The following is a 114,186-nucleotide window of genomic DNA, read 5'->3' as shown; positions in this document are numbered from 1 at the left end:
AGGCACCCCGGCCGACGCCGAGGTACGCCGCGCCCGCGAGCGGGGCGAAGTGGATCGCGGCCACGAGCAGCGGGCCGGCCAGCACGCCGTACGGCCGCGTCCCGAGCACCTTCTCCGCGGGCAGGAACACCCCGTCGAGCACCAGGTCGTGGCTGGCGGTTCCGCGCATGCCGAGCGTGTCCCAGGTCTCGACCATCGACACGCCCTCGGCCGAGAGGGGCACGCCGGCGTGGATGACCTCCGCGCCGGGGCCCGGCTCACCGACCACCGCGCTGGTCGAGATGACGCCGGCGACCGGCGCCTGGCTGCAGAACGTCTTGCGGCCGTCGAGGCGGTAGCCGCCGTCCACGGGGGTGGCCACCGTCGTGGGGCTCACCCAGTCCGAGCCGCCGCTGGTCGCCATGACCAGGCCGTCGGCGACCGCGCGGAGCACCGCCTCGGCGCCGGGTGCTCCGCGGAACCGCCGCCAGCGCTGCACGAAGGTGAGGTAGTGGTGCATCGTCGAGGCCAGCGCCGCGGCGCCCGACCAGCGGCCGAGCTCCTCCTGGGCCAGCACGACCTGGCGGATGGTCGCGCCGCCGCCGCCGAGGTCGGCCGGCACGGCCAGGCGCAGGTAGCCGTTGGCGTGCGCGGCGTCGTACGCCTCGGTCACGAACGTCGCGTCGCGGTCGTGGCGCGCGTCGTGCTCGGCGGCGACGGCTCCGACGGCCGCGGCGAGCGCGACGACCTCGTCGTCGGTCAGGGGTGAGGGGCCGGTCGTGCCCGCGGGCGGGGTCGGTGGCTGTGTCTGGGTCAAGGTCTGGGTCATGGCTCGACCGTCCTCCGGTCCGGCCGGCCCGACCAGTTCACAAACTGAACCGCGAGGCGCACGATGGGGGAATGACCCGGTACGGGCAGTACTGCCCGATCACCCGATCGCTGGAGATCCTCGGCGACCGGTGGACGCTGCTCATCGTCCGGGACCTGCTGCTGGGCGCGACCCACTTCAACGAGCTCTCCCGCGGCCTGCCCGGGATGTCGCGAGCCATCCTCTCCAAGCGGCTCGACCTGCTGGAGCGGCACGGGCTGGTCTCCCACGCCGCGGAGGGGTACGTGCCCACCGCCGCCTGCCGCGACCTGCACCCGATCATCTTCGGGCTGGCGGAGTGGGGTGCCCGGTGGGCCTTCGGCGAGCCGCGCACCGACGAGCTGGACCCGACCGTGCTCATGTGGTGGATCCGCAGCGGCATCGACCCCGCTCCGTTCGGCGGGCGACGGGTGGTGCTGCACGTGCGCCTGAGCGAGGGACGACGTCGGCGCTTCTGGTTCGTCATCTCCCCCGACGACGTCTCGCTCTGCTTCACCGACCCCGGGCACGAGGTGGACATCTGGCTGGACTCGTCGTTGGCGACGCTCTACCAGGTCTGGGAAGGTCGCTTCGAGCTGCGCTCGGCCGTCCGCCAGGGCCTGGTCGCGCTGACCGGGCAGCGCGACGTGCTCCTCGTCCTGCCCGAGGCGCTGCTCTTCTCGCCGGTGGCGCCGATCGTGCGTCGTACGACGCTCAGCCCTGCCGCGACCTGAATGCCATCGGCACGCGCACGCCCCGCTCGCGCGCCACCTCGTCGGCCCGGTCGTAGCCGGCGTCGACGTGCCGGGTCACGCCCGTGCCGGGGTCGTTGGTGAGCACCCGCTCGATCTTCTCGGCGGCCAGCGCGGTGCCGTCGGCGACGCACACCTGGCCGGCGTGGATCGAGCGGCCGATGCCGACGCCGCCGCCGTGGTGGATCGAGACCCAGGTGGCCCCGGAGGCGGTGTTGACCAGCGCGTTGAGCAGTGCCCAGTCGGCGATGGCGTCGGAGCCGTCGAGCATCCCCTCGGTCTCGCGGTAGGGCGAGGCGACCGACCCGCAGTCGAGGTGGTCGCGTCCGATCACGACCGGCGCCTTCAGCTCCCCGGAGGCGACCATCTCGTTGAAGCGCAGCCCGGCACGGTGCCGCTCGCCGTACCCCAGCCAGCAGATCCGCGCCGGCAGCCCCTGGAAGTGCACCCGCTCCTGGGCCAGCGTGATCCAGCGCCGCAGCTTCTCGTCCTCGGGGAAGAGCTCGAGCACCGCGCGGTCGGTCGCGGCGATGTCGGCGGGGTCGCCGGACAGCGCGGCCCAGCGGAACGGTCCCTTGCCCTCGCAGAACAGCGGCCGGATGTAGGCCGGCACGAACCCGGGGAAGTCGAAGGCCCGGTCGTAGCCGCCCTTGCGCGCCTCGTCGCGGATGGAGTTGCCGTAGTCGAAGACCTCGGCGCCGCGGTCCTGGAGCTCGACCATCGCCCGCACGTGCGTGGCCATCGAGGCTCGGGCCCGCTCGGTGAAGCCGGCGGGGTCGGCGGTCCGCTCGTGCTCCCAGTCCTCGAAGGCCGTGCCGACGGGGAGGTACATCAGCGGGTCGTGGGCGGAGGTCTGGTCGGTCACGACGTCGACCCGCACGTCGGCGTCCACGAGCCGCGGCAGCAGCTCGGCGGCGTTGCCGAGCACGCCGATCGACAACGGCCGGCGCTCGTCGCGGGCGGCGACGGCCAGCTCGAGGGCGTGCTCGAGGGAGTCGGCGCGGACGTCGAGGTAGCGGTGGTCGATCCGTCGCCGGATCCTCGCGTCGTCGCACTCGAAGCAGATCGCGACGCCCTCGTTCATCGTCACGGCGAGCGGCTGCGCGCCCCCCATGCCGCCGAGCCCGGCGGTCACCGTGATCGTCCCGGCCAACGAGCCGCCCCGACCGGTCACCGCCCCGGTCGCGAGCTTCTCCGCGACGGCCGCGAAGGTCTCGAAGGTGCCCTGGAGGATCCCCTGGGTGCCGATGTAGATCCACGACCCCGCGGTCATCTGGCCGTACATCGTCAGCCCGAGGTCCTCCAGCCGCCGGAACTCCTCCCACGTCGCCCAGTCGCCGACGAGGTTGGAGTTCGCGATGAGCACCCGCGGCGCCCAGGTGTGCGTGCGCATGACGCCGACCGGCTTGCCGGACTGCACGAGCAGCGTCTCGTCGTCGGCCAGGTCGGCCAGCGAGGAGCAGAGGGCGTCGTACGCCGCCCACGACCGCGCCGCCTTGCCGGTGCCGCCGTAGACGACGAGGTCCTCGGGGCGCTCGGCGACCTCGGGGTCGAGGTTGTTCATCAGCATCCGCAGCGGCGCCTCGGTCTGCCAGGACCGTGCGGTCAGGTCGGTGCCCCGCGGGGCGCGCACGTCTCTCACGACATCTCTCCGATCACGGCCTGGACGGCGTCGACCACGGCGCCGGAGCGCACCAGCCCGACGGCCGTCTCGATCTCCGGCGCCAGGTGGCGGTCCGGCCCGGGTCCCTCGATGCCGACCTCGCGCAGCAGGCGCACGACGGCACCGGTGGCGGGCGAGGGGGTGAGCGGTGCCCGCAGGTCCAGCGCCCGCGCGCCGGTCAGCACCTCGATCGCGACCACCCGGGTCAGCCCGTCGACGGCCCGGCGCAGCTTGCGCGCGGCCGACCACCCCATCGAGACGTGGTCCTCCTGCATGGCCGAGCTCGGGATCGAGTCGACCGACGCCGGGACGGCGAGCCGCTTGAGGTCGGAGACGATCGCCGCCTGGGTGTACTGCGCGATCATGTGGCCGCTGTCGACGCCCGGGTCGTGCGCCAGGAACGGCGGCAGGCCGTGGCTGCGCGCGGCGTCCAGGAACCGGTCGGTCCGTCGCTCGCTGATCGACGCCACGTCGGCCGCCGCGATCGCCAGGAAGTCCAGGACGTACGCCACTGGCGCCCCGTGGAAGTTGCCGTTGCTCTCGACCCGGTCCCCGATCACCACCGGGTTGTCGACGGCCGAGGCCAGCTCGCGGGAGGCGACGAGTGCGGCGTGGTCGACGGTGTCCCGGGCGGCGCCGTGCACCTGCGGCGCGCAGCGCAGGGAGTAGGCGTCCTGCACCCGGTTGCAGTCGTCACCGCGGTGCGAGGCGACGACCCCGGAGCCCGCGAGCAGCGCGACCAGGTTCCGTGCCGAGGCGGCCTGCCCGGGGTGCGGCCGCAGCGCCTGCAGCTCGGCGGCGAAGACGCGGTCGGTGCCGAGCTGCGCCTCCACCGACATCGCGGCAGCCACGTCGGCCGTCCGCAGCAGCACGCGCAGGTCCTCGAGGGCCAGCACGAGCATGCCGAGCATCCCGTCGGTGCCGTTGATGAGGGCCAGGCCCTCCTTGGCGGCCAGCTCGACCGGGGCGAGGCCGGCCGCGGCGAGCGCCTCGGCGGCCGGCACGAGCCGGCCCTCGGCGTCGCGCACCTGCCCCTCGCCCATCAGGGCCAGCGCGCAGTGCGAGAGCGGCGCGAGGTCGCCGGAGCAGCCGAGCGAGCCGTGCTCGTGGACCACCGGCGTGATGCCGTGCGTGATCAGGTCGGCGAGGAGCTGTGCGGTGGCGGGACGGACACCGGTCCGGCCGGTCGCGAGCGTCGAGAGCCTCAGCAGCATGAGCGCGCGCGTGACCTCCCGCTCGACCTCCGGCCCGGAGCCGGCGGCGTGCGAGCGGACCAGCGAGCGCTGGAGCTGGGCGCGCTGCTCGGCCGGGATGTGGCGCGTCGCCAGCGCGCCGAATCCCGTCGAGACGCCGTACGTCGGCACCGGCCCGGCCGCGAGCGCGTCGACCACCGCGCGCGAGCGCTCGATCGCCTCGGCGGCCTCGGGCGTGAGCCGGACCGGGGCGCCGTCGCGGGCGACCCGGACGACGTCGGCCGGAGCCAGTGGCGAGACCCCGACAGACACCGGAGCAGGCACTGGGACGGCAAGCGGTCTGGACATGTCGCCATCGTGGGTCCGGCCGGTGACCGCCACCACAGTTGCGCCGCAGGAGCCGTCTGGGATCCGAGACTTCAGGCGTCACACCCGCATCGGACACGAGGCGTCCGGTAAAACCCCGCGCGCGATCGGGCGCCGGAACGCCCGCCGGTCATGGCACGCCGCTGTCCCCGCTCGCGCTCGGGTGTTTGACCAGACATCATGGCGGGGAGGGAGCACACGCCAGCAGCACGCTGTGGACCGCGCCGGGGGGTGGGGTCCACCAAGTCAGGAGTTCCACCATGCGCCCGATACTTCCCGTCGGAGCCGCGACCGCTCTCGCGGTCGCCTCTGCGATCCTCTCCGTCCCCACGTCCGCCCAGGCAGCGGTGGCCGAACGAGCCCCGGCCGCGAAGGTGAAGACCGAGTTCGCCATGAAGGCGACCGGCTACGGCACCCGCGTCCAGGGTGGTGCCGTGCCCGTCCAGTCGGGCACCACGGCGTACCAGACCATCGGCTGCACCAACAAGGCCGGCCTCTCGCGCAGGAACGACGTCGCCGCCGTGACCCTCCCCGGGCTCGGCCAGGTCGACGGCGTCCGCACCCGCGTCAACACCTTCACCAACAAGAAGAAGGGCCGCACGAGCGTCGTCTCCCAGCACGACGTGGCCCGGGTGAAGCTCGGCCCGCTCGTCCTGCGCGGCGTGAGCTCCAAGGCGACCGTGTGGCACGACAAGGACGGCTTCCACAAGAAGGTGGAGACCTCCCTGCTCGGCGTCCGCGCCGATGGCCAGACCTTCCCGGTCCCCACGCCGAACGTCCCGATCACGATTCCGGGCCTGGCGACGATCTACCTCGGCGACCAGAACGGCTACGCCAACAAGCAGGGCGCGTACGCCGCCGGCAACGCGATCAAGGTCGTGCTGCAACCCAGCGACACCGTCGTGCGGATCGCCCACTCCGCGGCGAAGATGAACCGCGGCGTGAAGTCCGGCCGGTTCCGCGGCCAGGCCCACGGCACCCAGGTCGACGCGCTCGACGAGAACGTCAAGTCCGGCCCGCTCCCGCTGTCGTACATGCCCTGCCAGGGCACCGGCGGCAAGGTCCGGGAGAAGTCGGTCGCCGGTGTCGACCTCGCCGGCCAGATCGTCGTCGGCGCGGTCCGCAACCGCCAGATGGGCCAGCAGAACCAGAACAAGGCGACCGGCTTCACCGAGTCGACCATCGCCGGCATCAAGCTCGGCCCGCTCGAGATCAACGCGATCAAGGCCCGTGCCAATGTCACCCGCTTCCGCGACGGCCGGGTCAAGCGCAACGCCAACGGCACCACGATCGGCGAGATCGTCGTCGACGGCGAGGCGCAGGCCATCCCGCCGATCGGGCAGGCGCTCGAGATCCCCGGCCTGCTCCGCCTCGAGGCCGGCATCGTCGAGAAGTCCAAGCGGGGCATCAAGGTGACCGCCCTGCGGCTCACCCTGCTCGACGGCACCGGCGCCACGATCAACCTGGGCAACGCCCGGATGGAGATCAAGCCTGCAGGCGGCAAGAAGTAGTCCCACGGCACCACGCACGACCGGCGGGGTCGTGTGCCCGAGGACGCGGAGCGACGCGTCCGAAGGCACACGACCCCGTCGTCGTTCCCGCTGGCTGATTTCTCACAGGCCACGATCCGGGACCACGGCCGCCCACCGGCCCGGCCGGGCGTTGACTGGGCGGCGTGGTGGCAGGACGGACGGCAGGTGGCGCAGCGGGCGCAGCGGACAAGCTGACGGTCGGCGCATCCCGCCGCTGGGCGATGCTCGCGGCCAGCACGCTGGCCCAGGGCGCGGCCGCGGTGATGATCCACGGGCCGGCGTTCCTCATCCCCACGCTGCACGACCGCGAGGGGCTCAGCCTGGCCCAGGCCGGCGTGGTCGCGGCGGCGCCGACGGTGGGCGTGATGCTGACGCTGGTGCTCTGGGGCCTGGTCGTCGACCGTCGCGGCGAGCGCTTCGTGCTGCTGGTCGGCCTGGCGGCCACGGCCGTCGTGGGCGCGTTGGCGACGTTCGTCGGCGGCACGGTCCTGCTCGCGCTCACCCTCCTCCTCGCCGGCGCGGCCGCGGCCAGCACCGGATCCGCGAGCGGACGCGTCGTCGTCGGGTGGTTCCCGCCCGAGCGCCGCGGCCTGGCGATGGGCGTGCGGCAGATGGCGCAGCCAGCCGGCGTCGGGATCGCCGCGGTGTCGATCGCGGTCGTCGCCGAGCGGCACGGCATCGCCGCCGCGCTCTGGGTGCCCACGGTCGCCGCCGCGCTCGCGGCGCTGCTCGTCGCTGCGGTCGTCGTCGACCCGCCGCGGCCGGCGCCGGGCGCCGACCGCACCCCGAACCCCTACCGAGCGGACTCCTACCTCGCCCGCATCCACGGCGTCTCGGTGCTGCTCGTGGTGCCGCAGTTCCTGGTGTGGACCTTCGCGTTCGCCTGGCTGGTCCAGGACCGCGACTGGTCCGCGGCGGCGGCCGGCGGGCTCGTCGCCGGCGCGCAGGTCGCCGGCGCGCTCGGCCGGATCGCGGCCGGCTGGCTCTCCGACGTCGTCGGCGCCCGCCTGCGGCCGCTGCGCTGGGTGGCGGTCGGGGCCGGCGTCTCGATGGGCGTGCTGGGCGTCGCGGCCGGGCTGGACTCCGCCGTGGCCGTGCCGCTCGTCGTGCTCGCCACCGTCGTCACCGTGGCGGACAACGGCCTGGCGTTCACCGCCGTCGCCGAGCGGTCCGGCCCCTCGTGGAGCGGGCGGGCCCTCGGCACGCAGAACACCGCGCAGTACCTCGCCGCCTCCGCCGTCCCGCCCGTCGCCGGCGCGATGGTGGCCGCCTGGGGGTACGCCGCCGCGTTCGGCCTGGCCGCGCTGTTCCCGCTCCTCGCGGCACCACTGGTGCCGGTCCGCGAGGAGCACGAGCTCTCCTGAAGGCGGGCGCGGCCGAGCCACGACCGCGTGACCGCAGCCACAGCGGGGTACCTCGCCAGCATGGACACGTGGATCTGGATCGTCATCGCCGTCGTCGTCGTGGCGCTCCTGGTGGCCGCCATCGTCGCGGCGACCCGCCGGAACAAGAAGCGCCAGGAGCAGCAGCGGCTCGAGGCCCAGCAGCTGCGCCAGCAGGCCGTCGCGCAGCACTCCCCGGGCCTCTCGCAGGCCGAGGTCGAGGCCCGCGAGGCCGCGGCCCGGGCCGACCTCTCCCGCGCCCAGGCTGAGAAGGCCCAGCTCGAGGCCCAGCAGGCGCAGACCGGGCTCGCCCAGGAGCAGGCCCGCCAGGAGGACGTGCTCCGCGAGGCCGACCGCCTCGACCCCGACGTCGACCACCGCTCCTCCGGCTACACCCCGCAGGCGCCGACGCACGCCGGCCCGACCGAGCCCACCCACGCCGGGCCGGCCGACCCGGGTCACACCGACCCGGGTCACACCGGCCCGGGCCACACCGACCCGGGCCACACCGACCCGGGCCACACCGACCCCTCGACGGGCGCCCACCGCCGCGACGTCTGACCTCGACGTCTGACCTGCGGGAGCCCCCGCGCCGGCCGGCGGCGCCGGCCCTAGGCTCCGGCCATGGGTCAGGTGCCGGCGGCGACGCGCACGCTGCGCGTGCTCCGGTTCCTGGCCAGCCAGCCCGACCCGGTGCCGCTGGACCGCATCGTCCGCGCCTGCGCGCTACCGCGCTCCACGGCGTACCACCTGCTCAACGCGATGATCGCCGAGGGATTCGTGGTGCACCTCGCCGAGGAGCACCGCTACGGGCTGGGGGTGGCGGCGTTCGAGGTCGGCAGCGGCTACTCCCGGCAGGAGCCGCTCCAACGCATCGCGCGCCGGCCGCTCGCGGCGCTCGTCGACCGGGTCGGCCACAGCGCCCACCTCGCGGTCCTGCACGGCCGTGACGTCCTCTACGTCCTCGAGGAGCGCGCGCCGGGACGCCCGCCGCTCGTCACCGACGTCGGGGTGCGGCTGCCCGCCGCGCTGACCGCGAGCGGGCGGGCCCTGCTGGCGCGGCTGCCGGCGGCGCAGGTGCGCGCGCTGCACCCGTCCGCGGACGCCTTCGTCGACCGCCACGGTCGCGGTCCGCGCACGCTCAGCGCGCTGCGGGTGCTGCTCGCCGAGACCCGCCAGCGCGGCTGGGCGACCGAGGACGGCGAGGTGACGCCCGGCCTGGCCAGCGTCGCCGCCGCGGTCGTCGACCACAACGGCCACCCGATGGCCGGGGTGGCCGTCACCTTCGAGAGCCCCGAGCCCGGCGGCAGCAGCGAGGCCGCGATCGCCGAGGAGGTACGCCGCACGGCGGACCTGCTCACCCGCCGGCTCGGCGGCACCGCGTGAGGCCCGATCCCCGGGTCGGCCTGCTCCAGGTCGCGCTGGCCGGCGTCCTGTGGGGCACCGGCGGCCTCGGCGTCCAGGTGGTCCGCGAGCACGTGCCGATGTCGGTCGGCACCATCAGCGCCTGGCGGATGGGCATCGCGGCGGTCGTCCTCGTGGTGGCCCTGGTGGCGCTCCGCTCCGGCGGCGCGCTGGTGCGGCTGCTCCGCGCCCGGCCCGGCCGGGTGGTGGCCGTCGGCTGCGGGACGGCGGCCTACCAGGCGCTCTACTTCGGCGCGGTCGTCTCCGTCGGGGTCACGGTCGCGACCGTGGTCAGCCTCGGCCTGGCGCCGGTGCTGCTCACCGCGGCCGAGTCGGTACGTGACCGCCGACCGCCCGGGGCCGACCGGCTGCTCGTCCTCGTCGCCGCGCTCACCGGCCTGGTGCTCGTCAGCGTCTTCGCCGGCCACGGCGGCTCGACCGGGCCGCAGCCGGTGCTCGGGGTCGTGCTCGCCGTGGCCTCGGGGTCGGCGTACGCGCTGGCCACCGCGCTCGGCGAGCCGCTCGCCCGATCGACCGGGCCGCTCACGCTGACGACCGCCACCACGACCGTCGGGACGCTCGCGCTCGCGCCGTTCCTCGTCACGGACGCGCTCCGGGGCGACGTCGTGCTGACCGCCGACCCGGTCGTGGTCGCGACGCTGCTCTACCTCGGCGTGCTCACGATGGCGCTCGCCTACGGCCTGCTCTACGCCGGACTGCGCACCGCCGACGGCAGCGCCGCGGTCGTGGCGACGCTGCTCGAGCCCGTCACCGCGGCGATCGTGGCGGCGGTCTTCCTCGGCGAGCGGATCGGCCCCGGCGGGGTCGTCGGCACCCTCCTGGTCCTGGCCGCCGTCGCGGGGCTCGGCCGCCGTAGCCAAGACGCGGGCGGACCGTTGACCCCAACAACGGAACCTGACTAGGTTCCACGACTCATCGCCCCTCGCGGGCCGAACACTGGGGAGCCTGCATGCCCGTGACCGGGACGCCGTCCGACCGACGCGACCGACCCGCGGGCCAGCGTCCCCGGTCCGGCGGCCGCCTGGCCGTCGCCGGCCTGGCCGCGGCCGCCCTGGTCGCCGGTGCGGTCGTGCTGCCCGGCGCAGCCGGCCTGCGCGGCGGCTCCCTGGAGCAGCAGCTCTCCACCGCCACGGCCGCCAAGGTCGCGATGGACGAGACCAAGAACGCCATCTCCCGCGCGGTCGGGTCCGGCGAGGACGCCGCCGACCCGACCAGCGCCGCGGACGCGCGGAGGGCCGCGGCGTACGTCGACTCCGAGCGCGCCCTGCCCGACCCGCGGCTGCGCCGCACCGCCGTCATGCAGCCGCGGCGCCGCACCCCGCAGGACCGCTACGCGATGGCGAACGGCTGCTACGCGCTGGCCGGCAGCCCGATCTACTTCAAGCCGACGACGCTCGGGAAGTACCTGCTCTACGCGAAGGACCGCACCTTCGTCACCGCCGGCGGCGAGCGAGCGGCACGCCCCTCGGCGGCGACGGTGTGGACGGCGCGCAAGCAGGGCAACCGGTTCACCTTCCGCAACGGCTCGGGGGCGCTGCGCATCGGCTCGGCCTCGAGCTTCACGCTGACCCGGACGGCCGGCTGCAGCGCCTACCCGGAGTCGCAGATCGACGTCGTCGGCGGCCCGCACGCCGGCGTCACGCCGTTCCAGGAGGTGCGCGGGTACGTCGACGCGCACACCCACGGCATGGCCTTCGAGTTCCTCGGCGGGCAAGCGCACTGCGGCCGTCCCTGGCACGAGTACGGCGCGCCGTACGCGCTCGTCGACTGCCCCGACCACACCCTCACCGGTGGGTACGGCGGCGTGCTGGAGTCGGTGCTCAGCGGCACGCCCAACCACGACCCGGTCGGCTGGCCGACGTTCAAGGACTGGCCGGCGCCGAACTCGCTGACCCACGAGGGCACCTACTACCGCTGGATGGAGCGGGCCTGGCGCGGCGGGCAGCGGCTCTTCGTCAACCTGCTGGTGGAGAACAACCAGCTGTGCCAGCTCTACCCGCTCAAGCGGAACTCCTGCGACGACATGGACTCCGTGCGGCTCCAGGCCAAGCAGATGTACCGCTTCCAGGACTACATCGACGCCCAGTTCGGTGGCCCCGGCAAGGGCTTCTACCGGATCGTGAAGAACCCGTGGCAGGCCCGGAAGGTGATCAACGCCGGCAAGATGGCGGTGGTCATGGGCATCGAGACCTCGGTGCCGTTCGGTTGCACGATGAAGCTCGGCATCCCCGCGTGCAACGCCGCCGACATCGACCGTCAGATCGCCGAGGTGCACCGGATGGGCGTGCGCCAGATGGAGCTGGTCAACAAGTTCGACAACGCGCTGTCCGGCGTGGCCGGTGACGCCGGCGCGATCGGCCCGCTCGTCAACGCCGCGAACTTCCTCGAGACCGGCACCTTCTGGGACATGCGGCACTGCGACCCGGCCGACGGGGAGTCGCACGACAACAACCAGGTCGCGGTCCCCGACATCACCGCCGGCGTCCAGGACGCGCTCTTCGGCGCGATCGCCTCGCTCGGGCTGCCGACCGTGCCGCTGCCGCTCTACCCGCCGCCGGACCACTGCAACAACCGCGGTCTGAGCACGCTCGGCGAGCACACGATCGAGACGCTGGCGAAGAAGAAGGTCCTCTTCGACCCCGACCACATGAGCGTCAAGGCCCGTCGCCAGTCGATGGACCAGATCGAGGAGATGGGCTACTCCGGCGTGCTGTCCAGCCACTCCTGGTCGACCCCCGACACCTACCCGCGGATCTACGAGGCGGGCGGCTTCATCGCGCCGTACGCCGGCGACTCGACCGGGTTCGTCGAGAAGTGGCGCCGCCACGTCGGCTGGGCCGACCGGCGCTACTACTGGGGCATCGGCTTCGGCGCGGACATCAACGGGCTCGGCGCGCAGGGCGCGGCTCGCGGGGCGAACGTCAAGAACAAGGTGACCTACCCCTTCCGCGGCCTCGGCGGCGTGACCATCAAGAAGCAGCGGGCCGGCAAGCGGGTCTACGACATCAACGTCGACGGCGTCGCGCAGTACGGCCTCTACCCCGACTGGGTCGAGGACCTCCGCAAGGTCGCCGGCAGGGACGGCGCCGACATCGTCGACGACATGGCCCGCGGCGCCGAGGCCTACCTGCAGACCTGGGAGCGGGCGTACGGCGTGCGCCCCGACTCCTGCCGCAACCCCGGCCTGCGCAAGCAGCTCTCGGCGGTCGAGCGGCTGGTCCGCCCGGGCATGACCACGACGGCCGTCATGCGCAAGGTCGGGCAGCCCTACCAGCGGCTCGGCACGACGTACCGCTTCTGCGCCAAGGCGCCCGGCAAGGGGAAGGTCATGGTCCGGGTGGACTTCTCGCGGGCCGGCAAGGTCACCGGCGTCCGTCGGCCCTGACCGGCTGTCCCGGGCGGGCAAGTTACCCGCAGGTAGGATGCAGGTCACGGCTCCGGGGCGGTGACGTCCTCGGGTCGGGCACCTAGGCTCGCGGACGCGTCCGCGCCAGCGGGCGGGCACCACTACGAGGAGCAGCATGCAGATCTTCGCCATCGTCGTGTCACTCGCCGCCACCGTCGTGGCGGTGACGATGACCGCGATCGCCGTCCGGAACATGGTCCGCACGCTGCGGGTCGGTGGCCCGGCGATGAACCGGTCCGAGCAGCCCTGGCGCCGCACCTGGACCATGGTCAAGGAGAGCCTGGGCCACACCCGGATGCTCCAGTGGACGTTCGTCGGCGCGATGCACTGGTTCGTGTACGCCGGGTTCATCGTGCTCAGCGGCGCGGTCGCGACCGGCTACTTCCAGCTGTTCAACCCCGACTTCGCGCTGCCGATCATCGGCCACTTCTTCCTCTACGAGTGGGTCAGCGAGGGCCTCGGCCTGCTGAGCACCGTCGGCATCGTGGCGCTGATCATCTACCGCCAGGTGAACCACCCGCGCCGCAAGGGCCGCCAGAGCCGCTTCTACGGCTCGAACTTCTGGCAGGCCTACTTCGTCGAGGCGATGGCGCTCCTCGAGGGCTCGGCGATCCTCTTCATCCGCGGCGCGGAGTACAACCTCGGCCAGATCGACAGCGACCACCCCGAGGACTTCGACAGCTTCCACTTCCCGCTGAGCTCGATCGTCGGCGACGCGATCTTCCCCTCCGGCGCCGGCTCGGAGAGCACGCTGGAGACGATCATCGTCGTCATCGCGATGATCAAGATCCTGCTCGCGATGGCGTGGCTGATGGTCATCGCCAACAACCTCACGATGGGAGTCGCCTGGCACCGCTTCACCGCCTGGCCGAACATCTGGTTCAAGCGCGAGCCCACCGGCCGCACCGCGCTCGGCGCCGTCAAGCCGCTCACCAACAACGGCGAGCGGGTCAGCCTCGAGGACATCGACGACCTCGACGAGGACGCGGCGCTCGGCGTCGGCACCATCGAGGACTTCAGCTGGAAGAACATCCTCGACTTCACCACGTGCACCGAGTGCGGCCGCTGCCAGTCGCAGTGCCCGGCGTGGAACACCGAGAAGCCGCTGTCGCCCAAGCTGCTGATCACTGCACTGCGCGACCACACCTACCAGAAGGCGCCGTACGTCCACGCCGGCGGCGAGGGCAGCGAGGCCGCGACCGCGCTGCTCGAGAAGGACGAGGTCATCGCCCGCGAGGCCGAGCGCCCGCTGGTCGGCGACACCGGTGACGACTGGTTCTACATGCCCGACAGCGGCGCCGCGGTCATCGACTCCGAGGTGCTGTGGAACTGCACCAGCTGCGGCGCGTGCGTCCAGCAGTGCCCAGTCGACATCGAGCACGTCGACCACATCATCGACATGCGCCGCTACCAGGTGCTCGTCGAGTCGAACTTCCCCGCCGAGCTCAACGGCCTCTTCAAGGGCCTGGAGAACAAGGGCAACCCCTGGAACATGTCGCCGAACGCGCGCATGGACTGGGCCAAGGGCCTCGACTTCGACGTCAAGGTCGTCGGCGAGGACATCGAGTCCCTCGAGGAGGTCGACTGGCTGTTCTGGGTCGGCTGCGCCGGCGCCTACGAGGACCGCCAGAAGAAGACCACCCGCGCCGTCGCCGAGCTGCTCGACATGGCCGGCGTCTCCTTCGGCGTCCTGGGGAACGGCGAGACCTGCTCGGGCGACCCCGCCCGCCGCGCCGGCAACGAGTTCGTCTTCCAGGGCCTGGCCCAGCAGAACGTGGAGACGTTCCAGGAGTACAAGGTCAAGAAGGCCGTCACGACCTGCGCCCACTGCTTCAACACGCTCAAGAACGAGTACAAGGAGTTCGGCATCGAGCTGGAGGTGGTCCACCACACCCAGCTGCTGAACCGCCTGGTCCGCGAGGGCAAGCTGACGCCGGTCAACACCGGCGAGGGCGCCCACAAGCGCTCGATCACCTACCACGACCCCTGCTACATCGGTCGCCACAACGGCGTCTACTCGCCGCCGCGCGAGCTGCTCCAGGTCCTGCCGGGCGCGGAGTACGTCGAGATGGAGCGCAACTCCGAGAAGTCCTTCTGCTGCGGCGCCGGTGGCGCGCGCATGTGGATGGAGGAGAACACCGGCGAGCGGATCAATGTCAACCGCACCAAGGAGGCCGTCGGCACCGGCGCCGACCAGATCGCAGTCGGCTGCCCGTTCTGCCGCGTGATGCTCTCCGACGGCCTCACCGCCCAGCAGTCCAAGGGCGAGGCCCGCGAGGAGGTCGAGGTCCTCGACGTCGCGCAGATGCTGCTCGCCTCGGTCAAGGGCGAGGTCGCCACGAAGATCAAGCCCGGCGGCGGTACGCCGTCCGCGAAGGCCGCGCCGTCCGAGGACGTCAAGGCCGAGCCGGAGCAGGGTGACGACACCCAGGCCTCCGACGACGTCGTGACCGACACCGCCGACGCCGGCCCGCTGGCCAAGGCATCGGGCGGGTCGTCGCTCTTCGACACCGACGCCCCCGACGCGGCAGCCGGCGACCAGGCCACGTCCGCCTCCACCGAGTCCTCCCCCGCCCAGGAGGCGGAGGCGGCCTCGAAGGCGGGCTCGGGGTCCGGCGGCTCCGGCGGCGGCTCCTCGCTGTTCGACCTCGGCGGCGACGACGAGGCGGAGACGACGCCTGAGACGAAGGCCGAGCCCGAGGCGAAGGCCGGCGGGTCGCTGTTCGACCTGGGGAGCGACGAGCCCGAGCAGAAGGCGGAGCCCGCGCAGCAGGCCGAGGCGAAGCCGGCCGCGCAGGAGGCCGACCTCGGTTCCGGCGGCTCGCTCTTCGACCTCGGCGGCGAGGAGCCGGCGCAGGCCGAGCCGAAGGCCGCGACCGAGTCCAAGGCTGAGCCGAAGGCCGAGGCGAAGGCGGAGACGAAGGCGCCGAGCAGTGCCGCTCCTGCGCCGGAGATGAACGAGACCGACCTCGGCACCGGCGGTTCGCTGTTCGACATCGCCGCGGACGAGCCGACACCGGCGAAGGCCGAGGCCAAGCCGAAGGCCGAGGCCGAGCCGAAGGCCGAGGAGCCGAAGGCCGCCGACCCGAAGGCCGCCGAGCCCGAGGCCAAGGCTGCACCGGCGCAGGAGATGAACGAGACCGACCTGTCGTCCGGTGGCTCGCTGTTCGACATCGAGGCTCCTGCGGCCCCGGAGCCGAAGGCCGCCCAGCCCGAGACCCAGTCGGAGGCCCAGGAGGACGAGGTCGTCGAGTCCGCGCACGCCCCGGAGTCGGCCGACACCGAGGCCGAGGAGGTCGTCGAGACCGAGACCGCCGCCTCGGCAGCGGAGTCACCGGCGGCGGTGGCGCCGTCGACCTCGATCCCCGAAGGCGGGTCGCTCTTCGACATCGCCGCCCCCGCGGCCGTGGCCCAGCCGGAGAAGCGCCCGGAGCCGGCGAAGACCGAGACGAAGGCCGAGCCGCAGGCAGCCACCGAGGCACCGGCCGAGCCAGCGGCCGCCCCGGCGGACGCCCCGAGCGGCGAGGCGGTCAGCGCGGCCGCCACGGCGATCGCGAGCGACGAGTCGACGCCGGAGCCCGAGGCCGCCGAGGAGGCACCCGCCGACGTGGAGGCCGAGGTCGAGGTCGAGGAGGAGTCCCGCACCGAGGACGAGGCCCCTGCGACCGAGCAGGCCGACGCCGAGGCCGAGGCTGCTGACGAGCCGGCCGAGGAGGAGAAGCCGAAGCCGACCTCGAGCGGCGCGGCGAACCAGCCGCGGACCGACGTCGAGATCTCCGAGGGCGGGTCGCTCTTCGACCTCTGACCCGGCACCGCACGACCGACGGGGTCGTGTGCCCGAGGACGCGGCGTACCGCGTCCGGAGGCACACGACCCCGTCGTCGTTCCGGGGGCGGTCCGGGCGGTAGGTTCAGCGCGCCGACGAGTCCGGCCGAGGAACCTGGGGGAGGGACAGCGATCAGCACGCGTGAGCACGCGCCCGTAGGGCCGACCGTCGACGTCAGCCCCGCACGCCGCTGGGCCTCGCTCGCCGTCCTGTCGGCCAGCCTGCTCGTGGTCACGATGGACCTCACGATCCTCAACGTGGCCCTGCCCGACCTCGCCGCCGACCTCCGCCCGTCGGCGACGGAGCAGCTGTGGATCGTCGACAGCTACTCGCTCGTGCTGGCCGGCCTGCTGATCCCGATGAGCGCGCTCGCGGACCGCTGGGGCCGCAAGCGGCTGCTGCTGCTCGGGTTCGTCGTGTTCGGCGCGGCCTCGGCGCTGGTCGTGCTCACCGACTCGCCCTGGCAGGTGGTCGCGACCCGCTCGCTCCTCGGTGCCGGCGGCGCGATGATCATGCCGACGACGCTGTCCCTGCTGCGCTCGGTCTTCACCGACCCCGCCGAGCGGGCGACCGCGCTCGGGGTCTGGGCGGCCGTCTCGGCGCTGGGCGCGGCGATCGGACCGATCGCGGGCGGGTTGTTGCTCGAGCACTTCAGCTGGCACGCGGCGTTCCTCGTCAACGTGCCCCTGATGCTGGCCGCGGTGGTGGCCGGCGCGTTGATCCTGCCCGAGGCCCGCGCCGCGAGCCCCGCCCCGTGGGACCTGCCGTCCGTCGGCCTGTCGATCGCCGGGATGGTCGGCCTGGTCTGGGCGGTGAAGCGGTTCGCCGAGGAGGAGACGTTCGCGGACGCGCTCGGCTGGGTGGTGCTGGCCGCGGCACTGACGATGCTGGCCACCTTCGTCCGCCGGTGCCTGGTGCGCGACGAGCCGCTGCTCGACGTGCGGCTGTTCCGGCGGCGCCCATTCACCGCCGGGGTCGTCGCGGCGTTGATGGCGATGTTCGCGATGGCGGCGATCCTGCTGCTGCTCGCCCAGTGGCTGCAGCTGGTCGAGGGACACTCGCCGCTGGCGGCCGGGGTGCGGCTGCTGCCGCTGGCCGGCGGCGGGCTCGTCGCCTCCTTGCTGGCCTCACCGCTCGCGTCGCTGGTAGGCGCCCGGACCGTGCTGGCGTCCGGCCTCGGCGTGGCCGGGATCGGTGCGCTGCTGCTGCCGGTCGTGCCGGGCGATCTCGGCTACCCGACGGTCGCGGTCGCGATGGCGCTCGTGGGTGCCGGCGCCGGCTCGCTGGCGATCGGCTCGGCGATGATCATGGCCGGGACGCCGGCCGAGCGGGCGGGCAGCGCGGCGGCGATCGAGGAGACGGCGTACGACCTCGGCAGCGTGCTCGGCGTCGCGGTCCTCGGCAGCGTCGCCTCCGTCGTCTACCGCGACCACCTCGCGACCGGTCCGCTCGTCGCCGACGGCCTGCCCGCCGCAGCCGCTCGCGCGGCGGAGGACTCCCTCGGCGCGGCCGTCGACGTCGCGACGGCGGCCGAGGCACCGGCACTCGCCGCGCAGGCGGCCGCGGCGTTCACCGACGCGCTGGTCGACACCTCGCTGGTCGCCGGGCTGGTGATGGTCGCCGTCGCGGTCGTCGTGTGGCTCATCGCGCCGCGCGGGCTCGACATCACCCAGCAGCAGCACTAGCCGTCGGCCGGGTCCTCCGCCCCGCCGTCGGGGACGTACGTCGGCCGCAGCGCCGCCCACGCGACGAAGACCAGCCCGACGACGAGCATGGCGAGCCCGGCCCACAGGTTGGCGTTCACCCCGCCGGTCTTGTCGGTCTCGGGGTCGCCGAGGAGCCCCATCAGCGTGAGGATCACGCCGTAGGTGGCGAGCAGGCCGCCGATGATGTTGCGGATGTCGAGCGCACCGGCGCGGTGACGTCGCTGCGGGGCTCGGACGGGAGCAGTGGGCACGGGATCTCCTCGGGTGAGGGCGGGGGTCAGAACAGCACGTTGAGGACGACGACCATCGCGAGCGCGACGCCGGCCAGCGGCAGGGTGCGGCGGTACCACGGGTACGACGCCTCGTCGGCGTCGACGAGGTCCTCGCGGGGGGTCTCGGAGTAGACGAGGCCCTTGAGCTCCTCGACCGGCTTGGGCTTGGTCACGAGCGACACGACGACGCTGAGCACGATGTCGACGACGAACGCCGCACCGGCCGCGAGGAACGCCGCGCCCTGGCCTCCCACCGGGATGACGCCGAGGCTCAACGAGCCGAAGGCGTCCTCGCTGAGGAACGCGACGGCGACGGCGGACAGCGTGCCGGACACCAGGCCGACCCAGCCGGCGGTGGCGGTCATCCGCTTCCAGAACATGCCGAGGATGAACGTCGCGAACAGCGGGGCGTTGAAGAACCCGAACAGCGTCTGGAGGTAGTCCATGATGTTCGAGAAGTTCGTCGCGAGGTACGCCGTGCCGACCGCGATGACGGTCGCGCCGACCGTCGCGAGCCGCCCGATCCGCAGGTAGTAGGCGTCGTCGCGGTCCTTGACGGCGTACCGCTGCCAGAGGTCGTAGCTGAAGACGGTGTTGAACGCGGAGATGTTGGCCGCCATGCCGGCCATGAAGGCCGCGAGCAGACCGGCGATCGCGACGCCGAGCAGGCCGTTGGGCAGCAGGTCGCGCATGAGGTAGAGCAACGAGTCGTTGTAGGTGACCGTGCCGCCGGCGCCGCCCGTGACCTCCTCCCCGGCCTTGGTGTCCGCGATCTCCGAGACGAGGACCGCGGCGATCATGCCGGGCAGGATCGTGATGAAGGGGACGAACATCTTCGGGAAGGCGCCGATGATCGGCGTCTTGCGCGCCGACGAGATCGAGTCGGTCGCCATCGCGCGCTGGACCTCGACGAAGTTCGTCGTCCAGTAGCCGAAGGACAGCACGAAGCCGAGACCGAAGACGATCCCGACGACCGAGAGCAGGTCGGAGTCGAAGCCCGAGAGCGCGTTGCCGGGCCAGGAGTTGAGCTGCTGGGCGGCGGGCGCGGTCTCGGGGTTGTCCGCGGCGGCCTCGGTGATCCTGTCGGTCAGCCCGCCCCAGCCGCCGACCCGGTCGAGGCCGATGAGCGTCAGCGGCAGCAGCGCCGCGACGATGACGAAGAACTGCAGCACCTCGTTGTAGATCGCGGCACTCAGGCCGCCGAGGGTGATGTAGGACAGCACGACCACCGCGGCGACGAGCAGCGCGACGAGCAGCGGCCAGCCGAGCAGCGCCTGGATGATCGTGCCGAGCAGGTAGAGGTTGATGCCGGCGATGAGCAGCTGGGCGACCGCGAACGAGATCGAGTTGACCAGGTGCGCGCCGGTGCCGAACCGGCGGTACATGAACTCGGGGACCGACCGGACCTTCGAGCCGTAGTAGAACGGCATCATCACGACGCCGAGGAACAGCATCGCCGGGATCGCGCCCACCCAGAAGTAGTGGACCGTCGGCAGGCCGAACTCCGCGCCGGAGGCGGACATGCCCATGATCTCGACGGCACCGAGGTTGGCCGCGATGAACGCCAGCCCGGTGACCCAGGCGGGCAGCGAGCGGCCGGACAGGAAGAAGTCGACGGAGTCGGAGACCTGGCGGCGGGCCATCAGGCCGATGCCGAGGACGACGGCGAAGTACAGCCCGACGATGAGGTAGTCGACGGCCTTGGCGTCGATCAACGTGTCGCTGGCGAGGACGGTCGGTGCCCAGCTGGCCATGGACGGCCTTTCGTGACGGCGGTGCGAGGGACGGCCGTGGCTCGTGGTGCGTGAGCGCGGCCGTCTGAGCAGTTGCCCGGAAGCGTCCGACGGCAAACGGCGCCACCTGACACCACTCACCCCTTGACGTGACGTCATCGTGGTGTCATGGTGATGCACATGGACATCACGCCGTACGTCGAGTCGTTGCGCCGCGACCTCCTCGCGGCCGCCGAGGCCGCCGGGCCGGAGGCGCGCCAGGTCGCGGAGCGGCTGACGTTCGCCCTCGACCCGGCGGCGCGGCTGGCGATGATGGAGGCCGTCTCGCAGGCGGCCGCCGAGATCACGGCCGAGATGCCCGCCGGCGGCGTCGACGTGCGGCTGAGCGGGCGCGAGCTCGACTTCGTGGTCGACGCGGCGCCGGCTCCGCCGGTCGCGCCCGCACCTGCGGCGCCCCCGGCGCCGCCCGCTCCCGAGGCCGAGCCGGAGGACGACGCGGTCGCCCGGATCACCCTGCGGCTGCCGGAGTCGGTCAAGGCCCGCGCCGAGGAGCTGGCCGGCCGGTCGGGCCAGTCGCTCAACACCTGGCTGGTGAACGTCGTCCGCGGCGCCACCCGCGAGGGCGCGATCAGCGTCGACATCGACCTCTCGAGCATCCCCTTCCTCGGCGGGGGCGACCCGCTCGGCCGACGCGGCAACCGACGGCTCAACGGCTGGCTGTAGCCGCCCCACCCCTTCCACTCCGCGACCTCGGGACCGGCGACCGGCCGGTCCCGCGGCCGACCACACCCTCGAGGAGCACCCGTGAACGCACCACGCACCACCGAGCACCGCCACCCCGCGCCCGGCCCGATCGACCTCTACGTGGAGGTCACCGACGGCGCGGTGCGCGTCACCACGACCACGACCGACGAGACGTCGGTGCGGGTCACCGGCCACGACGCCGACGCCGTCCACCTCGAGCTCGGGGCCGAGCAGGTCTCGCTCATCGGCCCCCGCCGGCGGGCCGGCTTCCTCACCGGCGACCGCTCGCTGGTCGTCGAGGTCGAGGCCCCCACCGACAGCCGCGTCGTCGTGCGCACCGGCAGCGCGGACGTCACGCTCACCGGGCGGGTCGGCCGCACCCAGCTGCGCACCGGCTCCGGCGACGTACGCGTCGAGGAGCTGGGCGGCCCGGCGACCGTCGAGACGGGCTCGGGCACCGTCGTGGTCGGCGAGGCCGGCGGCGAGCTGCGGGTGAAGAGCGGGTCCGGCGAGGTCCGCGTCGGGCACGCAGCCGCGGCCCTGGCCGTCTCGACCGGCTCGGGGACCGTCGTGGTCGACAGCAACGACGGGCCGGTCGCGGTGAAGACCGGCTCGGGCGACCTCGTCGTCACCGAGGCCCGCACCGACGTCTCGCTGGCCACCGGCAGCGGCGACCTGCGGATCGGCTCGGCGCTGCGCGGCCGGGTGACCGCGAAGGGCGCGTCGGGCGACGTCCGGATCGGCGTCCGCGACGGTACGCCGGTGTGGACCGACATCACCTCCGTCGCCGGGTCGGTGCGCTCGGAGGTGCCGAGCACCGGCGCGCCCGAACCGGGCCAGGACCACGTCGAGGTCCGCGCCCGCACGGTCAGCGGCGACGTGCTGCTCGCCCCGGCCTGACCCCACCACGAGCACGAGCACCCCAGGACAGAGCAGGAGCCATCCCGTGAACGGCGACCACCACTACCTCCTCGAGGCCGAGGTCCGGCACCGGACCACCGAGCGCCTCGCCCGCGTCACCGAGCCGCGGTCGCGGTCGCGGTCCTCGCGCCGCCACCAGCTGGCGACGAGCCTGCGCCGGTTCGCCGACCGGCTCGACGACTGAGGCCGGCAGCAGCAGCAAGCAGCGTCAGGACCTCATCGCGACGCCGCGGCGCCAGTAGCCCATGAACGACACCTGGCGGCGGTCCATGCCGAGCTCGTTGACCAGCGCGCGCCGCAGCGAGGTGACCACCTTGGACTCCCCGGCGATCCAGGCGTAGACACCGTCGGTGCCCGTCTCGGGCGCGGGCTCCAGCGGCGCCTCGATCTCGCCGGAGGAGGAGTACATCGGGGTCTCCCAGAGGTCCGGGTCGACCTCGTCGTCGGCGACCTCCGCGACGACCGCCGGGGCGCCGAGGTGCTCGAGCACCGCTGGGGCCAGCAGGGAGCCGAGCTCGGCGCCGTCGCGCGGGAGCCAGGTGACCGTGACGCCCACGGGGTGCTGGACGGTCTGCACGTCGGCCGAGAGCGGCACCTCGAGGAACGCCGCACCCTGCACGTCGTTCGGCAGCAGCGCGAGCGTCGCGCACGCCGCGGGCACCGCGGTCTCGTCGGCGACGAGCACCACGCGGGTGGCCGCGCCGGGGACGAACTCGATGCCACCGAAGGGCATCCCGCGCCGCGGGCACATCAGCGCGATCCGGTCGCCGACGCTCGCCCGCGCGGCCCAGGACCCGCCCGGACCAGCGTGGCCGTCGGCGTCGTGGAGCACCATGTCGACGACGATCCGGGTGTCGGCGCCCTCGCCGCGCACGTCGCGGATCGTGTAGGTACGCATGTGGCCGCGCTCCTCGGCCGGACGGGCGTACCACGCCTGCATCCAGCCCTCGTCGGCTCCGGCGAAGGACTCCAGCGCACCGCCGGCCGGCGGGAAGATCAGCTTGATCCGCTGGTCGTAGAGCGGCTGGTCGACGCCGAACTCCGCCAGCGCGGGCGACCCGAGCTCGACCCGCACGAAGCTCGGCGAGAGCCGCTGCACGGAGACGACCTCGACCTCCTCCAGCAGGAGCGGGAGGGCGGGCGAGCTGAGCGCGGTCATCGAGGTCCGATCGTGAGGGTGGCCTTACTTAGGCTCACCTTACACGCGACCGGGCCCGCCCGGCGGGTCAGATCGGCGTGCGGTGGAACGACTGGAAGGACCGCGAGGGGGTCGGCCCGCGCTGGCCCTGGTAGCGCGAGCCGTACTTCTCCGAGCCGTACGGGTGCTCCGAGGGCGACGTCAGCCGGAAGAAGCAGAACTGCCCGATCTTCATGCCCGGGTAGAGCTTGATCGGCAGCGTCGCGACGTTCGCGAGCTCCAGCGTCACGTGGCCGGAGAACCCGGGGTCGACGAACCCGGCGGTCGCGTGGGTGAGCAGCCCGAGCCGGCCGAGGCTGGACTTGCCCTCGACGCGGGCAGCGATGTCGTCCGGGAGGCTGACGACCTCGTAGGTCGACCCGAGCACGAACTCGCCCGGGTGCAGGATGAACGGCTCGTCGCCGTCGGGCTCCACCATCCGGGTCAGGTCCGACTGGTCGGCCGCGGGGTCGATGTGCGGGTAGCGATGGTTCTCGAAGACCCGGAAGTAGCGGTCGAGCCGCACGTCGACGGACGACGGCTGCAGCATCGCGGGGTCCCAGGGGTCGAGCGCGACCCGTCCTGCGTCGAGCTCGGCGACGATGTCGCGGTCAGAGAGCAGCACGGCGTCAACCTACCGGCCGGCGCGGGCCCCCGCCCGCTCCTCGGGACGGTCCGGGCGGACAATGGTGCCCATGGCGTTCACGCGGTACGTCGCCCTCGGCGACTCCTTCACCGAGGGGGTGGGCGACCCCGACCCCACCCGTCCCAACGGCCTGCGCGGCTGGGCCGACCGGGTCGCCGAGGTGCTCGCGGCCCGGGAGCCCGACTTCGGCTACGCCAACCTCGCCATCCGGGGCCGCAAGCTCGCCGCGATCGTGCGCGAGCAGGTCGAGCCCGCGCTCGCCCTCGAGCCCGACCTCATCACGCTGTACGCCGGCGCCAACGACATCGTGCGCCCGAAGGTCGACCTCGACGCGCTCGCGGAGGAGTACGACGTCGCGGTCGGCAAGCTCGCCGCGTCCGGCGCCCGGATCGTGCTCTTCACCGCCTTCGACCCCGGCAGCGGCGGCATCTACGCCCCGATCCGCGGCCGGTTCGCGCTCTACAACGAGCACGTCCGCTCCATCGCCGACCGCCACGGCGCCACCATCGCCGACTCGTGGCGGGTCGCGCAGCGGCTGCCGTACGACGTGCCCGCCAGCGACCCACGGCTGTGGGACGTCGACCGGATGCACCTCGGCCCGGTCGGCCACCAGGTCACCGCCATGATGGTGCTGGACGCGCTCGGCGTGGAGCACGACCTCGAGCCGCTCCCCCTGCCGGACCTGCCGACGCTCAGCCGCCGCGAGCGGGTGCGCGCCGACGCGGCCTGGGCCCGCGGCTACCTCGCCCCCTGGGTGCAGCGGCGGCTCACCGGCCGCTCCTCCGGCGACACCGTCGAGCCGAAGTTCCCCACGATCGGCCGGGTCGTCTCACCTGGCGGCGAGTGATCCCCTAGACTCCACGCCGTCGGGTCGCACCCGGCATGCGGATGTAGCTCAGTTGGTAGAGCGCGACCTTCCCAAGGTCGATGTCGCGAGTTCGAGTCTCGTCATCCGCTCCATGTCCCCGTCCTCCACGTCACCGGCACAGGGCCCGTTCACGGGCATCCCGGTCGCCGCGCTGGACTTCTACGACGACCTCGAGGTCGACAACACCCGGTCGTTCTGGGAGAAGCACAAGGACACCTACCTCACGCAGGTCCGCGCGCCGGTGGAGGCGCTGTGCGCGGCACTGGAGCCGGAGTTCGGGGCGGCGAAGGTGTTCCGGCCGCACCGCGACGTCCGGTTCGCGAAGGACAAGACGCCCTTCAAGACCCACCAGGGCGCGTTCGTGCGGGCCGCGGAGTCGACCGGCTGGTACGTCGAGGTGTCGCCGCGCGGGGTGCGGACCGGGGGCGGGTTCTACGAGGCGAGCGCGGGCCGGCTGGCGGCGTACCGCGGTGCCGTCGACCACGACCAGCTCGGCGGCGAGCTCGAGGCGATCGTCGCCGACCTGGAGGCGGCCGGGTGGGAGCGCGGCGGCGACCGCCTGAAGACCTCGCCGCGTGGGTACGACGCGGACCACCCGCGCATCGACCTGCTGCGGCACCGGTCATTGAGCCTCGGGCACGCCATCGGCTTCGAGCCGGTGATCCACACCCCCGAGCTGCTCGACGTGGTCCGCGAGGACTGGCGCGCGCTGCGGCCGCTCGTGGAGTGGGTCGCCCGCCACACCACCGTCTGACCACCGTCCGACCCGCGGGAAGTCAGGAGGCGGGGGTGAAGCTCGCCATCGTGCGCTCGGGCTCCCAGTAGGCCTTCATCGAGGCGACGCGCCCGTCCTCGTGCACGACGTAGACCATCACCAGCTCGGTGGTGGTGTGGCTGCCGTCGGCGAACGACGTCCGGATCCGGCCGACGTTGGCGCAGGTGTTGCCGTTGGCCATCGACTGCTCGATGGTGAACTCGAAGCGGTCGATCGGCGCGATCGCCTTCTCCCAGAAGGCCGAGATGCCGGCGTGGCCGTGGTGCCCGCGGCCCTCGGGGTCGAACATCGACGGCCCGACCGGGTCCTCGAGCACCGCGTCCTCGGCGTACACCGTCAGCCACTCGGCCAGGTCGCCCTTGGCCACAGCGGAGTAGGACCGCTGCGAGGCCGCGCGGGCCGGGTGCGGGTCGTTCGGCGCGTTCCAGACGATGGCGTCGGAGGTGATCACCCGCGCAACGTAGCGCGGAACGAGAACACGTTCTAGTCCTCCGCGTGACCGAGCCGTCGCCGTCCGTTCACCACGACGACGGCGGCGCGTCGAGGCGGTGGGCGACCGTGACGGCATGGCCCGCCGCGACGTGTTCCTCCACCTCGGCCCCTCCCGCCTGGGCACGGACCTGGTCGAGGACGTGCTCACCGAGCACGCCGACACCCTCGCCGTGCGGGGAGTACGCCGCGCGGGGACGCCCGAGGGCGTCTTCCGCGCCGCCGTGGAGCTCGCGTGGGACCACCACGCCTGGGGCTTCCGGCGCCGCGACGTGGAGGGCGCCTGGGCGGAGGTGTGCCGCGAGGCACGCCGCCAGCGCCGGTCCACCCGGGCGGTGGTCGTGTCCGAGCGGATGCTCGCGGCGCTCGATCGGCCTGCGGTCGACCTGCTGCTCGACCAGCTCGCAGGGATGCGGCCGCGCCTGGTGCTCACCGTGACCGCCCCGGACGGGCAGTGCCGCATCGGTGACCCGGCGACCGACCTGGTCGACGTGCTGGACCGGTGGGTCCCGGCGCTCCGCGACCCGCAGCGGGTCCACGTCGTGGTGCTGCCGGGCTGCCGGTGCGCGGGCGAGACGGTCCGAGGGGCGCTCGCCGACCTGGTCGGCGTCGCCCTGCCTCCGACACCGCCCCGCGCGATGGGCCGGCCGCCCGCGTCGGTCGACCCGACGGTCGGCCCGACGGTCGACGACGGGGAGCGCGCCCGCCGCACCGCGCTGGCCCTCTCCTGGGTCGGCGCGCTGGCCGCGTCCGGCGTGCGGGTGCACGGCGAGCCGGCCGACCTCCTGCCCGGCACCCCGCCCGAGGCCCCCGGCGACGAAGGTCAGTGCGGCTGCCAGGCGTCCTCGTCGGCGGTGCGGGAGGTGACCGCCTTCGGGAGCTTGCCGTCGGCGAGCGCCTGGATGGAGGTCTGCTCGAAGACGTCGCGCAGGGAGCGGCGGGCGGCGATCCAGACGTGCTGGAGCACCTCGGCCGAGTCGTTGTAGGTCACGGCCTCGGGGCGCAGGCCGTAGACCGAGACGAGCGGGCCGTCGACCGCCCGGATGACGTCGGCGACCGAGACGTCGGCGGCCGGGCGTCCCATCCGCCAGCCGCCGGACTGGCCGCGCTGGGAGATCACGACGCCGGCGCGGCGGAGGTCGGCGAGGATCGCCTGGAGGAAGCCGTGCGGGATCTCCTGCAGCCGACCGAGCTCCTCGGCGCTCACCGCCTTGCCGTCCGCCCGCCCGGCCATCTCGATCAGCGCACGCAGGGCGTAGTCGGACTTGGCGGAGACGCGCATGGCGCCCAGTCTGGCAGAGAAGTCGATCGGGACACTCGACTCCGGCCCGACCACCCTGCCGACCACCGACCCGGGCAAGGCCGTCACCCGACGGGCGCGAGCTCGGGCTCGCGACCCTGGGCCGCCTCGAGGGCGCGGGCGAGGCGCTCCTGCTTGACCGCCCACACGATGCCGGTCACCCAGGCGACGAAGAGGACGGCGGCGAGCACCGCGACGGTGGTGCCCGAGGCGCCGAAGGACTCGGCGATCGTCTTGGTGTTGGTCAGCACGATCAGGCCGCCGGCGGCGACGCCCAGGACACGGGCCGCGAGCTTGCGGACCAGCCAGGCGGCGATCGGGGCGGCGACCACGCCGCCGGCGAGCAGCGCGCCGGCGTACGCCCACTCGATGCCCTGTGATCCCAGCGCGAGGATGAAGCCGAGCGAGCCGCCGACGGCGACCACGAACTCCGAGGTGTCGATCGACCCGACGACCTTGCGCGGCTCGAGCCGGCCGGAGGAGAGCAGCGTGGTGGTGCCGACCGGGCCCCACCCGCCGCCGCCGACGGCGTCGAGCGCGCCGCCGACCAGGCCCATCGGCGCGAGCATCCCGGCCGAGGGGCGCGCCTTGAAGGTGGGGCGGCGGCCGCCGAGCACCAGGAAGCGCCAGATGACGTAGATGCCGAGGCCGAGGAGGATCCCGGCCACCCACGGCTTGGCGGAGTCGCCGTCGAGGTTGGAGAGGAACGTCGCGCCGGCGAAGGCGCCGACGAAGCCCGGCACGGCCAGGATCGAGACGGTGCGCCAGTCGACGTTGCCGAGCTTGTGGTGGGAGAAGCCGGAGACCAGCGAGGTCCCGATCTCGGAGAAGTGGACGGCGGCCGAGGCCGCGGCCGGGGCCACCCCCGCGGCGAGGAGCAGCGTGGACGACGTGACGCCGTACGCCATGCCCAACGAGCCGTCGATGAGCTGGGCGAGGAGGCCGACGAATCCGAGGACGATGAGCTTGCGCATGGGTGACCCCTGACGGTTCCTCGGTGGTGGCACCACCACCGAGCGGACGTGGACTGAACGGACCATAACACGTTAGTTAGGTATTTCAGTCGACTTAACTGGTCCGCTGGGCGCAGCGCTGGACCACCGGGATCCCTCGGGCCATCCGCTTGCACGCCCTCGGGCGCCCGCATACCATTGAAGTTACTGACCAGTAGTAGCCGTGTGCTGGCAGGCGCCCGGACACACATTCACGACATGAAGGTGGAGCAGTGAGCCACTACAAGAGCAACCTCCGCGACATCGAGTTCAACCTCTTCGAGGTACTGGGCCGCGACGAGGTCCTCGGCACCGGCCCGTTCGCCGAGGTGGACTCCGAGACGGCCCGCGCGATCCTCGCCGAGGTCGACCGGCTCTCCCGCGAGGACCTGGCGGCATCCTTCGAGGACAGCGACCGCAACCCGCCGGTCTTCGACCCGGCCACGCACACCGCTCCCGTGCCGGAGTCGTTCCAGAAGAGCTACCAGGCCTGGATGGACTCCGAGTACTGGCGCCTGCAGATCGGCGAGGAGCTCGGCGGCACGCCGGCGCCCTCCAGCCTGGTCTGGGCGATCGGCGAGATGGTGCTCGGCGCGAACGCCCCGGTGTGGATGTACGCGGCCGGCCCGTCGTTCGCCGACATCGTCCACCGCAACGGCAACGACCGCGACAAGAAGATCGCTACACACATGATCGAGCGCCAGTGGGGCGCCACGATGGTGCTGACCGAGCCCGACGCGGGCTCCGACGTCGGCGCCGGCCGCACCAAGGCCACCCCGAACGACGACGGCACGTGGAACATCGAGGGCGTCAAGCGCTTCATCACGTCCGGTGAGCACGACATGAGCGAGAACATCATGCACCTCACGCTCGCGCGCCCCGTGGGCGTCGAGGGTGCGGGTGGCCCCGGCACCAAGGGCCTGTCGCTCTTCCTCGTGCCCAAGCACCACTTCGACGTGGAGACCGGCGAGCTGACCGGCGAGCGCAACGGCGTCTACGTCACCAACGTCGAGCACAAGATGGGCATCAAGGTCTCCAACACCTGCGAGGTCACCTTCGGCGACACCTCCGTCGGTGGCGGCGAGCCGGCCCGCGGCTGGCTGCTCGGCGAGGTCCACGACGGCATCGCGCAGATGTTCCAGGTCATCGAGAACGCCCGCATGCTCGTCGGCACCAAGGCGATCGCGACCCTGTCGACCGGCTACCTCAACGCGCTCGACTACGCGAAGTCCCGCGTCCAGGGCGCCGACCTCACCCAGGCCTCGGACAAGACCGCGCCGCGCGTCACGATCACCCACCACCCCGACGTGCGCCGCTCGCTGATGGTGCAGAAGTCCTTCGCCGAGGCGATGCGCTCGCTGGTGCTCTACACCGCCAGCTGGCAGGACAAGGTCCAGCTCGCTCAGCACAACGGCGCGATGGACACCGACGAGACCAAGCTCGCGGAGGCCGTCAACGACCTGCTGCTCCCGATCGTCAAGGGCTACGGCTCGGAGCGCTCGTGGGTGCTGCTCGGCACCGAGTCGCTGCAGACCTTCGGCGGCTCCGGCTTCTTGCAGGAGTACCCGATCGAGCAGTACGTCCGCGACGCCAAGATCGACACCCTCTACGAGGGCACCACGGCGATCCAGGGCCAAGACTTCTTCTTCCGCAAGATCGTCAAGGACCAGGGCCGCGCCCTGGGCCACATCGCGGGCGAGATCCAGAAGTTCATCGACAGCGAGGCCGGCAACGGGCGCCTCAAGAACGAGCGCCAGCTGCTCGCCACCGCGCTCGACGACGCCAACGCGATGGTCGGCCACCTCATCAACGACCTGATGTCGGCCCAGGACGAGCTGCGCAACATCTACAAGGTCGGCCTCAACACCACGCGCCTGCTCATGGCGCTCGGTGACGTCGTCTGCGGCTGGCTGCTGCTGCGCCAGGCCGAGGTCGCGCTGGAGAAGCTCGGCGGCACTGATGCTGGACTTCCGGGCGGCAAGGACCAGGCGTTCTACGAGGGCAAGGTCGCGGCGGCGCAGTTCTTCGCCGCCACCAACCTGCCGCGCATCAGCGCCGAGCGGGCGATCGCCGAGGCGACCGACCTGTCGCTGATGGACCTCGACGAGTCGGCGTTCTGATCCTCGCCTGACGGCACGCACACCGCCCCCGGTCCCCTCGTGGGACCGGGGGCGGTGTCGTTCTCGCGCATGCTCGGGCTCGCTACCGCAGGACGCGGCCGGCCGCGCGGCGGACGTCGTCGGAGAGCGTGTCGAGGAGCGCCGAGCGCAGCCGCCAGCGCTGCCAGTGGAGGGGTACGTCGAGGTGCCGGCGTGCGTCGAGGCGGACCAGCCGGCCCGCGTCCAGGTCCGGCAGCAGCTGCGGCTCGGGCAGCGCGCCCCAGCCGAGGCCGAGGCGGACCGCCTCGAGGAAGTCGGCCGACGTCGGCACCCGGTGCACCACCGGCGGCAGCCCGAGGCCACGGCCGCCGAGCAGCTCGTGCTGCAGCGCGTCCTTGTCGTCGAAGACCACGACCGGCAGCGCCGACCAGTCGACGCCACGACCCCGGCGGAACCGCTCGGCCAGCGACGGCGCCGCCGCCGCGGCGTACCGCAGGGTGCCGAGCGGCTCGACCGAGCAGCCCTGGACGGCGACCGGGTCACTGGTGACCGCAGCGAGCACGGTGCCGGCGCGCAGCAGGTCGGCCGACCACGCCTGGTCGAGCACGTGCAGCTGGAGCGCGGCGTCCCCGCGGTCGGCGACCGCGCCGAGGACGTCGTGGAACCAGGTCGCCAGCGAGTCGGCGTTGACCGCGACCGGCAGCCGGGCGACGCCGCCCTCGTGGCCGCCGAGCTCGCGGAGCGCCTCCTCGTGCAGCAGCGTGGTCTGGCGGGCGAGCCGCAGCAGTGCCTCGCCGGCGGCGGTGGGCTCGGCCGGCGCCGTGCGCCGGACGACGACCTGGCCCACCTCCGACTCCAGCGCGCGGATCCGCTGGCTGACGGCGCTCGGGGTGAGGTGGAGGTGGCGCGCCGCGGCGTCGAACGTGCCGTGGTCGGCGATCGCCGTCAGGGCGGCGAGCCAGGCGGGGTCCAGGTGCACGTGTCCACCTTAAGCAGCACTTCAGTATCTGCAGGAACCTTCGCTGGCGCACAGGTCGGCGCGACCGTAGCGTTCTCCGGCGTGGACCACTTCCTGACCGGCACGGCGACCGGCCTCGCGCTCATCGTCGCGATCGGCGCACAGAACGCCTACGTGCTGCGCCAGGGGCTCGCCCGCGACCACGTCGGCCTGGTGGTGGCGATCTGCGCGGTCTCCGACCTGGTCCTGATCCTCGCCGGCGTCGCGGGCATCGGCACGATCGTCGAGCGCGCGCCGGCCGCGATCGACGTGGTGCGGTGGCTCGGCGTCGCGTTCCTGACCTGGTACGGCGTCTCGTCGCTGCTCCGCGCGCGGCGGCCCGACGCCCTGGCGGCCGCCGGCGGAGCCCGGCTCTCGCGTCGATCGGCGGCGCTGCGGGCGCTCGCGTTGACCTGGCTCAACCCGCACGTCTACCTCGACACCGTGCTGCTCCTCGGGTCGGTGGCGGCGACGCACGGGTCGGGCGGGCGCTGGTGGTTCGCGGCCGGGGCGTGCCTGGCGAGCCTGGTGTGGTTCAGCGGTCTCGGCTACGGCGCGCGCCTGCTCGCGCGGTTCCTCGCCAGCCCGCGGGCCTGGCAGGTGCTCGACGTGCTGATCGGCGTCGTGATGCTGGCGATCGCGGTGCGGCTGGCGACCGGCTCCTGACCTCCGGCCGGGTCAGCCCTCGACGCCGCCGAGGGGCAGCACGAGCCGCCCGTCCGCGTCCGCGACGACGCGGACGGGGACACCCCAGTCCTGCTGGTGCAGGTGACAGGCGGCGCCCTCGCCGCCGTCGGCGTCGCACGACGCGGCCCGGGCGGCCACGTGGAGCACGCCGTCGCCGACGTGCGGGTCGAGCACGATCGTGCGGGTCAGGTCGGTGCCTCGGCCGCCGCCCTCGCGGACGAGCTGGGGCGGGGTCGCCTCGACCATCAGCTGCGCCGGCGGGCCGAACCGGTCGTCGACCTTCTGCCCCGGCGGCGGCGTGAACGACACGACCAGCTCGAGCGTCGCCGGCACCTCGGTGACCGGCCGCTGGGTGGAGTGGGCGAAGCCCTCGGTGCGCGTGCCGGCGCTGCCGAGCGGCACCCGGGTCAGCCGGTGCGCGCCGGACTCGACGACCACCAGGTCCGACCCGTCGACGTACGCCGCGGACGGCTCGGCGAGGCCGGTGGCGAGCGTGGTGACCTCGCCCGGCTCCCCGGCGGTGACCGCGAGCCGGCGGACCGCCCCGTTGTAGGTGTCGCAGACCGCGACCGAGCCGTCGGGCAGGGCCGTCACGCCGAGGGGATGCTGGAGCAGCGCCTGGTCGGCCGGGCCGTCGCGGAAGCCGAAGTCGAACAGGCCGGTGCCGACCGCCGTGCGGATCTCGAGGCCACCAGCCGCCGACTCCTGCACCCAGCGGACCGACGAGGTCTCGCTGTCGGCCAGCCACAGCCGGTCGCCGTCGGGCGCGAGCCGCGAGGTCTGGGCCAGCCACGCCTCCGGCGCCGCGCCGTCGAGCAGCCCCTCGTTGGCGGTGCCGGCCGCGACCTCGACGACCCCGGTGCGCGGGTCGAACGTCCACAGCTGGTGGATGCCGGCCATCGCGACCCAGACCCGGTCGCGCCACCAGGCGACGTCCCACGGGCTGGAGAGCCGGTCGCTGCCATCGCCGGGCATCAGCTGCTGGCCGTCGCCGGCGAGCACGCGGGTCGAGCCGTCGGCGAGCGCCAGCCCGTGGAGCCGGTGGCCGACGGTGTCGGCGACCACGACGTCGTACCCCACCTCGGCGGCGACGTCCTCGGGCAGCAGGCAGAGGCCGTTGGGCTCCCGGAAGCCGCCGAACCGGCGCAGCACCTCGCCGTCGGCACCGAGCTCGACGACCTCGTCGTGGCCGGCGTCGGCGACCAGCACCCGGCCCCCCTGCGCAGAGGGCAGCGGCACGGCCGAGGCGGGGAAGCGGAGGTCGGTGGGCTCGACGACGGGCGGGACGTACGGCGAGTCGCCGGGCTGGAGCGTGCCCTTCGCGCGGTGCTCCGCGACCAGCTCGGTCAGCAGCGCGTCGATGGCGTGGGCGTGGCCCTCGCCGGCGTACTGCCCGACGACGTACCCCTCCGGGTCGACCAGCACCAGCGTCGGCCAGGCGCGGGCGGTGTAGGCCTGCCAGGTGACCAGCTCGGGGTCGTCGAGGACGGGGTGGGTGACCGAGTAGCGCTCGACGGCGGCGCGCAGCGCGTCCGGGTCGGCCTCGTGGACGAACTTCGGTGAGTGCACCCCGATGACGACCAGCTCCCCGGCGTGCTTCTCCTCCACCGGCTTGAGCTCGTCGAGGACGTGCAGGCAGTTGATGCAGCAGAAGGCCCAGAAGTCGAGCAGGACGAAGCGGCCGCGGAGGTCGGCCAGGTGCAGGGGGCCGTCGGTGTTGAGCCAGCCACGACCGACCAGCTCGGGAGCACGCACGCGCATGCGCCCATCCTCGCCCACCGCCCCGCGGCACGAGCGACCAGCGGCCGCCGGTGGTCAGTAGGCTCCGGGGCGTGAGCGATCAGGAACGGCTGGCGGGGTACGTCGAGGTCTGGTGGCAGGCGGTCGACGCCCTCACCTCACTGCTGGAAAAGCTGCCCGAGGAGGCGTGGTCCACGCCGACCGACCTCGCGGGCTGGGACGTCCGCGCGGTCGTGGCGCACGTCGCCCACCTGGAGAAGGTGCTGGCGACCGGCGTCGAGGAGCACGCCGAGATCGGCGAGCCGCCGCACGTGACGTCGATGATGGGGCTCTACACCGAGATCGGCCCGGCCAACCGGCGTACCGCCACGCCCGACGAGCTGATCATCGAGATCCGCGAGGCCGCCACCGCCCGGCACACCGCCCTGCTGGCCGACCCGCCGACCGACGGGTCCGCGAAGCCCGAGCGGGTCTTCGGCGGCGTGCCGTGGAGCTGGGAGACGCTGCTGCGCAACCGGCCGCTGGACGTGTGGATGCACGAGCAGGACGTACGCCGCGCGGTCGGCCGCCCCGGCGGGATGGACAGCCCGGCGGCCCAGCACACGGCGGACTACCTGCTCGAGAGCATGGGCTTCGTGCTGGCCAAGCGGGTCGGCGCCCCGGCCGGCACCACGCTGCTGGTCGAGGTCGAGGGCAGCACCGCCGCCGCCTTCACCGTCAACGACCAGGGCCGCGGCGAGCGGCTCCCGACCCCACCGGAGCAGGCCGACGCGACGCTGCGGATGGACCGCGAGACGTTCGTGGTGCTCGCGGGCGGCCGGCGCCCCGACGCCGCGGCCACGGTGGCGGTCGAGGGCGACGAGGCCCTCGCGCAGCAGGTCCTCGAGCAGATGGCGACCACCCCGTGACGGCGACCGACGCCTGGACGCTCGCCGACATCCCGGACCAGGCCGGCCGCACCGCGCTGGTCACCGGCACCAGCGTCGGCGGCCTCGGCCACCACACCGCGCTCGAGCTGGCCCGGCGCGGCGCCCGCGTCGTCCTTGCCGGCCGCACCCAGGACAAGCTCGACGCCACCGAGCGGACCATCCGCGAGGAGGTCCCGCACGCCTCGCTGGAGAAGCTGGTCGTCGACCTCGCCGACCTCTCCTCGGTGCGCCGCGGCGCGGCCGAGGCGGCCGGGCTCGGGCCGATCGGCCTGCTGGTCAACAACGCGGGCGTGATGGGCACGCCGTACTCCCGCACCGCCGACGGCCTCGAGCTGCAGATGGCGACCAACCACTTCGGCCCGTTCCTGCTGACCGGCCTGCTGCTGCCGCAGCTCGTCGCGAGCGAGGACGGCCGCGTCGTGGCGGTGAGCTCGCAGTTCCACCGCGTCGCCCGCAGCGCGCCGCTCGGCGACCCTCGGGCGCAGCAGGGCCGCTACTCGCGGTGGCCGACCTACGGGCAGACCAAGCTCGCGAACCTGCTCTTCACCTACGAGCTCGACCGGCGGCTGCGCCGCGCCGAGCTGCCGGTCAAGGCGCTGGCCGCGCACCCCGGCTTCGCGGGCACGCACCTCGCGGCGAACGGGCAGTACGGCCGCTCCTCGGGCGGCATCGCCAGCATCCTCGACGCGGCGATCCGCGCGGTCTCCCAGTCCGCCGCTGCGGGCGCCCAGCCGACGCTCATGGCCGCCACGGCCGACCTCCCCGGCGCGACCTACTGCGGCCCCGGCGGGCTCCAGGAGGCCTCCGGCCCGCCGCGCGTCGTCTCGAGCAACCGCCTCTCCCACGACGAGGTCGCCCAGCGACGGCTGTGGGAGATCAGCGAGGACGTCACCGGGGTCGCCTACCCCTAGACCAAGGTCGCCCCGTCACCGACCCCCGGCCGATGTGCGCGGCCGACCGGCACCTCTAGCGTCGGTCGCATGCAGGTCTGGGAGCGCTCCGTCGCCGGCCGCCACCACCGGGTCGAGGCCGAGGGATCGGTGCGCCGGCACCTGCGGTGGTACGTCGACGGCGAGCTGGTCACCGAGAAGCGCTCGGCCGAGGACGCCGTCGAGATCGACTCCGGCGACGACCACCCCGACCTCGGCGCGGTCAAGGTGAAGTTCAGCGCGCTCGGGGCGCCGCGGCGCGCCACCGTGCACGACGACCTCGCCGGCGCGCTCGTCGGCGTCGGCGGCACCGACCTGGTGCCCGAGGCGGGCTCGGCCGCCGCGCAGCACGAGGAGCGGCTGCTCGCCCACCCGAACCGGTACGCCGCGCAGAAGGCCGGCATCGCGATCGCGATCATCGCCGTGCCGGTGCTGCTCGGGCTGCTCTCGCGCTTCCTGCCCGACATCGACGTCCCCTGGCCGGACCTGCCCTCGATCCCGTGGCCCGACATCGACCTGCCGTCGATCCCCTGGCCGGACATCGACCTGCCGATCCCGCACTTCGACGTCGAGGTGCCGGGCTGGGTGCGACAGGTGCTGGACGTCCTCGGCTACGTCTGGCCGGTAGCCCTCGCCTTCCTCCTCGCCCGCGGCGAGGTGAACCGCCGCCGCAAGCGCGACGAGCAGGCCCGGGAGGAGCAGGAGCGGGACTGATCAGTCCTCGCGGTCGCGGACGCGGACCATGCCGGCCAGCGTGGCGACGTACGCCGATCCGTCGGGGGCGAGCGTGACGGCGGCGTAGTGGTTGTTGAAGAGCGCGCCGATCCCGGTGCGGACGCGGTACGCCGTGCGGCCGGTGCGGACGTCGAGCGCGACGAGGTACCACGCGCTCGCGCCCCAGACGCTCGACCGCTTCTCGTAGGCGTAGAGCAGGCCGGTGGCGAGCGAGAGCTTCGGTACCGACGTGGGCGCGGAGACCTCCGAGGTCCACACGGTCTCGCAGGTGCGCTCGCCGTCCTCGCCGGTCACGAGGTCGACGCGCGCGAAGCCACCGGGCGTCGTGCGGCCGAGCATCGTGCGCCAGGGACCGGTGTAGTCGGCGTTGTTCTCGACGACCACGCCGGTGCCGACCGAGACGAGCGAGTTGTCGGTGGCGCTCGCGTCGTCGCCGAAGACCGCCTCCTGGCAGATCAGCCGCCCGCGGCGGGTGCCGTACATCTGGACGTGCATGCGCGGGCCGGCGTTGTCGGTGATCGCGACGACGCCGCCGGGCAGGATCGTCGGGGTGGTGCCGCTGCCCTGGGAGACCTGGCCGGGCTTGAGCCGCGAGCCGCGGTCGTACGGCGTGCGCCACCGCACCCGCGGGAGGCCGGCCGGCGACACCTCGAGCCGGTAGAGCGCGGCGGTGGTGACGACGTACACGGCGCCGTCGGTGTCGGTGGCGAAGGAGTTCGCGACCTCCTCGCCGAGCTCGAGCACGGCGACGTCGCCCGACCCGGGCTCGACGAAGCCGGTGCGGCCGTCCTGGGTGACGAACCAGATCCGGCCCTGCCAGTCCGGGAGCACCGCGATCAGGCAGTCATCGGCCGGCACCTGCACACCGAGGTCGTGGGTCGCCTCGGTCGTCAGGTCCGCGTCGCCGTCGGCGTCGGAGGTGGCGACGACGAGGACGCGGCGGTCGGTGGTGGCGACGACCGCGCGGTCCTCGGCGTCGAGGTAGAAGTAGGCGCCGGCGCAGAGGTTCTCCCACGGCTGCTTGCCCTCGACGTCGGGCCGGTCGGGGAGGTCCTTGCTGACCAGCGGCCGCATCGACTCCGGGTCGAGCACGTGCATGCGCGGCCCCTGGAGGTCGCCGCAGAGCGCGACGAGCCGCTCGTGGCTGTCGAAGGCGAGCGTGGCGCACTCCTCGACGCCGTACCACGCGGTCTCGACGCGCGGGGACTCCCCGAGCGGGCCGGGGTGGACGGTGGCGTCGGTGGCCCAGGCGTCGTGGTGCATCGAGCTGAGGCCGTTCGGGGCGAGGAACGGGTGCTGCGGCACGTCGAGCTCGACCGGCTGGGCGGTGAACGGCCGGCCGGTGTAGCCCGGCGTCACCGCCGCCCCGGCGCCGGGCGGGATCGGCAGCAGGCCGTCGGGCAGGACCACGACGACGCCGACCAGCGCGAGCACGCCGACCACCCAGCCCGCGACCACGCGCCAGGTCGGTCGCCACCAGCGGCGGACCCGCGGGACGGCCAGGATCAGCAGCGCGACCAGCACCACGAGCGGCCCGAGCGCCCAGGTGAGCGCCGCGAGGGCGACCAGGACGATCGTGCGCGGGAACCTCAGCCCGGCCGCACGGCTCCTCGCTCCGGTCCTGACACCGCCTCTCACGGGGGCCGAGCCTAGGGGCCTGCGCCTTGGCTCAGCGGCGGACGCGCGGGCCGAACGCCGCGGTGGCGCCCTTGAACGCCGCCTGGCGGGCCTTCGCGGTGTTGCGCAGGAACAGCAGCTGCGCCTGCTCGAGCCGCTCGAGCGCGAAGGTGCGCCGCGCGCTGCGGCTCGTCGCGCCCTCGAGCAGCCGCTTGGCCGCGGCCAGCTGGTCCGGCGAGCGGGTGGCCAGGCGCCCGGCCAGCGCGGTGGCGGCCTCGACCGGGTCCGACGCCAGCTCGGTGACCAGCCCGAGGTCGTGCGCCTCCTTGCCGGAGACGACGTCGGCGGTCATCGTCAGCAGCTTCGCGGTGTCCGGGCCGACCAGCTCGGTCAGCGACCGGATGCCGGTCATGTCCGGGATGATCCCCCACTTGCCCTCGAGCACCGACCAGCGCGAGTCGGGTGCGGCGACCCGGAAGTCGGCCGCGAGCGCGATCTGGAGGCCGCCGCCCAGGCAGTGGCCGTGGACCGCCGCGACCACCGGCACCGGTAGGCGGCGCCACGCCCAGCACGCCTCCTGGAAGGTGTTGGTGCCCCGCCACGGCACCGGCAGGAACGCCGGCACGATCGCGGCCGGCTTGCGCAGGACGTCCGCGAAGTCGAGGCCGGCGCAGAACGCGTCGCCGTCGCCAGCGAGGACGACCGCGCGGACGGTGCGGTCGCGTCGCAGCCGGTGCCCGGTCGCGGCCAGCTCGGCGAGGATCGGCAGGGTCAGCGCGTTCAGCTTCTCCGGGCGGGCGAGCCGCACCTGGGCGATGCCGTCGTCGATCGTGCAGGTCACGGTCATGGCGGAATCCTAGGGAGCGGACTCGCCGGAGGTGGATGTGGCCGAGCAGACGGCGTGCGGGTAGATTGGTGTCGTCCGGCCGCTGGTGCTCCTCGTCGTCCCCCCACGTGCGAGGAAACCACCAGCGGCCGTGACTCATTTCTGCGCCCGATGGGCAATGATCCCGACGTGGCCGACCAGCGCGCGGGACAACCCGCCGAACCCCGGGACCTCGTCGACGTGGCGCACCTCGTCACCGCCTACTACACCGGCGTGCCCGACCCCGAGGACGTCGCCCAGCAGGTCGCGTTCGGCACCAGCGGCCACCGCGGGACGTCGCTGTCGACGTCGTTCAACGAGAGCCACATCCTCGCCACGACGCAGGCGATCTGCGACCACCGGCGCGAGCAGGGGTACGACGGACCGCTCTTCCTCGGCCGCGACACCCACGCGCTGTCCGAGCCGGCCTGGGCGTCGGCGCTCGAGGTGCTCGTCGCCAACGACGTGACCGTGCTGGTGGACTCCCGCGACGGCTACACCCCCACGCCGGCCGTCTCGCACGCGATCCTGCGCGCGAACGGCGGCCGCACGACCGGTCCGGGGCTCGCCGACGGCATCGTCGTCACCCCGTCGCACAACCCGCCGACCGACGGCGGCTTCAAGTACAACCCGCCCCACGGCGGCCCCGCCGGCAGCGACGCCACCTCCGCGATCGCCGCGCGGGCCAACGAGCTCATCGCTGGCGGGCTCGCCGACGTGCGTCGGGTGCCCTTCGCCCGGGCCCGGGCCACCGCCGGCTCCTACGACTTCCTCGGCACCTACGTCGACGACCTGCCCTCCGTGGTCGACGTCGAGGCGATCCGGGCCGCGGGCGTGCGGATCGGTGCGGACCCGCTCGGCGGCGCGTCCGCGGCGTACTGGTCGGAGATCGCCGACCGGCACGGCCTCGACCTCACCGTCGTGAACCCGCTCGTGGACCCGACCTGGCGGTTCATGACGCTGGACTGGGACGGGAAGATCCGGATGGACTGCTCCTCCCCGCACGCGATGGCCTCGCTCATCGACCGCCGGGCTGACTACGACATCGCCACCGGCAACGACGCCGACGCCGACCGGCACGGCATCGTCACGCCGGACGCCGGCCTGATGAACCCCAACCACTTCCTCGCCGTCGCGATCCAGCACCTGTTCGGCGGTGCCCGGCCGGGGTGGCCGGAGCGGGCGCGGATCGGCAAGACGCTGGTGTCGTCCTCGATGATCGACCGCGTCGCGGCGTCGCTGGGTCGGCCGATGGTGGAGGTGCCCGTCGGGTTCAAGTGGTTCGTGCCGGGGCTGGTCGACGGGTCGTTCGGCTTCGGCGGCGAGGAGTCGGCGGGCGCGTCGTTCCTGCGGCGGGACGGCAGCGTGTGGACCACCGACAAGGACGGGATCATCCTCGCGCTGCTCGCCTCGGAGATCGTCGCGCACACCGGCCGCTCCCCCTCGGAGCACTACGCCGACCTCGTGGCCGCGCACGGGGAGCCGGCGTACGCCCGGACCGACGCCCCCGCCACCCGCGACCAGAAGGCCGCGCTGTCGAGGCTGTCCGCCGCGGACGTCACCGCCACCGAGCTCGCCGGCGAGCCGATCACCGCCACGCTCACCGAGGCGCCCGGCAACGGCGCCGCGATCGGCGGGCTCAAGGTCACGACGGAGTCGGCGTGGTTCGCCGCGCGCCCGTCCGGCACCGAGGACGTCTACAAGGTGTACGCCGAGTCCTTCCGCGGCCCCGAGCACCTCGCGCAGGTCCAGGAGGAGGCGCAGGCGCTCGTCACCGCCGCGCTGGGTTGATCGGGCGGCCGGGCTTGCGAGGCCTGGCCACTGTCGGCGGGCGGCCCTAGCGTGCCGTCATGACGACCTCACCGGATGCCCCCTCGCCCGCCGCGACCCCGACCTCGACCCCGACAGCGATCAGCCTCGGCGCCGTCAACGTCGCCGCCGACGACCCCGAACGGCTGGGGGCCTTCTGGTCCGCGGTCCTCGGCGTCCCCGCCACGACGCCCATGCCGGGCCTGGTGATCCTGCAGCCCGCGCCCGGAGGCTTCGGGATGATGCTCATGCAGCGCTCGGACGAGGAGGGCAACCGGCTCCACCTCGACCTCACCGTGCCGTGGGGCACCCGCGAGGCCGAGGTCGAGCGGCTCGTCGCGGCCGGCGCGGAGTGGAAGTGGGACGTGCTCGAGGAGGTCCCGTGGGTGCGCTGGACGACGCTCGCGGACCCCGAGGGCAACCTCTTCTGCCTCGGAGAGCACCCGCCGTCGGCCTGACCTTGCTGACCGACGCTGCTGACCGCTTCGGTCAGCGGTCGCCGCACACGCTCGGCGCCAGGTCGAGGTCCGGCGCGAGCTCGTGCAGCAGGTCGCGCACCCGGGCGTCGAGGTCGCCGATGATCCGGTGCACGACGGCCGGGTCCTGCCCACCGGGGTCGTCGACGGGCCAGTCGCGGTAGACGACGCCCGGGACGTAGGGGCACTCCTCGCCGCAGCCGAGGGTGATGGCGAGGTCGCTGGCGGCGACCATCTCGGGGGTGAGGCGCTTCGGGTGCTCGCGCGAGGTGTCGAGCCCGAGCCGCTCGAGCGCGTCGGCGACCTCGGGATGGACGTGCTCGCCGGGCTGCGTCCCGGCGGAGAGCGCGACGACCCGTCCCTGCGCGTAGTGCTCGGTCAGCAGCCGTGCCACCACGGACCGGCCGCCGTTGCGGACGCACGCGAAGACCACCTGCGGCACACGCCCTCCGGCGGACTGGCCCGACGGCCCGGCGGTCACGAGGCGGCCCCCGCCCGGACGTCGGGGAAGAAGCGCCGCGCCCAGAGGCTGACGTAGACGAGCCCGACGAGGACGGGGACCTCGATGAGCGGGCCGACGACGCCGGCGAGGGCCTGGCCGCTGGTGACGCCGAAGACGGCGATCGCCACCGCGATGGCGAGCTCGAAGTTGTTGCCGGCGGCGGTGAAGGCGACGGTCGTCGACCGGGCGTACCCGAGCCCGACCTGACGCGCCAGGAGCAGGGACCCCGCCCACATCAGCGCGAAGTAGAGGACGAGCGGCACCGCGATGCGGGCGACGTCGAGCGGCTTGCTGGTGATCGTCTCGCCCTGGAGCGCGAAGAGGACGACGATGGTGAACAGCAGGCCGTAGAGCGCCCACGGGCCGAGCCGCGGCAGGAGGCGCTGCTCGTACCAGTCGCGGCCGCGCCTCGCCTCGCCGACGCGGCGGGTGAGGTACCCGGCGACGAGCGGGACCCCGAGGAAGACCACGACGCTGCCGGCGATCTCCCACGGCGAGACGTCGAGCCCCGTGGTGGACAGGCCGAGCCAGCCGGGCAGCAGGTCGAGGTAGAACCAGCCGAGCACGGCGAACGCGACCACCTGGAAGACCGAGTTGACGGCCACCAGCACGGCGGCGGCCTCCCGGTCGCCGCAGGCGAGGTCGTTCCAGATGATGACCATGGCGATGCAGCGGGCGAGCCCGACGATGATGAGCCCGGTGCGGTACTCCGGGAGGTCGGGCAGGAACAGCCAGGCCAGGGCGAACATCAGCGCCGGGCCGAGGACCCAGTTGAGGACCAGCGAGAGCGCCATCATCCGGCGGTCGCGCGCGACCCGACCGACCTCGTCGTACCGGACCTTCGCCAGCACCGGGTACATCATCACCAGCAGGCCGAGGGCGATCGGGAGCGAGACCGAGCCGACGGTGACCGCGTCGAGGGCGTCGGCGATGCCGGGCACCCAGCGGCCCGCGAGCAGCCCGGCGACCATCGCCAGGCCGATCCACAGCGGGAGGTAGCGGTCCAGCGTCGAGAGCCGCGCGACCGCCGGGACGTCCTGCGTGGTGGTCGTGCTGGGCGTGGTCATGCGGTCGCCTTCGTCGGCTTGGTCGCTCGGATGATCGCGCCGTGCATGCCCGAGACGGCCTCGTGGGTGAAGTCGACCTCGGCGTCGACGAAGCCGGCGGCCGTGAGGGCGTCGACGTACTCCGTGCGGGAGAGGGCGCCGGCGATGCAGCCGACGTACGACCCACGCTCGGCGCGGTCCTCGGGGGTGAGGTGGTCCTCCGCCACCACGTCGGAGATGCCGATCCGCCCGCCGGGGACGAGGACGCGGTGCATCTCGGAGATGACCCGCGGCTTGTCGACGGACAGGTTGATGACGCAGTTGGAGATGACCACGTCGACGGAGGCGTCGGTGAGCGGGACGTCCTCGATGGTGCCCCGGAGGAACTCGACGTTGGTCGCGCCGGCCTTGGCGGCGTTGGCGCGCGCGAGCTCGAGCATCTCGTCGGTCATGTCGACGCCGTGCACGAAGCCGGTCGGGCCGACCCGGCGGGCCGAGAGCAGCACGTCGATGCCGCCGCCGGAGCCGAGGTCGAGGACCCGCTCCCCCGCTCGCAGGTCCGCGACCGCGGTCGGGTTGCCGCAGCCCAGGCTGGCCGCGACCGTCTCGGCGGGCAGGTCCCGCTGGTCGTCGTCGCTGTAGAGCACGGCGCCGAACGACTCGTCGACCACCACGTCGCCGCCACCGCAGCACGACGTGGTCCCGTCGCCGCCGCCGTCACCGGTTGCCTGCAGCGCGTCGTTCAGCTCGGTGTTGGTGGCGCCGCTCGTCACGGCGCCGGCGGCCTCGGCGTACCGGGTGCGGACCTGCTCGCGGAGCTGGTCGCCGGTCGCGTGGGGGTTGCTCGTGCTGGTCATCACGCTGGATCCGATCCATCGGGTTCTGTCGATGGGTCGAGGGTCGTGCATCTATCGACTGATGTCAATGCGTGTGTCAGTCTGGGCCCATGCCGGCCCGAACCCTCCCCGTCGTCGACGCGACCGCGTGCTGCTCGACGGTCACCGGCGGCGTGCTCGACGCCGACGATGCCGGCCGGCTGGCGCGGATGTTCAAGGCGCTCGGCGACCCGACCCGGGTGCGACTGCTCTCGCTGATCGCCGCACAACCCGAGCGCGAGGCGTGCATCTGCGACCTGACCGAGCCGGTCGGGCTCGCGCAGCCGACCGTCTCCCACCACATGAAGCAGCTGGTCGACGCCGGCCTGGTCGTGCGCGAGCAGCGCGGGCGGTGGGCGTTCTACCGCGTCGTCGACGACACGCTCGCGGCGCTCAGCAGTGCCTTGAAGCCGTAGCCCGACGAGCCCGGCTGCTCGCTCCACCCGTCTCTGCTGCCCATTGTCGTCGAACATGTGTTCGTATGTCATGGACCCATGTCCACCTCCACCCTCGCCCCCGCGGCCGACCTGGCAGACGACGCCGTCACGCCCGGTGCGCTGCTGGACCGGGTCCGCACTGCGAGGAGGACCGCGGACGCCGCCGAGGTGGAGCTGCTGGTCCTGGCGGTCGAGTGGGCGCACGCGCATCCGGTGCTGCGCGGGCAAGAGGCGTGGGGTGTGCCCAGCGCGCTCTCGACGCCCTCGGCGGCTCCGGGGACCGCGGACGACCCGGACGCCGACGTGGCCGGTGACGAGCTGTCCGGGATCCCGCTGGTGCGCTGGGACGCACCGGCGGCGTTCGCCGCGGCGAACGCCATGTCCACCAGGCCGGGCAGGCGCTGATCCGCGACGCGTTGGTGCTGCGCCACCGACTGCCGAAGGTCTGGGCCCGCACGATGGCCGGTGACGTCGCCGCCTGGCGGGCCCGCCGGATCGCCCAAGCCGTCCTCGGCCGCCCCGATGACGTCACCACCTACGTCGACGACCACGTCGCCCCCGTCGCCGGCTCCATCGGTGTGGTCCGCTTGGACCGGATCATCGACGAGGCGATGCTGCGCCTGCACGCCGAGGAACGCGAGCTCGCCCAGCTCGCCGCGCTCGACAAGCGCTACGTCCGCCTCGACGAACACACCCTCAACCACTCCGGCATCGCCGAGCTCCTCGTCCGCGGCGACTGGCGCGACCTCCACGACGTCGACCAGACCATCACCCGCCTCGCCACCATCCTGGGACAGGACGGTCAAGCGGGGCACGGACAGTCCCTCGACGTCCGCCGCTCCATGGCCGTCGGCGTCCTCGCCGACCCCGCCGCCGCCGACGCCCTCCTCCACGGCGACCGGCCCACCCGACCCAGCACCCGTACCGTCCTCCACCTCCACCTCGCCGAAGCCGGCCTCTGGGGCCTGGAACCCGTCGGCCGCAACGAGACCGCCGGCCGCCCCGAGCTCGAGCAGGTCATCCGCTCCTGGTGCGGCCGCACCGACACCCACCTCACCGTCCAGCCCGTCCTCGACCTCGCCGAGCACGCCCACGCCGAGCAGTACGAGATCCCCGACCGGCTCCGCGACCAAGTCGCCCACCGCGAACCCCAGTGCGTCTTCCCCTGGTGCGCCCGCCCCTCCCGACACTGCGACTGCGACCACATCGCGGCCCACGCCACCGGCGGACCGACCTGCCCCCACAACCTCGCACCGCTGTGCCGCCGACACCACCGCCTCAGAACCCACACCGGCTGGCGCTACCGACCCCTCGACCCCGTCATCGACCCCGGCGTCCACCTCTGGACCGACCCCCACGGCCGCCGCTACCTCCGCGGCCCCACCGGCACCACCGAGATCGCCGACCCGTGACCGCCGTTTGACGCCCGCCCTCCCGGGGGACGGGCGGGCATGCCTGGAACCCCGCGTGCGAGCGTGCTGCGCAGCGATTGGCGTCCCCTCGGCACCGAGCGTCACGAGCTCGGGGAAGGGGCGCGGTTCCTCGACGGCCAGCTGTGGTTCGTCGACATCATCGCCGGCCGACTGCTCCACGCCGACCCGCGGAGCGACCAGCCGCCGCAAGACCTGGTGCAGCTGGACGTGCCGCTCGGCGCCGTCGCGCTCGCCGACACGGGCGCACCAGGCGAGGCGGACGGCCGCCCGACGTTCATCGCAGCGGCGGGGACCGGGATCGCACGCCTGGACCCGTTCGGCGAGCTCGGCTGGTTCGGGCAGCCGGCCGACGGCGGCCCGGTGGAGCGGCGGATGAACGACGCGGCGACCGACCCGTCGGGGCGGTTCTGGGCCACCTCGATGGCGTGGGACAGCACGGACAGCGCCGGGGCGCTCCACCGGCTCGAGCCCGACGGTCAAGTCACCACCGTGCTGACCGGGTACACCGTCCCCAACGGGCCGGCGTTCAGCGCGGACGGCCGCACCATGTGGCTCGCGGACACCCCGCGGTCGGTCATCCACCGGTACGACGTCGACCCGGCCACCGGCGACCTGGGCGAGCGGGAGGTGTTCGTCCAGGTGGACGGGACGCCTGACGGCATCACCGTCGACGCCGAGGGCTTCCTCTGGTCGGCGATCCATGGCTCGTCGTGCCTGCACCGCTACAGCCCGTCCGGGGACCTCGTCGAGCGGATCGAGGTGCCCGCCCGCCAACCCACCAGCATCGCGATCAGCGCGGAGGCGCCGCACGTCCTCGTCCTGACCACCGCGACGGAAGGACTGGACGAGCCGCAGGACCACGACGGCCGCGCGCTCGTCGCCGACGTCGCCGTCGCCGGGCGGCCGCAGCCGACGGCCCGCCCCGTCAGAGGTGGTCGGGGACGATGAGCGCGTACGGGTCCTGCCGCGCGGGAGGCCGGCGAGGGCGGCCAGGACGAGGGCGCACGGCCCTTGACGACCCGCGCGCCGCGGACCCGGCCGGCCCGGTCGAGGTCGCCGGCCTGGCGGAGGCGCGCCCCGGGGCAGGTCAGGTCAGGGCACGGAGCGCGGCGGTCACCGCGATGGCGGTGAGGACCACGACCAGCAGCGGCAGGCGGCGCCAGATCATCACCGCCGCGACCGCGACCCCGGCGGCGCTGGCGTCCACGTGGAGCCGCTGGCCCTCGCTGAGGGTCGAGGTGACCACCAGGGCGGCGAGGAGCACCGGCGGCAGCAGCGCGATCACTTTCATCGCGGTCGGTGGCAGCACCCGGCCGCCGACCAGCACGGGGCCGAACGCCTTGATCAGGGCCGTCGTCACCGCGAGCGCGCCGATCATCAGCCAGGCGGTCATCGCGCCAGCCCCACGAGCGCGGCGGTCCCGGCGACGAGGACCGGCACCCCGGGCGGGGTGAACGGCACCAGGGCGAGGGCGATCAGTGCGCCGGCGAGGGCCACCCCGCGCGACCGGGGGTCGCGCAGCTCCGCGGCCAGCAGCGCCAGGAAGAAGACCGGGAACACCACGTCGAGGCCGAACCGGCCGGGGTCGCCCGCCACGTCACCGAGGAACGCCCCGGCCACGGTGCCGGAGACCCAGCCGGCGTACTGCGGCACGGTCGCGCCCATCATCAGGTGCCGGTCGAACGAGCCGTCGCCGTTGTTGGCGAGCGCCCACGACGGATCCACCACCGTCTGCCCCTGCAGGGCGCGCCGGCCAGGGCCGCCGCCGAGCGACGGGGCGACCGCGATGCCCATGGCGAGGAACCGCGCGTTCATCAGGCTGCCCGCCAGGACGCTCGGCACCACGCCCCCGCCGGCGCCCAGGATCGCCGTCGCGGCGAACTGCGCCGAGCCGGCGTGGACCACCGCCGACATCACGATCGCCTGGAGCGCGCTGAACCCGGCCTGCACCGCCAGCACGCCGAACGACATCGCGAGCAGGAACCCGACGAACGAGAAGGGCACGCCCGCTCTCAGCCCCCGGCGGAACGACTCGCTCACCGGCCCAACCTACGGGCCGGCCGGGCTCAGAGGTGGTCGGGGACGATCAGCGCGTCGGGGTCCTGCCGGGGCGGCAGCGCGGCGAGCGCGGTCTGGACGAGGGCGACGCGTCCCTTGACGACGAGCGCGCGGCGCACCCGGCCGACGCCGTCGCCGACCTTCTCCTCGACGACGCGGGTGACCTCGTCGTCGGTGTAGGTCGGGCGGGTGCCGGGCTCGACCTCGACGTCGGGAAGCGCGACCAGCACGGGCAGCACCTGGTCGCCGAGGGCGTCGAGGTAGCGGAACCGCTGGATCGTCGTCAGCGCCTGCCACGCCTCGTCGACGTCGCGCTTGCCACGGCGTACGTCCTTGTCCTGCGCGGCGAAGACCGTCTTCGCGGCGCCGGTCAGGGCGGCGGTCAGCTCGTGCTCGGTGAACCTCATCTGGCCTGCCTCGAACGGGGGTACCTCACGGGGCCAGTGTGTCTCTCGAGGCCTTCCGGTGCCACGCCGCCTGCCGCCGGGCATGGAACGGGCCGCTGCGCTGGCCGGGCTGCGGCGTCAGGGCGCCAACGGCACGGTCGCCTGCAGCACCGCCTCGGTGAGCGCCTCGGACCGCAGCGACGCGACCGCCTGGAACTCCGGGTCGGCCAACATCTCCGAGAACGCCTGCCGGGAGGGGTAGCGCACCAACATCACCGCGTCCCACGCCTGGCCGTCCTCGGCGACCAGCGCGGTGGAGCCCTGGCCGTAGTAGACGAGCTCGGCGCCGTACCGCGGGAGGATGTCGGTCCCGACCTTGCGGGAGTACGCCGCGTAGTCGCCGCCGCCGGCCGGGTCGAACCGCAGCAGGTTGAGCATCACCACCGGCCCGCCCGGGTCCTCCGCCAACAGCTGCTGCAGCGCTGCTCCCGTGGGGTCGACCGCCATGTGCACTCCTTCGTCGGCGGGGTCCGTGGATTCCGGGCCCGGCGCCCGTCCGGTCCTAGAATGTCGGACGCACAGGGTTCAGCGCGTTCTTGGTGGCGGGTACGGCGCGCGTCGTCCCGGCGCACCCGAAAGGCCCCTCCGCATGACCCCGCTCGCCTCCTACCGCCGACTCCTGGCGATCGCCGGACCGACGTACGTCGTCGTGGCGTTCCTCGGCCGGCTCCCGCTGGCCATGAGCCAGCTCGGCACGCTCCTGCTCGTCTCGACCGCGACCGACAGCTACGGGCTCGGCGGCCTCAGCGCCGGTGCCCTCGCGGTCGCCAACGCCCTCGGCGCACCCGTCGCCGGTGCGGTCGCCGACCGCACCGGCCAGCGCCCCGTGGTGCTGGTCCAGTCGCTCCTGGGCGCAGCCGGCCTCGCCACGCTGGTCGCGGTCGTGCACGCCGACGCGACCGCCGCGCTCGTGGTGACGACGGCGGCGCTGACCGGTCTCGTCCTCCCGCAGGTCGGCCCGCTCGCGCGCGTGCGCTGGCGCCCGCTCACGCACGGCACCGGACCGCACCAGCGGCGGCTGGTCGACGCGGCGTTCTCCTACGAGGGCGCGGCCGACGAGGCGTCGTTCGCCATCGGCCCGGCGCTGGTCGGCGTCGCGGTCGCGCTCGTCTCCCCCGGCGGGGCACTGCTGCTGGCCGCCGGTCTGCTGGCCGTGTTCGGCACCGCCTTCGCGCTCGACCCGTCCGCCCGGCTGACCCGCCGCAACGGCAGTGCACCGCTGGCGACCGGCCCGCTCGTGACCGCGGTGTTCCTGGTGCTCGCGCTGGCGCAGGTGTCGATCGGGATGCTCTTCGGTGCGACCCAGACCGGCGCGACCGTGCTGGCGAACGACGCCGGCCGCCCCGGGATGGCCGGCCTCGTGCACGCGACGCTGGGGGTCGGCAGCGCGGTGGCCGGCATCGCGACGGCGTACCTCCCCGAGCGGATCGGCCACGAGCGGCGCGCGCTCGCGGCGGCGGGCACCCTGCTGGTCCTGTCCCTACCGCTGCTGCTGGTCGACTCGCTGACCGGCGCGTTCCTCACCGTGCTGCTGCTCGGGTTCGCCGTCGCGCCGTACATGATCGCGGTCTTCTCGCTCGCCGAGCGGGTCGTCCCGCCGGCCCGCGTCGGCGCCGCGATGACGACGCTCGCCAGCGCGACCGGCCTGGGCTACGCGCTCGGGTCGAGCGTGGCCGGCCGCCTCGCCGACGGCAGTGGCGCGACCGCGGCGTTCGGCGTCACCGTCGGCGCGACCGTCCTCGCCGTCACCCTGATGACGACGCAGCAGGGCCGCCTGCACCGTGCGGTGCAGACGGCCCTGGTCGGAGAGCGCGAGCGCGATCAGGCCGCGGCGGCGACCTCGGTGCGCTGACGGCGGGCGAGCTGCTCGAGGCGGGCCTGGGCGGCACGCCGGGTGCGACGGTCGCCGGTCGCCATCGTCCACAGCAGCGCGAGCTGCTGCGGCGCGTTCGCCGGGGTCGTCGTCTCGAGCCAGCCGTTGGGCAGCGAGAGGCGGACGACCTTGTGCCAGGCGCTGGCGACCTGCTGCGGCAGCGGCGCCTCGTGGTAGTTCAGGCCGTACTTCTCGAACAGCGCCTTCACCTTGGGCGCGACCTCGGCGTAGCGGTTCGAGGGCAGGTCCGGGAAGAGGTGGTGCTCGATCTGGTGGGACAGGTTGCCGGTCATCAGGTGCATCAGCTTCGAGCCGGAGATGTTGGCCGAGCCGAGCATCTGGCGCAGGTACCACTCGCCGCGCGTCTCGTTCTCGGGGATCGACTTCTTCTCGAAGGTCTCGACGCCCTCGGGGAAGTGGCCGCACATGATCACCGAGTGCGACCAGACGTTGCGCACCAGGTTGGCGGTGAAGTTCGCGGCCAGCGTCGGCAGGAACGAGCCGGTCGGCAGCGCGAGCGCGGGGTTGACGACGTAGTCCTTGGTGGCCTGCTTGCGGATCTTGCGCAGGGTGTTCTTCGCGTTGCGCTTGAACGTCTCGCTGCGCTTCTCCTTCGGCATCGACAGGTTCTTGCCGAGCTCGAGGTCGTAGGCGGCGATGCCGTACTCGAAGAAGCAGGCGTTGATGAAGTTCCACAGCGGCTGGCCGAGGTACATCGGGTGCCAGCGCTGGTCCTCGTCGACGCGCATGATGCCGTAGCCGAGGTCGTTGTCCTTGCCCACGATGTTCGTGTAGGTGTGGTGGACCTCGTTGTGGCTGTGCTTCCAGCCCTCGGCGGTCGACGCGTTGTCCCACTCCCAGGTGGTCGAGTGGATCTTCGGGTCACGCATCCAGTCCCACTGGCCGTGCATGACGTTGTGGCCGATCTCCATGTTCTCGAGGATCTTCGCGACCGAGAGGCCGACGGTGCCCGCGACCCACGCCGGCGGGAAGACGCTGACCAGCAGCGTCGCGCGGGAGGCGAGCTCCAGGCGGCGCTGGATGTTCACGATCCGACGGATGTACGCCGCGTCGCTCTCGCCGCGGCTGTCGATGACGTCCTGGCGGATCGCGTCGAGCTCGATGCCGATCTGCTCGATGTCCTCGGGCGTCAGGTGCGCGGTGGGGTTCTCGGGCTTGCGGGTGATCGTCGTCATGGGGATCTCCTTCGGTCAGGGTGCGATGGAGCGGAAGTCAGTGTCGGACTCGAGCGAGAGCTCAGTGCTGGATTCGAGCGGGACGCTCAGTGGTCGATCGAGCACGCGCCGGCGGCGGTGCTGATGCAGGTCTGGATGGGGACGCCCTGCGGACCGGTCTCGCCGGGGACGGCGACGGTCAGCGCACCGTTGCGCAGGTCGCGCACGGCGCCCTCGCGCATCGGCAGGACGCAGGCCATGCAGATGCCCATCCGGCACCCGCTGGGCATGAGGACGCCGGCCTGCTCGGCGGCGTCGAGGATCGGGGTGGTGGCGTCGAGCTCGATCTCGGTGCCGCCGCCCGTGGAGCCGGTCAGCGTCACGGTGCCGCCACCCTCGCCGTCGGCGGGGGTGATGACGACCGGGCGGAACCGCTCGGTGGTCAGCTCGAGGCCGCGGTCGGCGTGGTGCTGCTCGAGCGCGTCGAGGAGCCCGGCCGGGCCGCAGGCATAGGTGAGCCGCTCGTCGAGGTCCGGCACCAGCTCGGCGAGCAGCGCCACGTCGAGCACGCCGTGGGTGTCGTCGAAGCGCTCGACGAGCGAGATGCGGCCCGAGGCGTGGAGCGCCCGGAGCTCGCCGCGGAAGATCGCGGCCGACTCCGAGGCGTTGACGTGCACGAGCACGATGTCGGTCGCCGGCGCCACGGCCTTGGAGTGCAGGTTGCGGAGCATGCCGATGACCGGCGTGATGCCCGAGCCGCCCGTGACCAGCAGCAGCTTGCGGGGCAGCGGCTGGGGCAGCACGAACTCGCCCTCGGCCTGCGCCAGCTGGAGCATCTGCCCCTTGCGGGCGCGGTGGACGAGGTGGTTGCTGACGACGCCGCCCGGGATCGCCTTGACGGTGATGCTGATGCATCCGTCCGGGCGCGGGCCGTGGGTCAGGGAGTAGGTGCGCCAGAGGCGGACACCCTCGACGTCGACGCCGACCCGGACGTACTGGCCCGGCACGTGGCCGGCCCAGTCGCGCCCCGGCTTGAGGACGATCGTCACCGACTCGTCGGTCTCGGGCAGGACCTGGACGATCCGGCCCCGCAGCTCTGCGCCGGCGCGCAGCGGGTGGAAGACGTCGAGGACGTCGTCGAGCTCCAGCGGGGTGACCGCGGACTCGGCGAAGCGACGTAGGGCGCTCCGGAGCGTGCGGCCACCACCGGGCGTCAGCGGTGCGGCGGCGGTGGTCATGTCTTCCAGTGTCCTGCACGGGAGTGCCAAACTCCTGTGCGAGTGACGTGAACCGGGCTGCGCTTGTTGTTCGCAGGTGACAAACTGGGGCCCGAACGCGCGAGAGCACGCCCGTTCCGGGCAGGAGGAGGCCACCGGTGGTCAGACGAGAGCCGCGGCAGCTCCCCGCGCCGGCCCTGCACCTGTCCCCGCAGGCGGTCGCCGCCATGCGCGAGGACCTGCCCGACGTCGCCGAGCGGGTGGTGCAGACGATCGTCGAGGAGGTGCCCAGCTACGTCGCCGCCTTCGACGGGTCGATGGGCGAGACCATCCGCAACGCGGTGCAGCTGGCCCTCGGCGGCTTCCTGACCCTCGCGTCCGGCCGCCGCGGCGTCGACCTGCGGACGCCCGCGCCGGCGATGGAGGGCGCCTACCAGCTCGGCCGGGGCGAGGCCCGCAGCGGGCGGACCACCGACGCGCTGCTCGCGGCGTACCGCATCGGCGCGCGGGTCTCGTGGCGCGAGATGTCCACACGGGCGGTCGACGCGGGGCTGGACGGGCAGACGCTGGCGGCCTTCGCGGAGCTGGTCTTCGCCTACATCGACGAGCTGTCCGCGGCGAGCGTCGCCGGCCACGAGGACGAGCTGGCCACGACCGGTCGCGTCCGCACCCGCCTGCTCGAGCGGGTGGCGCGCGCGCTGCTCGACGGCTCGCCGGAGGACGCCGTGCTCGAGGCCGCCGAGCGCGCCGACTGGCCGCCGCCGACGACGCTGACCGCGGTGTTGGTCCCCCGCTCGCAGGTCCGGCCGGTGCTCGGCATGGTCCCGCCGGGGACGCTCGAGGCCGGGGAGGCGAGCGGCGCGGAGGAGGTCGGGGTGCTGCTCGTGCCCGACGCGCACGGGCGGTCCCGCGGCGCGCTGCTGCGCACGCTGCGGGGTCGCGGAGCCGTGGTGGGCCCGTCCCGGCCGTGGCTGGAGGTGCGGGCGTCGTACGTCCGGGCCCGGCGGGCGCACGCGCTCGGGCTGCGCGACGACACCGAGGCGCACCTGCCCACGCTCGTGCTGACCGCCGACCCCGACGCGCTGGCCGACCTGCGCGCCCGGGCGCTCGCGCCGTTGGCCGACCTCCGCCCCGCGACCGCCGAGAAGCTGATCGAGACGCTGCGCTCCTGGCTGCTGCACCAGGGTCGCCGCGAGGACGTCGCGGCGGACCTCTTCGTGCACCCGCAGACCGTGCGCTACCGCCTCGGGCAGCTGCGCGAGGCGTACGGCGACCGGCTGGAGGACCCGCGGACCGTCCTGGACCTCACGCTCGCGTTGGGCGTCGCCGAGCCGGAGCCGGACCCGACACCCGAGAACTGATAGAAAATTCATCCAATCCGGTCGGACCCGCACGGCGAATCCCTCCCGCACCGAGCACGACACACCACTCGAGAGGGAGAGACCCATGAAGCACCGCATCGCCACTGCCGCTGTCGCCGCCCTGGCCACCTCGACCGTCGTCGCCGGGGCGGTCACCCCCGCCTCCGCCGCGCCCGCCGCGAAGGCCGGCGACAAGAGCCTCGCCGCCGTCCTCGGCGCCGACGGCACGAAGCTCGACAAGAGCTGGAAGGACTTCGACCTCACCGAGGCCGCCGTCCTCGCCGTCCTCGACGCCAAGCCGGACAGCCCCGTCGGGCTGCTCACCCAGGGCGACCAGCGCGCCACCGCCTTCGTCCCCACCGACCGGGCCTTCCGCCTGCTGGTCAAGGACCTCAAGGGCTTCGCGCCGAAGACCGAGACCAAGACCCTCAAGCAGGTCGCCAAGCTCGGTGTCGACACCATCGAGACCGTGCTGCTTTACCACGTGGTCGCCGGCAAGACCCTGACCTCCCCCAAGGTCCTCGCGGCCGAGGGGAAGCGCGTCCGGACCGCCCAGGGGGGCAGCATCAAGGTCCACGTCATCGAGGGGAAGGTCACCCTGCTCGACGCCGACAAGGACGACCGCAACCCGCGCGTCGTCGTGCTCGACATCAACAAGGGCAACAAGCAGGTCGCCCACGCCATCGACCGCGTCCTGCGCCCCGTCGACCTCTGAGCCGACACCCCACCCCCACGGGCGGGGCGGACGTGACGTCCGTCCCGCCCGGTCGCGCTCGTGGGACCGGCCCGGTTCGGGCACCGAACGCCGACACCGCCCGACGCCTGGAGACCCCGTGACCCCCACGACGACAGCCCGCCGCCTGCGGACCGCCCTGCTGCCGACCGTGCTGCTCGCCGCCCTCGCCGCCGGCTGCAGCGGGAGCGACGACGCGGGAGCCGAGCCCGACGCGACGCCGGTCGCCCCCTCCTCGAGCATCCCGCGCAGCGACGGCCCGAGCCCGCTGGCCACCCCGGAGGCCGGCCGCTACCCGACGTACGTCGCCCTCGGCGACTCCTTCACCGCCGCCCCGCTCGCCGGGCCGACCGCCGACCAGCGCTGCCTCCGCTCCGCGCAGAACTACCCCGCCCAGGTGGCCGAGGCGCTCGGCGCCGAGCTCACCGACGTCAGCTGCACCGGCGCGGACACCGCGAGCCTCATCGGCAGCCAGCGGGTGCTCGGCGGCGGCGTCGTGCCGCCCCAGCTCGACGCGCTTCAGCCCGACACGAGCCTGGTGACGATCGGCATCGGCGGCAACGACTTCGGCATCTACAGCACCCTCACCGGCACCTGCGTCCGCGCCGCCGCGCAGGACCGCGACGGGGCGCCCTGCCGCACCGCCCTCGGCCGCGACGGCGTCGCCGAGCTCGAGGCGAACATCCGCACCGTCGGCGACCGGCTCGCCGCCGTCGTCGAGGGCGTCCGCCAGCGCGCGCCGGAGGCCGAGGTGGTCGTCGTCGGCTACCCCGAGATCGTCCCCGCCGACGCCACCTGCCCCGAGCTGCTGCCGCTCGCCGAGGGCGACCACCCCTTCGCCGCCCGGATGGCCCGACTCCTCGCCCAGGTGCAGGAGCGGGCCGCCGAGCGGGTGGACGTGGCGTACGTCGACACCTACGCCGCCAGCGACGGCCACGACGTCTGCTCAGAGGACCCCTGGGTCAACGGCCGCGTCACCAGCGCCGCCACCGCCCTCGCCTACCACCCGCTCAAGGTCGAGCAGGAGGCCGTCGCCGGGCTGGTGCTGGAGAAGCTCACCTCCGCTGGTTGACCGTCGCCGGGGTTAGAGGTCCCGGTGGACGACGACCCCGCCGACGACGGTGAGGGCGACGGACATCGAGCGGAGGGCGGCGCCGGCGTCGGCGGTGGTGGGGTGGTCGGCGAGGGGGTCGGCGTCGAGGAGGACGACGTCGCCGCGGGAGCCGACGGCGACGGTCGGCTGGCCGTCGACGGAGGCGGCGAGCGCCTCCCGGGCGGTGATCCCCTGCTCGCCGTGCCACGGGTCGCGGTCGTCGGCGCTGCGGTGGACGGCCGCGGCGATCGCGAGCCACGGGTCGAGCGGCGAGACCGGCGCGTCGGAGCCGAGCGCGAGCTCCACGCCGTCGTCGAGCATCCAGCGGAACGCGAAGCACCGCGCGGACCGGTCGCCCCAGATCCGCTCGGTGATGTCGCGGTCGTCGAGCAGGTGCGCGGGCTGGACGCTGGCGCGGATGCCGAGCTCGGCCATCCGGCGCACGTCGTCGCGGCCGACCATCTGCGCGTGCTCGATGGAGCCCCGCGCGCCGGTGGCGGCGTACGACGCCAGCGCCTCGGCCACGGCGGCGTCGCCGATCGCGTGGGTGGCGACCTCGAGGCCGGCGGCGTGCGCGCGGCCGAGGTGCTCGCGCAGCTCGTCGCCGGAGAGGTTGGGCTGGCCGGCGGGGTATTCGAGGCGGTGCGCGTCGCCGTACGGCTCGCAGCACCACGCGGTGCGGGTGTTGAGCGAGCCGTCGCTGATGATCTTCAGCGAGCCCATGGTCAGCCGCGGGCCACCGCCGGGGAGCGGGTCGCCGGTGCGGAGGCCGGCGGCGAGCACCTCGTCGAGCGTCTCGACGTACGACGCGGCGCGCACGCGCAGCAGGTCGGCGCCGTCGTTCCACCGCTCGACCCACTCCAGCGGGCCGCGGCCGAACTCGTAGTCGACGATGCCGACGACGCCGAGGGCGGCCGCGGCCTCGAGCGAGCGGCGGTAGGCCTCGGGCGAGGTGCCGTCGTTGCCGACGAGCGTGACGAGGCGCGGGTAGACCGCGAACCACTCGGTCTCGCGGACCACCGAGTCGCGCACCGGCATCGCGAGGTGGAGCAGCGCGGTGGTGTTGAGCCAGGCGTGGTGGCCGTCGCCGCTGATGAGGACGACGGGGGTGTGGCCGGAGACGGCGTCGAGCTCGGAGACGGTGACCTCGCGGTCCCAGCCGCCGGAGCGGTGGCCCCAGCCGATGACGGGGTGGTCGGGCTGCTCGGCGACGCGCTCGGCGACGGCGCGGGTGACGTCCTCGGGCGTCCGGGTCGCGCCGAGGTCGAGCCGCTGCGAGGCGAGCGTCCACTGCGCCATGTGGACGTGCTGGTCCCACAGGCCGGGGGCCAGCCAGCGGCCGGCCGCGTCGACCTCCTCGACCCCGGCGGGCCGGGCCAGGCCGGGGCCGACCGCGGTCACCGCGCCGCCCTCGACGAGCAGGTCCACCGGGTCCGGGCCGACGGCCGCGGCGTCCTCGGGGCGAAGTGGCACCACGCGGGCGTTCCGCAGCAGCAGGCTGGTCATGGGGCAGAACGTAGCCGCGGGGTCGAACCCGTCTACCCTCGGGCGCCATGAGCACGCGACGTCCGGGGGCCGCGGTCCTCGCGGTCGTCGTCGTGGTCGCCGGAGCGGTGGGGCTCGCGGGCGGCGCGCTGGTCGGCGTGCTGACGCGCGAGGAGCCGCGCACGTCGGCGACGGCCGCCCCGGTGCCGGCCGTGTCGCCGTCGTACCCGGTCGACCCGCCGCCGCTCGTCGAGCCCGATCCCGACACGCCCAAGCTCGAGCCGGGCGTGCCGCTGCGGCCGGTCGAGCTCGGCATCCCGCCGTTCGGCCTGCGGCTGCCGGTGCCGGCCGGGTGGTTGCGCAGCAACTCCTCGCAGGGCGAGTGGAAGTGGTTCCCGCCCGGGCAGCCCACCGACCACGCCTACTTCCTGCGGGTACGGCTCGTCACCGGCTTCCAGACCCGCGAGTCCGCGCTGCGCGACCGGCTCGACGCCCTCGAGGGCGCCTCCGACGTCGAGGACCTGGTGGTCGAGGCGCAGACCCGGGACGGGTTCACCGCGACGTACGTGACCGCCCGGCACCGCCGCGTGGCGATGGAGCGGTTCCTCTCGCTCGACGGCCGCACCGCCTACGCGACCGTCGCCGTGATCGGGCGCGAGCGCGACCGGCTCGGGATGGCGGACCTGGCGGAGCGGATGGTGCGTCGCGCCGCCAGCTCCTGACGGCCTTCCCAGGCCTCCGGGACCTCAGATGCCGTGGGTCTCGACGCTGTCGAGCACCCGGTTGGCGGTCGCCCGGTCGTCGCTGCGCACCTGCACCCACAGCAGCCGGTTGTCGGCGACCTGGACGACCCGCTCGACGGTGACCCCGTCGGGGCAGCCGGTGTGGACGACGGTCGTCGACGGGTCCCCGGAGGTCTCGGTGACCGGCTCCTGCGCCTCGCCGCACTCGGGGTGCTGCGGCATCGTCGTCGGCAACCGGGTGCCGGGGAACAGCCCCAGGAAGACGCCCTCGGCCGGCGTCGCCGGGTCGTTCCAGTCGGTGCGGGTGCCGACGGAGAGGGCGGGGTACGCCGCGTCGCCGGTCGGCGGCGTCCAACCGTCGGTCGCCACGGAGCGCTCCCAGTCCCCCGGCACCGCGACGCTCAGGCTGCCCTCGTCGTCGGTCAGCCGGACCTCACCCTCGCGGTCGGCCTGCCAGGCGTAGCCGGCCGCGCCGCCGGCCACCAGCGCGCCCGCGGCCAGGACCGCCGCGACGGCCCACCGGCGGCGCGAGGGCCTTGGGGGCGCGCTCGGCTGGGGCGGCTGTGACATCCGGGGCGGCAGCGGCTCGGCGGCCGGTGCCGGGGCCGGCCGGGCACCGGGCTGGGTCAGCTCGGGGTCGAGCGGCAGCCAGGGCGCAGGAGCGGCGGCCACGCAGTCGAGGGTCGCCTCGAGCGCCTCGACGAACGCCGCCACGTCCGGGTACCGCTCGTCCCGGTCGACCGCCAGCGCCCGGCGCACCACCGCGTCGGTGGCGTCGGGGAACGGCCGCTCCGGCGTCGACAGCGGCGGGGGCGGAGCCGGCGCGGCGGCCGCACCCAGGGTCGTGTGGGTGTACGGCGCCCGGCCGGCGAGCAGCAGGTAGGCCAGCGCGCCGAGGGAGTACTGGTCCGCGCGCGCGTCCAGCGGCTCGGCCTGCGCCTGCTCGGGCGAGACGAAGGTGGGCGTGCCTGCGACCATCGTCAGCCGCGAGGACACGTCGAGCGCCTTGCCCAGCCCGAGGTCGCCGAGCATCGCGCGGACCGTGCCGTCGACGGTCCGGAACAGCACGTTGGCGGGCTTCACGTCCCGGTGCAGGATGTCGCGGGCGTGCAGCGCGGTCAGCCCGGCGCCGACCTGGCGGACCACCTCGACCGCCTGCGACACGGTCAGCCCGGGGACGCCTGCACCGTCGGGACCGTCAGTGCCGTCGGCGGCGGCCAGCCGGTCCGCGAGCGTGCCCTGGTCGGCGTACGCCATGACGAGGTAGGGCCGGCCGTCGTCGAGCTCGCCGGCGTCGTACACGGGGACGACGTGCGGGGACTCGACCCGCCGCAGGTAGCGGCCCTCCTCGACGAACCGTCGCAGGACGTGGGAGTCCTCGGTCCAGTTGTCGGCCAGCACCTTGACCGCGACCGGGCTGTCGAGCTGCTCGTCGTAGGCCAGCCAGACCGTCGCGAAGCCCCCGGAGCCGAGGCGTCGGCGCACGGCGTAGCGGCCGAGACGGGCGGGCGTGGACACCCCGGCATTATGTTGCAGGCGACGGGGGAGGACACCAGCCATGGCCACCGAGACGCCCACACCGGACGACATCGACGAGCTCGCGCGCCGCGCGCAGGCCGGCGACCGCGACGCGCTCGAGGACCTGCTGACGGCGGTGCGGCCGCGGGCGCTGAACGTGTGCCGCGGCGTGCTGCCGCACCTCGCCGACGCCGAGGACGCCTGCCAGGAGGCGCTGCTCAACATCGCGGGCAAGATCGGGTCGTGGGGTGGCCGCGGGCGGTTCACCACGTGGATGCACGTCGTCGCAGTCAACAGCGCGCGGTCGACGTACCGCCGGATGAAGAACCAGGCCGTCGCCAGCGACGTCCTGCCCGCCGAGCGGCCCGACCCGCGCACCACCTCGGTCATCGCCGGCACCCGTCTCGACCTGCTGGAGGCGATGGAGACCCTCGAGCGCGAGCACCCGCAGATGGTCGAGCCGCTGCTGCTGCGCGACGTCTACGGCCTGGCGTACGACGACATCGCCGGGCTGCTCGGGCTGCCGACCGGCACGGTCAAGGCGCAGGTCCACCACGGCCGCAAGCTCGTGCGGCCGATGCTGCGCGCCGATGACTGAGGCGCGTCGGTGAGGCGGCGTACGCCGCTCGGGTGCGGCCTGCTGGTCGCCGCGCTCCTCGCGGGCTGCACCGTCGACGCGCCGGACGAGCCGCGGGAGCCGGCGGCCCACCCGCCGCCGGTCGAGGCGCCCGCGGACGCGCTGGACCTGGCGGTCAACGAGCCGCGGGAGGACTCGGTCTACCCCGACGTCGGCGACCCCGGCGTCGACGCGCTGCACTACGACCTGTCGCTGGACTGGGACCCCGAGGAGCGTGTGCTCGACGGGCGCGAGCGGCTGACGTTCCGCGCGACCGCGGACGACGACAGCGTGCAGCTCGACCTGTCCCCCGAGCTGACGGTGCGGTCGGTGACCGTCGACGGCGAGGAGGTCGAGTGGCGGCACGCCGGCAAGGACCTGGTGCTGGACCACGAGGTCGTCGAGGACCAGCGCCACGAGGTGGTCGTGGCGTACGCCGGAACGCCCGAGCCCGCCGCCGCGCCCACGACCCGCGGTGACTTCAGCACCACCGGGTGGACCACCACCGACGAGGGCTGGACCTGGACGATGCAGGAGCCGTACGGCGCCTACACCTGGTACGCCGTCAACGACCACCCCTCCGACAAGGCGCTCTACGACATCACGGTCAGCGTGCCGAGCCCCTGGACCGGGGTGGCCGGCGGCGAGCTGGTCTCCCGCGAGGAGCGCGACGGCCGGACGGTCACCCGGTGGCGCATGGCCGAGCCGGCGGCGGCGTACCTCGTGACGGTCGCGACCGGCGACTACACCAGCACCGAGGCGACCTCGGCCAGCGGCGTGCCCGTCACCTGGTGGGTGCCGCGCGACCGGCCGCAGCTGGGCCGCGGCGCCCGGACGATGGCCCGGGAGCTGGCGTGGCTGGAGGAGCGCCTCGGGCCGTACCCGTACGACACCGCCGGTGCCGTGCTGGTCGAGTCGCTCAGCGGCATGGAGACCCAGACGATGATCACGCTCGGCATCAGCGACTACACGCTCTCGGCGCCGGTGGTCGTGCACGAGCTGGCGCACCACTGGTACGGGAACCAGGTCACGCCCGAGGACTGGCGCGACGTGTGGATGAACGAGGGCATGGCGATGTACCTCCAGGTCCTCTGGCAGGCCGAGCACGAGGGCCCCGGCCTCGACCGGCTGCTCGACGCGTACGCCGAGCGCGAGATCGTCGAGCGGGCCGAGGCCGGCCCGCCCGGCGCCTTCGACCCGCGGGCGTTCGGCGAGTCGAACATCTACTACGGCCCGATGCTCATGTGGCACGAGCTGCGCGAGCGGCTCGTGGCCCGCGACGGGGACGACGACGCGTTCTGGGCGATGGTCCGCGCGTGGCCCGCGTCGCGCGACAACGGCACCGCCGACCGCGAGGAGTACCTCGCCTGGGTCGAGGACCACACCGACCTCGAGCTGACGTCGTTCTTCGACGCGTGGCTCATGGGGTCCACCACGCCGCCGCGGTCCTGAGGCACGCTGTCGCCATGCGGCTCCTCGTCCTCGGCGGCTCGGTGTTCCTCTCGCGTGCGGTGGCCGAGGAGGCGGTCGCCCGCGGGCACGAGGTGACCTGCGCGTGCCGCGGCACGTCGGGCTCGTTGCCGGACGGGGTCGCCCACGTCGAGCTCGACCGTGCGCAGTCGTCGCCGCAGGCGGTGGCCGAGGCGCTCGGCGCGGCGTACGACGCGGTCGTGGACGTCGCGCGGCAGCCGTCCTGGGTGCGTGCCGCGGTGGCCGCCGTGCCGGACGCGCACTGGGTCTTCGTGTCGACGATCAACGTGTACGCCGACGAGTCGACGCCCGGCGGACGGCCCGGCACCCTGCCGCTGCGCGAGCCGCTCCAGGACGACGCCGACCTCGCCACCGACCCGGACGCGTACGGCCCGATGAAGGTCGCCTGCGAGTCGATCGTCCGCGACGGCGCCGCTTCGGCCTCGATCGTCCGGCCGGGGCTGATCGTCGGGCCGGGCGACCCCACGGGGCGGTTCACCTACTGGCCGGCGCGCTTCGCCGACGTCGCCTCCGCCCCGACCGTGCTCGCGCCCGGCGACCCCGAGGACGTCGTGCAGGTCATCGACGTGCGCGACCTCGCCGCGTGGCTCGTCACGCTGGCCGAGCAGCGGACCGTCGGCGACTTCGACGGGGTCGGCGAGACGACCTCGATCCGCGACCTCCTCGCCGCCGTCGCGCTCGGCTCCGGCGGTGGCGACGCCCTGCTGCGGTGGACCCCAGCGGCCGACCTCGAGGCGCACGACGTGCAGCCGTGGGCCGGCGACCGGTCGTTGCCGCTGTGGCTGCCGCGCCCGGCCTACGACGGCCTCCTCGCCCATGACGTCGAGCCGTCCCTCGCCGCCGGCCTCATCCTCCGCCCCGTCGAGGACACCGCCCGCGACACCCTCGCCTGGCTCCGCGCCAACCCCGACGCCCCCGTCACCGGCCTCACCCGCGCTCAGGAGGCCGCCGTCCTCGCCGCCCTCTGACCCGTTCCTGGCAGGTCGAGGGGGCCGCCAGGTCCGTCTCGAAACCTGCCGAGAAGTTCCTCAGATTGTTGTCCGCATACTGGTCCGACCTGGGGAAACAGCGCCGTCACTGTCGGTGGTCGCTGCTTGAGTAGACCCATGGCCAAGGACTCCCGACACAGTGCGCACCCGGTGTGTCGCGCGGTCGCGAAGTTCCACAAGAAGGTGGCAACGACCGCCGACGCGCGATTGTGGTCGATGTCGGACACCGAGGTCGCCGAGGCGCTGCTCGAGGCCACCCGGCTGCGCGCTCGCGTCGAGGCGCTCGAGCTCCGCCTCGCCGCGGAAGCAGACCGGCGCGCGGTGGGCGACAAGGTCGGCGCGACCGACACCGCGTCGTGGTGGGGCCACGAGACGAAGCAGGACCGGGCGGCTGCCAAGCGCCGGATGCGGCTGGCGGAGTCGCTCGACCGCCACGCCCCGACGTCGGCCGCCCTGGCGGAGGGCGCGATCAGCACCGACCACGCCCGAGTCATCACCGAGTGCGTCGACCGGCTCCCGGACGACCTCGACGACGCCTCGATCCCAGAGCGAGCCGAGAAGCACCTGCTGCACGAGGCCCTCGACCTGGACCCGAAGTCGCTGGCGATCCTCGCGAAGCACGTCCTCACGGTGGTTGCTCCTGAGATCGGGGAGGAACGCGACGCCCGCGCCCTCGAGCGCGAGGAGCGCGAGGCCCGCGCCAACGCGTGGCTGACGATGGCGCCCGACGGGAAGGGCAGCTACCGCGGGAAGTTCTCCATCCCGACCATGCAGGGCGCCATGCTCAAGAAGATGCTCCTCGCCTTCGCCGCGCCCAAGCACCAAGCAGCCACGAGGGACGAGGACGCACCGGAGGTCGCCGAGCGGCGACCGTCACCGGAACGGATGGGTGACGCGTTCTGCGAGCTCATCGAACGCCTCCCGGCGGACAAGCTGCCCCAGCTCGGCGGCCTCAACGCCTCGATCATCGTGCTCCTCGACTTCACCGGCCTCAAGAGCGACATCGGCCGCGCGGTCCTCGAGACCGGCGAACCCATCTCCGCCTCCCTCGCCCGACGCATGGCGTGCGAGGCCGGCCTGATCCCGGCCGTGCTGGGCAGCCGGTCCGAGCTGCTCGACCTCGGCCGCACCGCCCGCCTGTTCAACGGCGCACAACGCCTCGGGCTGGTCATCACCCAGCGGGTCTGCACCGCGGTCGGCTGCGACTGGCCCGCTCACCTGTGCCACGCCCACCACGACGACAGCTGGTTCACCGGCGGCAAGACCGACATGAAGAACGCCCGGCTGCTGTGCCCGAAGCACCACGCCCGCATCCACGACCCACGGTTCGAGACCACCATCCACCCCGACAACCAGGTCACCTTCCACATGCGGACATAGCCCGGCAGGTCGGCCACAGCGCGCCTCGCCTTGCGCACCGGGTCACGCCGACGGTCGCCAAGGTTTGCTGCTCGACCAGCGGAAGCGGGCGGATGATTCGGCAGGGGTTGCCCGGGGGCGGGGGAACCTTCGTCAACGGTCGCTGGGGGCGCAGCGAGCGCGAGCGGTTAGGTTCGCAGCATGGGCCGACCTAATGCTGCCGCGCTGATCGACCTGGTGCTCGACGAGGGCTCGTGGGTCTCCTGGGACACCCGGCCGGAGCGGCCCGGCATCTCCGAGGAGTACGCCGCGGAGCTGGCTCGCGCCGAGGAGAAGAGCGGCGTCGACGAGTCGGTGCTGACCGGCGAGGGCCTGATGCGCGGGCGTCGCGTGGCGGTGATCGTGGGCGAGTTCGGGTTCCTGGCCGGGTCGATCGGCCGCGCCAGCGCCGACCGGATCGTGGCCGGCATCGAGCGCGCGACCCGCGAGGGTCTCCCGCTGCTCGCGGCGCCGGTCAGCGGCGGCACCCGCATGCAGGAGGGGACGCCGGCGTTCGTGCAGATGGTCCGCATCAGCGAGGCCGTCGCCGCGCACAAGGCGGCCGAGCTGCCGTACCTCGTCTACCTCCGCCACCCCACCACCGGCGGCGTCATGGCGTCGTGGGGGTCGCTCGGCCACGTGACCGTCGGCGAGCCCGGCGCGCTGCTCGGGTTCCTCGGCCCGCGCGTCTACGAGGCGCTCTACGGCAAGACGTTCCCCGAGGGCGTCCAGACCGCCGAGAACCTCCACTCCCGCGGCATCATCGACGCCGTCGTCGCCCCCGAGGACATCGCGGAGATCCTCGACCGCGCGCTGACGGTCATCCTCGCCCCGCGCCGCGGCATCACGCCGACGACGCTCGACGCCGAGGCGACGTACGACGACCCCGGCACCGCGCCGGACGTCGAGACCTGGGACGCGGTCACCCGCTCGCGGCGGCCGGACCGGCCGGGCGTGCGCCGGCTGCTGCGGTACGCCGCCAACGAGGTCGTGCCGCTCAACGGCACCGGTCAGGGCGAGCAGGACCCGGGGCTGTTCATCGGGCTGGTCCGGTTCGGCGAGGCGCCCTGCGTGTTCCTCGGCCAGGACCGCCGCGGCCAGACCGCCGAGCAGCCGATGGGCCCGGGCGCGCTGCGTGAGGCCCGCCGCGGCATGCGGCTCGCCTCCGAGCTCGGCCTGCCGCTGGTCACCGTCATCGACACCCGCGGCGCCGCCCTGTCGGCCGACGCGGAGAACGGCGGCCTCGCCGGCGAGATCGCCCGCTCGCTCGCCGACCTGGTCACCCTCGACGCACCGACCCTGTGCCTGATGCTCGGCGAGGGCAACGGCGGCGGCGCGCTCGCGCTGCTGCCGGCGGACCGCGTCGTGGCGGCCCAGCACGCCTGGCTCTCCCCGCTCCCGCCGGAGGGCGCCAGTGCGATCGTGCACCGCGACCTCGACCACGCCCCCGAGATGGCGCGCAAGCAGCAGGTGCGGGCGCTCGACCTGCACCGGCTCGGCATCGTCGACCGGATCGTCGCCGAGCGGCCCGACGCGGCCGACGAGGCGGAGGCGTTCTGCCGCCGGGTCGGGGCCGTGCTGGAGCACGAGCTCGCCGCGTTGCTGGACCGTGGCCCGGGCAGCCCGGCCGACCGCGCGCGCCGGTACGTCTAGGCCCGGGCCAGGCCGAAGGCCAGACCCGGACAGTCTGGGCTCACTCCTCGACGACGCCGCCCGAGCACGCGGCGAGCGCGGCGGCGAAGGCGGTGCGCATCTCCTCGGGCATCTCCGAGGACGGCAGGTCCACGAACGACGAGTCGTCGTCGAGGAACCCGTCGGCGCGCATCCTCTCCATCCCCGTCCCGTCGACCCAGTGCTCGGCCATGCAGGTCCCCAGGGCCTCGTCGTCGATCCCCTGCTCCGCGAACGCCGCAGCCACGCTGGCCACCGCCGTCCCCCGGTCGAGCGTCCCGGCGGCGGTCGCACCGGTCGCCGGGTCGTCCGTCGGCTCGTCGTCGCCCCAGGTCAGCGCCCACACGACGACGCCGGCGACCGCCAGGGCGAGCAGCGCGGCGACGACGACGGCGATCCGCCGGCGGGCGTGCGGCGGCGCCGGGAGGGGGTCCGCCGGAGGCGGGTCGACCGCCTCGACGGGCACCACGTGCCCCTCGGCCGGCAGCCGCAGCAGGTCGCGCAGGTCGTCGCGCAGCGGCCCCGCGTCGGCGTACCGCTCCGCCGGGTCCTTGGCCATCGACCGCGCCAGGACCCGGTTGATCCCCTCGACCAGCGAGCCGTCGCCGGCCAGCTGCGGGACGGGCTGCTCGCGGTGCGCGGTGACCAGCTCCCACTCCGAGGAACCGGAGTACGGCGGGTTGCCGGTGAGCGTGGTCCACAGCAGGCAACCGAGCGAGTAGACGTCCGAGCGCGGGTCGGCCGGGGCGCCGCTGTGCAGCTCGGGCGCCATGTAGTCGGGCGTGCCCGGCGCCGTCGCGGTGTGGTCGCCGGCGGTGGGCCGGACGATCCCGAAATCGCCGAGGTACGCCGTGACGCCACCGTCGCGGCGCCGGAGCAGGACGTTGGACGGCTTGACGTCGCGGTGCACGAACCCCGCTGCGTGGACGTCCGCCAGCCCCGCCGCGACCTGCGCGGCGATGTCGACCGCGGCCTCGCGCGGCGGCACCCCGCGGGCGCGCAGCTGCTCGGCCAGGTCGCCGTCGGGGACGTGCTGGGTGACGAGGTAGAGCCGGCCGTCGGCCTCGCCGTGGTCGTAGACGTGGACGACGTGCGGGGAGTCCAGCGAGGCCTGCGCCTGCGCCTCGCGCACGAACCGGGCGCGGAAGTCGTCGTCGTCGGCCAGTCGGGGCGCGATGACCTTGATCGCGACCTGCCGGTGCAGGCGCGAGTCCAGCGCCTCGAACACCCAGCCCATGCCGCCGGCGCCGATCCGCGCGCCGATGCTGTACGGCCCGAGCCGGTCCCCCAGCTCGGGGTAGCCGTCGTCCTCCGCCTGATCCGTCACGGGTTCCGCTTACCCCTCAGCGGCCCCGTCTAGTCGGGCGCCGCTGCGGCGGTAACAAGCAGGTAAATCGGCGGCGCGACGACGGCCCGCGTCCCTAGCGTCTGCTCGTGACCCACCGCGACCTCTCCGACACGGAGCTGCGCGCCCTCGCCTTCGTCGACGAGCGCGAGCTGGCCCGTGACCTCCTCGACCTCGTGGCGGTGCCGAGCGTCGTCGGCTCCGACGCCGAGTGCGACGTCCAGCACCTGCTCGCCAAGCAGCTGCGCGAGCTCGACCTCGACGTCGACCTGTGGCAGCTCGACCTGCCCGCGCTCACCGCCGACCCGGGCTTCCCCGGCATGGAGGTCCCGCGGGTCGAGGCCTGGGGCCTGGTCGCCGGCAGCGGCCCGGTCGCGGGCGGCGAGGGCCGCGAGCCGGAGCTCGTCCTCCAGGGCCACGTGGACGTCGTGCCCGAGGGCGACCCGGCGCAGTGGCGCACCGCGCCCTTCCGTCCGTACGTCGACGCCGCCGGCAACCTCCACGGCCGCGGCGCCTGCGACATGAAGGCGGGCGTCGTCGCCAACCTCGCCGCGGTCCGCGCGATCCGCGCCGCCGGCATCGAGCTGGCCAAGCCCTACGCGCTCCACCTCGTCGTCGGCGAGGAGGACGGCGGCCTCGGCGCGTTCGCCACCCTCGCCCGCGGCCACCGCGGCAAGGCGTGCGTCATCACCGAGCCGACCAGCGGCACGATCACCACCGCCAACGCGGGCGCGCTCACCTTCGAGCTGCGCGTGCCGGGCGCGGCGACGCACGGCAGCACGGCGTACGTCGGCCACAGCGCGATCGACGCCTACCTCCCGCTCCACGCCGCCCTCGCGGACCTCGAGCGGCGCCGCAACGCCGACGTGCACCCGCTGATGGCGGAGTACCCGGTCGCCTACCCCATCTCCGTCGGCACGCTCCGCGCCGGCGACTGGGCCAGCACCGTCCCTGACCTGCTGGTGGCCGAGGGCCGGCTCGGCGTCGCCCTCGGCGAGGACGCCGACGACGCCCGCGCCGCGCTCGAGGACGCCGTCGCCGGCGCCGCCGCCCGCGACCCGTGGCTGCGCGACCACCCGCCCGTCGTGGCGTGGACCGGCGGGCAGTTCGGCGCCGGGCAGTACGCCGGGGACGCCGGCGCCCTGCACGACCTGGTCGCCACCGCGCACGTCGACGTCACCGGCGGGCCGCGGCCGCGCGAGCGGGGCGCGCCGTACGGCTCCGACCTCCGGCTGTACGCCGCCGCCGGCACGCCCACGCTCCACTACGGCCCCGGCGACGTCCGCCTCGCCCACAGCCCGCACGAGGCGGTGCCGCTCGCCGAGCTGACCGCCGTCACCGAGACGCTCGTGCTGGCCCTGCTCCGCGCCTGCGCCTAGAAGAGCAGCGCCGAGGCGGGGTCGCGGAGGATCGAGGCGACGTCGGCGAGAAACCGCGAGCCCTTCTCCCCGTCGATGTGCCGGTGGTCGAAGGACAGCGCCAACGTCGTCACGTCGCGGGCGACGATCTCGCCGGTGACCTCGTCGACCCAGGGCCGCTTGGAGATCGCGCCGACGCACAGGATCGCGGACTCGCCGGGGTTGATGATCGGCGTGCCCGCGTCGACGCCGAAGACGCCGACGTTGGTGATCGTGAACGTCCCGCCGCTCATCTCCGCCGGCTGCGTCCGGCCCTCGCGCGCGGTCGCGGTCAGCTGACCGAGCGCCTCGGCCAGCTCGCGGAGGGTGAGGTCCTGGGCGTCCTTGACGTTCGGCACGACCAGCCCGCGCGGGGTGGCCGCCGCGATGCCGAGGTTGACGTAGTGCTTGAGCACCACCTCTCCCGCCGCCTCGTCCCACAGCGAGTTGATCTCCGGCGTGCGCCGCATCGCCAGCAGCACCGCTCGGGCGATGACCAGCAGCGGCGAGACCTTCACGTCGCGCAGCTCGCGGTGGTCCTTGAGCCGCTCGACCAGCTCGGTCGTGCGGGTGACGTCGAGCGTCACCCACTCCGTCACGTGCGGGATCGTGAACGCCGACTCCACCATCGCCGCGCCCATCATCTTGCGCACGCCCTTGATGGGCTCGCGGGTCTCGCGGGTGCCGGCGGGTCGCGCGGCGGATCTCGGCACAGGCGCCAGGGCGCCTTCCTCGACCGGCCGGCCCTCGCCCGGCCGAGACGCGGCGAGGACGTCGTCGCGGGTGACGGTGCCGTGGGGACCGGAGGCGGTGCACGCGGTCAGGTCGACGCCGAGCTCCTTGGCCAGCTTGCGGACCGGCGGCTTGGCGAGCACCCGCTCGTCGGCCGGGAGCGGCGGGGCGGGCGTGGCCGGGACGGCCGGCTCGTCGGCCTCGATGACCGGGTCGGACTGGGCGCCGCCGGGGGCGAAGGCGCCCTGGACCTGCATCTGGGTCGCCGCCGCCGCCTCGGTCGACGGGGAGGCCGACCCCTTGCGCGGCCGGCGCATCGGGCCGCGGTCGGCCTTCATCCGGCCGACGAGGCTCTCCCCCTCGCCGCTGCCGCTGGCCGCGGGGTTGGAGAGGTCGATCTCCATCTCGGGCGTGGGCGTCGCGTACGACGCGCCCGGCTGGTCGTCCGCGTCCGGCGGGCTCGGAGGCGCCGCCGCGTCCCCGATGGCGATGATCGGCGTGCCGACGGGCACGGTCTCCCCCTCGGGGACGAGTAGGCCGGTGACGGTGCCGGCGTACGGCGACGGCAGCTCGACCAGCGACTTGGCGGTCTCGATCTCGACGACCACGTCGTTGACGTCGATGACGTCGCCGACCTTGACCTTCCAGGAGACGATCTCGGCCTCGGTCAGGCCCTCGCCGACGTCGGGCAGGAGGTACTCGGGCATGGGGCTCCTCCTCTCAGATCGCGAGCGAGCGGTCGACGGCGTCGAGGACGCGGTCGAGGTCGGGCAGGAAGTCCTCCTCGATGCGCGAGGGCGGGTACGGCGTGTCGAACCCACCGACCCGCAGCACCGGCGCCTCGAGGGAGTAGAAGCACTCCTCGGTGATCCGGGCGGCGAGCTCCGCGCCCATGCCGAGGTTGACGTGCGCCTCATGGCAGACGACGGCGCGGCCCGTGCGGCGTACCGACTCGTAGACCGGCGCCATGTCCAGCGGCGAGAGCGTGCGCAGGTCGACGACCTCGAGCGAGCGGCCTTCGTTGGAGGCGGCCTCGGCGGCCTTGAGTGCGGTCTTCACCGTCGGCCCGTAGGCCAGCACCGTCACGTCGGTGCCGCGGCGGACGACCCGCGAGCTGAACAGCGGCTGCGGGGTGGCGTCGACGTCGAGGTCGGCCTTGTCGGCGTGGTACTGCCGCTTGGGCTCGAGGAAGACCACCGGGTCGTCGCAGGCGATGGCCTGCTGGAGCATCCAGTAGCCGTCGACCGGATTGGAGCAGGCGACGACCTTCAGGCCCGGGGTGTGCGCGAACTGCGCCTCCGGCGACTCGCTGTGGTGCTCGACCGCGCCGATGCCGCCGCCGAACGGGATCCGGATGACCATCGGCATCCTCGAGCGGCCCTGGCTGCGGAAGTGCATCTTCGCGACCTGGCAGACGATCTGGTCGTAGGCGGGGTAGACGAACCCGTCGAACTGGATCTCCACCACCGGCCGGTAGCCGCGCAGCGCCAGGCCGACGGCGGTGCCGACGATGCCGGACTCCGCGAGCGGGGAGTCGATGACGCGGTCCTCGCCGAAGTCCTTCTGCAGGCCGTCGGTGATCCGGAAGACGCCGCCGAGCTTGCCGACGTCCTCGCCCATGACCAGGACCTTGTCGTCGCGCTCCATGGCTGCGCGCAGGCCCATGTTGAGGCCCTTGGCGAGGGTGACCTTCTGGGTGGTGCGCTGGGCGCTCATCTCAGGCCTCCTCGGCTGCGTCGGCGAAGGTGGAGAGGTACGCCGCGAACCCGTCGCGCTGGGCGGCGAGCTCGTCGGTCATCTCCGCGTAGACGTGGTCGAACATGCTCGACGGCCGCGGGTCCGGCATCGCCTTGCAGCCCTCGCGCAGCGTCGCGCCGAGCTGGTCGGCCTCGTCCTTGATGTCGCCGAAGAACGAGCCCTCGGCCAGGCCGTTGCGCTTGAGGTAGACCTCCAGCCGCGCGATCGGGTCCTTGAGCTTCCAGTGCTCGACGTCGTCGGAGAGCCGGTAGCGGGTCGGGTCGTCGGTCGTGGTGTGCGCGCCCATCCGGTAGGTGTAGGCCTCCACGAACGTCGGGCCCTGGCCGTCGCGCGCACGCTGCAGCGCCGCCTGCGTCACGGCGTACGTCGCCAGCACGTCGTTGCCGTCGACCCGCACGCCGGGGAAGCCGAACCCGAGCGCGCGCTGGTAGAGCGGGATCCGGGTCTGCCGCTCGATCGGCTCGGAGATGGCCCACTGGTTGTTCTGGCAGAAGAAGACGACGGGCGCGTTGTACGACGCCGCGAAGATGAACGCCTCGTTGACGTCGCCCTGGCTGCTGGCGCCGTCGCCGAAGTGCGCGACGACCGCGGCGTCCCGGTCGGGGTCGCCGGTGCCGACGACGCCGTCGCGCTGCATGCCCATCGCGTAGCCGGTCGCGTGCAGCGTCTGGGCGCCGATGACGATCGTGTAGAGGCCGAAGTGGAACTCCTCGGGGTCCCACGAGCCCTGGTCGACGCCGCGGAACAGGCCGAGCAGCCGCAGCGGGTCGAGCCCGCGGCACCAGGCGACGCCGTGCTCGCGGTAGGTCGGGAAGACGTGGTCCTGCGGGCGCAGCGCGCGGCCGGCGCCGATCTGCGCAGCCTCCTGGCCCAGCAGCTGGGCCCAGATGCCGAGCTCGCCGTGGCGCTGGAGCGCGGTGGCCTCGGTGTCGATGCGCCGGGTCAGCACCATGTCGCGGTAGAAGCCGCGCAGCTGCTCGGCGGAGAAGTCGAGGTCGAACTCCGGGTGATGAACGCGCTCGCCCTCGGGCGTCAGCAGCTGGACGAGCTCGGGCCCGCCGTCCTGCTGGGAGGGGCCGAACACCTCCGCGAGGTCGGGGCCGAATCCGGACGTCTGGCTCACGGGCGCACTCCTTCGTGGTCACCGGCCTCCGGGGTCTCCGGTCGCCGGGCGGTGGGTCCCCGGACGCTCGGGCGCGGGGGTGGTGCGCCTTGTGACCGGGACCACATGCGTGGTGGCACCGAAGGTACCGGGGGCGGCCGCCGGCGCGCCAACCCGGTCGGCCTGCTGGCGCGCCCGGCTACGTTCGGCCCATGAGCACCGATGCCGACACCGACATGCGCATCTCCGCCACCGAGCTCATCGCCGCGCCGCCCGAGGTGGTCTTCGCGATCCTCGTCGACCCGCGGCAGCACCCGCGGATCGACGGCTCGGGCACGGTGCGCGACTCGATCTCGGGTCCGGAGCGGCTCGGGCTCGGCTCGACGTTCGGGATGAGCATGAAGATGGGTGCGCCCTACCGCATCCGCAACAAGGTCGTGGAGTTCGAGGAGGGCCGGCTGATCGCCTGGAAGCACCTCGGCCCGCACCGCTGGCGCTACGAGCTCGAGCCGGTCGACCTCGCGGGCACGCCCGGCACCCGGGTCACCGAGACCTGGGACGCGACGTACTACCCCGGCCTCGGGCAGACCGTGCTCCGCCGGCTCGGCGTCCCGGAGAAGAACCGCCGCGGCATCGAGGGCACCCTGCCCAAGCTGAAGGCCGCCGCCGAGGCCGACGCCGGCTGATCCGTCCCTCCAGCTGGCTTGGGGCTGGCCCGTCCGCGCGTCAACGATCGTTCAATTGCGCGGTTTCAGCAGGCGGGAGCGCTCTCGCACGTACATTCCCGCGCAATTGCGCGGAAGTCGACCGGCCTTCGAGATCACCCGCGAGCGCCGGCAGCGCCCGGCTCAGTCCCCGCGCAGCCGCGCGTAGACGTGCTGGAGCGAGTCGGAGACGGCGGTGACGGCGAAGAGCGCGGCCCAGGTGCGGGCCGGGCGCGGGGCGAGGTTGAGCGCGGCGATGTAGGCGGTGCCGACCCAGACGCCGAGGCAGAACGGGCAGGTGATCAGCTTGCCGACCGTGCCGCGGATGCCGCCGTCCTCGCGCGCCTTCTCCACGTGCTCGCCCGAGCCGGCGGCGCCCTCGAACTCGGTGAACGGCGCGCGCACCGGCGCGGCCACGGACGACTTCGACAGCAGCCGGGTGAACTTGTGGACCGCCAGGCCGCCCAGCGCGATGTCGGCGAGGTCGTAGCGCTCGACGAGCGAGTGGCCGGACGCCGAGCCGGCGGCGGCGATGCCGGCGAGGACGAGGCCGTACGTCGTCAGGCTGCCGGCATACCCGCCGAGGGCGACCTCCCCGTCGGGGTCGTAGCCGTCGACGAGCCGGCCGACCGGGTGCGCGTGCGCGTGCGTGGAGGTCATGGGTTCCCGTTGACCAGCCCGGGCGCGTCCCAGACGCCCCCGACGGGGTGAACCGGGTCGCTCGGCCGCCGGCCCTCAGTGCACTGTCCGCCCTCAGTGCACCTCGCCGAGGTCCTCGTGCGCGCCGTGGGAGACCGGCTCCACCTGGAACGTCGCGTGGCGGACGTCGAAGTGCTCGCTCATGCAGGCGCACAGGTCGTCGAGCACGGCCCCGACGCCGCGCTCCGCGAGCGCCTCGTCGGTGACGGTGACGTGGGCCGAGAGGCTCGGGATGCCGCTGGTGATCGTCCAGGCGTGCAGGTCGTGGACGTCCACGACGCCGGGCACGTGGCCGAGGTGGTGGCGCACGTCGTCGAGGTCGAGCCCGGCCGGGGCGAACTCGAGCAGCACCACGACGCTGTCGCGCAGCAGCACCCACGACCGCGGGGCGATGAGCACCGCGATGACCAGCGACGCGATCGGGTCGGCGCGGTCGAAGCCGGTCGTCCACGCCACGACGCCGGCCACGAGGGCGAGCACCGAGCCGAGGGTGTCGGCGAGGACCTCGTTGGTCGCGCCGCGCATGTTGAGCGAGCCGCTGGTGGAGCCGCGCAGGACCAGCACGGCGACGAGGTTCGCGGCCAGGCCGACCGCCGCGAAGGCGACCATCGGCCCGGCCTCGAGGTGGCTGTCGCCGGGGTCGAGCAGCCGGGCGATGCCGGCGTAGGCGAGGTAGGCGCAGACGCCGAGCAGCACCAGCGCGTTGAGCAGGGCCGCCAGGATCTCGGCCCGGTGCAGCCCGAACGTCGACCGCGGGCCGCCGCCGCGCGCCGCGACGTACGACGCCCCGAGCGCGAGCAGGACGGCGGCCGCGTCGGTGGCCATGTGGCCGGCGTCGGCCAGCAGCGCGAGCGACCCGGTCAGCCAGGCGCCGACCAGCTCGACGACCAGCACGGTCGCGGTGATCGCGAGCACGACCCGCAGCCGGCGGCGGTCCTCCGCCCGGCCGGCCGCGTGCCCATGTCCATGCCCGTGTCCCACGGGCTCATCCTGCCGCGCGGGCGATCACCAGGGCTGGATGGGCTCCCCGCCGAGCACCTCGCGGCCGTGCGGGGTCAGCCACGCGTCGGCGTCCGGCCCCTTCGGCACGATGCCGGTGGGATTGATGTCGGTGTGGACGACGTAGTAGTGCGCCTTGATCTGGTCGAAGTCGATCGTCTCGCCGAAGCCGGGCATCTGGAACAGGTCGCGGGCGTAGGCCCACAGCACCGGCATCTCGCTGAGCTTGTTGCGGTTGCACTTGAAGTGGCCGTGGTACACCGCGTCGAAGCGGGCCAGCGTCGTGAACAGCCGGACGTCGGCCTCGGTGACGGTGTCGCCCATGAGGAAGCGGCGGTCGGCGAGGCGCTCCTCGAGCCAGTCCATCGCGGTCCAGAGCCGGTCGTAGGCGTCGTCGTACGCCTCCTGCGAGCCGGCGAAGCCGCAGCGGTAGACGCCGTTGTTGACCTCGGTGAAGATCCGCTGCATGACCGCCTCCATCTCCTCGCGGACGTCGTCCGGCCAGAGGTCGGGCGCGCCGGGGCGGTGGTGGTCGCGCCACTCGGAGAACAGGTCGTGGGTGATCCACGGGAAGTCGTTGGTGACCACCTGCCCGGTCGCCACCTCCACCACCGCGGGCACGGTGATGCCCTTGGGGTAGTCGGGGAAGCGGGCGAGGTAGGCCTCCTGGAGCCGCTCGATCCCGAGCACCGGGTCCTTGCCGTCCGGGTCGAGGTCGAAGGTCCAGCTGCGCTTGTCGTGGGTCGGGCCGGGCATGCCGAGCGAGATGACGTCCTCGAGGCCGAGCAGGCGCCGCACGATGATCGAGCGGTTCGCCCACGGGCAGGCCTTGGCCGCGACGAGGCGGTAGCGGCCGGGCTCGACGGGCCACAGCTCACCCTCGACCGGGCCGTGCTCGGGTCGGCGGGGCGCGCCGTCGACGACCTTCGTGATCCGGTCCGGGATGTAGGACATGTCCCGGTCGAACGCCTTGCCCTTCTCGGTGTACGTCGGCTTGTCGTCGGCCGCGTCGTTCTCGTCAGGCGCCATTCCCCCAGCGTAGGTGAAGGCTCAACCAGCGCCGTCTCCCCGTTGGCCCGACCGGCCCCGGGTCAGGCGTCGATGACCAGCGGGATGATCAGCGGGCTGCGCCGGAACGCGCGGTGCGCCCAGCGACCGATCTCCCGGCTGAGCAGCTGCTCGAGCTGCTGCGGGTCGCCGATCCCTTCCGCGGCGGCGCGGGCCAGCGTCTTCTCGATGACCTGGACGGCCGGGTCGAAGGCGTTCGGCTCGTGCACGAAGCCGCGGACCAGGAAGTCCGGCGGGTCGGCCAGCGTGCCGGTGTCGGCGTCGACGATCGCGAGGACCGTGACGACACCCTCCTCGGCCAGCGTGCGACGGTCCTTCAGCGTCGCCTCGGTGGCGCCGCCGACCGTCTGCGCGTCGACGTACACGTTGCCGGCGCGGACCTTGCCGACGATCTTGGCGTGGCCCTCGACCAGGTCGACGACCACGCCGTCCTCGGCGATGACCACGTGGTCCTCCGGCACGCCGGTGGCGATCGCGAGGTCGGCGTTGGCCTTCAGGTGGCGCCACTCGCCGTGGACCGGCATGACGTTGCGCGGCTTGACGATGTTGTAGCAGTAGACGAGCTCGCCGGCGCTGGCGTGGCCGGAGACGTGCACCTTGGCGTTGCCCTTGTGCACGACCTGGGCGCCCCAGCGGCTGAGGTTGTTGATCAGGCCGGAGATGGCGTTCTCGTTGCCAGGGACCGCGGAGCTGGCCATGAGGATCGTGTCGCCCTCGCCGACGCGGATCTTGTGGTCGCGGTTGGCCATCCGGGCCAGAGCCGCCATCGGCTCGCCCTGCGAGCCGGTGCACACCAGCGTCGCCTTGTGGGCGGGCAGCTTCTCGAGCTGGTCCAGCGGCACGATCAGGCCCTTGGGGACCTTGAGGTAGCCCAGCTCCTGGGCGACACCCATGTTGCGGACCATCGAGCGGCCGACGAAGGCGACCTTGCGGCCGTGCGCGTGGGAGGTGTCGAGCACCTGCTGGATGCGGTGCACGTGGCTGGCGAAGCTCGAGACGATGATCCGCCGCGGCGCGGTGCGGAAGACCTGCTCGATGGCCGGCGCGAGGTCGCGCTCGGACATCGTGAAGCCCGGGACCTCGGCGTTGGTGGAGTCGGTGAGGAAGAGGTCGACGCCCTCCTCGCCGAGCCGTGCGAAGCCGCGCAGGTCGGTGATCCGCCGGTCGAGCGGGAACTGGTCCATCTTGAAGTCACCGGTGTGCAGCACCGTGCCGGCGCTGGTCCGGATGCCGACCGCGAGCCCGTCCGGGATCGAGTGGTTGACCGCCAGGAACTCCAGGTCGAACGGGCCGTAGGGCTTCCGGTCGCCCTCGGAGACCTCGTGCAGCTTCGGCACGATCCGGTGCTCCTTGAGCTTCTCCCGGATGAGCGCCAGGGTCAGCCGCGAGCCGATGACGGGGATGTCCGCGCGCTCGCGCAGGAGGTACGGCACGCCGCCGATGTGGTCCTCGTGGCCGTGGGTCAGCACCAGGCCGACGACCGAGTCGAGCCGGTCCCGGATCCAGCTGAAGTCCGGGAGGATCACGTCGATGCCGGGCTGGTGCTCCTCAGGGAAGAGCACGCCGCAGTCGACGATCAGCAGCTTGCCGTGGTGCTCGAAGACGGTCATGTTGCGACCGATCTCGCCCAGCCCGCCGAGGCCGACGACGCGGAGGCCGTTCTTGGGCAGGCGGGGCGGCTTCTGCAGCTCGGGGTGCGGGTGGCTCACGAGGTGGTTCCGTTCGGGTTGCGGTGTCGCACGTCGGGACCGACGCGTCCGGCGGGTCCCATGGTGGGCCCCATGGTGTCAGTGCGGGAACGTGGTCGCGAGATCGAGGAGCCGGTCGTTGGCCTCGGGCTCGCCGATCGACACCCGCGCACCCTCCCCCGCGAACGGCCGGACGACGATGCCGAGCTCGTCCGCGGCCACCGCGAAGTCGGCCGTGCGGGCGCCCAGCTCGAACCAGACGAAGTTGCCCTGCGCCTCCGGCACCGCCCATCCGCGCTCGCGCAGCCCCTCGACCACGCGGGTCCGCTCGGCCACCAGCGCCGCCACCCGCTCGAGCAGCTCCTCGCGGCGCTCGAGGCTCGCGATCGCCGCGACCTGCGCCACCGACGAGACCCCGAACGGCAGCGACACCGCCCGCAGCGCGGCGGCGATCGGCGCCGGCCCCACGGCGTACCCCACGCGGAAGCCGGCGAGCCCGTAGGCCTTGGAGAAGGTGCGGGTGAGGACGACGTTGGCGTGGCGGCGGTACGTCGCGATGCCGTCGACCGGGTCGGCCATCCGCACGAACTCGACGTAGGCCTCGTCCACGACGACCAGCACGTGCTCGGGCACCTTCGCGAGGAACGCGTCCAGCTCCGCCTGGGTGACCGCCGGCCCGGTCGGGTTGTTCGGCGTGCAGACCAGCACGATCCGGGTGCGGTCGGTCACGGCGGCGGCCATCGCGTCGAGGTCGTGGCGGCCGTCGGGCAGCACCGGCGCCCGCACGCTGGTCGCGCCGGCCGCGGTGACCGCGATCGGGTAGGCCTCGAAGGAGCGCCACGCGAAGACGACCTCGTCGCCGGGGTCGCAGAACGCCTGCACCAGCTGGTAGATCAGCCCCACCGATCCGGTCGCCACCGACAGGTGGTCGGCCGGCACGTCGAAGGTCTCCGCGAGCTTCGCGTAGAGGGCCGCCGAACCCATGTCGGGGTAGCGGTTCATCTGGCCGACCGCGTCCTGCACCGCCTCGACGACGCCCGGCAGCGGCGGGTAGGGGTTCTCGTTGCTGGAGAGCTTGTAGGACACCATCCCCGGCCGCACCGTCGGCGGCTTCCCGGCGACGTACGGCGGGATGTCGGCGACGTTCGGACGGGGCTGCGGGCTGCTCACGCCCGACAGGCTAGGCGCTCACCGCAGGCGCCAGGGCCGCAGGACGAGCGCCAGCAGGAACCCGATGCCGACGCCGATCGCCGCGCCGAGGACGTTGTCGACGACGTCGGTGACGTCGCAGGCGCGGTCGAGGCGGGCCAGGACGAGCTGGGTGACCTCGATGGCGACGGAGTACGCCGCCAGGAACGCCAGCCCGACGGGCACGGCCAGGAACGCGCCGCGCGTGCGCCGGGCCGCGGCGAGCACCAGCAGCGCTCCGGAGGGCACGAACACCACCGTGTTGAGCAGCCGCTGGCCGCCGGAGAAGATCCAGAACCCCTCGGGCGCGGGGCCGCCGATGTCCCAGGAGCACGACTCCATCCGCCCCTCGGCCGGGACGATCCCCGGCGCGCCGCTGGCGGGGATGAGCGTGATGAAGCCGATGACGGCCAGCGACCACAGGAACGCCGCGGCCGAGCCCGACGTGAACGAGCCGAGCCGCCCGCGCAGCGCCAGGTGGAGCAGCAGGCAGGCGCCTGCGGACAGCAGGATGCCCAGGAGCATCACGCCCACGCCGCCGACCGGGAACACGTGCGGGACGTTAGCCGGACGACCTGAGACCGCTCATCGAGACCGCCTCGAGCCGGGGTGGTGGGTGGGACGGACCGAACGGATGATCCTGCGACGAACCGACCCGGACGGGGCCCGCAACCCCTACCGTCGTCCCGTGCTCCTCGCCCGCAACCTCGGCCTCGGTCTGCTGCTCACCAGTCTCGCCGTCCTGACCGTCAGCCACGCGCCCCAGGCGGAGCCGACCACCACCAGCTGCGCCACCCCCACCTGCCGCTAGGCCGGCAGGAGGACCTCGCCGCCGGGGACGACGGCCAGGTCGCGGCCGAGGGTGAGGTCGACGGGGTTGGTGAGGCAGCGGATCGAGCCGCCGCCCTTGTGGAACTCCGACACGTCGACGACCACGACCTCGAAGCCCCACGCCTCCAGCTGCGCGCGCACGTGGTCGGGGCACGCGGGCATGACGACCGTGCGGCCGACGACGACCGAGTTGGCGCAGAACGTCGTCAGCGCCTCCTCCTCGGTCAGCACGAGCGGCTCGGGGACGAGGTCGAGCAGCGCGGCGGCCGAGGCGTCGTCGAGCGCGGCCGGGCAGACGAGGGCGCGGCGGTCGTCGAGCGGGCAGAAGGCCAGGTCGAGGTGGTACATCCCCGGGTGGGTGATCCGCAGGCCACGGACCCGCACCCCCAGCTCGGTCGCGAGGTGCTTGAGCGCGAGCTCCTCGGTGCGCGGCCCGTAGCCGACGACCAGGTCGCCGCGGAACGCGAACGCGTCGCCCGCCTCGAGGTGCGCGCCGACGCCGTCGCGACCGACGTACGACGTCGTGGCGCCACCCGCCGCGAACCACGGCGCCGCGCTCAGCGTCTCCATCCGCCGCTCGGCGTACCGCATGTGCGACATGACGACGTGCCGCGAGCCGTCCTCGCGGACCAGGCCGAGGCCGAGGTTCATCGCGTAGACCATGTCGGGGGCGTCCGGGCGCTGCGGCAGCACGTCGACGGTCGCTCCCAGCCGCTCGAGCGTCGCGACCATCGTCCGCCACTGCGCCATCGCCCGCTCGGGGTCGGGCTGGACGGCGGGGTCCATGAACGGGTTGATGACGTAGTCGACGCGGAAGTGCGCCGGCTCCACCGCGACGTAGCGACGACCCCACTGCAGCTGCTCCACCGAGCCACCCCCGCTTCTTCCTCGTTCGACGATTGTCAGACAACCTGACAACGCGAGCTGAGTGTGGGGCACGACCGCTCCCGGGCACAAGTCGCCGCGCAAGCCGTCCCCGGCGCACGGCAGGGGCATGGGGGAGGATGGGCCGCATGTCCGAGCCGTTCGGCACGTTGAGCCTCGACCACTCCTCGACCGTCGACCGGGTCGCGCAGGAGCTGCGTCGTGCGGTCTTCGAGGGCGAGCTGGAGAGCGGCACGGCCCTGCGCGAGGTGGCGCTGGCGTCCTCCCTCGGCGTCTCCCGGCCCACCGTGCGCGAGGCGCTCACGTTGCTGGTCGCCGAGGGCCTGGCGACCCGCGAGCCGCACCGCGGCGTGAGCGTGACCAGCCCGGACCCCGACTCCGTCCGCGACGTGTGCCGGGCGCGGGCGGTCCTCGAGGGAGCGGGGGTACGCCGCTGGGCCGAGGCCGACGAGGCGCTGCGGGACCGGGTGCGGACGACCCTGGTGGCCTACACGACCGCGATGGCGGAGGGCGCGTCGTACCAGCTGCTCAACGAGCGCCACCTCGCCTTCCACGTCTCCCTCGTCGGCCTCACCGGATCCCCGCGGCTGGTGCACATGGCCGAGCAGCTGGTCACCGAGCTCAAGCTGGCCCTGGCGCAGGTCGACCGGATCCGCCGCAACGCCCACGACCAGGCCGACTCCCACCAGGCGCTGCTCGACCTGCTCGAGGCCGGCGACCTGCCCGCCGCGGCGGCCTTCCTCGAGCGCCACCTCGCCGACGCGGAGGTGGCGATCATCGAGGCGCTGGGCCTGGAGGACGCACCGGCGCCCGAGGACACCCGCCTGGGAGACTGAGCCCGTGCGCTTCCTCTCCTGGCTCCTGACCAACGCGGTCGCCCTCGCGACGGCGGCGTGGCTCGTCGACGGCGTGCGGTTCACCGGCCCCTCGAGCGGCACCGCCGAGCTCGAGCACAAGTGGCCGACGCTGCTCGTCGTGGCGCTGATCCTCGGCGTGGTGACGTCGTTCGTGAAGCCGGTGCTGACGATCCTCTCGATCCCGTTCATCGTCCTCACGCTCGGGCTGTTCCTGCTGGTCATCAATGCCGCGATGCTCGCTCTCACCGGCTGGCTGGCCGAGCAGCTCGACCTCGGCTTCCGGGTCGACGGGTTCTGGGCGGCGGTGCTGGGCGCGGTCGTCATCACGGTCATGACCTGGGTCGTCGACCGGCTCATCGGGGACGACCGCCGATGACGACGGCCGAGACCGTGCTGCCCGCCCCGCGCACGCCCGGCCGCTACTCGGTGGCCCTGGTCTGCCTGGGCAACATCTGCCGCTCCCCGATGGCCGACGTGGTGCTCGCCGCGCGCCTCGAGGAGGCCGGCCTGGCCGACCGGGTCCGCGTCGTGAGCTCCGGCACCGGCGGCTGGCACGTCGGCAACCCGATGGACGAGCGGGCGGCGGCCACGCTGACCGCGGCGGGGTACGACGCGACGCGGCACCGCGCGCAACAGTTCGCGCCGACGTGGCTGGACGAGCACGACCTCGTGCTGGCGATGGACCGCTCGAACCTCGCCGACGTCGGCGGCGCCTCCGAGCGCGTCATGCTCTTCCGCGACCTGGACCCGGTCGCCCCGGGCGGCGAGGTACCGGACCCGTACTACGGTGGCGATGACGGCTTCGAGGAGGTGCTGGACATGGTGGAGCGGACCGCCGACGCGATCACCGCGGCCCTCCAGCGCCTGCTGGGCCGCCCCTGACATGGCCCGCCAGCCGCTGGTCGCCCGCCGCGCCGAGGAGCTCCTCGGCGCCGCCGTGGTGGCCACGGCGCCCGTCGCGGGCGGCGACACCGCGACCGCGACCAAGCTGCGGCTCAGCGACGGCACCACCGCGCTGATGAAGACGATGCCGCACGCGCCGGCCGACTTCTTCGAGACCGAGGCGCGCGGGCTGCGCTGGCTGGCGGCCGCCGAGGGCGGGGCCGCCGTCGCAGACGTGCTGGCCGTCGACGCCGAGTGCATCGTGGTCCGCTGGGTCGAGCCGGGCAAGCAGACCGCGGAGGCCGCCGCCGAGCTCGGCCGGACGCTCGCCGCGACCCACAAGGCCGGCGCCGCGGCGTACGGCGCGGGCCCGGACGGGGAGCACCGCGACGGCTACATCGCGCGGCTCCCGCTGCCGAACCGGGCGGCGCCGACGTGGGCGGAGTTCTTCGCCGTCCGGCGAGTGCTGCCCTACCTCAAGCTCGCCCGCGACCGCGGCGCGGTGACCCCCGAGCAGGCGACGACGGTCGAGTCGGTCGTCGGCCGGCTCCCGTCGCTGCTGCCCGAGGAGGGCCCGGCCCGGCTGCACGGCGACCTGTGGAACGGCAACGTGGTCTGGGGCGTCGACCGCGTCCACCTCGTCGACCCCGCGGCGTACGGCGGGCACCGCGAGGCTGACCTGGCGATGCTCTCGCTGTTCGGCCTGCCGCACCTGCCCAAGGTGCTCGAGGCCTATGCCGAGGCCTCCCCGCTCGCCGACGGCTGGGCCGACCGGCTCGCGCTGCACCAGCTCTTCCCGCTGCTCGTGCACGCGTGCCTCTTCGGCGGCGGGTACGGCGCGCGCGCCGCGGCCGCCGCCGCCCGCTACCGCTGACGCCGACCCGCCCATCCCCAGGGCGGCCGTGGCTGCGCGCCAGCGCTTCTCAGCGGTGGTTCAGGACCGGCTGGCACCATGTCGTCGTGCCAGCGTCCGCCAAGCCCCGCGCCCTCGTCGTCGACGACGACAAGGCGGTGCGGGAGTCGCTGCGGCGGTCGCTGGAGTTCAACGGGTACGACGTGCACGTCGCCACCGACGGCGCGGAGGCGCTGGCCGCGATCGGCAGGGTCGCCCCGGACGTGGTGGTGATGGACGTGATGATGCCGCGGCTCGACGGCATCGAGGCGACCCGGGCGCTGCGCGCGGCGGGCAACGACGTACCCGTCCTCGTCCTGACCGCCCGCGACGCCGTCGGCGACCGGGTGGAGGGGCTCGACGCGGGGGCGGACGACTACCTGACCAAGCCGTTCGCGCTGGCCGAGCTGCTCGCCCGGCTCCGCGCCCTGCTCCGCCGGGTGGTGCCGGCCGAGGACGCGCCGGTCGAGGTGCTGTCGTTCTCCGACCTCTCGATGGACGTGGCGACCCGCGAGGTCCGGCGAGGCGAGCGGCTGATCGAGCTGACGCGCACGGAGTTCACGCTGCTGGAGATGTTCCTGCGCCGCCCCCGCCGCGTGCTGGAGCGCTCGTTCATCCTCGAGGAGGTCTGGGGCTACGACTTCCCGACCACCGCCAACTCCCTCGAGGTGTACGTCGGCTACCTGCGCCGCAAGACCGAGGCGGAGGGCGAGCCGCGGCTGATCCACACCGTGCGCGGTGTGGGCTACGTGCTGAAGGAAGCATGAGCCGGCTGCTGCGCTCGCTCGCCGGCCGGGTCACCCTCCTCACCACCATCGCGGTCGGCCTGGCCGTGGCGTTCGTGGCGGCGGGAGCCTTCGTCACCGTGCGGGTGCAGATGCAGTCGACCCTCGACAACTCCCTGCTCGACCGCGCCCAGCAGGCGGCCCGGACGTCCGCGCTCTCCCAGCTCAGCACCCGCCTGGAGATCCCGTCGTGGATGCTCGGCGCGGGTGACATCCGGGTGGCGTTCGTCTACCCCGACGGCAAGGTGATGACCCCCGACCAGGGTCCGCGGCTCTACATCGGCGAGCCGGAGTTCGAGGTCGCGCAGCGGGAGCGTCGCTTCAGCATCCGCACGATCGGGGCCGGCGGCACCGACTACCGGGTCGTCAGCGTGCCGGTCGCCACCCCCGGCCAGGCCCTCGTCGTGGCCCAGTCGCTCGAGCCGCAGAAGCAGGTGCTGGCGCGGCTCGGCGTCGTCATGCTGCTCTTCGGGCTGCTCGGTGTGGCGGCCGCCGGCGCCGCGGGCTGGGCGGTCGCCCGCAACGGCTTGCGACCCGTCCGGCGGCTGACGACCGACGTCGAGGCGATCGCGCGCACCGAGGACCTCACCCCGATCCGCGTCGAGGGCGACGACGAGGTGGCGCGCCTGGCCGCCGCCTTCAACGAGATGCTCACCGCCCTCGCTGCCTCCCGCGACCGGCAGCGCCAGCTCGTCGCCGACGCGGGCCACGAGCTGCGGACGCCGCTGACCTCGCTGCGCACCAACATCGAGCTGCTCACCCAGGCCGACACGCAGGCCGACACCCCCGGCGCCGCGGCGCTCCCCGAGGGCGCCCGCGCGGAGCTCCTCGACGACGTCCGCGCCCAGATCGAGGAGCTGACCACCCTCATCGGCGACCTGATGGAGCTCTCCCGCGACGAGCCGGCCGCCCACCTGGTCGCGCCCGTGGACCTCGCCGAGGTCGTCGACCAGGCGCTCTCGCGCGTACGCCGCCGCGCGCCCGGCCTCGTCTTCGACACCGAGGTCGAGCCGCACGAGGTCGTGGGCGACTCGGCCGCGCTCGAGCGCGCGGTGACCAACCTGCTCGACAACGCCGCCAAGTGGAGCCCGCCCGGCGGCACGGTGACCGTCCGGCTGGTCGACGGCGTGCTGACCGTCGACGACGAGGGACCGGGCATCGCCGAGGAGGACCGCGGCCACGTGTTCGACCGGTTCTGGCGCGCGGACGAGTCCCGCGGCATGCCCGGCTCCGGCCTGGGCCTCTCCATCGTCCGCCAGGTCGCCGACCGCCACGCCGGGCGGGTCGACGTCGCGGAGTCCCCCGCCGGTGGCGCCCGGCTCGTGCTCACCCTGCCCGCCGGCGTACCCACACCCGGCGGCCCCACCGGCCCCCCGCCCACCTGGATCCCCGGAGGCCGCCCGTGAGGCGCACCCTGCTCGTCGTACCCCTCCTGCTCCTCGCCGGCTGCTCCGGCGGCGGGGGCGACGAGGACGAGCCGGCCGGCGCCTCGCCGCACGGCGGTGCGACCACGCCCGCCGCCACGTCGTGGAACCCCTGCGACGACGTCGAGCCCGAGGAGGTCGGCGAGCTGCTCGGCTCGGCGGTCACCGAGGAGGACGGCGAGCCCGGCGCGATGCGTTGCACCTACCTGCCGGTCGAGGAGGGCGGGCCGACCCTCGACGTGAACTACCTGTGGTTCGACGGCTCGTTCGCGGAGGCCTGGGAGACGATCGGCGGCGACGTGGCCGGCCGGGTGAGCGACCTCGACCTGCCCACGGCCGACGCCGCCCGCACCGTCGTGCAGGTCACCGACGACGCCGTCGTGGTCACCGGCTTCGTGCAGACCGGCGGGCTGATCGAGTCGGTCAACGCGATCGTCCTCGACCCCGGGCAGCGCGACAGCCTCCTGCGTGCGACCCGCGGCCTGCTGCGGCTGCTGTCGGAGCGGGCACCGGAGCGGGCCGCCGGCTGACCGCCTGCCAGGATGCCGGCATGGAGCTGGCGTTCTTCGCGTCCCACGACGACGGCGCGAGCCTCGTCGCCACCGACCTCGCGGTCAGCAGCTGGGGCACCGACCACCTGCACGGCGTGGCCGTCAGCGGCGCGATGGCCCGCGCGCTCGAGTCGCGGCTCGAGCAGGAGAGCCGCACCGACCTGCGACCGGCCCGCTACACCGTCGACCTGTTCCGCCCGGCGAGCCGGCAGCCGCTGACGTTCGCGACCGAGGTCGTCCGCGCCGGGCCGCGGCTCGCGCTGGTCGACGTGACCGCGCTCCAGGACGGCAGGGCGGTCGCGCGGGCGAGCGGGCTGTTCCTCAAGCCCACCGCCGACACCGAGGGCGAGGTGTGGTCCCCCGGCACGCACCCGTCGCCGCCCCCGGTCGACGTCGCGCCCCCGACGACCGAGCCGCACGTCCCGTACCTCCACAGCGACGCCGGCTGGTCCCAGGACTTCCGCGAGCACCAGAACGCCTCGCGCAAGACCTCGTGGAACAGCGGCGTCCCGGTCGTCGCCGGCGAGCCGCTGACCCCGTTCCAGGCCGTCGCCGCCATCGCCGACGGCGCCAGCCTGGTCACCAACTGGGGCACCAACGGCGTCGAGCACATCAACACCGACATCACGCTCACGCTGGTGCGCCACCCCGCCGGCACCGAGATCGGGCTGCAGGCCGTCGACCGGCTCGAGCAGGACGGCATCGCCGTCGGCACCGCGACCGTCTTCGACCGCGAGGGTGCGCTCGGCACCATCGTCGTCACCTCGCTCGCCAACGCCCGTCGCACCGTCGACCTCGGCAAGGAGCAGTGGGAGGACGACGGACGGCGTACGACGTCGGGCGCCTGAGCCCCGGGCGGGCTCAGGCGTACGTGCCGTCCGGGGCCGGCATCCGCCAGGCGCGTTCGAAGGGCAGCCGCCACGCATTCGGCGCGACGAGCTGGTGGATTGCGTTCGGCCCCCACGTGCCGGGCTGGTAGGTCCGCACCGGCGGCGGCGTCTCGAGCAGCGCGCTCGACTTCTCCCACAGCGTCTCGATGCCCTCGGCGGTCGTGAAGAGCGTGTGGTCGCCGCGCATCGCGTCGTGGATGAGCCGCTCGTACGCCGCCAGCACGGCCGTCGACGAGGACGTCTCGTGCGTGGCGAACTGCATCGAGAGCTTCTCCAGCTTCATGCCCGGACCGGGCTTCTTGCCGTAGAACGACAGCGACATCCGCGACTGGTCGGCCAGGTCGAAGGTCAGGTGGTCCGGCCCCTGCATCCCCGCCTGCGAGCCGGCCGGGAACATCGACAGCGGCGGCTCCTTGAACGCGATCGAGATGATCCGCGCGCTCTCGGCCAGCTTCTTGCCGGTCCGCAGGTAGATCGGCACCCCGGCCCACCGCCAGTTGTCGATCTCGACCTTCAGCGCGATGAAGGTCTCGGTGTCGGAGTCGTCGGCGACCTCCTCCTTGCCGCGGTAGCCGTCGTACTGCCCGCGCACCACGTCATGCGGGTCGATCGCCTTCATCGACCGGAACACCTTGTTCTTCTCGTCGCCGATCGGGCCCGGCTCCAGCGAGGTCGGCGGCTCCATCGCCATGAACGCCAGCACCTGCATCAGGTGGGTGACGACCATGTCGCGGTAGGCGCCGGTCGACTCGTAGAACTTGGTGCGGCCCTCGAGCCCGAGCGTCTCGGGGACGTCGATCTGCACGTGGTCGATGAAGTTGCGGTTCCAGATCGGCTCGAAGAGGCCGTTGGCGAAGCGGAACGCCAGGATGTTCTGCGCCGCCTCCTTGCCGAGGAAGTGGTCGATGCGGAAGATCTGCTGCTCGTCGAAGACCTCGTGCAGCTCGGCGTTGAGGTTGACCGCCGAGGCCAGGTCGGTGCCGAACGGCTTCTCCATGACGATCCGCGACCGCTCGACCAGCCCCGCCTTGTCGAGCTGGTGGACGACGTCGAGCGCGGCCTTCGGCGGCACGCTGAGGTAGTGCAGGCGGCGCTTGCGCTCGTCGGGCCCGGGCAGCGTGTCCTCCGCGCGGGCCACCTCGTCGGCCAGCGCCTGCGGCCCCGCGGACTGCGGGAGGTAGCTGAGCAGGTTGCCGAACGGCGCCCACCGCTCGTCGTCGATGGTGCCCTCGCCGAACTCCTCGCAGGCCTCGCGCGCGAACGTCTCGAAGTGCGTGCTGTCGACGTCCTCCAGCGAGGTGCCGACGATGCGCGTGTCCGCGAGCAGCCCCGCCTCGAACAGGTGCAGCAGGCCCGGCAGCAGCTTGCGGCGGGACAGGTCGCCGGTGGCGCCGAACAGCACGATCACGTGCGGCTTGGCCAGGCTCTCGACGGTGCTCACGCGGGGTTACCTCCTGGTGTCGTGCCCGGCGTCGTGACCGGGTGTCGCGAAGACGGCGAGCAGCCGCTCCGCCTTCCATCGTGCCTCGGCGTGCTCGGAGGCGGCGTCGGAGTGGACGGTGATGCCGCCTCCGGTACCCAGCTCCCACCGCCCGTCACCCGCGGTCACCAGGCTCCGGATGACCACGCCGAGGTCCGCCCTCCCGTCGGCCGCGACCCAGCCGAACGCGCCGGCGTACGCCCCGCGCGGCGTGCTCTCCACCGCGTCGACGACCTCCATGGTCCGCAGCTTCGGGGCGCCGGTCATCGAGCCGGCCGGGAAGAGCGAGCGCAGCGCCGCAATCGTCGTGACGTCCTCGCGCAGCCGGCCGCGGACGGTCGAGACGAGCTGGTGGACGCTCGCGTAGGACTCCACGTCCATCAGCACCGGCACCTCGACCGAGCCCGGCTCGCACACCGTGGCCAGGTCGTTGCGGAGCAGGTCGACGACCATCAGGTTCTCGGCGCGGTAGCGCTGCTCGGTGCGCAGCCGCTCGGCCGCCGCCGCGTCGTCGGCCGGGGTCGCGCCGCGGGGCGTGGTGCCCTTGATCGGCTTGGTCTCGAGGGTGCGCGAGCCGTCGGCCCCGCGGGAGACCGTGGCGTAGCGCTCGGGGCTGCTGGACAGCAGCCAGGCCCGCGCGCCGGGCACGTCGTGCTGGAGGAAGCCGGCGTACGGCGCGGGGTTGAGGTCGCGGAGGCGGAGGTACGCCGCCACGGGGTCGAGGTCGCTCGTCGTCCGCTCCCGGTGGGTCAGGTTCACCTCGTAGGAGTCGCCGGCGTGCAGCGCCTCCTGCACGCGCGCGAACGCCGCGGCGTACTCCCCCGGCACCTGGCCCGCGGACGTCAGGCGTCGCGTGGCAGCGGGTGCTCGCTCCGCACGACGCCCCGGGTCGTCGTGGGTGAAGAGCCGCACCTGGGAGGGGCGCATCCACACCGCGTCCGGCAGCCCCTGCGCGGGGCGGGCCGGCAGGTCGGGCCGGCACGCGTAGCCGAGGTAGCCGAACCACTGGTCCTCCGGCCCGCCCGCGGCCAGCTCCGCCTCGAGGACCGCGAAGACCTCCGCGCCCTCGGCCACCACCTCCGAGCGGCCCCCGGCGTGCCGGGTGACGGTGCGGGAGGCCGCGTCGTAGGAGATCGACACGTCGTCCTCGGCCAGCCAGCCGAGCAGGGAGCGGCGGCCGGACCAGTCCCGCGCGCCGCCGCCGTCGAGCCAGAAGCAGCGGGCGTGGGTGGCGGCGACCTCGGTGAACGCCTCCTCGACCGGCTGCTCGGTCCTCATCCGCCAACCCCCAGGAAGGACGCGACGATCCGCAGCCCGTGCTCGGAGAGCACCGACTCGGGGTGGAACTGCACACCCTCGAGCGGGAGCGTCCGGTGCCGCACGCCCATGACCGCGCCGTCCTCGGCCCGGGCCGTCACCTCGAGGCAGTCGGGCACGACCGTGGCGGCCAGCGAGTGGTAGCGCACCGCCGCGAACCCCTGCGGCAGCCCGGCCAGCACCCCCCGGCCGTCGTGGGTCACCCGCGAGACCGTGCCGTGCGCCGGCTCGACGCGCTCGACGCGGCCGCCGTACGTCGTCACCAGCCCCTGCATGCCCAAGCACACGCCCAGCACCGGCCGGGTCGCGGCGGCGAGCACCTCGCGCCCGACCGCGAAGTCCGCGGGGTCGTCCGGGCGGCCGGGTCCGGGCGAGAGCACCACGTGGTCGTGGGCGAGCACGTCGACAGCCGTCACCTCGTCGTGCTGGACGACCGTCGGGAGGACGCCGGTGACCTGCGCGACGAGGTGGACGAGGTTCCAGGTGTAGGAGTCGTGGTGGTCGACCACCACCACGTCCGCCGCCACAGGTCCCAGGCTAGTGCCGGGGAGCGTCCCCGGAGCCGTCCCCGTCGAGCAGCAACGAGACCACGTAGTCGTGGAGCAGGTCGTAGCCGCGCTCGGTGAGGATCGACTCGGCGTGGAACTGGATGCCCCGGTAGTGCGGCCCCGCCAGGTGGTGCACGTCGCCGGACTCCGGGTCGGTGTCGACCCGGACGCCGTCGGGCAGCGCGTCGCCGGCGCCGACCCTGCCGACGAACGTGTTGTAGAAGCCGACCCGCTCCGTGCGCCCCTCGAGCGGCACCGGTGACTGGGTGCCCTGGAAGACGATGTCCTTGTAGGTCAGCGGGATGCCGAGCTGGTGGCAGAGCGCCTGGTGGCCCAGGCACACCGCGAGGAACGGCGCCTGCTTGTCCATGAGCTCCGCGACGGCGGCGCGCAGGTTCGCCATCTTCGGGTCCGCGTCGTCGCGGGGGTCGCCCGGGCCCGGCCCGACGATGACCAGGTCGTAGCCGTCGAGGCACCCGGCGACGTACTCCTCGTGGCGCACGACCTCGCTGGTCATGCCGAGCACGCCGAGGACGTGGCGCAGCATGTTCACGAAGTCGTCCTCGCCGTCGAGGATCACCGCACTGCGGCCGGCGAGCCGCGGGTCGGGGCTGGAGCCGCCCTGGTCGGTCAGCCAGAACGACGAGAGCCGCCGGTTGCGGGCGTTGAGCGCGAGCAGGACGTCCTCGTCGCTGACCAGCTCGGCGACGTTGACGTCCGGGGTCGGCGCGGGCGGCACCAGCCCGAAGGCGCTGAGGATGCCGCCGGCCTTGGCGTGGGTCTCGGCGACCTCGTACGCCGCGTCGGAGTCGCGCACGAGCGTCGCGCCGGCGGTGACCTTGAGGTTGCCCTCGAGGTCGACGTCGGCGGTGCGGATGACGATCGGGCTGTCGACGACCGGCCCGCCCTCGGCGTCGCGGCCGAGCACGGCCAGCGCGGCGCCGTAGTAGCCGCGGCCCTCGGTCTCGTACTGCTTGATCAGCCGGCAGGCGTTCTCCACCGGGCTGCCGGTGACGGTCGCGGCGTACATCGTGTCCCGCAGCACCTCGCGGGGGTCGCGGTCGGTGCGGCCGGCGAGGAGGTACTCGGTGTGGACGAGGCGGCTCATCGGCTTCAGGAACGGCCCGAGCACCTGGCCGCCCTGGTTGCAGATGTCGCACATCATCTTCAGCTCCTCGTCGACGACCATGAAGAGCTCGTAGATCTCCTTCTCGTCGCGCAGGAACTCCAGGAGGTCGCCCTTGACGTCGGCGTGCGGGTCGCGAGGGATGCGGAAGGTGCCACTGATCGGGTTCATCCGCACGTCGCCGCCGTGGATCGACACGTGCCGCTCGGGGCTGGCGCCGACGAGGTAGCGGTCGCCGGTGAAGAACAGGAACGTCCAGTACGCCCCGCGCTCGCGCTCCAGCAGCCGGCGGAAGACGGCCAGGGCCTTGTCGGCGCCCCAGTCGTCGACCTTCGCCCGGTAGTGCCGGCCGACGACGAGGTTCGCGCCCTCGCCCTGGCCGATCTCGTCGCGGATGATCGCGTCGACGAGCTTGCCGTACTCCACGTCGTCGGTCTCGAAGCCGCCGCGGTCCGCGAACGTCACCTCGACGTCGTCGATCGCCTCGACCACCTCGGCGACGGAGAGCTCCAGCTCGGTCTCCACGTCGACGACCACCAGCGGCGTGCCGTCGTCGTGCGCCTCGAACCCTCGCTCGGCGACCTGCCGGAACGGCACCGCGAGCAGCCGGTCGGCGATGTGGCCGGCGCGCGGCGGCCCCTGCTCCAGCGGTACGTCGAGCAGCGACTCCACCACGGAGCGCTTGCCGCCCACGAGCCCGACGCTGTCGCGGTCCCCCGCCCGCGTCGACCGGCGGATGATCGCCCACGCCTCGTGCCCCTGGAGCGCGGCGATGGCGTCCCGGGCGTTCGGCGTGCTCGTCATGGCGCGAACTCTAGTTGTCGCCCGCCGCCGCTTCCTCCCGGTTCCACGCCACCGCTCCAGCCCGTCACCGGGACGCGCCCCGGACTAGCTGACGGTCGTCAGCAGCTGGGTGGCGCGGGTGAGGACGACGTAGAGCGTGGCGCGGCCGGTGAGCGACTCGTCCTCGATCTCCTGGGGGCGGACGACGACGATGCCGTCGAACTCCAGGCCCTTGGTGTCGAGGCCGGTGAGCACGACGACCCGGTCCTCGCCGGACGGCGTGACCGAGGAGTCGACGGCCGCGCGGGCACCGGGGGCGTCGTCGGCGAGCTCGGGCCAGGAAGCCAGCCAGGAGTTGACCTCGGATCGGCGGGCGACCGGGACCACGATGCCGACGGTGCCGCCGACCTTCCCGGCGATGTCGACGACGGCCTCGCGGGTGGCCGCCTCGAGGTCGGTGACGCCGGTGACCTCGACCGGGTCCGCGCCGGTGGAGCGGACGGCGGTGGGGAGGTCGGCGTCGAGCCCGACGCGGCGTGCGTACGCCTCGGCGTACGCGTAGATCTCGGACGAGTTGCGGTAGTTCGTCGAGAGGTGGAAGGCGTGGATCTTCTTGCCCTCGAGCGCCTCGGCGCGGGCGGCCTCGGCCTCCTCGCGGACCGGCCAGGAGGACTGCGCGGGGTCGCCGACGATCGTCCACGAGGCGGCGCGCCCTCGACGGCCGACCATCCGCCACTGCATGGGGGTGAGGTCCTGGGCCTCGTCGACGAGCACGTGGGCGAAGCCGTCGTCCTCGATGCGGTGCTGCGGAGGCGCCCAGGCGCGGCCGGAGGGGGCGTACTCGCGGTCGGCGGCCGTGGTCAGCTCCTGCAGGTCCACCGAGCCCTCGATGGCCGACAGCGGGTCGTCGCGGTCGTCCTCGGGCTTGGCGGGCACGTCGCCGAGCGCGTACCGCAGCTCGTCGAGCAGCGCGACGTCGGCGACCGACAGGTCGGTGGCGCCGGCCCACGACTTGAGCAGCAGCCGCTGCTCCTCGGGCGTCACGACGCCCTCGCCGACCCGGGCGAGGAACTCGGGGTCGCGCAGCCAGCCGAGCACGGTCGGCGCGTCCAGCGGGGGCCACCAGGCCACCGCGAAGTCCACGAACCGCTGGTCCGACAGCATCTCCTCGTCGAACGCCTCGCGCCCGCGGTCGCGGCCGCGCTCGCCCCGCACCTGCCGCCACATGGCGTCGAGCAGCGTCGCGGCGACCCGCGGCAGCTGCTTGTTGCGGCGGCCCTGCGACATCAGCTGGCGGCGCAGCCGGCCGAGCAGGCCGCGGTCGAGGACGATCGTGTCGTCGCGCCAGAAGATCCGGAACTCGGTCGGGCTGCCCGGGGCCTGCTGCCGCGCCGTACGCCGCATGAGCTCGGCCATCCGCGCCGCGCCCTTGACGTCGGCGACCGCCGGCTCGTCGTGCCGGGTCGCGCGGACGCCGTCGACGACCTCGCCCAGCGAGCGCAGCGCGACCGCGGTCTCGCCGAGGCTCGGCAGCACCCGCTCGATGTAGCGCATGAAGACCCCGCTGGGGCCGACGACCAGCACGCCACCGGTCTCGTAGCGGCGGCGGTCGGTGTAGAGGAGGTACGCCGCGCGGTGCAGCGCGACGACCGTCTTGCCGGTGCCGGGGCCGCCGGAGATGGTGACGACGCCCTTGCTGGGCGCGCGGATCGCCTTGTCCTGCTCGGCCTGGATGGTGGCGACGATCGAGTGCATCGAGCGGTCCCGGGCCCGGGAGAGCTGCGCCATGAGTGCGCCCTCACCGACGATCGGCAGGTCGAGGCCGGCCTCGTCGAGCGCCTCGGCGTCGAGCAGCTCGTCCTCGACGCCGACGACCTCCGGCCCGGCGCACCGCAGCACGCGACGGCGGATCACGGCGTGCGGCTCGGCCGCCGTGGCCTGGTAGAACACCGCGGCCGCAGGCGCGCGCCAGTCGATGAGCAGCGAGTCGCGGTTGGCGTCGCGCAGGCCGATCCGACCGACGTAGCGCGGCGCGGGATCGAGGTCGGGCCGCATGTCGAGGCGGCCGAAGACCAGGCCCTCGTGGGCGGCGTCGAGCTGCGCGATCCGCTTCGCGGCCTGGAAGACCATCGCGTCGCGCTCGACCAGCCCCCCCTCGTGGCCGAGGCGGCCGCGCTCGTGACCCTCCGCGGCCAGCTGGCGGGCGGCGGTGGCCGACTCCTTCAGCTGGCGGTAGACGAGGTCGACGAATGCCTGCTCGCCCGCGACCTCCCGGTCCGCGAGCTGCTGGTCGTGCTGGTCCTGCTGGTCGTTCGATGCTCCGGACAACGCTCGTTCTCCACTCGTGCGACGTCCCTGCGGGCTTGCGCCGCCCGGTCGTCGCGCCCGGATCGGCAAGTTCTCAAGCCTAGCCGCCGCCTGTGGGATCCTGCGCACCATGCCGCGGAGTCGACGCTGATGTCGTGGCGCAGCGCGCCCTGGGTGCGCCGCGCCCGGGTCGCCGCGGCCGGCGCCGTGGTCGTCACGGCCGCGGTCGTCGTGCCCCTCGCGCCCCGTTGGGTGCAGGCGTCCCGGCCGGGCCCGGACCTGTCCGCGCCCGAGGTCGTCGAGGTCTCCACCGAGTGCCGGTCCCGCGCCGAGGGCGAGCTCGACCACCCCGACTTCCTGCTGGGCGACGCCGCCTGGGCGCGGTTCTGCGTGGTCGGCGCCTCCTACCCCCTCAAGATCGGCTCCGCCCTCGTCCCCGACGCGGTCCTCGCGGAGGGCGCCGCGTCGCTGGTGCGCGGCTGGCAGCGCACCGACGGGCAGGGCGGGCCGTGCCGGCCCACGCCGTCGGCGACCAAGTTCGCCGTGCAGGTCGGGTTCGACGACGGCACCGTGGCCGAGGTGTTCGGGGAGACGTCGGAGTGCCCGGCCTACACCCGGCCGGGCTCCGCGGTCCGCGTCGTCGCCGGCGGCCGCGTCTTCCGCGACCTGATGACCGCCCTCGCGCTCGAGGCCGGTGCCGACGACGCGCCCCGGACGGTCGAGCCCGACTGCCCGGCCTCGCCGCCCGACCTGCCGGCGGGCATCACCCGCCGGCCGACCACCGACCTCGTGGGGACCGGCGTGGCCGCGGCGGTCGTGTGCCGGTACGACGGTCCCGATGTGGCTCCGGTCGCCATGCCGCTGCGGCCGAGCGACGCCGAACGGGTGCGGGTGCTGGCGCTGGGCGCCTTCGACCCGACCCCGCCGCGGTGCACGCCCGACCCCGGCGCCACGGCGTACCTCGCGAGGCTCGTCGGGCGGGACGGGACGACGTACGACGTCGGGCTGGCAGGCGCCGAGTGCGACGCCGTGCACCTCGACGACCAGCGGATCGGCGTGTCGCCGGCCCTGGCCACCGCGCTCGGCGGGCTGACGGACGGGGCCGGCTCCTGACGTCCGCCGCACGTCGTCACGATCTGTTACCGAACGCTGACCTTGCCGTGGACGTCGTGTGGATGGCGCCCACGTAGTTTCCTTTCATCGGCAGGGCGACCTGCCAAGGGAACGAGGAACGACACGAGCCACCGGGGGGATGGCTCGCGTGCGGCGTCGGGGGGCGCCGAGTGTCCTCGTCCGTCGAGACCCGTCCGGCGCCTTTGGGGGACCGCCGGACGGGTCTCGTCATTTCCGCCGCTGCTACTTCTTGCGCGCCAGGAACGCCGTCATCGCCTCGCGCGCCTCCGCCGAGCCGAACAGCCGCGCGCTCTGCGCCGCCACGTCGTCGCCGAGCCGGTCGATCCGCTCGAGCAGGTCGTGCGCGAGCAGCGCCTTGGTCTCCCGCAGGCCCTGCACCGCGCCGGTCGCCAGCGACGCGCAGACCCGCTCGACCTCCGCGTCGAGCCCGTCGGCCGGCACGGCCCGGGTCACCAGGCCCATCCGCTCGGCCTCCGCGCCGGTGAAGGTCTCGCCGGTCAGGAACGTGTACGCCGCCGCGCGCGACGTCAGCCGCGGCAGCACCGTCAGCGAAATGACCGCCGGGGCCAGCCCGAGCTTGACCTCGGTGAGCGCGAACGTCGCGTCCTCGTTCGCCACCACCACGTCCGCCGCCGCGACCAGCCCGATCCCCCCGGCTCGCACCGCCCCCTGCAGGCGCAGCACCACCGGCTTGCTCGAGCCGACGATCATCCGCTGCAGCCGGACGATCCCCCGCGGCGCGTCCTCCGGCGCCCCCGTCGACGCCTCGGACAGGTCCGCGCCGGAGCAGAACACCGTCCCCTCCGCCCGCAGCAGCACCACCTTCGCCGCCTCGTCCGCCTCCGCCCGCTCCAGGCGCTCGCCGAGCTCGCGCACCAGCTGCGCCGACAGCGCGTTGCGGTTGTGCGGCGAGTCGAGGGTGATGGTCGCGACCTCGTCGGCGACCGCGTAGTGGACCAGCTCATCAGCCATGCCGTCATCCTGCCGGACCCCTGCGGGTCGTGGGTGGGGCTGGCGGTCGTGCGCGACCTGGTGCCAGCCGGTGGCACCAGATCGCGAGCCAAGGGGCCGGGCAGCCATCAGGAGACGGTGACGAGGAGCTCCTGGATGCCGCTGGAGCCGGAGGGGAAGGGGTTGGCGCGGGCGGGGGACTGGGGGTCGCCGTCGCCGTCGATGACGCGGGAGGCGATCCGGTGCTGGCCGGGGGTGGCGTCCCAGCGGAGGAACCACTGGCGCCAGTAGTCGTTGCCGACGTCGGCGCCGAGCTCGGCGTCCTGCCAGGGGCCGCCGTCGACGCGGACCTGCACCCGGCCGACGCCGCCGTCGAACTGCGCCCAGGCGACACCGCCGATGACGTTCTCGCCGGCGCCGAGGTCGGCGAGGGCGCGCGGGGTGTCGATGCGGCTGGACGGCTTGATGGGAGCGTCGGTGGCCCAGTCGCGCTCGGTCCAGTAGGCGTCCTGCTCGGCGTACGTCGTGAGCGTCATCCGGGTGACCCACTTGGTGGCGCTGATGAAGCCGTAGAGGCCGGGGATCACCATCCGCGCGGGGAAGCCGTGCTCGCGCGGCAGCGGCTCGCCGTTCATCCCGACCGCGAGCAACGCGTCGCGGCCGTCGGTGGCCAGGGCCAGCGGCGTGGAGATCGTCATGCCGTCGACGTCGGTGGAGAGGATCTGGTCGGCCCGGGAGCCGACGCCGGCCCGGTCGAGCAGCGCGACGAGGGGCACTCCGAGCCAGCGGGCGCCGCCGACGTACTTGCCCCCCACGCTGTTGGAGACGCAGGTCAGCGTGATGTCCTTCTCGACCAGGTCCATCGCGAGCAGGTCGTCGAAGGTGAAGGTGACCTCGCGCTCCACGTCGCCGTCGATCGTGAGCGTCCAGCTCTCGTGGTCGACGATCGGCACGTCGAGGCGCGTGTCGACGCGGTAGAACTCGTCGTTCGGCACCTGCAGCGGCGTGATCCCCGAGAACCGTTCCTCCAGGCCCCGCGGCAGCGGGGGCAGCGGGTCCGCGGCTGCGGGGAGGTCGACGTCCACACCCCGCGAGCGGTACGACGCCACCCACCGACCCGCACCGCCGAGGACGGCCGCGACGCCGGCCACGACGCCGAAGGCCACGAGCAGTCCGCGGCGGGACGGCCCGGAGCTCGCGGAGGAAGCACGAGAAGGGGCAGCGGTAGGCCGGGCCGACCGCACCAGCCACCCCAGCCCGGCGACGCCGACGACGAGCGCCACCAGGCTCGGCACCACCGCGGACGGGCCCGCCGCCGGGCGGGTCAGGGCGATCGTGGCGGGGACCGCGACGAGCAGCACCAGCACGCCGGCGCCGTACGCGAACCGCCGCCGCGCCACCAGCCCGGCGACCGCGGAGAGCAGGACGACCCCGACGAGCACCGACCCGACCAGGATCGGCTTGTCGCGGTCCCCGAACTGGCTGATCGCCCACTCCTTCACGGGCGTGGGCGTGAGGTCGATGACCTGCGAGCCCACGGTGAGGACGGGCGAGGTCGCCGGGTCGAGGAGCGCGGCGACCAAGTGCCCGGCGGCGACGCCGGCGAGGGTGGCGAGGACGCCGGCGAGAGCGGCGAGGAGACGGTTCACAGGGTCTGTTCGGAGCGGACCGCCCCCGCGGACTGCCGGCCCGGCCCCGACGACAGGTCACCGGCGAGCAGGTCACCTGCGAACAGGTCACTCGGTCGAGCAGGTCACCCCGGCGCTGCAGGTGGCTGCCGTGCTGCCGGCCGCACCGGCGAGCGCTGGCACCAGGAACGAGACGACGGTGACGGTCACCGCCAGCACGAGGAAGGCGGAGAACGCGAGGAATGCGCGCCAGGACGAGGACATGTGTGCGGCCCCCCAGCCGTGCGCCTGCACCGCAGGCGGATCGATCCTCCGGCCCGACGGATGCTCGGCACCGGCCCGCGCGGTGGTGGTCACCAAGCCGCCACGGTCGCCACCGACCCTACCCCCGCTTCGACGCGCACCCGGCTGGATCGAGCGGCCCGGCGACGTTCCTTGCACCAACGTTGAGGAACGCCGTTGCCCGCGTCACAGGGACGGACCAATCCGCGGGGGCCGCGGGGCCGAACAACACCCGACAGCGCACCGACACGGTGCGCACGGCCCCTTCAGGAAGGCTCCACCATGAAGCTCCAGACCCTGCGCCGCACCGGTGTCGCGGCCGCCGCGATCTCGCTCTCCCTCGGCCTGGCCGCCTGCAGCAGCGAGGACGACAGCAGCGACACCGCGTCCGACAGCACCTCCTCGAGCAGCGCCGAGACCAGCGCTCCCGCCGAGGAGGGCACGACCGAGGCCACGGCCGGCGCGGAGGGACAGACCTTCGGCGACGCGTGCTCCGCGGTGCCCACCGACGGCCCGGGCTCCTTCGACGGCATGGTCCAGGACCCGGTCGCGACCGCGGCGTCCAACAACCCGCTGCTCGAGACCCTCGTGACCGCCGTCGGCGCCGTCGACGGCCTCGGTGACACCCTGAACTCCGCCGAGGCGCTCACCGTCTTCGCGCCGACCAACGACGCGTTCGGTGCGATCCCGGAGAAGCAGCTGCAGGCGGTCCTCAAGGACCAGAAGCAGCTCGCCGCGATCCTCTCCCACCACGTCGTCGCCGGCCAGCTCGACCCCGAGTCGGTCGTCGGCGAGCAGGAGACGCTGAACAAGGACATGGTCACCGTCGAGGGCGACACCTCGGGCATGACCGTCGACGACGCGAACGTGCTCTGCGGCAACATCCCCACCGCGAACGCGACCGTGTACGTCATCGACCAGGTCCTCATGCCCCCGGCCTGACCGGCGACACCCACCGGCAACGGATCAAGTGACAGGATTCATCGGGTGGAACACCTGAGGCCCGTCGCGACGGGCGTCCCCGACGAGGGGACGCCCGTCGCACCCGACCTCGCCGACCTGCTGCGGTCGGCGGGGCGGGGGGACCAGCAAGCCTTCGCGCAGCTGTACGACGCCACGTGCTCGCGCGTCGTCGGCCTGGCCGTGCGGGTCGTGCGGGACCCGGCCCAGGCCGAGGAGGTCGCCCAGGAGGCGTTCCTCGAGATCTGGCGCACGGCGAGCCGGTACGACCCCGACCGCGGCAGCCCGCTGTCGTGGTTGATGACGATCACGCACCGCAAGGCCGTCGACCGGGTCCGCTCGGCCGAGGCGTCCACGCGGCGCGACCAGGGCTACCACCACCAGAACCAGCCGGTGCCGCACGACGCCACCGCCGAGGCCGCCCACGCCTCGCTCGAGGCGCACCGGGTGCGTCACGCGCTCCAGAGCCTCACCGCGGTCCAGCGCGAGGCCTTGGAGCTGGCGTACTTCGGGGGGTACACCCACACCGAGGTGGCTTCCCTGCTCGACCTGCCGGTGGGCACGGCGAAGACCCGGATCCGCGACGGGCTGATCCGACTACGAGACACGATGGGAGTAGGGAGCTGACATGAGCGACGACATCCACGCCCTGTCCGGCGCCTACGCCGTCGACGCGCTGGACGACATCGAGCGCGCCCAGTTCGAGCGGCACCTGGCCGGCTGCGAGACCTGCCGCGAGGAGGTCGCGAGCCTCCAGGAGGCGAGCGCGCTGCTCGCCGAGACCACGATGACGCCGCCCGGCGCCGACCTCCGCGACCGGGTGCTCGCCCAGATCGCCACCGTGCGGCCGCTGCCCCCCGTCGTACCCCCCGTCGCACCCGTCGGGACCCATGCCCCCGACGGGCCCGGAACGGGGGGCACCCCAGCTCCTGCGACCGCCACGGCCCCCACCTCCGCGTCCGGCACCCGCCGCCTGCGGACGCTGCTCGTCGCCGCGGCCGCAGTGGTCGCGGTCGGCGTCGGTGGCACCGTCGTGGCCCAGCAGCCCTGGTCCGACGACGACACCAGCCAGGCGCCGCGGCTCTCCGCGGTCGAGCGCATCCAGCAGGCGGCGGACGTGCAGACCTTCCGCCACCGCTTCCCCGACGGCGCCGAGGCGGTCCTCTACCGCTCGGCCTCGCTCAACGAGGCGGTCGTGGTCACCCACGACATGGGGCCGGCGCCGGAGGGCAAGGTCTTCCAGACCTGGCTGCAGCACGACGACACGATGGTCTCGGCCGGGCTGATGCCCGAGGGACCGGACAACGTCGTCCCGCTGCGGGGCGACCCGGCCACCGCGGACGGCTTCGGCATCACCGTCGAGCCCGCCGGCGGATCGGTGATCCCGTCGCAGGACCCGCTGCTGGTCGTCGAGTTCACCGACGCCTGACGTCCGGTCCGGCCTGCGGGGGTCTGCTCCCCGCAGGGCCGGGCACCGGTCCGGGGTGGTCCCCGAGCAACCGAGCGACGCGGGCAGTGACGCGGGCAGTGACGCGGTGACCGCGGCCTTCGCGGCGACACCGCGTGCCGGCTTCCTGCCGCCGGAGGTGCGGGACCGGGCGTCGTACGACGGACCGCTCGCCCTCGGCCACGGTCAGACCAGCTCCCAGCCGAGCACGGTGGCGGCCATGCTGCGCCTGCTCGACGTGCGCCCGGGGCAGCACGTGCTCGACGTGGGCGCGGGCTCGGGCTGGACGACCGCACTGCTGGCGCACCTGGTCGGCCCCACCGGCCGGGTCCGCGGCACCGAGGTGGTCCCGGAGCTGGTGTCCTTCGGCGCGGCCAACCTCGCGCGGACCGACCGGCCCTGGGCCTCGCTCGTGGCGGCCGACCCGGACGTGCTCGGCGACCCCGGCCACGCGCCGTACGACCGGATCCTCGTCTCCGCCGACGCCCCCGAGCTGCCCCGCACCCTGGTCGGCCAGCTCGTCGACGGCGGCCGCATGGTGCTGCCGGTCGCCGGCGTGATGCTGGTCGTGGACCGCGACGGGCAGCGCACCGCCGTGCGACGCGAGGGGCACTACCGCTTCGTGCCGCTCGTCTGAAAACCACCGGTCCCCGGCCGGTTCACCTGTTCGCCGCCGGCCGGTCGCCTGCGGCCCCTATCCTGCGCGGGTGAGCGAACCGCAGGTCGGCGAGGAGCTGGTCCGGCTCGCGTCGGCGGACAACTTCCGCGACGTCGCCGCGGACGGCCACCCGACGACGGACGGGGGACGGGTACGCCGCGGCGTGCTGTTCCGCTCCAACGAGCTGCAGCTGACCGACGCCGACGCGCACGCGCTGCGCGACCTCGGCATCACCGCGGTCTACGACCTGCGCGGCGACCACGAGGTGGCGGCGCACCCGGACGTGCCCGTGCCGGGCGCGACCTGGCGCCACCTGCCGGTCGGCGGGATCCCGATGGAGCGCGTCGCCGCGCTCGAGACCGGGGAGGACTCCCTGGCCGCGATGCTCGACGTCTACCGCGGGTTCGTCGAGCACCCCGCCGCCCGGTCCGCCTTCGGCGAGCTGCTCACCGCGATGGCGACCACGGACGGTCCGCAGCTGTTCCACTGCACCGCCGGCAAGGACCGGACCGGCTGGGCGGCGGCGGTCGTGCTCGGGCTCGCGGGCGTGGCCGACGACGTGGTGCTGGCCGACTACCTGCTCACCAACACCTTCTCCACAGCCACCCGCGCGAAGTACCTCGGCCAGATCGCCGAGCACCTCGGTCCCGAGAAGGTCGCGGTCTACGAGGCGGTCATGGTCGCCGACGAGGCCTACCTCCGCACCGCGTGGGACGCCGTCGCGGCGGCGTACGGCGACCTCCGCACCTACGTGGTCGACGGACTCGGCGTCGCGCCGGACGACGTCGACGCGCTGGTGCGCCGCCTGCGCGACTGACGCCCGAGTCACACCCGCGCCGACTGGTTGACGGGAACAACCGGGTTGCGGCGGGCGTTCCTACCCCTCGTGACCACCACCGCCGCTCCGCCCACCCCGTCCGCCCCCGTCGTGGAGCGGCCGGGTCGTCTCATCGCGCTGCTGGTCGGCTCGGCGTTCGTCGTGATCCTCAACGAGACGATCATGGGCGTCGCGCTGCCCGAGCTCATGCGCGAGTTCGACGTGCCGGCGGCGACGGCCCAGTGGCTGACCACGGCGTTCCTGCTGACCATGGCGGTGGTCATCCCGATCACCGGCTTCCTGCTGACCCGCTTCCCGCTGCGCCGGGTCTTCATGGCGGCGATGATCTCGTTCACGACCGGCACGCTGCTGGCCGCGCTCGCGCCGACCTTCGCCGTGCTCGTCGGCGCCCGGGTGGTCCAGGCGGTCGGCACCGCGCTGATGATGCCGCTGCTCATCACCACGATCCTCACGATCGTCCCGGCCGAGCGGCGCGGCCGGATGATGGGCACGATCTCGATCGTCATCTCGGTCGCCCCGGCGATCGGCCCGACGATCTCCGGCATCGTGCTCGACCAGCTCGACTGGCGCTGGATGTTCTGGCTGGTGCTGCCGATCGCGGTCGTCTCGCTCGCCCTCGGCACGGCCTGGGTCCGCAACGTCACCGAGCCCCGGCGGATCCCGATCGACGCGTTCTCGGTGGTGCTCTCGGCGTTCGCGTTCGGCGGCCTGATCTACGGGCTGAGCAGCATCGGCGAGGCCGCCGCCGGCGACACCCCCCTGCCCGTCTGGCTGCCCCTCGTGGTCGGCGCCGCTGCGCTGGCGGCCTTCGTCGTGCGCCAGCTGTCGCTGCGCGAGCGTGCCCTGCTGGACCTGCGCACCTTCGCCAACCGGACCTTCACGATCGCCTCGCTGCTGGTCGCGGTCAGCATGATGGCGCTCTTCGGCACGCTGATCCTGCTGCCGATCTACCTGCAGGACGTCCTCGGGCTCAGCACGCTCGAGACCGGCCTGGTGCTGCTGCCCGGCGGGCTCACCATGGGCCTGCTGGCGCCGTTCGTCGGCCGGCTCTTCGACCGGGTCGGCCCCCGCCCTCTCGTGGCCCCCGGCGCGGCGGTCACCTCGGTCGCCCTGTGGTCGATGTCGATGCTGGACACCACCACCGGCCAGGGCACGGTCGTGGCCATCCACGTCGTGATGAGCATCGGCCTGGCGCTGATGTTCACCCCGCTGATGACCTCGGCGCTGGGCTCGCTCCCGCCGCACCTCTACTCCCACGGCAGCGCCACGGTCTCCACGCTGCAGCAGGTCGCCGGTGCGGCCGGGACGGCGCTGTTCGTCACGGTGATGACCAAGCGCTCCGTCAGCGAGGTCTCCTCCGGCGCGTCGGTCGTCGACGCGACCGCCGCCGGCGTCCACGCCGCGCTGTTCTACGGCGGCGTCATCTCCGCGATCGCCGTGCTCGTCGCGCTGCTCGTGCGGCGGCCGGCCGCCCCCGTGGAGGCCCCGGCCGCCTGAGCCGGGCCCAACCTCGGGGGCTCAGCCCCGGGGACTCAGCCCCAGGAACTCAGCCCCGAGGGATGGGGGCGCTGAAGGTGCGCGGCTTCCCGAGCCAGTCGACGGCGGTGCCGCCGGACTTCTTCGCGCCGCTGACCCGGACCTCCACCCGGACGTCGGTGCCGTCGTCGTCGAAGCAGTCCTGGGCGAAGCGCGAGCGCACGGTCTCGGCCTCGTAGTCGAGCAAGCTGGCGTAGGAGCACTCGACGCGGTCGCCGTCGCGGTCGCTCCAGCCGTCGACCTCGATGAGCGCGTAGTCGGTGCCGTCGAAGTAGCCGCCGACCAGGACGTACTCCGGCCCCTTGTCGTCGGGGTCGGTGTCGAGGAAGACCCGGCCGCCGGCCTGGGAGCGGAAGCCGGGGACCAGGTTGCGGTGGGTCGTGACGACGCGCAGGTTCTGCTTGCCGTTGACGACCTTCACCGAGCGCAGGTCGACGCCGGGACCGATGTCGCCGGCCTTGTCGGCGAAGGTCGACGTCGCGGCGGAGGCCGGGCCGGGTGCGACGAGGACGAGCGCGGCGGCGGTGGCTGCCGCGGCCGTCGCGGAGATGGGCTTGAGCACGGGAGCTCCTCGGGTCGGGGGACGGTTCTCCTCAAGGGACGCACGGGAGGGCCGTCTGGTTGCCTTCCCAGGATGCGCCCGTTCTCAGCGTCCGGGAAGGGCCGGCACCAGCCCGCGCACGACGTCGTACGTCGCCCGGTCGGCCGCCACGACCAGGCCGGAGGGCGGCGGTCCCTGCGGCCGGTACGGCTGTCCTCGGAACGTGCCGACGTGGCCGCCGGCCTCCATGACGAGCAGCGAGCCCGGGGCGTGGTCCCACGGCTTCGTCTTCTTGTAGAGCGCGTAGTCCGCGCGGCCGTCGACCACCGCGGGGTAGTCCACGCCGCAGCACCGCCACGACAGCTCGAGCGTCCGCAGCGTGCCCAGCGCGCGGCCGATCCAGCCGCGGCGCGAGGTGACGCCGAGCAGCCCGTCGCCGACCGGCGGCCGCTGCACCCGATCGCCGTTGCGCCACGCGCCGGCGCCCCGTTCGGCGACGTACGCCGCGTCGTGCTGCGGCTGCCAGATCCAGCTGCGCACGACGTCGCCCCCGCGCAGCTCGGCCACCATCACCGCGTGGTCCGGCGAGCCCTTGACGAAGTTGCGGGTGCCGTCGACCGGGTCGACGGTGAAGGCATGGTCGGCGGAGCGGTAGCGGTCGAGCACCGAGGCGTCCGCGGACGCCGCCTCCTCGCCGAGCACCAGCGCGTCCGGGTAGGCCGCCCGCAGCCGGCGGGTGATGAGCACCTCCGCCTCCCGGTCGGCGACGGTCACCAGGTCGCCCGGGTGGCTCTTGGAGGTCACGTCCCCCTCGGCCAGGCTGCGGAAGCGGGGCGTGATCACCTCCGCCGCCACCTCCTGGAGCATGACCAGCACCTCGTCCGTGCCCAGCCCGGTCACGCCTGTCCCCTCACGCCGGCTTCCAACCCAGCCCTCACAGGTCGAGCAGGATCGCGGCGCGCCGGGTGAACCGCTTCAGCGCCTTCGCCTGCTGCCGGGTGACGTGGCCGGCCTGCTGCTGACGGGTCACCCGCTCGCGGAGCAGGTGGAGGCGCATCCGGGCGTCGGAGTCGAGACCGAGGGCGGCGTACCGCACGACGGCCTGGACGTGCTTGCGCAGTGCTCGGGCCCGGGCGGCGGGGAGCTCCTGGTAGGCGACGAGGCCGGCGTAGCGGCGCAGCACCTTGTCCCCACGCGTCTCCTCCGGGAGCACCGTCAGGCCCAGCGTGCGGATGACGGCCTCGGCCATCCGCTGCTGGCCGAGCGCGTTCGGGTGGACGACGACGGGGTTGGTGCCGCCGAAGACCGGCTCGATCCAGCGGGTGCCGCCCGGCTGGCAGGCGTCGTGGCCCTCGGAGACCTGCTCGAGGTCGACGTACGTCGCGCCGGCCTCCTCGGCCGCGCGGCGGACCGCGTCGTTGAGGGTGCGCTGGAGGCTGCGCAGGTAGGGGACGTCGCCCTCGGCCACCGGCATGCTGCCGAAGCAGCCGCCCTCGGCCGGCAGGATCCACGGGTAGCCGAGCGCGGCCACCGTCGCCTGCGGCGCGCGCTCGCGCACGTCGGTGAACGCCTGGACGAGCGCGGGGTACGTCGTGTCGCGGACGACGTCCTCGTACCGCTCGCCCTGCTGGTCGCGGCACGGGCTGCCGGTGCCGCCGGTGGCGAAGCCGGCGAGGCTGCAGTCGCGAATGGCGCCGCCGAAGACGCTGCCGTCGTTGCCGCCGATGGTCACCGTGACCAGCTCGGTCGACGCCGAGAGCGCGTCGAGCTGCGGCGCGACCGTCGGGTGCTGGGGGGCGCGGAGGTCGCGGGTCTGGGCGCCGCCGCAGGTGACGTCGGTGAGCTGCGCGCCGGTCCGCTCCGCGATGACGTGGGCGTAGTTGCGCGTCGAGCGCTGGCACTCGACCGGCGCCGTGGGGTCGACCGGCTGCACGCCTGCGGCCGAGGCGTAGGAGTCGCCGAGGGCGACGTACGCCGGACCGGCCGGCGCAGCGGTGGCGGTCCGGGCAGGCTCGGCGGTGGCGGGGGCCGCGACGAGGCTGCCGGCGAGCACGGCCAGGCCGGCGACGGCGGTGGTGAGGCGGGGCATGGCGGGGTCTCCGTGCTGCGGGTCCGGCGGGGTGCGGACACGGTACGCCGGGTGCCAGCCGCGCGTGCCCGATGGTCCTAGTACCCGCCGTTTCGTCGTGTTTCGGCGCTTCGGCGGCCTAGCGTGGCTCCTGGTCACCCACCCGGCGCAGCGGCCGGCGACGGTGACCGGCACGGCGGAGCGCACACGTGCCGTCCGACCCGGACCCGCGCAGCGGCTGGTTCGTCGGGTGGAACGGCTCGTGTGCGTCACCGCCGCCGTGCTGGACGTCCCGGACCTCCGGGCGCCCCGTCGCGCCGGACGTCCCCGGGCTCCCCCGCCGGGGACGCGGGCGTGCGGCGCGTAGCCTCTGCGGGATGACCGCCAGCCGATCCGCGCGCGGCCGCCGCGCGGCCACCCAGGCCGGGCCGCTCGCCCGGGTGAAGGTCGACGTCGACGCCGCGGACCAGCTGGTCTACAAGATCTCCTGCACCGCGTGCACCGTCCGCAGCGGCAAGCCGTGGTCGGCGTACCGCCCCGGCGAGGACAACGGCTACCTCGCCGCGATGGACCGCTGGACCTTCCACCTGGTCGAGAGGCACCCCGACAGCGAAGCGCCGTGCCTGGCGTTCCTCGAGGAGGCCCAGCAGCGCCTGCACGAGCGGCGTGAGGCCGGAACAACCGCGAACGAGTGAATGTTCAACCAGTCATGAAGAACATCGGCTTCCTGTCCTTCGGCCACTGGACGCCCTCGCCGCAGTCGCAGACGCGGTCGGCCTCGGACGCGCTGCTGCAGTCGATCGACCTGGCGGTGGCGGCCGAGGAGCTCGGCGTCGACGGGGCGTACTTCCGCGTGCACCACTTCGCGCGGCAGCTCGCCTCGCCGTTCCCGCTCCTCGCGGCCGTCGGCGCCCGCACCAGCCGGATCGAGATCGGCACCGGCGTCATCGACATGCGCTACGAGAACCCGCTCTACATGGCCGAGGACGCCGGGTCCGCCGACCTCATCTCCGGCGGCAGGCTGCAGCTCGGCATCAGCCGCGGGTCGCCGGAGCAGGTCGTCGACGGCTACCGCTACTTCGGATACGAGCCGCCGGAGGGCATGGACCACGCGGACATGGCGCGCCGCCACACCGAGGTGCTGCTGCAGGTGCTCGAGGGCGAGGGCTTCGCCGAGCCGAACCCGCGCCCGATGTTCCCCAACCCGCCCGGCCTGCTCCGCCTCGAGCCGCACTCGCCCGGCCTGCGCGACCGGATCTGGTGGGGCGCCGGCTCCCGCGCGACCGCCGAGTGGACCGCGAGGCAGGGCATGAACCTGATGAGCTCCACGCTCCTCACCGAGGACACCGGCGTGCCGTTCTCCCGGCTCCAGGCCGAGCAGATCGAGCGGTTCCGCGCCGCATGGGCCGAGGCGGGCCACCCGCGCGAGCCGCGCGTCTCGGTCAGCCGCAGCATCTTCCCGATCGTCAACGACATGGACCGCGCCTACTTCGGCCACGAGTCCCGCAGCCAGGACCAGGTCGGGATGATCGACGGCGGTCGTGCTCGGTTCGGCAAGACGTACGCCGGCGAGCCGGACCAGCTGGTCCGCGAGCTCGCCGAGGACGAGGCCGTCGCGGCGGCCGACACCCTGCTGCTGACCGTCCCCAACCAGCTCGGCGTCGATTACAACGCGCACGTCCTCGAGGCGGTCGTCGAGCACGTCGCGCCCGCCCTCGGCTGGCGCTGACAGCGACCGGAGACCTGCTCAGCCCAGCAGGTCGCGGATCTGCGGCAGCAGCCGGTCGAGGTCGCTCGCGTCGCGGAGCACCAGCACCGCTGGCAGCGCCTCGGCCGGCGCGGCCTCGCGGCCGGGCACGTCGACGTGCGACTCGACCTCCGCCATCGCCGCGCGGAAGGCCCGCCGCGCCTCGGACGCGGTCGCCAGCTGCCCGCGCAGCCAGGCGCGGAGCACGTGGTTGTGCCCGGTGACCACGGCGTTGGCGATCAGCTCGGCGCGCAGCAGGGTCTCGGGCGTGCCGCCGAGCCAGCCGTGGATGTGCCGGGCGAAGGTCCGCTCGTACTGCCGGATCCCCGCCCGCTCGCGCTCCTGCAGCGCCGGCACGCTGCGGGTCAGCCGGTAGCGGCGGCGCGCCCGCTCCCCCTCCTCGAGGTAGTGCTGGAGCACGAGGCCGGCCGCCTCGGAAACCCCGACGACGGCGGTCCGCGGGGTCGCGGTCGCCAGGCGCGCTGCGATCGCGGTCAGCAGCTGCTCGTGGTCGGGGAAGACCACGTGCTCCTTGGAGCGGAACTGGCGGAAGAAAGTCGTGCGCCCGACCCCCGCCCGCGCGGCGATGTCCTCGACCGTCGTCGCGTCGTACCCGCGCTCGGCGAAGAGGTCGAACGCCGCGTCGACGATGCGCTCGCGCGCGCTGGACTCCGGCACGTTCCGTCCCTCCTGGTGGTCTCGAGCGGCCTCGGCAGACCGGGACCCGGACCTGCCGACCGCAGCCTAGACGGTACGGCGTACCGTCTAGGCGGTATCCGGTGCCACCGTGGCCCGGTCGTGAGGAGGACGCAGCCGTGGAGCGCGTGGGAGTCATCGGGTTCGGGCTCATGGGAGCCGGCATCGCGGAGGTCAGCGCGCGCGCCGGCCTCGACGTCGTCGTGGTCGACGCCGACCAGGCAGCGGTGGACCGCGGCCGCTCGCGGCTGGAGGCGTCGCTGCGGCGGGCCGAGGCCAAGGGCAAGCTCACCGGCACCGCCGACGAGGTGCTCGCCCGGATCACCCCGGCCACCGACCTCGACGCGCTCGCCGACCGGCAGCTCGTCGTCGAGGCGATCGTCGAGGACGAGGCGGCCAAGGTCGACCTGTTCCGCACCCTCGACAAGACGCTCACCGACGACCAGGCGATCCTGGCGTCCAACACCTCCTCGATCCCGATCATGAAGCTCGGCGTCGTCACCCAGCGCCCGGAGAACGTGCTCGGCATCCACTTCTTCAACCCGGTCCCGGTGCTCAAGCTCGTCGAGCTCGTCCCGAGCCTGCTGACCGCCCCGGAGACCACCGAGCGCAGCCGCACCTTCGTCCAGGACCGCCTGGGCAAGCAGGCCATCGACTGCCAGGACCGCGCCGGGTTCGTCGTCAACGCGCTGCTGATCCCCTTCATCCTCTCCGCGATCCGGATGTACGAGTCCGGCTTCGCCTCCGCCGAGGACATCGACCAGGGCCTCGTGCTCGGCGCCGCCCACCCGCAGGGCCCGCTCGCGCTCGCGGACCTGATCGGCCTCGACACCACCAAGGCCGTCGCCGAGTCGCTCTACGAGGAGTTCAAGGAGCCGCTGTACGCCGCCCCGCCGCTGCTGCAGCGGATGGTCGACGCCGGCCTGCTCGGTCGCAAGAGCGGCCGCGGCTTCTACACCTACTGATCCCCCGGCCGACCCACCAGACCCACCCAGCCAGACCCATCCGGAGACACCCCGCATGAGCAACGACTTCCCCCTGTACGACCTGTCCGAGGAGCACCGCGCGGTCCGCGAGGCCGTCCGCGCGATCTGCGACGCCAAGGTGGCGCCGTACGCCGCCGAGGTCGACGAGCAGGCCCGCTTCCCGCAGGAGGCGGCCGACGCGCTGCTGGCCGCCGACTTCCACGCCCCGCACGTGCCGGAGGAGTACGGCGGCGCCGGCGCCGACGCGCTCGCCACCGTGATCGTGATCGAGGAGGTCGCGCGCGCCGACGTGTCGGCCTCGCTCATCCCGGCGGTCAACAAGCTCGGCTCGCTGCCGGTGCAGATCGCCGGGTCGGAAGAGCTGAAGAAGCAGTACCTCGGCGCGCTCGCGCGGGGCGAGGGCGGCTTCTCCTACTGCCTCTCCGAGCCCGAAGCCGGCTCCGACGCCGTCTCGATGCGCACCCGCGCGGTCCGCGACGGCGACGAGTGGGTGCTCGACGGCGTGAAGCGGTGGATCACCAACGCCGGCGTCTCGGAGTACTACACCGTCCTCGCCGTCACCGACCCCGAGAAGCGCTCGAAGGGCATCTCCGCCTTCGTCGTCGAGAAGTCCGACCCGGGCGTCTCCTTCGGCGCGCCCGAGAAGAAGCTCGGCATCAAGGGCTCCCCCACCCGCGAGGTCTACCTCGACAAGGTCCGCATCCCCGCCGACCGGATGATCGGCGCCGAGGGCACCGGCTTCGCGACCGCAATGAAGACCCTCGACCACACCCGCGTGACGATCGCTGCGCAGGCCGTCGGCGTCGCGCAGGGCGCCCTCGACCACGCGCTGGCCTACGCGCAGGAGCGCAAGCAGTTCGGCACGCCGATCGCGGACTTCCAGGGCCTGCAGTTCATGCTGGCCGACATGGGCATGAAGGTGGAGGCGGCCCGCCAGATGACGTACGCCGCCGCCGGCCGTTCCGAGCGCGGCGACGCCGACCTCACCTTCTTCGGTGCGGCTGCGAAGTGCTTCGCCTCCGACGTCGCCATGGAGGTCACCACCAACGCGGTCCAGGTGCTCGGCGGCTACGGCTACACCCGCGACTACCCGCTCGAGCGGATGATGCGCGACGCCAAGATCACCCAGATCTACGAGGGCACCAACCAGGTCCAGCGGATCGTCATGGCGCGCCAGCTGCTCGCCGGGGTGCAGTCGAGCCTCTGAGCGGCCCCGGGCGAGCCGAGGGGATCCAGCCGGCCCGGGCGCGGACCGGTCTGGACCAGCGCGCTCCGGCGGAACGCGCCCGGGGTCGATCCGGTAAACGACCCGTTACATCGGGACCCGGTCGGCGATTGTCAGACAACCTGGCGACCGCCGACGCACAGGTGGTCGGCGTCAGCCAAGCCGATAGAAACGAGTCCTCGTGAAGAAGCTACGCGCCCTCACCGGCGTGACCGGTCTCGCCCTGAGCGCCTCCTCGCTGGTCCTAGGCGTGAGCGCGCCGCCGGCGATGGCAGCGCCGCCGTCCGCAGCGCCGAGCGTCGACCCCGGCCGCGGGCCGGCCACGGCCAGGTCGACGGACCCGGTCGAGCGGGCCAAGGTCGCGCGGGCGGCCGCGGCGGCGCCCGTCTCCGGGTCGCCGATCGTCATGCCGACGGCCTACCCCTACCAGCCCGAGCTGCGGATCTACCGGCCCAACGCCGACGACGCCGCCCACACCGCGGCGCTGCTCGGCCACCCGGACCTCGCGCCGCGGCTGATGGACCTGATGGCGGCCAGCGACCGCATCTCGGCGCAGGTCGTGGGTCAGTCGACCGAGGGCCGCGACCTGTACCTGGTGACGCTCACGGCGCCGGAGACCGAGGCCGAGACGGCACAGCAGGCCGCGTGGAAGGACCGGATCAAGAACGACCCGGCGTCCGCGGCGACCGACGAGGAGCTCGTCGCCGGCTACAAGACCCCGGTGTGGATCAGCAACAACATCCACGGCAACGAGTGGGAGGGCACCGATGCGGCGATGCAGTACATCGAGTACCTCGCGACCGCTCCGCTCAGCGAGGTGCGCAGCATCCTCGCGAACAACCGGATCTACTTCTCCCCGTCACTGAACCCCGACGGCCGGACCAACGCGACCCGCGCGACCGCGCTGGGGCTCGACCCGAACCGCGACATCATCACCAACACGACGCCGGAGACCCGCTCGTTCGTCCGGACCGCCCAGGCGATCCAGCCCATCTACGCCGCGGACTTCCACGGCTACACCAACGTGCTGCAGATGGAGCCCTGCGGGCCGCCGCACGGCTCGAACTACGAGTACGACCTGACGATGCCCCACAACTACGCGCTGGCGCTGAAGGTCGAGAAGGACGTCGTCGACGCAGCCATCCCGGGCAACACCTACCTGGACACCACCACCGGGCGGGTCGTCCCCGCCAACACCGGGCCGAACACCGCGCACATCAAGATCCCCTACCGCGACACCCCGGACGGCTGGGACGACTTCCCGCCGGTCTTCACCGCGCAGTACGCCGCGTTCTACGGTGCGGCCGCCGCGACGGTGGAGCTGCCGCTGACCCGCGGTGCCGCCGGCGGTCGCCAGACGCCCGCGCGTGCGGCGGTCAACACCGAGGTGGCCTACGAGACGATGCGCAGCATCGTCGGCTACATGAACGTCGCGACCAACGCCCGCGACATGATCCGCAACCAGATCGAGGCGTTCCGCCGGGGCGTGGCCGGCGAGCCCAAGAAGAACCTCACCGTGGACGACGTCGCCTCGGTGCCCGGGCCGACGCAGTGGCGCGCACTGTGGGACGTCGCGGACAACCAGGAGCCTGTGACACTGCCCCGCGCCTACATGATCCCCGTGGGCGACGCCCAGCGGTCCTCCAGCGACGCCCACCGGCTGGTGCAGCACCTGCTCGACCACGACATCGAGGTCGGGCAGCTGGCTGCCACCACCACCGTGGGTGGGACGACCTATCCCCGCGGCTCCTACGTCGTCGACATGCACCAGCCGCTGCGCGGCCTCGCGAACGCTTTCCTGGACCTGGGTGAGGACATCTCGGCCAGGGTCCCGTCGATGTACGACATCTCCGCCTGGAGCCTCGGCTACCTCTGGGGCGCCAGCGTCGACAAGGTCGGCCTCGTCACCGACGCACCCATCGGGGCGGTGGTGCGGCTCTCGCAGGCTCCCGAGGTGGAGGTGCCGGCGGCGACCGGCGGCTTCCTGAGCTTCGACGTCGCCGGCGTGCCGGACTACCGGGCGCTCAACGCCCTCCTGGAGGACGGCGTCAAGGTCTCGATGCTCGAGGACGGGTCGGTGGTCGTCGACGGCGCGGCACGTTCCGCCGCGTTGGCGGCAGCACGGCGGTTCGACGTCGAGATGGAGAACGCGTCCGCCGACGACCTGGCGGCCCTGGACGACGAGGCCACCAAGCCGCTGACCGACCTCACCATCGGCTACGTCGGCACCCAGGACGACCGGCTGTCGCTCGAGGAGCTCGGCTTCGACGACCTGACGCCGCTCTCGGTGAACACCCTCAACGCCACACCGGGCGCGCTCGACCCCGTCGACGTGCTCTGGGTCGGCTCGTCGTTCAACCCGGCGGCCGGCTCGGCGGCACGCACCGCGGTGGAGGCGTTCCTCGCCGGCGGCGGTGCTCTGCTCGGGCGGACCAACCAAGCGTTCAACGCCGCGGCGTCCTTCGGCCTGCTCAGCGGCACCGTCACCAACGGCAACGGCTCCGGCAACGGCATCGTCGACGTCGACACGCCCGCGGGCTCCGTGCTGGAGCCGTACGCGCCGGACACCTCGTTCGTCTACCCCGCCTACTCCTTCAGTGACCTCGGCCCGGGGACCCAGGTCGTGCAGAGCTACGACGCGACCAAGCCCTTCCTCGCCGGGCACTGGCGCGGGACCACGAGCACCAACGGTCCCGAGGTGGCCGCCGGCAAGGCCTCGGTGGTCGCCTCGGAGCACCCGACGACCGGCGCGAAGGCGCTCGTCTTCGGTACCTCGGTGTTCTTCCGCACCCACCCGAAGGGAGGCCTGAGCCAGGCCGGTCGCGCCCTGCTCTGGGCCGGCCCGGCCGGTGAGGAGCTCGTCGCACCCGAACCGGCCCCGACGGACCCCACCCCGACGGACCCGGTCCCCACCGACCCGACTCCCACCAACCCGACTCCCACCGACCCGACCCCGACCGACCCGACCCCCGAGCCGGAGCCCGTGGCGACCAGCCTGACGGTCTCCCCGGTCGCGCCGGTCGCCTACCCGACCTCGCCCACCGTGACGGTCAACGTCGCCGCGGACGAGGGCACCGCCGAGGGCACCGTCGACCTGCTGGTGGCCGGCGAAGTGGTCGCCAGCGCCACCACCTCCGGCGGACGGGCCACCCTGCAGGTCCCCGGCCTGCGCCCCGGGGTGACCACCGCGGTCGCGACCTTCACCCCTGCCGAGGAGACCTTCGCCGCCTCGAGCGACACCGTGCGCCTGGTGGTCCGCAAGGCCGCCTCGACCGTCGACCTCTCGACCCTGGAGGTCGGACAGGTCAGGAACGGCAAGGCAACGGTCCGGCTGCGGCTCGTGCTGCGGGTCCCCGGCCTGGCCAGGACCGGCACCGTCGTCCTGAAGGACTTCGGCGTCCCCCGGCGCACCGTCCGCTTCACCGCCGCCGATGAGGGCCGCAAGGTCGTGAGCATCCGCCTCGCCCGGGGCAAGCACGCGCTGCTGGCGAAGCTCGCCGGCTCGAGCCTGGTCGCCGGCAGCAAGGACAAGGTGGTCCTCCGGGTCCGCTGAGGCAGAAGGACCGAGGCCGAGGGCCGGCGCCCGTTGCGGGTGCCGGCCCTCGTGCCGTGTCGTTGAGCGGGACCGGACGCCCGGGCCGTCGACCCCCACCCCCAGGGTGCCTGCATGCCCGAATCGCCGCCGGTCCCCTGATGAGCGCCGACGTCCTCGTCTGGACCGCTGTCGTCTGCTTCGTGGCCGCGGCGGCGCAGGCGGTCACCGGGTTCGGCTTCGCCCTGGTCGCCGTGCCGGCCCTGGCCGCGGTGACCGACCCGGTCCGCGCGGTCGTCGTCGCCACGCTGGTGGGGCTGGCCCTGACGACGGTCTCCGGGGCGCGCGAACGGGCGCACGTCGCGGTCGCCCCGGCGTCGCGGATGGTCCTCGGCGGCCTGCTCGGCATGCCGCTCGGGCTGGTCCTGCTGCTGCGTGCCGACGAGGCCGTGCTGCGCCTGCTCATCTGCGCCGTCGTCTGCCTGCTCGCGGCGCTGCTGGCGCTCCGGGTCCGGCTCCCGGCCGGCCCGGGCGCGCAGTGGGGGGCCGGAGCGGTCAGCGGCGCGATGCTCACCTCGACCGGGCTCAACGGCCCGCCGCTCGTCCTGCTGCTGCAGTCGACGACCCTCGGCCCGCTGCGCACGCGCGCGACCCTGCAGGTCACCTTCTGGTGCCAGGAGCT

At 73.7% G+C, this 114,186-nt stretch carries 107 protein-coding genes and 1 tRNA gene (2 of these 108 cut by a window edge); 60 read left to right on the top strand and 48 right to left on the bottom strand.

Going from position 1 to position 114,186, the window contains the following annotated elements:
- Positions 1-808, bottom strand: the 5' portion of a protein-coding gene (locus tag H7344_RS05530) for an acyl-CoA dehydrogenase family protein (RefSeq protein WP_186344990.1). Its footprint begins 368 nt before the window's first position; 808 of the gene's 1,176 nt are visible here — the first part of the coding sequence; its start codon is at positions 806-808; its stop codon lies off the left edge, out of view.
- Positions 809-879: 71 nt separating this feature from the next.
- On the opposite strand from H7344_RS05530, the gene H7344_RS05525 reads away from it, so the two are divergent.
- Positions 880-1,560: a winged helix-turn-helix transcriptional regulator gene (locus H7344_RS05525; RefSeq protein ID WP_186344989.1), complete on the top strand. Its 681-nt coding sequence runs from the start codon at positions 880-882 to the stop codon at positions 1,558-1,560.
- On the opposite strand, the gene hutU is transcribed toward H7344_RS05525, so the two are convergent.
- Positions 1,541-3,220 carry a urocanate hydratase gene (gene hutU, locus H7344_RS05520; protein WP_186344988.1) on the bottom strand — a complete coding sequence of 560 codons (1,680 nt, stop codon included), beginning with the start codon at positions 3,218-3,220 and terminating at the stop codon, positions 1,541-1,543. The two genes, H7344_RS05525 and hutU, sit on opposite strands and share 20 nt — an antisense overlap.
- Positions 3,217-4,782 carry a histidine ammonia-lyase gene (gene hutH, locus H7344_RS05515; protein ID WP_186344987.1) on the bottom strand — a complete coding sequence of 522 codons (1,566 nt, stop codon included), beginning with the start codon at positions 4,780-4,782 and terminating at the stop codon, positions 3,217-3,219. The genes hutU and hutH overlap by 4 nt, the downstream gene beginning before the upstream one ends.
- A 278-nt stretch (positions 4,783-5,060) precedes the next feature.
- On the opposite strand from hutH, the gene H7344_RS05510 reads away from it, so the two are divergent.
- The 8 genes from H7344_RS05510 to H7344_RS05475 all read left to right on the top strand — a co-directional run bounded on the left by H7344_RS05510 (position 5,061) and on the right by H7344_RS05475 (position 18,056).
- A complete protein-coding gene (locus tag H7344_RS05510) occupies positions 5,061-6,311 on the top strand; it encodes a choice-of-anchor P family protein (protein WP_186344986.1) in 1,251 nt (416 codons plus the stop codon).
- Between the two features lie 164 nt (positions 6,312-6,475).
- The gene (locus H7344_RS05505) at positions 6,476-7,696 is read left to right on the top strand and encodes an MFS transporter (protein ID WP_229707035.1); all 1,221 of its coding nucleotides are present in this window, start codon (positions 6,476-6,478) and stop codon (positions 7,694-7,696) included.
- Positions 7,697-7,723: 27 nt separating this feature from the next.
- Positions 7,724-8,275, top strand: coding sequence for a hypothetical protein (locus H7344_RS05500; protein WP_186344985.1), 552 nt, complete (start codon positions 7,724-7,726; stop codon positions 8,273-8,275).
- Positions 8,276-8,338: 63 nt separating this feature from the next.
- A complete protein-coding gene (locus tag H7344_RS05495; protein ID WP_186344984.1) occupies positions 8,339-9,100 on the top strand; it encodes an IclR family transcriptional regulator in 762 nt (253 codons plus the stop codon).
- Positions 9,097-10,041, top strand: a complete 945-nt coding sequence (locus H7344_RS05490; RefSeq protein ID WP_229707034.1) for a DMT family transporter — start codon at positions 9,097-9,099, stop codon at positions 10,039-10,041. The genes H7344_RS05495 and H7344_RS05490 overlap by 4 nt, the downstream gene beginning before the upstream one ends.
- A gap of 53 nt (positions 10,042-10,094) precedes the next feature.
- On the top strand, positions 10,095-12,524 hold the full coding sequence (locus H7344_RS05485) for a hypothetical protein (RefSeq protein ID WP_186344983.1): 2,430 nt from the start codon (positions 10,095-10,097) through the stop codon (positions 12,522-12,524).
- A gap of 136 nt (positions 12,525-12,660) precedes the next feature.
- Positions 12,661-16,350, top strand: a complete 3,690-nt coding sequence (locus H7344_RS05480) for a heterodisulfide reductase-related iron-sulfur binding cluster (RefSeq protein WP_186344982.1) — start codon at positions 12,661-12,663, stop codon at positions 16,348-16,350.
- A gap of 152 nt (positions 16,351-16,502) precedes the next feature.
- Positions 16,503-18,056 carry an MFS transporter gene (locus H7344_RS05475; protein ID WP_229707049.1) on the top strand — a complete coding sequence of 518 codons (1,554 nt, stop codon included), beginning with the start codon at positions 16,503-16,505 and terminating at the stop codon, positions 18,054-18,056.
- Here the strand turns inward: H7344_RS05475 and H7344_RS20465 are convergent.
- Positions 18,053-18,328, bottom strand: a complete 276-nt coding sequence (locus H7344_RS20465) for a hypothetical protein (protein ID WP_186344980.1) — start codon at positions 18,326-18,328, stop codon at positions 18,053-18,055. The genes H7344_RS05475 and H7344_RS20465 overlap by 4 nt on opposite strands.
- A gap of 26 nt (positions 18,329-18,354) precedes the next feature.
- The gene (locus H7344_RS05465; protein WP_186344979.1) at positions 18,355-20,103 is read right to left on the bottom strand and encodes a sodium:solute symporter family protein; all 1,749 of its coding nucleotides are present in this window, start codon (positions 20,101-20,103) and stop codon (positions 18,355-18,357) included.
- Between the two features lie 147 nt (positions 20,104-20,250).
- Between H7344_RS05465 and H7344_RS05460 the strand changes: the two genes are divergently transcribed.
- From H7344_RS05460 to H7344_RS05450, 3 genes are all read left to right on the top strand, one after another.
- A complete protein-coding gene (locus tag H7344_RS05460) occupies positions 20,251-20,805 on the top strand; it encodes a pilus assembly protein HicB (protein WP_229707033.1) in 555 nt (184 codons plus the stop codon).
- A gap of 81 nt (positions 20,806-20,886) precedes the next feature.
- A complete protein-coding gene (locus tag H7344_RS05455) occupies positions 20,887-21,726 on the top strand; it encodes a DUF4097 family beta strand repeat-containing protein (protein ID WP_186344978.1) in 840 nt (279 codons plus the stop codon).
- A gap of 46 nt (positions 21,727-21,772) precedes the next feature.
- A complete protein-coding gene (locus H7344_RS05450) occupies positions 21,773-21,931 on the top strand; it encodes a hypothetical protein (RefSeq protein ID WP_186344977.1) in 159 nt (52 codons plus the stop codon).
- A gap of 24 nt (positions 21,932-21,955) precedes the next feature.
- On the opposite strand, the gene H7344_RS05445 is transcribed toward H7344_RS05450, so the two are convergent.
- A complete protein-coding gene (locus tag H7344_RS05445; RefSeq protein WP_186344976.1) occupies positions 21,956-22,906 on the bottom strand; it encodes a siderophore-interacting protein in 951 nt (316 codons plus the stop codon).
- Positions 22,907-22,973: 67 nt separating this feature from the next.
- Positions 22,974-23,549: a dCTP deaminase gene (gene dcd / locus H7344_RS05440; RefSeq protein WP_186344975.1), complete on the bottom strand. Its 576-nt coding sequence runs from the start codon at positions 23,547-23,549 to the stop codon at positions 22,974-22,976.
- Between the two features lie 70 nt (positions 23,550-23,619).
- Here dcd and H7344_RS05435 point away from each other — a divergent pair, with 70 nt between their 5' ends.
- The 3 genes from H7344_RS05435 (at position 23,620) to H7344_RS05425 (ending at position 25,192) form a co-directional block, all read left to right on the top strand.
- Positions 23,620-24,417, top strand: a complete 798-nt coding sequence (locus H7344_RS05435; protein ID WP_186344974.1) for an SGNH/GDSL hydrolase family protein — start codon at positions 23,620-23,622, stop codon at positions 24,415-24,417.
- 37 nt (positions 24,418-24,454) lie between these two features.
- Positions 24,455-24,530: transfer RNA gene (locus H7344_RS05430), tRNA-Gly, on the top strand.
- The gene (locus tag H7344_RS05425; protein WP_186344973.1) at positions 24,530-25,192 is read left to right on the top strand and encodes a DUF2461 domain-containing protein; all 663 of its coding nucleotides are present in this window, start codon (positions 24,530-24,532) and stop codon (positions 25,190-25,192) included. The genes H7344_RS05430 and H7344_RS05425 overlap by 1 nt, the downstream gene beginning before the upstream one ends.
- A gap of 22 nt (positions 25,193-25,214) precedes the next feature.
- Here the strand turns inward: H7344_RS05425 and H7344_RS05420 are convergent, their stop codons facing one another.
- The 3 genes from H7344_RS05420 to H7344_RS05410 form a co-directional block, all read right to left on the bottom strand.
- Positions 25,215-25,664, bottom strand: a complete 450-nt coding sequence (locus tag H7344_RS05420; protein ID WP_186344972.1) for a nuclear transport factor 2 family protein — start codon at positions 25,662-25,664, stop codon at positions 25,215-25,217.
- A gap of 861 nt (positions 25,665-26,525) precedes the next feature.
- Complete coding sequence (locus H7344_RS05415) at positions 26,526-26,984, bottom strand: RrF2 family transcriptional regulator (protein ID WP_186344971.1); 459 nt, start codon at positions 26,982-26,984, stop codon at positions 26,526-26,528.
- Positions 26,985-27,067: 83 nt separating this feature from the next.
- Positions 27,068-27,976, bottom strand: coding sequence for a sulfite exporter TauE/SafE family protein (locus H7344_RS05410; protein ID WP_186344970.1), 909 nt, complete (start codon positions 27,974-27,976; stop codon positions 27,068-27,070).
- Between the two features lie 251 nt (positions 27,977-28,227).
- On the opposite strand from H7344_RS05410, the gene H7344_RS05405 reads away from it, so the two are divergent.
- Positions 28,228-30,114 carry an acyl-CoA dehydrogenase gene (locus H7344_RS05405; protein WP_186344969.1) on the top strand — a complete coding sequence of 629 codons (1,887 nt, stop codon included), beginning with the start codon at positions 28,228-28,230 and terminating at the stop codon, positions 30,112-30,114.
- Between the two features lie 82 nt (positions 30,115-30,196).
- Here the strand turns inward: H7344_RS05405 and H7344_RS05400 are convergent, their stop codons facing one another.
- Positions 30,197-31,072, bottom strand: a complete 876-nt coding sequence (locus H7344_RS05400; RefSeq protein WP_186344968.1) for a LysR family transcriptional regulator ArgP — start codon at positions 31,070-31,072, stop codon at positions 30,197-30,199.
- Positions 31,073-31,153: 81 nt separating this feature from the next.
- Here H7344_RS05400 and H7344_RS05395 point away from each other — a divergent pair, with 81 nt between their 5' ends.
- Complete coding sequence (locus tag H7344_RS05395; protein WP_186344967.1) at positions 31,154-31,756, top strand: LysE/ArgO family amino acid transporter; 603 nt, start codon at positions 31,154-31,156, stop codon at positions 31,754-31,756.
- Between the two features lie 12 nt (positions 31,757-31,768).
- Here H7344_RS05395 and H7344_RS05390 read toward each other — a convergent pair whose 3' ends face one another.
- Positions 31,769-33,538 (bottom strand): thioredoxin-like domain-containing protein, encoded by a 1,770-nt coding sequence (locus tag H7344_RS05390; protein ID WP_186344966.1) that lies wholly within the window; start codon positions 33,536-33,538, stop codon positions 31,769-31,771.
- Between the two features lie 71 nt (positions 33,539-33,609).
- On the opposite strand from H7344_RS05390, the gene H7344_RS05385 reads away from it, so the two are divergent.
- The 3 genes from H7344_RS05385 (at position 33,610) to H7344_RS05375 (ending at position 36,089) form a co-directional block, all read left to right on the top strand.
- Positions 33,610-34,425: a maleylpyruvate isomerase family mycothiol-dependent enzyme gene (locus H7344_RS05385; RefSeq protein ID WP_229707032.1), complete on the top strand. Its 816-nt coding sequence runs from the start codon at positions 33,610-33,612 to the stop codon at positions 34,423-34,425.
- Positions 34,422-35,357: an oxidoreductase gene (locus H7344_RS05380; protein ID WP_186344965.1), complete on the top strand. Its 936-nt coding sequence runs from the start codon at positions 34,422-34,424 to the stop codon at positions 35,355-35,357. Before H7344_RS05385 ends, H7344_RS05380 begins: the two co-directional genes overlap by 4 nt.
- 69 nt (positions 35,358-35,426) lie before the next feature.
- The gene (locus H7344_RS05375) at positions 35,427-36,089 is read left to right on the top strand and encodes a hypothetical protein (protein ID WP_186344964.1); all 663 of its coding nucleotides are present in this window, start codon (positions 35,427-35,429) and stop codon (positions 36,087-36,089) included.
- Here H7344_RS05375 and H7344_RS05370 read toward each other — a convergent pair whose 3' ends face one another.
- The gene (locus H7344_RS05370; RefSeq protein WP_186344963.1) at positions 36,090-37,748 is read right to left on the bottom strand and encodes a hypothetical protein; all 1,659 of its coding nucleotides are present in this window, start codon (positions 37,746-37,748) and stop codon (positions 36,090-36,092) included.
- A gap of 31 nt (positions 37,749-37,779) precedes the next feature.
- Positions 37,780-38,574, bottom strand: coding sequence for a crotonase/enoyl-CoA hydratase family protein (locus H7344_RS05365; RefSeq protein ID WP_186344962.1), 795 nt, complete (start codon positions 38,572-38,574; stop codon positions 37,780-37,782).
- 168 nt (positions 38,575-38,742) lie between these two features.
- Here H7344_RS05365 and pgm point away from each other — a divergent pair, with 168 nt between their 5' ends.
- Together pgm and H7344_RS05355 are read left to right on the top strand one after the other, a co-directional pair.
- On the top strand, positions 38,743-40,383 hold the full coding sequence (gene pgm / locus H7344_RS05360) for a phosphoglucomutase (alpha-D-glucose-1,6-bisphosphate-dependent) (protein WP_186344961.1): 1,641 nt from the start codon (positions 38,743-38,745) through the stop codon (positions 40,381-40,383).
- A 59-nt stretch (positions 40,384-40,442) separates the two neighbouring features.
- On the top strand, positions 40,443-40,859 hold the full coding sequence (locus H7344_RS05355) for a VOC family protein (RefSeq protein ID WP_186344960.1): 417 nt from the start codon (positions 40,443-40,445) through the stop codon (positions 40,857-40,859).
- A gap of 31 nt (positions 40,860-40,890) precedes the next feature.
- Here the strand turns inward: H7344_RS05355 and H7344_RS05350 are convergent, their stop codons facing one another.
- From H7344_RS05350 to arsM, 3 genes are read right to left on the bottom strand one after another with little or no spacing between them, the layout of a single operon-like run.
- The gene (locus H7344_RS05350; protein ID WP_229707031.1) at positions 40,891-41,358 is read right to left on the bottom strand and encodes an arsenate-mycothiol transferase ArsC; all 468 of its coding nucleotides are present in this window, start codon (positions 41,356-41,358) and stop codon (positions 40,891-40,893) included.
- Positions 41,355-42,446 carry an ACR3 family arsenite efflux transporter gene (gene arsB, locus H7344_RS05345; RefSeq protein WP_186344959.1) on the bottom strand — a complete coding sequence of 364 codons (1,092 nt, stop codon included), beginning with the start codon at positions 42,444-42,446 and terminating at the stop codon, positions 41,355-41,357. The genes H7344_RS05350 and arsB overlap by 4 nt, the downstream gene beginning before the upstream one ends.
- Positions 42,443-43,282, bottom strand: a complete 840-nt coding sequence (gene arsM / locus H7344_RS05340) for an arsenite methyltransferase (RefSeq protein ID WP_186344958.1) — start codon at positions 43,280-43,282, stop codon at positions 42,443-42,445. The genes arsB and arsM overlap by 4 nt, the downstream gene beginning before the upstream one ends.
- Positions 43,283-43,371: 89 nt before the next feature.
- Between arsM and H7344_RS05335 the strand changes: the two genes are divergently transcribed.
- The 4 genes from H7344_RS05335 (at position 43,372) to H7344_RS05320 (ending at position 46,118) form a co-directional block, all read left to right on the top strand.
- Positions 43,372-43,716: an ArsR/SmtB family transcription factor gene (locus H7344_RS05335; protein WP_186344957.1), complete on the top strand. Its 345-nt coding sequence runs from the start codon at positions 43,372-43,374 to the stop codon at positions 43,714-43,716.
- A gap of 78 nt (positions 43,717-43,794) precedes the next feature.
- A complete protein-coding gene (locus H7344_RS05330) occupies positions 43,795-44,142 on the top strand; it encodes a hypothetical protein (protein ID WP_186344956.1) in 348 nt (115 codons plus the stop codon).
- Positions 44,143-44,156: 14 nt separating this feature from the next.
- Positions 44,157-45,149 (top strand): HNH endonuclease signature motif containing protein, encoded by a 993-nt coding sequence (locus H7344_RS05325; protein WP_186344955.1) that lies wholly within the window; start codon positions 44,157-44,159, stop codon positions 45,147-45,149.
- 39 nt (positions 45,150-45,188) lie between these two features.
- Positions 45,189-46,118 carry an SMP-30/gluconolactonase/LRE family protein gene (locus H7344_RS05320; RefSeq protein ID WP_186344954.1) on the top strand — a complete coding sequence of 310 codons (930 nt, stop codon included), beginning with the start codon at positions 45,189-45,191 and terminating at the stop codon, positions 46,116-46,118.
- Between the two features lie 139 nt (positions 46,119-46,257).
- Here the strand turns inward: H7344_RS05320 and H7344_RS05315 are convergent, their stop codons facing one another.
- The 4 genes from H7344_RS05315 to H7344_RS05300 form a co-directional block, all read right to left on the bottom strand.
- The gene (locus H7344_RS05315) at positions 46,258-46,563 is read right to left on the bottom strand and encodes an AzlD domain-containing protein (protein ID WP_186344953.1); all 306 of its coding nucleotides are present in this window, start codon (positions 46,561-46,563) and stop codon (positions 46,258-46,260) included.
- Positions 46,560-47,210: an AzlC family ABC transporter permease gene (locus tag H7344_RS05310; protein WP_186344952.1), complete on the bottom strand. Its 651-nt coding sequence runs from the start codon at positions 47,208-47,210 to the stop codon at positions 46,560-46,562. The genes H7344_RS05315 and H7344_RS05310 overlap by 4 nt, the downstream gene beginning before the upstream one ends.
- 26 nt (positions 47,211-47,236) lie before the next feature.
- Positions 47,237-47,635 carry a hypothetical protein gene (locus tag H7344_RS05305; protein WP_186344951.1) on the bottom strand — a complete coding sequence of 133 codons (399 nt, stop codon included), beginning with the start codon at positions 47,633-47,635 and terminating at the stop codon, positions 47,237-47,239.
- A gap of 117 nt (positions 47,636-47,752) precedes the next feature.
- Positions 47,753-48,121, bottom strand: coding sequence for a DUF1330 domain-containing protein (locus H7344_RS05300; protein WP_166188759.1), 369 nt, complete (start codon positions 48,119-48,121; stop codon positions 47,753-47,755).
- Between the two features lie 142 nt (positions 48,122-48,263).
- Here H7344_RS05300 and H7344_RS05295 point away from each other — a divergent pair, with 142 nt between their 5' ends.
- Positions 48,264-49,526, top strand: coding sequence for an MFS transporter (locus H7344_RS05295; protein WP_186344950.1), 1,263 nt, complete (start codon positions 48,264-48,266; stop codon positions 49,524-49,526).
- Here the strand turns inward: H7344_RS05295 and H7344_RS05290 are convergent.
- Both H7344_RS05290 and H7344_RS05285 read right to left on the bottom strand, forming a co-directional pair.
- Positions 49,496-50,743 (bottom strand): fatty acid desaturase family protein, encoded by a 1,248-nt coding sequence (locus H7344_RS05290; protein ID WP_186344949.1) that lies wholly within the window; start codon positions 50,741-50,743, stop codon positions 49,496-49,498. The genes H7344_RS05295 and H7344_RS05290 overlap by 31 nt on opposite strands.
- 86 nt (positions 50,744-50,829) lie before the next feature.
- Positions 50,830-51,960 (bottom strand): ferredoxin reductase, encoded by a 1,131-nt coding sequence (locus tag H7344_RS05285; protein WP_186344948.1) that lies wholly within the window; start codon positions 51,958-51,960, stop codon positions 50,830-50,832.
- A gap of 137 nt (positions 51,961-52,097) precedes the next feature.
- Between H7344_RS05285 and H7344_RS05280 the strand changes: the two genes are divergently transcribed.
- From H7344_RS05280 to H7344_RS05270, 3 genes are all read left to right on the top strand, one after another.
- Positions 52,098-53,300, top strand: a complete 1,203-nt coding sequence (locus H7344_RS05280) for a PucR family transcriptional regulator (RefSeq protein ID WP_229707030.1) — start codon at positions 52,098-52,100, stop codon at positions 53,298-53,300.
- 85 nt (positions 53,301-53,385) lie between these two features.
- Complete coding sequence (locus tag H7344_RS05275) at positions 53,386-54,015, top strand: fasciclin domain-containing protein (RefSeq protein WP_186344947.1); 630 nt, start codon at positions 53,386-53,388, stop codon at positions 54,013-54,015.
- Between the two features lie 118 nt (positions 54,016-54,133).
- Positions 54,134-55,105 carry an SGNH/GDSL hydrolase family protein gene (locus tag H7344_RS05270; protein WP_186344946.1) on the top strand — a complete coding sequence of 324 codons (972 nt, stop codon included), beginning with the start codon at positions 54,134-54,136 and terminating at the stop codon, positions 55,103-55,105.
- A gap of 12 nt (positions 55,106-55,117) precedes the next feature.
- Here H7344_RS05270 and H7344_RS05265 read toward each other — a convergent pair whose 3' ends face one another.
- Entirely contained in the window at positions 55,118-56,632 is a 1,515-nt protein-coding gene (locus H7344_RS05265; protein ID WP_186344945.1) for an amidohydrolase, read from the bottom strand.
- 47 nt (positions 56,633-56,679) lie between these two features.
- Here H7344_RS05265 and H7344_RS05260 point away from each other — a divergent pair, with 47 nt between their 5' ends.
- Positions 56,680-57,333: a hypothetical protein gene (locus H7344_RS05260; protein WP_186344944.1), complete on the top strand. Its 654-nt coding sequence runs from the start codon at positions 56,680-56,682 to the stop codon at positions 57,331-57,333.
- A 24-nt stretch (positions 57,334-57,357) separates the two neighbouring features.
- On the opposite strand, the gene H7344_RS05255 is transcribed toward H7344_RS05260, so the two are convergent.
- Positions 57,358-58,872: a serine/threonine-protein kinase gene (locus tag H7344_RS05255; RefSeq protein WP_186344943.1), complete on the bottom strand. Its 1,515-nt coding sequence runs from the start codon at positions 58,870-58,872 to the stop codon at positions 57,358-57,360.
- A 40-nt stretch (positions 58,873-58,912) separates the two neighbouring features.
- On the opposite strand from H7344_RS05255, the gene H7344_RS05250 reads away from it, so the two are divergent.
- From H7344_RS05250 to H7344_RS05230, 5 genes are all read left to right on the top strand, one after another.
- Complete coding sequence (locus H7344_RS05250; RefSeq protein ID WP_186344942.1) at positions 58,913-59,470, top strand: RNA polymerase sigma factor; 558 nt, start codon at positions 58,913-58,915, stop codon at positions 59,468-59,470.
- Positions 59,471-59,479: 9 nt separating this feature from the next.
- On the top strand, positions 59,480-60,940 hold the full coding sequence (locus H7344_RS05245) for a M1 family metallopeptidase (protein WP_186344941.1): 1,461 nt from the start codon (positions 59,480-59,482) through the stop codon (positions 60,938-60,940).
- A 14-nt stretch (positions 60,941-60,954) separates the two neighbouring features.
- Positions 60,955-61,947 (top strand): NAD-dependent epimerase/dehydratase family protein, encoded by a 993-nt coding sequence (locus tag H7344_RS05240; protein WP_186344940.1) that lies wholly within the window; start codon positions 60,955-60,957, stop codon positions 61,945-61,947.
- A gap of 138 nt (positions 61,948-62,085) precedes the next feature.
- Complete coding sequence (locus H7344_RS05235) at positions 62,086-63,348, top strand: HNH endonuclease signature motif containing protein (RefSeq protein ID WP_186344939.1); 1,263 nt, start codon at positions 62,086-62,088, stop codon at positions 63,346-63,348.
- Positions 63,349-63,528: 180 nt separating this feature from the next.
- Complete coding sequence (locus H7344_RS05230) at positions 63,529-65,019, top strand: carboxyl transferase domain-containing protein (protein WP_186344938.1); 1,491 nt, start codon at positions 63,529-63,531, stop codon at positions 65,017-65,019.
- A gap of 40 nt (positions 65,020-65,059) precedes the next feature.
- Here the strand turns inward: H7344_RS05230 and H7344_RS05225 are convergent, their stop codons facing one another.
- Positions 65,060-66,364, bottom strand: a complete 1,305-nt coding sequence (locus H7344_RS05225) for a serine/threonine-protein kinase (RefSeq protein ID WP_186344937.1) — start codon at positions 66,362-66,364, stop codon at positions 65,060-65,062.
- A gap of 107 nt (positions 66,365-66,471) precedes the next feature.
- On the opposite strand from H7344_RS05225, the gene H7344_RS05220 reads away from it, so the two are divergent.
- Complete coding sequence (locus tag H7344_RS05220; protein WP_186344936.1) at positions 66,472-67,761, top strand: ArgE/DapE family deacylase; 1,290 nt, start codon at positions 66,472-66,474, stop codon at positions 67,759-67,761.
- Here H7344_RS05220 and H7344_RS05215 read toward each other — a convergent pair.
- From H7344_RS05215 to pdhA, 3 genes are read right to left on the bottom strand one after another with little or no spacing between them, the layout of a single operon-like run.
- Complete coding sequence (locus H7344_RS05215) at positions 67,758-69,218, bottom strand: dihydrolipoamide acetyltransferase family protein (protein ID WP_186344935.1); 1,461 nt, start codon at positions 69,216-69,218, stop codon at positions 67,758-67,760. The two genes, H7344_RS05220 and H7344_RS05215, sit on opposite strands and share 4 nt — an antisense overlap.
- A gap of 13 nt (positions 69,219-69,231) precedes the next feature.
- Positions 69,232-70,227, bottom strand: a complete 996-nt coding sequence (locus tag H7344_RS05210; protein WP_186344934.1) for an alpha-ketoacid dehydrogenase subunit beta — start codon at positions 70,225-70,227, stop codon at positions 69,232-69,234.
- 1 nt (position 70,228) lies between these two features.
- A complete protein-coding gene (gene pdhA, locus H7344_RS05205) occupies positions 70,229-71,353 on the bottom strand; it encodes a pyruvate dehydrogenase (acetyl-transferring) E1 component subunit alpha (protein ID WP_229707048.1) in 1,125 nt (374 codons plus the stop codon).
- Positions 71,354-71,583: 230 nt separating this feature from the next.
- Here pdhA and H7344_RS05200 point away from each other — a divergent pair, with 230 nt between their 5' ends.
- Complete coding sequence (locus H7344_RS05200) at positions 71,584-72,057, top strand: SRPBCC family protein (RefSeq protein WP_229707029.1); 474 nt, start codon at positions 71,584-71,586, stop codon at positions 72,055-72,057.
- Between the two features lie 162 nt (positions 72,058-72,219).
- Here H7344_RS05200 and H7344_RS05195 read toward each other — a convergent pair whose 3' ends face one another.
- From H7344_RS05195 to H7344_RS21070, 6 genes are all read right to left on the bottom strand, one after another.
- On the bottom strand, positions 72,220-72,735 hold the full coding sequence (locus tag H7344_RS05195; RefSeq protein ID WP_186344932.1) for a DUF1360 domain-containing protein: 516 nt from the start codon (positions 72,733-72,735) through the stop codon (positions 72,220-72,222).
- Positions 72,736-72,828: 93 nt separating this feature from the next.
- On the bottom strand, positions 72,829-73,755 hold the full coding sequence (locus H7344_RS05190; RefSeq protein WP_186344931.1) for a cation diffusion facilitator family transporter: 927 nt from the start codon (positions 73,753-73,755) through the stop codon (positions 72,829-72,831).
- Positions 73,756-73,779: 24 nt separating this feature from the next.
- Positions 73,780-74,802 (bottom strand): glutathione S-transferase family protein, encoded by a 1,023-nt coding sequence (locus H7344_RS05185; protein ID WP_186344930.1) that lies wholly within the window; start codon positions 74,800-74,802, stop codon positions 73,780-73,782.
- Positions 74,803-74,864: 62 nt separating this feature from the next.
- Entirely contained in the window at positions 74,865-76,550 is a 1,686-nt protein-coding gene (locus H7344_RS05180) for a ribonuclease J (protein WP_186344929.1), read from the bottom strand.
- 78 nt (positions 76,551-76,628) lie between these two features.
- Positions 76,629-77,699, bottom strand: coding sequence for a histidinol-phosphate transaminase (gene hisC / locus H7344_RS05175; RefSeq protein WP_186344928.1), 1,071 nt, complete (start codon positions 77,697-77,699; stop codon positions 76,629-76,631).
- Between the two features lie 18 nt (positions 77,700-77,717).
- Positions 77,718-78,269, bottom strand: coding sequence for a VanZ family protein (locus H7344_RS21070; RefSeq protein ID WP_186344927.1), 552 nt, complete (start codon positions 78,267-78,269; stop codon positions 77,718-77,720).
- An 82-nt stretch (positions 78,270-78,351) separates the two neighbouring features.
- Here H7344_RS21070 and H7344_RS05165 point away from each other — a divergent pair, with 82 nt between their 5' ends.
- The gene (locus H7344_RS05165) at positions 78,352-78,528 is read left to right on the top strand and encodes a hypothetical protein (RefSeq protein WP_186344926.1); all 177 of its coding nucleotides are present in this window, start codon (positions 78,352-78,354) and stop codon (positions 78,526-78,528) included.
- Here H7344_RS05165 and H7344_RS05160 read toward each other — a convergent pair.
- The gene (locus tag H7344_RS05160; RefSeq protein WP_229707028.1) at positions 78,525-79,415 is read right to left on the bottom strand and encodes a dimethylarginine dimethylaminohydrolase family protein; all 891 of its coding nucleotides are present in this window, start codon (positions 79,413-79,415) and stop codon (positions 78,525-78,527) included. The genes H7344_RS05165 and H7344_RS05160 overlap by 4 nt on opposite strands.
- Before the next feature lie 146 nt (positions 79,416-79,561).
- Between H7344_RS05160 and H7344_RS05155 the strand changes: the two genes are divergently transcribed.
- The 8 genes from H7344_RS05155 (at position 79,562) to H7344_RS05120 (ending at position 85,672) form a co-directional block, all read left to right on the top strand.
- Positions 79,562-80,269: a GntR family transcriptional regulator gene (locus H7344_RS05155; RefSeq protein ID WP_186344924.1), complete on the top strand. Its 708-nt coding sequence runs from the start codon at positions 79,562-79,564 to the stop codon at positions 80,267-80,269.
- 4 nt (positions 80,270-80,273) lie between these two features.
- Complete coding sequence (locus tag H7344_RS05150; protein ID WP_186344923.1) at positions 80,274-80,666, top strand: phage holin family protein; 393 nt, start codon at positions 80,274-80,276, stop codon at positions 80,664-80,666.
- Positions 80,663-81,172 (top strand): low molecular weight protein-tyrosine-phosphatase, encoded by a 510-nt coding sequence (locus tag H7344_RS05145; protein ID WP_186344922.1) that lies wholly within the window; start codon positions 80,663-80,665, stop codon positions 81,170-81,172. Before H7344_RS05150 ends, H7344_RS05145 begins: the two co-directional genes overlap by 4 nt.
- 1 nt (position 81,173) lies before the next feature.
- Complete coding sequence (locus H7344_RS05140; RefSeq protein WP_186344921.1) at positions 81,174-82,046, top strand: fructosamine kinase family protein; 873 nt, start codon at positions 81,174-81,176, stop codon at positions 82,044-82,046.
- An 86-nt stretch (positions 82,047-82,132) separates the two neighbouring features.
- Positions 82,133-82,831, top strand: a complete 699-nt coding sequence (locus tag H7344_RS05135) for a response regulator transcription factor (protein ID WP_186344920.1) — start codon at positions 82,133-82,135, stop codon at positions 82,829-82,831.
- A complete protein-coding gene (locus H7344_RS05130; RefSeq protein ID WP_186344919.1) occupies positions 82,828-84,255 on the top strand; it encodes a sensor histidine kinase in 1,428 nt (475 codons plus the stop codon). Before H7344_RS05135 ends, H7344_RS05130 begins: the two co-directional genes overlap by 4 nt.
- Positions 84,252-84,803 carry a DUF3558 family protein gene (locus H7344_RS05125; RefSeq protein ID WP_186344918.1) on the top strand — a complete coding sequence of 184 codons (552 nt, stop codon included), beginning with the start codon at positions 84,252-84,254 and terminating at the stop codon, positions 84,801-84,803. Before H7344_RS05130 ends, H7344_RS05125 begins: the two co-directional genes overlap by 4 nt.
- A gap of 20 nt (positions 84,804-84,823) precedes the next feature.
- The gene (locus tag H7344_RS05120) at positions 84,824-85,672 is read left to right on the top strand and encodes a thioesterase family protein (protein WP_186344917.1); all 849 of its coding nucleotides are present in this window, start codon (positions 84,824-84,826) and stop codon (positions 85,670-85,672) included.
- Positions 85,673-85,685: 13 nt separating this feature from the next.
- On the opposite strand, the gene zwf is transcribed toward H7344_RS05120, so the two are convergent.
- The 5 genes from zwf to H7344_RS05095 all read right to left on the bottom strand — a co-directional run bounded on the left by zwf (position 85,686) and on the right by H7344_RS05095 (position 93,296).
- Positions 85,686-87,137: a glucose-6-phosphate dehydrogenase gene (zwf, locus tag H7344_RS05115; protein ID WP_186345061.1), complete on the bottom strand. Its 1,452-nt coding sequence runs from the start codon at positions 87,135-87,137 to the stop codon at positions 85,686-85,688.
- Between the two features lie 24 nt (positions 87,138-87,161).
- Positions 87,162-88,472 (bottom strand): anthranilate synthase component I family protein, encoded by a 1,311-nt coding sequence (locus H7344_RS05110; protein WP_186344916.1) that lies wholly within the window; start codon positions 88,470-88,472, stop codon positions 87,162-87,164.
- Entirely contained in the window at positions 88,469-89,038 is a 570-nt protein-coding gene (locus H7344_RS05105) for an anthranilate synthase component II (RefSeq protein WP_186344915.1), read from the bottom strand. Before H7344_RS05105 ends, H7344_RS05110 begins: the two co-directional genes overlap by 4 nt.
- A gap of 10 nt (positions 89,039-89,048) precedes the next feature.
- A complete protein-coding gene (locus tag H7344_RS05100) occupies positions 89,049-90,989 on the bottom strand; it encodes an anthranilate synthase family protein (protein WP_186344914.1) in 1,941 nt (646 codons plus the stop codon).
- Between the two features lie 84 nt (positions 90,990-91,073).
- Positions 91,074-93,296, bottom strand: coding sequence for a HelD family protein (locus H7344_RS05095; protein WP_229707026.1), 2,223 nt, complete (start codon positions 93,294-93,296; stop codon positions 91,074-91,076).
- A gap of 129 nt (positions 93,297-93,425) precedes the next feature.
- Here H7344_RS05095 and H7344_RS05090 point away from each other — a divergent pair, with 129 nt between their 5' ends.
- Positions 93,426-94,388, top strand: a complete 963-nt coding sequence (locus tag H7344_RS05090) for a hypothetical protein (protein ID WP_186344912.1) — start codon at positions 93,426-93,428, stop codon at positions 94,386-94,388.
- Positions 94,389-94,631: 243 nt separating this feature from the next.
- Here H7344_RS05090 and H7344_RS05085 read toward each other — a convergent pair whose 3' ends face one another.
- The 3 genes from H7344_RS05085 to H7344_RS05075 form a co-directional block, all read right to left on the bottom strand.
- Positions 94,632-95,381: an enoyl-CoA hydratase family protein gene (locus H7344_RS05085; protein ID WP_186344911.1), complete on the bottom strand. Its 750-nt coding sequence runs from the start codon at positions 95,379-95,381 to the stop codon at positions 94,632-94,634.
- A gap of 107 nt (positions 95,382-95,488) precedes the next feature.
- Positions 95,489-97,009 (bottom strand): molybdopterin-dependent oxidoreductase, encoded by a 1,521-nt coding sequence (locus tag H7344_RS05080; protein WP_186344910.1) that lies wholly within the window; start codon positions 97,007-97,009, stop codon positions 95,489-95,491.
- Between the two features lie 87 nt (positions 97,010-97,096).
- Positions 97,097-97,348 (bottom strand): hypothetical protein, encoded by a 252-nt coding sequence (locus H7344_RS05075; protein ID WP_186344909.1) that lies wholly within the window; start codon positions 97,346-97,348, stop codon positions 97,097-97,099.
- Positions 97,349-97,552: 204 nt separating this feature from the next.
- Here H7344_RS05075 and H7344_RS05070 point away from each other — a divergent pair, with 204 nt between their 5' ends.
- The 6 genes from H7344_RS05070 (at position 97,553) to H7344_RS05045 (ending at position 102,670) form a co-directional block, all read left to right on the top strand.
- A complete protein-coding gene (locus H7344_RS05070; protein ID WP_186344908.1) occupies positions 97,553-98,212 on the top strand; it encodes a fasciclin domain-containing protein in 660 nt (219 codons plus the stop codon).
- 45 nt (positions 98,213-98,257) lie between these two features.
- Complete coding sequence (sigK, locus tag H7344_RS05065; RefSeq protein ID WP_186344907.1) at positions 98,258-98,857, top strand: ECF RNA polymerase sigma factor SigK; 600 nt, start codon at positions 98,258-98,260, stop codon at positions 98,855-98,857.
- Position 98,858: 1 nt separating this feature from the next.
- Positions 98,859-99,659 carry an anti-sigma factor gene (locus H7344_RS05060; protein WP_186344906.1) on the top strand — a complete coding sequence of 267 codons (801 nt, stop codon included), beginning with the start codon at positions 98,859-98,861 and terminating at the stop codon, positions 99,657-99,659.
- A gap of 106 nt (positions 99,660-99,765) precedes the next feature.
- Positions 99,766-100,314 (top strand): protein-L-isoaspartate O-methyltransferase family protein, encoded by a 549-nt coding sequence (locus H7344_RS05055; protein ID WP_186344905.1) that lies wholly within the window; start codon positions 99,766-99,768, stop codon positions 100,312-100,314.
- Positions 100,315-100,384: 70 nt separating this feature from the next.
- Positions 100,385-101,152 (top strand): tyrosine-protein phosphatase, encoded by a 768-nt coding sequence (locus H7344_RS05050; protein WP_186344904.1) that lies wholly within the window; start codon positions 100,385-100,387, stop codon positions 101,150-101,152.
- A gap of 69 nt (positions 101,153-101,221) precedes the next feature.
- Entirely contained in the window at positions 101,222-102,670 is a 1,449-nt protein-coding gene (locus H7344_RS05045) for an MDR family MFS transporter (RefSeq protein ID WP_186344903.1), read from the top strand.
- 49 nt (positions 102,671-102,719) lie between these two features.
- On the opposite strand, the gene H7344_RS05040 is transcribed toward H7344_RS05045, so the two are convergent.
- The 3 genes from H7344_RS05040 to H7344_RS05030 all read right to left on the bottom strand — a co-directional run bounded on the left by H7344_RS05040 (position 102,720) and on the right by H7344_RS05030 (position 105,339).
- Positions 102,720-103,271, bottom strand: coding sequence for a hypothetical protein (locus tag H7344_RS05040; protein ID WP_186344902.1), 552 nt, complete (start codon positions 103,269-103,271; stop codon positions 102,720-102,722).
- Positions 103,272-103,355: 84 nt separating this feature from the next.
- Positions 103,356-104,150 carry an inositol monophosphatase family protein gene (locus tag H7344_RS05035; protein WP_222130257.1) on the bottom strand — a complete coding sequence of 265 codons (795 nt, stop codon included), beginning with the start codon at positions 104,148-104,150 and terminating at the stop codon, positions 103,356-103,358.
- 34 nt (positions 104,151-104,184) lie between these two features.
- Positions 104,185-105,339: an SGNH/GDSL hydrolase family protein gene (locus H7344_RS05030; protein WP_186344901.1), complete on the bottom strand. Its 1,155-nt coding sequence runs from the start codon at positions 105,337-105,339 to the stop codon at positions 104,185-104,187.
- Positions 105,340-105,695: 356 nt separating this feature from the next.
- Here H7344_RS05030 and H7344_RS05025 point away from each other — a divergent pair, with 356 nt between their 5' ends.
- A complete protein-coding gene (locus H7344_RS05025) occupies positions 105,696-106,013 on the top strand; it encodes a hypothetical protein (RefSeq protein WP_186344900.1) in 318 nt (105 codons plus the stop codon).
- Between the two features lie 14 nt (positions 106,014-106,027).
- Complete coding sequence (locus H7344_RS05020; RefSeq protein WP_186344899.1) at positions 106,028-107,047, top strand: LLM class flavin-dependent oxidoreductase; 1,020 nt, start codon at positions 106,028-106,030, stop codon at positions 107,045-107,047.
- Positions 107,048-107,065: 18 nt separating this feature from the next.
- On the opposite strand, the gene H7344_RS05015 is transcribed toward H7344_RS05020, so the two are convergent.
- Positions 107,066-107,743, bottom strand: coding sequence for a TetR/AcrR family transcriptional regulator (locus H7344_RS05015; protein ID WP_186344898.1), 678 nt, complete (start codon positions 107,741-107,743; stop codon positions 107,066-107,068).
- A 137-nt stretch (positions 107,744-107,880) separates the two neighbouring features.
- Here H7344_RS05015 and H7344_RS05010 point away from each other — a divergent pair, with 137 nt between their 5' ends.
- The 4 genes from H7344_RS05010 to H7344_RS04995 form a co-directional block, all read left to right on the top strand.
- Entirely contained in the window at positions 107,881-108,726 is an 846-nt protein-coding gene (locus tag H7344_RS05010) for a 3-hydroxybutyryl-CoA dehydrogenase (protein WP_186344897.1), read from the top strand.
- Positions 108,727-108,781: 55 nt separating this feature from the next.
- Entirely contained in the window at positions 108,782-109,954 is a 1,173-nt protein-coding gene (locus H7344_RS05005; RefSeq protein ID WP_186344896.1) for an acyl-CoA dehydrogenase family protein, read from the top strand.
- A gap of 199 nt (positions 109,955-110,153) precedes the next feature.
- Entirely contained in the window at positions 110,154-113,525 is a 3,372-nt protein-coding gene (locus tag H7344_RS05000; protein ID WP_186344895.1) for a M14 family metallopeptidase, read from the top strand.
- Between the two features lie 140 nt (positions 113,526-113,665).
- Positions 113,666-114,186 carry the 5' portion of a TSUP family transporter gene (locus tag H7344_RS04995; protein ID WP_186344894.1) on the top strand. It continues 205 nt past the right edge of the window, so the window shows 521 of its 726 coding nt (coding positions 1-521); it begins with the start codon at positions 113,666-113,668; its stop codon lies off the right edge, out of view.

The sequence above is a fragment of the Nocardioides deserti genome, assembly GCF_014266025.1.
GTDB lineage: Bacteria > Actinomycetota > Actinomycetes > Propionibacteriales > Nocardioidaceae > Nocardioides > Nocardioides deserti.
The sequence above is the reverse complement of the archived record's forward strand: the minus strand, read 5'-3'. Positions and strand labels throughout refer to the sequence as shown.

What these genes read in the sequence shown, in the direction of transcription:
- H7344_RS05525 (WP_186344989.1), top strand. Translation starts at nt 880, where the DNA reads ATGACCCGGTACGGGCAGTACTGCCCGATCACCCGATCGCTGGAGATC.
- hutH (WP_186344987.1), bottom strand. Translation starts at nt 4,782, where the DNA reads ATGTCCAGACCGCTTGCCGTCCCAGTGCCTGCTCCGGTGTCTGTCGGG.
- H7344_RS05510 (WP_186344986.1), top strand. Translation starts at nt 5,061, where the DNA reads ATGCGCCCGATACTTCCCGTCGGAGCCGCGACCGCTCTCGCGGTCGCC.
- H7344_RS05495 (WP_186344984.1), top strand. Translation starts at nt 8,339, where the DNA reads ATGGGTCAGGTGCCGGCGGCGACGCGCACGCTGCGCGTGCTCCGGTTC.
- H7344_RS05480 (WP_186344982.1), top strand. Translation starts at nt 12,661, where the DNA reads ATGCAGATCTTCGCCATCGTCGTGTCACTCGCCGCCACCGTCGTGGCG.
- H7344_RS05465 (WP_186344979.1), bottom strand. Translation starts at nt 20,103, where the DNA reads ATGGCCAGCTGGGCACCGACCGTCCTCGCCAGCGACACGTTGATCGAC.
- H7344_RS05460 (WP_229707033.1), top strand. Translation starts at nt 20,251, where the DNA reads ATGGTGATGCACATGGACATCACGCCGTACGTCGAGTCGTTGCGCCGC.
- H7344_RS05445 (WP_186344976.1), bottom strand. Translation starts at nt 22,906, where the DNA reads ATGACCGCGCTCAGCTCGCCCGCCCTCCCGCTCCTGCTGGAGGAGGTC.
- H7344_RS05435 (WP_186344974.1), top strand. Translation starts at nt 23,620, where the DNA reads ATGGCGTTCACGCGGTACGTCGCCCTCGGCGACTCCTTCACCGAGGGG.
- H7344_RS05425 (WP_186344973.1), top strand. Translation starts at nt 24,530, where the DNA reads ATGTCCCCGTCCTCCACGTCACCGGCACAGGGCCCGTTCACGGGCATC.
- H7344_RS05415 (WP_186344971.1), bottom strand. Translation starts at nt 26,984, where the DNA reads ATGCGCGTCTCCGCCAAGTCCGACTACGCCCTGCGTGCGCTGATCGAG.
- H7344_RS05410 (WP_186344970.1), bottom strand. Translation starts at nt 27,976, where the DNA reads ATGCGCAAGCTCATCGTCCTCGGATTCGTCGGCCTCCTCGCCCAGCTC.
- H7344_RS05390 (WP_186344966.1), bottom strand. Translation starts at nt 33,538, where the DNA reads ATGCGCGTGCGTGCTCCCGAGCTGGTCGGTCGTGGCTGGCTCAACACC.
- H7344_RS05375 (WP_186344964.1), top strand. Translation starts at nt 35,427, where the DNA reads ATGCAGGTCTGGGAGCGCTCCGTCGCCGGCCGCCACCACCGGGTCGAG.
- H7344_RS05365 (WP_186344962.1), bottom strand. Translation starts at nt 38,574, where the DNA reads ATGACCGTGACCTGCACGATCGACGACGGCATCGCCCAGGTGCGGCTC.
- H7344_RS05355 (WP_186344960.1), top strand. Translation starts at nt 40,443, where the DNA reads ATGACGACCTCACCGGATGCCCCCTCGCCCGCCGCGACCCCGACCTCG.
- arsB (WP_186344959.1), bottom strand. Translation starts at nt 42,446, where the DNA reads ATGACCACGCCCAGCACGACCACCACGCAGGACGTCCCGGCGGTCGCG.
- arsM (WP_186344958.1), bottom strand. Translation starts at nt 43,282, where the DNA reads ATGACCAGCACGAGCAACCCCCACGCGACCGGCGACCAGCTCCGCGAG.
- H7344_RS05335 (WP_186344957.1), top strand. Translation starts at nt 43,372, where the DNA reads ATGCCGGCCCGAACCCTCCCCGTCGTCGACGCGACCGCGTGCTGCTCG.
- H7344_RS05330 (WP_186344956.1), top strand. Translation starts at nt 43,795, where the DNA reads ATGTCCACCTCCACCCTCGCCCCCGCGGCCGACCTGGCAGACGACGCC.
- H7344_RS05320 (WP_186344954.1), top strand. Translation starts at nt 45,189, where the DNA reads ATGCCTGGAACCCCGCGTGCGAGCGTGCTGCGCAGCGATTGGCGTCCC.
- H7344_RS05315 (WP_186344953.1), bottom strand. Translation starts at nt 46,563, where the DNA reads ATGACCGCCTGGCTGATGATCGGCGCGCTCGCGGTGACGACGGCCCTG.
- H7344_RS05305 (WP_186344951.1), bottom strand. Translation starts at nt 47,635, where the DNA reads ATGAGGTTCACCGAGCACGAGCTGACCGCCGCCCTGACCGGCGCCGCG.
- H7344_RS05300 (WP_166188759.1), bottom strand. Translation starts at nt 48,121, where the DNA reads ATGGCGGTCGACCCCACGGGAGCAGCGCTGCAGCAGCTGTTGGCGGAG.
- H7344_RS05295 (WP_186344950.1), top strand. Translation starts at nt 48,264, where the DNA reads ATGACCCCGCTCGCCTCCTACCGCCGACTCCTGGCGATCGCCGGACCG.
- H7344_RS05290 (WP_186344949.1), bottom strand. Translation starts at nt 50,743, where the DNA reads ATGACGACGATCACCCGCAAGCCCGAGAACCCCACCGCGCACCTGACG.
- H7344_RS05285 (WP_186344948.1), bottom strand. Translation starts at nt 51,960, where the DNA reads ATGACCACCGCCGCCGCACCGCTGACGCCCGGTGGTGGCCGCACGCTC.
- H7344_RS05275 (WP_186344947.1), top strand. Translation starts at nt 53,386, where the DNA reads ATGAAGCACCGCATCGCCACTGCCGCTGTCGCCGCCCTGGCCACCTCG.
- H7344_RS05265 (WP_186344945.1), bottom strand. Translation starts at nt 56,632, where the DNA reads ATGACCAGCCTGCTGCTGCGGAACGCCCGCGTGGTGCCACTTCGCCCC.
- H7344_RS05260 (WP_186344944.1), top strand. Translation starts at nt 56,680, where the DNA reads ATGAGCACGCGACGTCCGGGGGCCGCGGTCCTCGCGGTCGTCGTCGTG.
- H7344_RS05250 (WP_186344942.1), top strand. Translation starts at nt 58,913, where the DNA reads ATGGCCACCGAGACGCCCACACCGGACGACATCGACGAGCTCGCGCGC.
- H7344_RS05240 (WP_186344940.1), top strand. Translation starts at nt 60,955, where the DNA reads ATGCGGCTCCTCGTCCTCGGCGGCTCGGTGTTCCTCTCGCGTGCGGTG.
- H7344_RS05235 (WP_186344939.1), top strand. Translation starts at nt 62,086, where the DNA reads ATGGCCAAGGACTCCCGACACAGTGCGCACCCGGTGTGTCGCGCGGTC.
- H7344_RS05230 (WP_186344938.1), top strand. Translation starts at nt 63,529, where the DNA reads ATGGGCCGACCTAATGCTGCCGCGCTGATCGACCTGGTGCTCGACGAG.
- H7344_RS05215 (WP_186344935.1), bottom strand. Translation starts at nt 69,218, where the DNA reads ATGCCCGAGTACCTCCTGCCCGACGTCGGCGAGGGCCTGACCGAGGCC.
- H7344_RS05210 (WP_186344934.1), bottom strand. Translation starts at nt 70,227, where the DNA reads ATGAGCGCCCAGCGCACCACCCAGAAGGTCACCCTCGCCAAGGGCCTC.
- H7344_RS05200 (WP_229707029.1), top strand. Translation starts at nt 71,584, where the DNA reads ATGAGCACCGATGCCGACACCGACATGCGCATCTCCGCCACCGAGCTC.
- H7344_RS05195 (WP_186344932.1), bottom strand. Translation starts at nt 72,735, where the DNA reads ATGACCTCCACGCACGCGCACGCGCACCCGGTCGGCCGGCTCGTCGAC.
- H7344_RS05185 (WP_186344930.1), bottom strand. Translation starts at nt 74,802, where the DNA reads ATGGCGCCTGACGAGAACGACGCGGCCGACGACAAGCCGACGTACACC.
- H7344_RS05165 (WP_186344926.1), top strand. Translation starts at nt 78,352, where the DNA reads ATGATCCTGCGACGAACCGACCCGGACGGGGCCCGCAACCCCTACCGT.
- H7344_RS05155 (WP_186344924.1), top strand. Translation starts at nt 79,562, where the DNA reads ATGTCCGAGCCGTTCGGCACGTTGAGCCTCGACCACTCCTCGACCGTC.
- H7344_RS05145 (WP_186344922.1), top strand. Translation starts at nt 80,663, where the DNA reads ATGACGACGGCCGAGACCGTGCTGCCCGCCCCGCGCACGCCCGGCCGC.
- H7344_RS05140 (WP_186344921.1), top strand. Translation starts at nt 81,174, where the DNA reads ATGGCCCGCCAGCCGCTGGTCGCCCGCCGCGCCGAGGAGCTCCTCGGC.
- H7344_RS05130 (WP_186344919.1), top strand. Translation starts at nt 82,828, where the DNA reads ATGAGCCGGCTGCTGCGCTCGCTCGCCGGCCGGGTCACCCTCCTCACC.
- H7344_RS05120 (WP_186344917.1), top strand. Translation starts at nt 84,824, where the DNA reads ATGGAGCTGGCGTTCTTCGCGTCCCACGACGACGGCGCGAGCCTCGTC.
- H7344_RS05110 (WP_186344916.1), bottom strand. Translation starts at nt 88,472, where the DNA reads ATGAGGACCGAGCAGCCGGTCGAGGAGGCGTTCACCGAGGTCGCCGCC.
- H7344_RS05100 (WP_186344914.1), bottom strand. Translation starts at nt 90,989, where the DNA reads ATGACGAGCACGCCGAACGCCCGGGACGCCATCGCCGCGCTCCAGGGG.
- H7344_RS05090 (WP_186344912.1), top strand. Translation starts at nt 93,426, where the DNA reads ATGTCGTGGCGCAGCGCGCCCTGGGTGCGCCGCGCCCGGGTCGCCGCG.
- H7344_RS05085 (WP_186344911.1), bottom strand. Translation starts at nt 95,381, where the DNA reads ATGGCTGATGAGCTGGTCCACTACGCGGTCGCCGACGAGGTCGCGACC.
- H7344_RS05070 (WP_186344908.1), top strand. Translation starts at nt 97,553, where the DNA reads ATGAAGCTCCAGACCCTGCGCCGCACCGGTGTCGCGGCCGCCGCGATC.
- H7344_RS05060 (WP_186344906.1), top strand. Translation starts at nt 98,859, where the DNA reads ATGAGCGACGACATCCACGCCCTGTCCGGCGCCTACGCCGTCGACGCG.
- H7344_RS05030 (WP_186344901.1), bottom strand. Translation starts at nt 105,339, where the DNA reads ATGCCCCGCCTCACCACCGCCGTCGCCGGCCTGGCCGTGCTCGCCGGC.
- H7344_RS05025 (WP_186344900.1), top strand. Translation starts at nt 105,696, where the DNA reads ATGACCGCCAGCCGATCCGCGCGCGGCCGCCGCGCGGCCACCCAGGCC.
- H7344_RS05020 (WP_186344899.1), top strand. Translation starts at nt 106,028, where the DNA reads ATGAAGAACATCGGCTTCCTGTCCTTCGGCCACTGGACGCCCTCGCCG.
- H7344_RS05005 (WP_186344896.1), top strand. Translation starts at nt 108,782, where the DNA reads ATGAGCAACGACTTCCCCCTGTACGACCTGTCCGAGGAGCACCGCGCG.